The organism is Bradyrhizobium sp. Pha-3, from assembly GCF_042258615.1.
Taxonomy (GTDB): domain Bacteria; phylum Pseudomonadota; class Alphaproteobacteria; order Rhizobiales; family Xanthobacteraceae; genus Bradyrhizobium.
In genome coordinates, this window is the sequence record NZ_CP170152.1 from 6408002 (window position 1) to 6523344 (window position 115343).

General features: G+C 64.7%; 97 protein-coding genes and 2 pseudogenes (2 of these 99 running past the window's edge). 49 read left to right on the top strand and 50 right to left on the bottom strand.

Features of this window, described 5'->3' with window-relative positions:
• Nucleotides 1–1486, top strand: partial view of a glycosyltransferase family 39 protein gene (locus ACE10Z_RS30300; RefSeq protein WP_375784035.1) — the 3' portion only. The gene continues 164 nt to the left of window position 1, outside the view; the window shows 1486 of its 1650 coding nt (coding positions 165–1650); its start codon lies beyond the left edge, outside the window; it ends in the stop codon at nt 1484–1486.
• Between the two features lie 225 nt (nt 1487–1711).
• Nucleotides 1712–2491 carry a class II aldolase/adducin family protein gene (locus tag ACE10Z_RS30305; RefSeq protein ID WP_375784036.1) on the top strand — a complete coding sequence of 260 codons (780 nt, stop codon included), beginning with the start codon at nt 1712–1714 and terminating at the stop codon, nt 2489–2491.
• Nucleotides 2492–2688: 197 nt separating this feature from the next.
• On the opposite strand, the gene ACE10Z_RS30310 is transcribed toward ACE10Z_RS30305, so the two are convergent.
• The 3 genes from ACE10Z_RS30310 to ACE10Z_RS30320 are packed head-to-tail and all read right to left on the bottom strand — an operon-like array spanning nt 2689 to nt 7086.
• The gene (locus ACE10Z_RS30310; protein ID WP_375784037.1) at nt 2689–4089 is read right to left on the bottom strand and encodes a M20/M25/M40 family metallo-hydrolase; all 1401 of its coding nucleotides are present in this window, start codon (nt 4087–4089) and stop codon (nt 2689–2691) included.
• Between the two features lie 10 nt (nt 4090–4099).
• Nucleotides 4100–5413 (bottom strand): glycosyltransferase family 87 protein, encoded by a 1314-nt coding sequence (locus ACE10Z_RS30315; RefSeq protein WP_375784038.1) that lies wholly within the window; start codon nt 5411–5413, stop codon nt 4100–4102.
• A 50-nt stretch (nt 5414–5463) separates the two neighbouring features.
• Entirely contained in the window at nt 5464–7086 is a 1623-nt protein-coding gene (locus tag ACE10Z_RS30320) for a helicase HerA-like domain-containing protein (RefSeq protein ID WP_375784039.1), read from the bottom strand.
• Between the two features lie 429 nt (nt 7087–7515).
• On the opposite strand from ACE10Z_RS30320, the gene ACE10Z_RS30325 reads away from it, so the two are divergent.
• The 9 genes from ACE10Z_RS30325 (at nt 7516) to ACE10Z_RS30365 (ending at nt 15637) form a co-directional block, all read left to right on the top strand.
• Nucleotides 7516–7881 (top strand): hypothetical protein, encoded by a 366-nt coding sequence (locus ACE10Z_RS30325; protein ID WP_092127034.1) that lies wholly within the window; start codon nt 7516–7518, stop codon nt 7879–7881.
• Nucleotides 7882–7943: 62 nt separating this feature from the next.
• Nucleotides 7944–8351, top strand: coding sequence for a DUF4332 domain-containing protein (locus tag ACE10Z_RS30330; RefSeq protein WP_097670629.1), 408 nt, complete (start codon nt 7944–7946; stop codon nt 8349–8351).
• Between the two features lie 98 nt (nt 8352–8449).
• A complete protein-coding gene (gene folP / locus ACE10Z_RS30335) occupies nt 8450–9307 on the top strand; it encodes a dihydropteroate synthase (protein WP_375784040.1) in 858 nt (285 codons plus the stop codon).
• Nucleotides 9304–9684, top strand: a complete 381-nt coding sequence (gene folB / locus ACE10Z_RS30340; protein WP_375784041.1) for a dihydroneopterin aldolase — start codon at nt 9304–9306, stop codon at nt 9682–9684. The genes folP and folB overlap by 4 nt, the downstream gene beginning before the upstream one ends.
• A gap of 4 nt (nt 9685–9688) precedes the next feature.
• The gene (folK, locus tag ACE10Z_RS30345; RefSeq protein ID WP_375784042.1) at nt 9689–10180 is read left to right on the top strand and encodes a 2-amino-4-hydroxy-6-hydroxymethyldihydropteridine diphosphokinase; all 492 of its coding nucleotides are present in this window, start codon (nt 9689–9691) and stop codon (nt 10178–10180) included.
• 106 nt (nt 10181–10286) lie between these two features.
• Nucleotides 10287–12161, top strand: coding sequence for a methylmalonyl-CoA mutase family protein (locus ACE10Z_RS30350; RefSeq protein ID WP_375784043.1), 1875 nt, complete (start codon nt 10287–10289; stop codon nt 12159–12161).
• Nucleotides 12158–12628: a GFA family protein gene (locus ACE10Z_RS30355; RefSeq protein ID WP_375784044.1), complete on the top strand. Its 471-nt coding sequence runs from the start codon at nt 12158–12160 to the stop codon at nt 12626–12628. Before ACE10Z_RS30350 ends, ACE10Z_RS30355 begins: the two co-directional genes overlap by 4 nt.
• 12 nt (nt 12629–12640) lie before the next feature.
• On the top strand, nt 12641–14797 hold the full coding sequence (gene scpA / locus ACE10Z_RS30360; protein ID WP_375784045.1) for a methylmalonyl-CoA mutase: 2157 nt from the start codon (nt 12641–12643) through the stop codon (nt 14795–14797).
• Between the two features lie 36 nt (nt 14798–14833).
• Entirely contained in the window at nt 14834–15637 is an 804-nt protein-coding gene (locus tag ACE10Z_RS30365) for an RsiV family protein (protein ID WP_375784046.1), read from the top strand.
• Nucleotides 15638–15652: 15 nt separating this feature from the next.
• On the opposite strand, the gene ACE10Z_RS30370 is transcribed toward ACE10Z_RS30365, so the two are convergent.
• Complete coding sequence (locus ACE10Z_RS30370; protein ID WP_375784047.1) at nt 15653–16123, bottom strand: SRPBCC family protein; 471 nt, start codon at nt 16121–16123, stop codon at nt 15653–15655.
• 158 nt (nt 16124–16281) lie between these two features.
• On the opposite strand from ACE10Z_RS30370, the gene meaB reads away from it, so the two are divergent.
• The 4 genes from meaB (at nt 16282) to ACE10Z_RS30390 (ending at nt 21599) form a co-directional block, all read left to right on the top strand.
• Complete coding sequence (gene meaB / locus ACE10Z_RS30375; protein ID WP_375784048.1) at nt 16282–17274, top strand: methylmalonyl Co-A mutase-associated GTPase MeaB; 993 nt, start codon at nt 16282–16284, stop codon at nt 17272–17274.
• Nucleotides 17271–17930: a pyroglutamyl-peptidase I gene (locus ACE10Z_RS30380; RefSeq protein ID WP_375784049.1), complete on the top strand. Its 660-nt coding sequence runs from the start codon at nt 17271–17273 to the stop codon at nt 17928–17930. The genes meaB and ACE10Z_RS30380 overlap by 4 nt, the downstream gene beginning before the upstream one ends.
• 380 nt (nt 17931–18310) lie before the next feature.
• Nucleotides 18311–19750: an FAD-binding oxidoreductase gene (locus tag ACE10Z_RS30385; protein WP_375784050.1), complete on the top strand. Its 1440-nt coding sequence runs from the start codon at nt 18311–18313 to the stop codon at nt 19748–19750.
• Between the two features lie 478 nt (nt 19751–20228).
• Complete coding sequence (locus ACE10Z_RS30390; RefSeq protein WP_375784051.1) at nt 20229–21599, top strand: TIGR03808 family TAT-translocated repetitive protein; 1371 nt, start codon at nt 20229–20231, stop codon at nt 21597–21599.
• An 8-nt stretch (nt 21600–21607) separates the two neighbouring features.
• Here the strand turns inward: ACE10Z_RS30390 and ACE10Z_RS30395 are convergent, their stop codons facing one another.
• From ACE10Z_RS30395 to ACE10Z_RS30410, 4 genes are all read right to left on the bottom strand, one after another.
• On the bottom strand, nt 21608–22102 hold the full coding sequence (locus ACE10Z_RS30395; protein WP_375784052.1) for a TIGR03809 family protein: 495 nt from the start codon (nt 22100–22102) through the stop codon (nt 21608–21610).
• 175 nt (nt 22103–22277) lie between these two features.
• A complete protein-coding gene (locus tag ACE10Z_RS30400; RefSeq protein WP_375784053.1) occupies nt 22278–22787 on the bottom strand; it encodes a hypothetical protein in 510 nt (169 codons plus the stop codon).
• Between the two features lie 38 nt (nt 22788–22825).
• Nucleotides 22826–23566: a hypothetical protein gene (locus ACE10Z_RS30405; RefSeq protein WP_375784054.1), complete on the bottom strand. Its 741-nt coding sequence runs from the start codon at nt 23564–23566 to the stop codon at nt 22826–22828.
• The gene (locus ACE10Z_RS30410) at nt 23563–24132 is read right to left on the bottom strand and encodes a sigma-70 family RNA polymerase sigma factor (protein ID WP_375784055.1); all 570 of its coding nucleotides are present in this window, start codon (nt 24130–24132) and stop codon (nt 23563–23565) included. The genes ACE10Z_RS30405 and ACE10Z_RS30410 overlap by 4 nt, the downstream gene beginning before the upstream one ends.
• A 417-nt stretch (nt 24133–24549) precedes the next feature.
• Here ACE10Z_RS30410 and ACE10Z_RS30415 point away from each other — a divergent pair, with 417 nt between their 5' ends.
• Nucleotides 24550–25698: a GGDEF domain-containing protein gene (locus tag ACE10Z_RS30415; RefSeq protein ID WP_375784056.1), complete on the top strand. Its 1149-nt coding sequence runs from the start codon at nt 24550–24552 to the stop codon at nt 25696–25698.
• Between the two features lie 61 nt (nt 25699–25759).
• Nucleotides 25760–26866 carry a DUF2336 domain-containing protein gene (locus tag ACE10Z_RS30420; RefSeq protein WP_375784057.1) on the top strand — a complete coding sequence of 369 codons (1107 nt, stop codon included), beginning with the start codon at nt 25760–25762 and terminating at the stop codon, nt 26864–26866.
• Between the two features lie 108 nt (nt 26867–26974).
• Here the strand turns inward: ACE10Z_RS30420 and ACE10Z_RS30425 are convergent, their stop codons facing one another.
• Together ACE10Z_RS30425 and ACE10Z_RS30430 are read right to left on the bottom strand one after the other, a co-directional pair.
• Nucleotides 26975–27613, bottom strand: coding sequence for an NrsF family protein (locus ACE10Z_RS30425; RefSeq protein ID WP_375784058.1), 639 nt, complete (start codon nt 27611–27613; stop codon nt 26975–26977).
• A gap of 2 nt (nt 27614–27615) precedes the next feature.
• Nucleotides 27616–28161, bottom strand: a complete 546-nt coding sequence (locus ACE10Z_RS30430) for a sigma-70 family RNA polymerase sigma factor (RefSeq protein WP_375784059.1) — start codon at nt 28159–28161, stop codon at nt 27616–27618.
• A 326-nt stretch (nt 28162–28487) separates the two neighbouring features.
• Here ACE10Z_RS30430 and ACE10Z_RS30435 point away from each other — a divergent pair, with 326 nt between their 5' ends.
• Together ACE10Z_RS30435 and ACE10Z_RS30440 are read left to right on the top strand one after the other, a co-directional pair.
• Nucleotides 28488–29171, top strand: a complete 684-nt coding sequence (locus tag ACE10Z_RS30435; protein ID WP_375784060.1) for a hypothetical protein — start codon at nt 28488–28490, stop codon at nt 29169–29171.
• A gap of 124 nt (nt 29172–29295) precedes the next feature.
• Entirely contained in the window at nt 29296–30075 is a 780-nt protein-coding gene (locus tag ACE10Z_RS30440; RefSeq protein ID WP_375784061.1) for an enoyl-CoA hydratase, read from the top strand.
• On the opposite strand, the gene ACE10Z_RS30445 is transcribed toward ACE10Z_RS30440, so the two are convergent.
• Complete coding sequence (locus tag ACE10Z_RS30445) at nt 30072–31934, bottom strand: acetyl-CoA hydrolase/transferase C-terminal domain-containing protein (RefSeq protein ID WP_375784062.1); 1863 nt, start codon at nt 31932–31934, stop codon at nt 30072–30074. The genes ACE10Z_RS30440 and ACE10Z_RS30445 overlap by 4 nt on opposite strands.
• A gap of 240 nt (nt 31935–32174) precedes the next feature.
• Here ACE10Z_RS30445 and ACE10Z_RS30450 point away from each other — a divergent pair, with 240 nt between their 5' ends.
• Nucleotides 32175–33593 carry a TolC family outer membrane protein gene (locus ACE10Z_RS30450; RefSeq protein ID WP_375784063.1) on the top strand — a complete coding sequence of 473 codons (1419 nt, stop codon included), beginning with the start codon at nt 32175–32177 and terminating at the stop codon, nt 33591–33593.
• A gap of 138 nt (nt 33594–33731) precedes the next feature.
• A pseudogene (locus ACE10Z_RS30455) lies at nt 33732–34699 on the top strand (amidohydrolase family protein).
• Here the strand turns inward: ACE10Z_RS30455 and ACE10Z_RS30460 are convergent.
• The 3 genes from ACE10Z_RS30460 to ACE10Z_RS30470 all read right to left on the bottom strand — a co-directional run bounded on the left by ACE10Z_RS30460 (nt 34692) and on the right by ACE10Z_RS30470 (nt 40720).
• Nucleotides 34692–37826, bottom strand: coding sequence for an efflux RND transporter permease subunit (locus ACE10Z_RS30460; protein WP_375784064.1), 3135 nt, complete (start codon nt 37824–37826; stop codon nt 34692–34694). The pseudogene ACE10Z_RS30455 and the gene ACE10Z_RS30460 sit on opposite strands and share 8 nt — an antisense overlap.
• A gap of 89 nt (nt 37827–37915) precedes the next feature.
• Entirely contained in the window at nt 37916–39163 is a 1248-nt protein-coding gene (locus tag ACE10Z_RS30465) for an efflux RND transporter periplasmic adaptor subunit (protein ID WP_375784065.1), read from the bottom strand.
• Between the two features lie 150 nt (nt 39164–39313).
• Nucleotides 39314–40720, bottom strand: a complete 1407-nt coding sequence (locus ACE10Z_RS30470; RefSeq protein WP_375784066.1) for a CoA transferase — start codon at nt 40718–40720, stop codon at nt 39314–39316.
• On the opposite strand from ACE10Z_RS30470, the gene ACE10Z_RS30475 reads away from it, so the two are divergent.
• The gene (locus ACE10Z_RS30475; protein WP_375784067.1) at nt 40719–40847 is read left to right on the top strand and encodes a hypothetical protein; all 129 of its coding nucleotides are present in this window, start codon (nt 40719–40721) and stop codon (nt 40845–40847) included. The two genes, ACE10Z_RS30470 and ACE10Z_RS30475, sit on opposite strands and share 2 nt — an antisense overlap.
• A 27-nt stretch (nt 40848–40874) precedes the next feature.
• Entirely contained in the window at nt 40875–41162 is a 288-nt protein-coding gene (locus ACE10Z_RS30480; protein ID WP_050626238.1) for a hypothetical protein, read from the top strand.
• A 929-nt stretch (nt 41163–42091) separates the two neighbouring features.
• On the opposite strand, the gene ACE10Z_RS30485 is transcribed toward ACE10Z_RS30480, so the two are convergent.
• Nucleotides 42092–42628, bottom strand: a complete 537-nt coding sequence (locus ACE10Z_RS30485) for a heme-binding protein (RefSeq protein ID WP_375784068.1) — start codon at nt 42626–42628, stop codon at nt 42092–42094.
• Between the two features lie 221 nt (nt 42629–42849).
• Here ACE10Z_RS30485 and ACE10Z_RS30490 point away from each other — a divergent pair, with 221 nt between their 5' ends.
• Nucleotides 42850–43620, top strand: a complete 771-nt coding sequence (locus ACE10Z_RS30490) for an SDR family NAD(P)-dependent oxidoreductase (protein ID WP_375784069.1) — start codon at nt 42850–42852, stop codon at nt 43618–43620.
• A gap of 65 nt (nt 43621–43685) precedes the next feature.
• On the opposite strand, the gene ACE10Z_RS30495 is transcribed toward ACE10Z_RS30490, so the two are convergent.
• The 4 genes from ACE10Z_RS30495 to ACE10Z_RS30510 form a co-directional block, all read right to left on the bottom strand.
• Complete coding sequence (locus tag ACE10Z_RS30495; protein WP_375784070.1) at nt 43686–43901, bottom strand: hypothetical protein; 216 nt, start codon at nt 43899–43901, stop codon at nt 43686–43688.
• A gap of 77 nt (nt 43902–43978) precedes the next feature.
• Nucleotides 43979–47518, bottom strand: coding sequence for an error-prone DNA polymerase (locus tag ACE10Z_RS30500; RefSeq protein ID WP_375789963.1), 3540 nt, complete (start codon nt 47516–47518; stop codon nt 43979–43981).
• A gap of 70 nt (nt 47519–47588) precedes the next feature.
• Complete coding sequence (locus ACE10Z_RS30505) at nt 47589–49376, bottom strand: DNA polymerase Y family protein (RefSeq protein WP_375784071.1); 1788 nt, start codon at nt 49374–49376, stop codon at nt 47589–47591.
• Nucleotides 49267–50061, bottom strand: coding sequence for an ImuA family protein (locus ACE10Z_RS30510; protein ID WP_375784072.1), 795 nt, complete (start codon nt 50059–50061; stop codon nt 49267–49269). The genes ACE10Z_RS30505 and ACE10Z_RS30510 overlap by 110 nt, the downstream gene beginning before the upstream one ends.
• Nucleotides 50062–50316: 255 nt before the next feature.
• On the opposite strand from ACE10Z_RS30510, the gene ACE10Z_RS30515 reads away from it, so the two are divergent.
• Complete coding sequence (locus ACE10Z_RS30515; RefSeq protein ID WP_375784073.1) at nt 50317–51750, top strand: UdgX family uracil-DNA binding protein; 1434 nt, start codon at nt 50317–50319, stop codon at nt 51748–51750.
• A gap of 297 nt (nt 51751–52047) precedes the next feature.
• On the opposite strand, the pseudogene ACE10Z_RS30520 reads toward ACE10Z_RS30515, so the two are convergent.
• From ACE10Z_RS30520 to ACE10Z_RS30545, 6 genes and pseudogenes are all read right to left on the bottom strand, one after another.
• Nucleotides 52048–52254: pseudogene (locus tag ACE10Z_RS30520) on the bottom strand (cation transporter); the annotation flags it as partial.
• Nucleotides 52255–52270: 16 nt separating this feature from the next.
• The gene (locus ACE10Z_RS30525) at nt 52271–52642 is read right to left on the bottom strand and encodes a hypothetical protein (RefSeq protein WP_375784074.1); all 372 of its coding nucleotides are present in this window, start codon (nt 52640–52642) and stop codon (nt 52271–52273) included.
• Nucleotides 52639–55848, bottom strand: a complete 3210-nt coding sequence (locus tag ACE10Z_RS30530) for an efflux RND transporter permease subunit (protein ID WP_375784075.1) — start codon at nt 55846–55848, stop codon at nt 52639–52641. The genes ACE10Z_RS30525 and ACE10Z_RS30530 overlap by 4 nt, the downstream gene beginning before the upstream one ends.
• The gene (ihpB, locus tag ACE10Z_RS30535; RefSeq protein ID WP_375784076.1) at nt 55841–56788 is read right to left on the bottom strand and encodes a divalent metal ion exporter adaptor subunit IhpB; all 948 of its coding nucleotides are present in this window, start codon (nt 56786–56788) and stop codon (nt 55841–55843) included. The genes ACE10Z_RS30530 and ihpB overlap by 8 nt, the downstream gene beginning before the upstream one ends.
• Nucleotides 56785–58056, bottom strand: a complete 1272-nt coding sequence (ihpA, locus tag ACE10Z_RS30540; protein ID WP_375784077.1) for a divalent metal ion exporter subunit IhpA — start codon at nt 58054–58056, stop codon at nt 56785–56787. The genes ihpB and ihpA overlap by 4 nt, the downstream gene beginning before the upstream one ends.
• A 56-nt stretch (nt 58057–58112) precedes the next feature.
• Nucleotides 58113–58502, bottom strand: a complete 390-nt coding sequence (locus ACE10Z_RS30545) for a hypothetical protein (RefSeq protein WP_375784078.1) — start codon at nt 58500–58502, stop codon at nt 58113–58115.
• A 352-nt stretch (nt 58503–58854) separates the two neighbouring features.
• Here ACE10Z_RS30545 and ACE10Z_RS30550 point away from each other — a divergent pair, with 352 nt between their 5' ends.
• Nucleotides 58855–60477, top strand: a complete 1623-nt coding sequence (locus ACE10Z_RS30550) for an inorganic phosphate transporter (RefSeq protein ID WP_375784079.1) — start codon at nt 58855–58857, stop codon at nt 60475–60477.
• Between the two features lie 98 nt (nt 60478–60575).
• Here ACE10Z_RS30550 and ACE10Z_RS30555 read toward each other — a convergent pair whose 3' ends face one another.
• Complete coding sequence (locus tag ACE10Z_RS30555) at nt 60576–61496, bottom strand: LysR family transcriptional regulator (protein WP_375784080.1); 921 nt, start codon at nt 61494–61496, stop codon at nt 60576–60578.
• 138 nt (nt 61497–61634) lie between these two features.
• On the opposite strand from ACE10Z_RS30555, the gene ACE10Z_RS30560 reads away from it, so the two are divergent.
• A complete protein-coding gene (locus tag ACE10Z_RS30560) occupies nt 61635–62816 on the top strand; it encodes a cytochrome P450 (RefSeq protein WP_375784081.1) in 1182 nt (393 codons plus the stop codon).
• Nucleotides 62817–63024: 208 nt separating this feature from the next.
• Nucleotides 63025–63996: a 2,3,4,5-tetrahydropyridine-2,6-dicarboxylate N-succinyltransferase gene (gene dapD, locus ACE10Z_RS30565; protein ID WP_375784082.1), complete on the top strand. Its 972-nt coding sequence runs from the start codon at nt 63025–63027 to the stop codon at nt 63994–63996.
• 325 nt (nt 63997–64321) lie between these two features.
• Here dapD and ACE10Z_RS30570 read toward each other — a convergent pair whose 3' ends face one another.
• Nucleotides 64322–65494 (bottom strand): M20 aminoacylase family protein, encoded by a 1173-nt coding sequence (locus tag ACE10Z_RS30570; RefSeq protein WP_375784083.1) that lies wholly within the window; start codon nt 65492–65494, stop codon nt 64322–64324.
• A 284-nt stretch (nt 65495–65778) separates the two neighbouring features.
• Here ACE10Z_RS30570 and ACE10Z_RS30575 point away from each other — a divergent pair, with 284 nt between their 5' ends.
• Nucleotides 65779–66204 carry a hypothetical protein gene (locus ACE10Z_RS30575; protein ID WP_375784084.1) on the top strand — a complete coding sequence of 142 codons (426 nt, stop codon included), beginning with the start codon at nt 65779–65781 and terminating at the stop codon, nt 66202–66204.
• A 118-nt stretch (nt 66205–66322) separates the two neighbouring features.
• Here the strand turns inward: ACE10Z_RS30575 and ACE10Z_RS30580 are convergent, their stop codons facing one another.
• From ACE10Z_RS30580 to ACE10Z_RS30590, 3 genes are all read right to left on the bottom strand, one after another.
• Complete coding sequence (locus ACE10Z_RS30580; protein WP_375784085.1) at nt 66323–66949, bottom strand: pyridoxamine 5'-phosphate oxidase family protein; 627 nt, start codon at nt 66947–66949, stop codon at nt 66323–66325.
• Between the two features lie 106 nt (nt 66950–67055).
• The gene (locus tag ACE10Z_RS30585; RefSeq protein ID WP_375784086.1) at nt 67056–68393 is read right to left on the bottom strand and encodes an amidohydrolase; all 1338 of its coding nucleotides are present in this window, start codon (nt 68391–68393) and stop codon (nt 67056–67058) included.
• Between the two features lie 279 nt (nt 68394–68672).
• Complete coding sequence (locus ACE10Z_RS30590; protein WP_375784087.1) at nt 68673–69443, bottom strand: IclR family transcriptional regulator C-terminal domain-containing protein; 771 nt, start codon at nt 69441–69443, stop codon at nt 68673–68675.
• A gap of 169 nt (nt 69444–69612) precedes the next feature.
• Here ACE10Z_RS30590 and ACE10Z_RS30595 point away from each other — a divergent pair, with 169 nt between their 5' ends.
• From ACE10Z_RS30595 to ACE10Z_RS30625, 7 genes are all read left to right on the top strand, one after another.
• The gene (locus ACE10Z_RS30595) at nt 69613–70104 is read left to right on the top strand and encodes a MaoC family dehydratase (protein ID WP_375784088.1); all 492 of its coding nucleotides are present in this window, start codon (nt 69613–69615) and stop codon (nt 70102–70104) included.
• An 11-nt stretch (nt 70105–70115) separates the two neighbouring features.
• Nucleotides 70116–70565: a MaoC family dehydratase gene (locus tag ACE10Z_RS30600; RefSeq protein ID WP_375784089.1), complete on the top strand. Its 450-nt coding sequence runs from the start codon at nt 70116–70118 to the stop codon at nt 70563–70565.
• Between the two features lie 242 nt (nt 70566–70807).
• Nucleotides 70808–72115 (top strand): MFS transporter, encoded by a 1308-nt coding sequence (locus ACE10Z_RS30605; RefSeq protein ID WP_375784090.1) that lies wholly within the window; start codon nt 70808–70810, stop codon nt 72113–72115.
• A gap of 197 nt (nt 72116–72312) precedes the next feature.
• Complete coding sequence (locus tag ACE10Z_RS30610) at nt 72313–73932, top strand: GMC family oxidoreductase (protein WP_375784091.1); 1620 nt, start codon at nt 72313–72315, stop codon at nt 73930–73932.
• 7 nt (nt 73933–73939) lie between these two features.
• Nucleotides 73940–74842, top strand: coding sequence for an alpha/beta fold hydrolase (locus tag ACE10Z_RS30615; RefSeq protein WP_375784092.1), 903 nt, complete (start codon nt 73940–73942; stop codon nt 74840–74842).
• 203 nt (nt 74843–75045) lie between these two features.
• Complete coding sequence (locus ACE10Z_RS30620; protein WP_375784093.1) at nt 75046–75549, top strand: hypothetical protein; 504 nt, start codon at nt 75046–75048, stop codon at nt 75547–75549.
• 276 nt (nt 75550–75825) lie between these two features.
• Nucleotides 75826–76101, top strand: a complete 276-nt coding sequence (locus ACE10Z_RS30625; protein WP_375789964.1) for a hypothetical protein — start codon at nt 75826–75828, stop codon at nt 76099–76101.
• A 109-nt stretch (nt 76102–76210) separates the two neighbouring features.
• Here ACE10Z_RS30625 and cax read toward each other — a convergent pair whose 3' ends face one another.
• On the bottom strand, nt 76211–77314 hold the full coding sequence (gene cax / locus ACE10Z_RS30630; protein ID WP_375784094.1) for a calcium/proton exchanger: 1104 nt from the start codon (nt 77312–77314) through the stop codon (nt 76211–76213).
• 265 nt (nt 77315–77579) lie between these two features.
• On the opposite strand from cax, the gene ACE10Z_RS30635 reads away from it, so the two are divergent.
• From ACE10Z_RS30635 to ACE10Z_RS30645, 3 genes are all read left to right on the top strand, one after another.
• Nucleotides 77580–78086, top strand: a complete 507-nt coding sequence (locus ACE10Z_RS30635) for a Spy/CpxP family protein refolding chaperone (RefSeq protein WP_375784095.1) — start codon at nt 77580–77582, stop codon at nt 78084–78086.
• A gap of 137 nt (nt 78087–78223) precedes the next feature.
• Entirely contained in the window at nt 78224–78652 is a 429-nt protein-coding gene (locus ACE10Z_RS30640) for a universal stress protein (RefSeq protein ID WP_375784096.1), read from the top strand.
• Between the two features lie 122 nt (nt 78653–78774).
• Complete coding sequence (locus ACE10Z_RS30645) at nt 78775–79032, top strand: hypothetical protein (protein WP_375784097.1); 258 nt, start codon at nt 78775–78777, stop codon at nt 79030–79032.
• Nucleotides 79033–79140: 108 nt separating this feature from the next.
• Here ACE10Z_RS30645 and ACE10Z_RS30650 read toward each other — a convergent pair whose 3' ends face one another.
• Entirely contained in the window at nt 79141–79548 is a 408-nt protein-coding gene (locus ACE10Z_RS30650; protein WP_375784098.1) for a GFA family protein, read from the bottom strand.
• Between the two features lie 250 nt (nt 79549–79798).
• Here ACE10Z_RS30650 and ACE10Z_RS30655 point away from each other — a divergent pair, with 250 nt between their 5' ends.
• The 4 genes from ACE10Z_RS30655 to ACE10Z_RS30670 all read left to right on the top strand — a co-directional run bounded on the left by ACE10Z_RS30655 (nt 79799) and on the right by ACE10Z_RS30670 (nt 82501).
• Nucleotides 79799–80752, top strand: a complete 954-nt coding sequence (locus ACE10Z_RS30655; RefSeq protein WP_176532574.1) for a metallophosphoesterase — start codon at nt 79799–79801, stop codon at nt 80750–80752.
• Between the two features lie 12 nt (nt 80753–80764).
• Nucleotides 80765–81088, top strand: coding sequence for a cupredoxin family copper-binding protein (locus ACE10Z_RS30660; protein ID WP_375784099.1), 324 nt, complete (start codon nt 80765–80767; stop codon nt 81086–81088).
• A 94-nt stretch (nt 81089–81182) separates the two neighbouring features.
• Nucleotides 81183–81740 carry a sigma-70 family RNA polymerase sigma factor gene (locus ACE10Z_RS30665; protein WP_375784100.1) on the top strand — a complete coding sequence of 186 codons (558 nt, stop codon included), beginning with the start codon at nt 81183–81185 and terminating at the stop codon, nt 81738–81740.
• Nucleotides 81737–82501 (top strand): anti-sigma factor family protein, encoded by a 765-nt coding sequence (locus ACE10Z_RS30670; protein WP_375784101.1) that lies wholly within the window; start codon nt 81737–81739, stop codon nt 82499–82501. Before ACE10Z_RS30665 ends, ACE10Z_RS30670 begins: the two co-directional genes overlap by 4 nt.
• Before the next feature lie 102 nt (nt 82502–82603).
• On the opposite strand, the gene hpnO is transcribed toward ACE10Z_RS30670, so the two are convergent.
• Nucleotides 82604–83995, bottom strand: coding sequence for an aminobacteriohopanetriol synthase HpnO (gene hpnO / locus ACE10Z_RS30675; RefSeq protein ID WP_375784102.1), 1392 nt, complete (start codon nt 83993–83995; stop codon nt 82604–82606).
• Nucleotides 83996–84097: 102 nt separating this feature from the next.
• Between hpnO and ACE10Z_RS30680 the strand changes: the two genes are divergently transcribed.
• Entirely contained in the window at nt 84098–84754 is a 657-nt protein-coding gene (locus ACE10Z_RS30680; protein ID WP_375784103.1) for a DUF2147 domain-containing protein, read from the top strand.
• Between the two features lie 128 nt (nt 84755–84882).
• Here ACE10Z_RS30680 and ACE10Z_RS30685 read toward each other — a convergent pair whose 3' ends face one another.
• Nucleotides 84883–87498, bottom strand: coding sequence for an MMPL family transporter (locus tag ACE10Z_RS30685; protein WP_375784104.1), 2616 nt, complete (start codon nt 87496–87498; stop codon nt 84883–84885).
• 451 nt (nt 87499–87949) lie between these two features.
• Between ACE10Z_RS30685 and ispH the strand changes: the two genes are divergently transcribed.
• Nucleotides 87950–88876: a 4-hydroxy-3-methylbut-2-enyl diphosphate reductase gene (gene ispH, locus ACE10Z_RS30690; RefSeq protein ID WP_375784105.1), complete on the top strand. Its 927-nt coding sequence runs from the start codon at nt 87950–87952 to the stop codon at nt 88874–88876.
• Nucleotides 88877–88921: 45 nt separating this feature from the next.
• Nucleotides 88922–90082 carry an adenosyl-hopene transferase HpnH gene (hpnH, locus tag ACE10Z_RS30695; RefSeq protein WP_375784106.1) on the top strand — a complete coding sequence of 387 codons (1161 nt, stop codon included), beginning with the start codon at nt 88922–88924 and terminating at the stop codon, nt 90080–90082.
• 64 nt (nt 90083–90146) lie between these two features.
• On the opposite strand, the gene ACE10Z_RS30700 is transcribed toward hpnH, so the two are convergent.
• The 10 genes from ACE10Z_RS30700 to ACE10Z_RS30745 form a co-directional block, all read right to left on the bottom strand.
• Nucleotides 90147–91046 carry a Rossmann-like and DUF2520 domain-containing protein gene (locus tag ACE10Z_RS30700; protein WP_375784107.1) on the bottom strand — a complete coding sequence of 300 codons (900 nt, stop codon included), beginning with the start codon at nt 91044–91046 and terminating at the stop codon, nt 90147–90149.
• Nucleotides 91043–91885, bottom strand: coding sequence for a class II aldolase/adducin family protein (locus ACE10Z_RS30705; protein ID WP_375784108.1), 843 nt, complete (start codon nt 91883–91885; stop codon nt 91043–91045). The genes ACE10Z_RS30700 and ACE10Z_RS30705 overlap by 4 nt, the downstream gene beginning before the upstream one ends.
• Before the next feature lie 11 nt (nt 91886–91896).
• A complete protein-coding gene (locus ACE10Z_RS30710; RefSeq protein WP_375784109.1) occupies nt 91897–93585 on the bottom strand; it encodes an acyl-CoA dehydrogenase family protein in 1689 nt (562 codons plus the stop codon).
• On the bottom strand, nt 93582–94226 hold the full coding sequence (locus ACE10Z_RS30715) for a TetR/AcrR family transcriptional regulator (RefSeq protein WP_375784110.1): 645 nt from the start codon (nt 94224–94226) through the stop codon (nt 93582–93584). The genes ACE10Z_RS30710 and ACE10Z_RS30715 overlap by 4 nt, the downstream gene beginning before the upstream one ends.
• Nucleotides 94227–94626: 400 nt before the next feature.
• Nucleotides 94627–95382, bottom strand: a complete 756-nt coding sequence (locus tag ACE10Z_RS30720) for a phosphorylase (RefSeq protein WP_375784111.1) — start codon at nt 95380–95382, stop codon at nt 94627–94629.
• Nucleotides 95379–97340 carry a squalene--hopene cyclase gene (shc, locus tag ACE10Z_RS30725; RefSeq protein ID WP_375784112.1) on the bottom strand — a complete coding sequence of 654 codons (1962 nt, stop codon included), beginning with the start codon at nt 97338–97340 and terminating at the stop codon, nt 95379–95381. Before shc ends, ACE10Z_RS30720 begins: the two co-directional genes overlap by 4 nt.
• 67 nt (nt 97341–97407) lie before the next feature.
• The gene (gene hpnE / locus ACE10Z_RS30730; protein WP_375784113.1) at nt 97408–98658 is read right to left on the bottom strand and encodes a hydroxysqualene dehydroxylase HpnE; all 1251 of its coding nucleotides are present in this window, start codon (nt 98656–98658) and stop codon (nt 97408–97410) included.
• Nucleotides 98658–99494 carry a presqualene diphosphate synthase HpnD gene (gene hpnD / locus ACE10Z_RS30735; RefSeq protein WP_375784114.1) on the bottom strand — a complete coding sequence of 279 codons (837 nt, stop codon included), beginning with the start codon at nt 99492–99494 and terminating at the stop codon, nt 98658–98660. Before hpnD ends, hpnE begins: the two co-directional genes overlap by 1 nt.
• A complete protein-coding gene (gene hpnC, locus ACE10Z_RS30740; RefSeq protein ID WP_375784115.1) occupies nt 99491–100369 on the bottom strand; it encodes a squalene synthase HpnC in 879 nt (292 codons plus the stop codon). The genes hpnD and hpnC overlap by 4 nt, the downstream gene beginning before the upstream one ends.
• A gap of 196 nt (nt 100370–100565) precedes the next feature.
• A complete protein-coding gene (locus tag ACE10Z_RS30745) occupies nt 100566–100802 on the bottom strand; it encodes a hypothetical protein (RefSeq protein WP_375784116.1) in 237 nt (78 codons plus the stop codon).
• A 405-nt stretch (nt 100803–101207) separates the two neighbouring features.
• On the opposite strand from ACE10Z_RS30745, the gene ACE10Z_RS30750 reads away from it, so the two are divergent.
• The gene (locus ACE10Z_RS30750; RefSeq protein ID WP_375784117.1) at nt 101208–101711 is read left to right on the top strand and encodes a hypothetical protein; all 504 of its coding nucleotides are present in this window, start codon (nt 101208–101210) and stop codon (nt 101709–101711) included.
• Nucleotides 101712–101789: 78 nt separating this feature from the next.
• Here ACE10Z_RS30750 and ACE10Z_RS30755 read toward each other — a convergent pair whose 3' ends face one another.
• The 4 genes from ACE10Z_RS30755 to ACE10Z_RS30770 all read right to left on the bottom strand — a co-directional run bounded on the left by ACE10Z_RS30755 (nt 101790) and on the right by ACE10Z_RS30770 (nt 108267).
• Entirely contained in the window at nt 101790–104174 is a 2385-nt protein-coding gene (locus tag ACE10Z_RS30755) for an RND family transporter (RefSeq protein WP_375784118.1), read from the bottom strand.
• Between the two features lie 194 nt (nt 104175–104368).
• Nucleotides 104369–105166 (bottom strand): ethanolamine ammonia-lyase subunit EutC, encoded by a 798-nt coding sequence (gene eutC / locus ACE10Z_RS30760; protein WP_375784119.1) that lies wholly within the window; start codon nt 105164–105166, stop codon nt 104369–104371.
• A gap of 4 nt (nt 105167–105170) precedes the next feature.
• Nucleotides 105171–106757: a B12-binding domain-containing radical SAM protein gene (locus tag ACE10Z_RS30765; protein ID WP_375784120.1), complete on the bottom strand. Its 1587-nt coding sequence runs from the start codon at nt 106755–106757 to the stop codon at nt 105171–105173.
• 127 nt (nt 106758–106884) lie between these two features.
• Entirely contained in the window at nt 106885–108267 is a 1383-nt protein-coding gene (locus ACE10Z_RS30770; RefSeq protein WP_375784121.1) for an ethanolamine ammonia-lyase subunit EutB, read from the bottom strand.
• Between the two features lie 344 nt (nt 108268–108611).
• Here ACE10Z_RS30770 and ACE10Z_RS30775 point away from each other — a divergent pair, with 344 nt between their 5' ends.
• Entirely contained in the window at nt 108612–110318 is a 1707-nt protein-coding gene (locus ACE10Z_RS30775) for a methyl-accepting chemotaxis protein (RefSeq protein ID WP_375784122.1), read from the top strand.
• Nucleotides 110319–110489: 171 nt separating this feature from the next.
• On the top strand, nt 110490–111992 hold the full coding sequence (locus ACE10Z_RS30780; protein ID WP_375784123.1) for a diguanylate cyclase: 1503 nt from the start codon (nt 110490–110492) through the stop codon (nt 111990–111992).
• 45 nt (nt 111993–112037) lie between these two features.
• On the opposite strand, the gene ACE10Z_RS30785 is transcribed toward ACE10Z_RS30780, so the two are convergent.
• Nucleotides 112038–112916: a transglutaminase N-terminal domain-containing protein gene (locus ACE10Z_RS30785; protein ID WP_375784124.1), complete on the bottom strand. Its 879-nt coding sequence runs from the start codon at nt 112914–112916 to the stop codon at nt 112038–112040.
• Nucleotides 112913–115343: the 3' portion of a circularly permuted type 2 ATP-grasp protein gene (locus ACE10Z_RS30790; RefSeq protein WP_375784125.1), read on the bottom strand. The gene runs 101 nt beyond the window's last position; the window shows 2431 of its 2532 coding nt (coding positions 102–2532); the start codon falls outside the window, past its right edge; the stop codon is at nt 112913–112915. The genes ACE10Z_RS30785 and ACE10Z_RS30790 overlap by 4 nt, the downstream gene beginning before the upstream one ends.

Sequence of the window (115343 nt, forward strand, 5' to 3'; positions counted from 1 at the left end):
CGCCGATTTGTTGCTGCGCATGTACGGGTCCGGGTTCAAGGACACCGGCGCGCTCTCGTTCGCCAATCTCTATATGTACGGCGGCGGCTTCGATATGGCCGCGGCGCTGCTGCACAAGGTCATCCCGCTCGAATTGTTCGAGACGCGCCGCCTGCTCGGCGCAATCGTCGGCGTGATCGGGCTTGCCGTGACCTGGCGCCTAGCGCGCCGCGTCGGTGGCCCGCTGGCGGGACTGGCGGCCCTGCTGCTGCTCGCGCTGTGCCCGACCTTCTACGGTCACATGTTCATGAATCCAAAGGATGCGCCGTTCGCCGTCGCGATGGTGGTCCTGATCATGGGCCTCGTCCGCCTGATCGAGGAATATCCGGCGCCTTCGCCGCGCACGATCCTGATCGTGGGCTTGGGGGCCGGCCTGTCGATCGGCTGCCGCGTCCTTGGCGGCCTTGCTTTGATCTACGCAGTGGTCGGCTTCATCCCGCTCTGGATCGAGGAATTCCGCAAGCAGGGCCCGCGCGAGGCGACCCATCGCTTTGCCCATGTCGTCTATGTGCTGCTGCCGGGGCTCGTGCTGGGCTATCTCGTGATGGGCCTGATCTGGCCGTGGTCGATCATGGAGCCCGGCCATCCGCTGGAAGCGGTGACCTACTTCTCGCACTTCTTCGAGAAGCCGTGGAAGGAGATGTTCGACGGCGCGCTGGTGTCGGTGCCGGACATGCCGTGGTCCTATTTGCCGACGCTGTTCGCGCTGCAGCTTCCCGAAGTGCTGCTGGTGCTGCTGACCGCGGCCGTCGTCACCACCTTCATGTCGCTGTCGCGCATCGATGTGACCGCGAAGCGCAAATCGGTCATGCTGATGCTGACGCTGGCGGCGACGCTGCCGCTGGTGATCGCAATGGTGAAGCGGCCGGCGCTCTACAACGGAATCCGCCACTTCATCTTCGTGATCCCGCCGATGGCGGTGCTTGGCGGCATCGCCTTCGCCCGCGGCATGGACTGGCTCGGCGAGAACCGCCGCGCCTGGCAGCCCGCCGCGCTCGCCGTGTTCGCGTTCGGCCTGCTGCTGCCGCTCAGCGAAATGATCCGCCTGCATCCGTACCAGTACACGCACTTCAACCACATCGCCGGCACGGTGCGGACCGCCGACAATTTCTTCATGCTGGACTATTGGGGCCTCGCGCTGAAACAGGCATCCGACGGGCTGCGCGAGCAGCTGGCGGAGCGGCAGGAAGTGCCGCCGCAGCACCGCAAGTGGAAGGTCGCGGTGTGCGGACCGCAGCGCCCGGCGCAGGTCGCACTCGGGCCCGACTTCACGATCGGCTGGGACAGCCATGCCGCCGACTTCGCGATGACGCTCGGTGAATTCTACTGCAAGGGCCTGGCCGCTCCTGTGATGGTCGAGATCAAGCGCGACGACGTCGTGTTCGCCCGTGTCTACGACATCCGCGGCCGCAGCATCTCGAGCCTGCTGGCGATCCCGGCGCCGTAAGGCGTTTTCGAACGAAGCAGACGCCGGTTCGCGTCAGTCAGAGCCGAAAATGCTCTCGCCCATCGCGGCCTTGGAAGATCGATCCTGGGGCTGCCCACCGACCGTTGCCGTTCGGATCGTGGGCCGCATGCCGGCATGACTGTCACGCCGGTCTGCTGCCTTGCTGCGATCCGGCGGCAGCGCTAGGCTCGCGTCAAGCAACAGCCATCAATGGAGCAATCGGCCATGTCGCCAGCGGAAGCGCGCCTGAAGGAAGTGCCGTCGGATATCAGTGCGGCGGAATGGGAGCAGCGGATCAATCTCGCCGCCTGCTATCGCCTGGTCGCGCTCTATGGCTGGGACGATCTGGTCGACACCCACATCTCCGCCCGCGTGCCGGGGCCCGAGCATCACTTCCTGATCAACCCCTACGGGCTGATGTTCGACGAGATCACCGCCTCGAGCCTGGTCAAGGTCGACCTCGACGGCAACCAGCTCTCGAAGAGCGACTACAGCATCAACCCGGCCGGCTTCACCATCCATTCGGCGATCCACGAGGTGCGCGAGGACGCCGGCTGCGTGCTCCATCTGCATACGGTCGACGGCACCGCGGTGTCGAGCGGCCCCGATGGGTTGCTGCCGCTGAACCAGACCGCGCAGCTCGTCACCCACGACCTCGCCTATCACGACTATGAAGGCATCGCGCTTGATCATGACGAGCGCCCGCGCCTGCAGCGCGATCTTGGCACCAAGAACCACATGCTGCTGCGCAATCACGGCACGCTGACGGTCGGCCGCTCGGTCGCGTCCGCCTTCGAGCGGATGTACCATCTGGAGCGCGCCTGCTCGATGCAGGTGGCGACCCGCGCCCTCGGCGGAAGCGCCCATCCGGTCGACCAGCACGCGATCGACAAGAACACCGAGCTGCTGTCGAATCCCGACCGCGCCGAGCTGCGCTCGACCCAGCTGGTCTGGCCACCGCTGCTGCGCAAGCTCGACCGCGTCAATCCCGGCTACCGCGATTGAAATTTCACAATCTTCGGGTAAGCTAGCCGCCAACACCCTCTGCACGGCCTGAATCAAAACGCCGCCCAATTCCGGGCGGCGTTTTTACGTTCGGTCTTCTCTTCCGTAGCCCGGATGGAGCCAACGGGGCGCGCGTTCACGCGACCCGTTGGCTCCATCCGGGTTACCCGGCCGTTTTCGACCGTGCTCGCCTCACGCTACTTGGCGTCGGCGAGCGCCGCCAGGATCCGCGCCCAGGAGCGGATGCCCTTGTGGTAGCTCTTGAGGTCGTACTTCTCGTTCGGCGAATGGATGTTGTCGTCGTCGAGCCCGAAGCCGACCAGCACGCTGTCGAGGCCGAGCGTGCGCTTGAAGTCGGCAACGATCGGGATCGAGGCACCGGAGCCGACCAGCAGTGCCTCCTTGCCCCATTCGTCGGTCAGCGCGCGGCGGGCGGCCGCCAGCGGCTTCATGTTCCAATCGAGCGCGATCGCCGGCGCGGAGGAATGATCGATGAACTCGGCCTTGCAATCCGCCGGCACGCGCGCCGTCACATAATCGCGGAACGCCTTGCGGATCTTCTCGGGATCCTGGCCCTCGACCAGCCGGAACGAGACCTTCGCCGACGCCTCCGCCGGGATCACCGTCTTCGAGCCCTCGCCGGTATAGCCGCCGACGATGCCGTTGATGTCGCAGGTCGGCCGCGAGGAGACCTGCTCGATCAGGAGCCGGTCCTTCTCGCCGGCGGGCACCGAGAGGCCGATCGGCTTGAGGAAGCTGTCCGGCGTCAGATTGAGCTGCTTCCACTGCGCCAGGATGTCCGGCGGCAGATCCTTCACGCCGTCATAGAACCCGGGGATCGTGATGTGGCCGTTCTCGTCATGCAGGCCGCCGAGGATCCGCGTCAGCACGCGGATCGGATTCTGCGCGCCGCCGCCGAACACGCCGGAATGCAGGTCGCGATTGGCGGCCTTGATCCTGACCTCGTCATAGACCAGGCCGCGCAGCGAGGTCGTGATCGCGGGCGTGTTCGGATCCCACATGCCGGTATCGCAGACCAGCGCGAAGTCCGCCTTGAGCTCGACCTTGTTCGCCTCCAGGAACGGCACGAAATTCTTCGAGCCGATCTCCTCCTCACCCTCGATGACGATGGTGATGTCGATCGGCAGCGATCCCGTCACATTCTTCCAGGCGCGGCACGCCTCGACGAAGGTCATCAACTGTCCCTTGTCGTCCTCGGCCCCGCGCGCGACGATGATCTTGCGCCCGTCGGCATGGTCGGTCACCGCGGGCTCGAACGGCGGACGGTGCCAGAGATTCAGCGGATCGACCGGCTGCACGTCGTAGTGGCCGTAGAACAGCACATGCGGGCGCCCGTCGGTCGCCCCGTTCAGCTTGCCGACCACGGCCGGATGGCCGGCGGTCGGCCGCACCTCGGTCTTGAAGCCGAGGGTTGCGATGTCCTTGGCGAGGTGATCGGCAGCCGCCTTGCAGTCATTGGCAAAGGCCGGATCGGCCGAGATCGATTTGATCCGCAGCAGCGTGAACAGCCGCTCGAGACTGTTGTCGAAATCGGCGTCAATGCGGTCGAGGACCGGCTGCAGCTTGGCGTTGGACATCGCGGATATCCTATTGGTTGGACGTTACGCCAGCTTGTAGCGCGCCGGGAGCCGGAGGCAAAGTAGGCCCGCCTTCCTTGGGCGGAGACCTGACGATGTGCCAGACCAGGGCCGCGATCAGCAGAAAGGTCGCAGCAAGATTATTGCCGTAGGCCTGCAGCTCGATCGGATACAGCGGCAGCGAGAACCCGAGCAGGACGCAAGCCGCCGCAAGCGCGACCCAGGTTCCGGTCCGCACCATCGGCCGCGGATCGAAGGTGGCGCGATGCGCCAGCACCGCAATCGGGAAGAACAGCCACATGAAGTAGTATTGCCGCGCCAATGGCGAGGCCACCGTCATCAGACAAAACAGGATGGCGATCTCTTCAGCGTCGGACTTTACCGTCCGTAGCCAGGCCGGCGGTATCACCGCGATGTAGCCGATGCCGATCAGAAGACAGACCGCGACAATGACCCAGTTCACCGTTGCGAAGTCGAGATCGACGACGTTCATGTAGCGCGGCGGCCTGTGCGGATCATCCTGATTGTAGTTCACCCGACGCAGCAGCCGATGCGATACGGCAATGATGGACTGGTTGACCGACGACCAGTTCTGCTCGGCGCGCTGGCCGAACCCTTCGACCGAACTCGTCTCGATCATGCCGTGGTACCAGACCTTCAATTCCGCGGCGTTGCGCTCGAAGCCGCGGAACGGAGCCGGCACGACGAACAGGAAGAGGACCAGGAAAACGGCCATGCCGGCGACCGCACCCCAACGCCTGCGCCAGATCAGATAGGGCAATACCGCAACGGGAAACACCTTGATGGCGGTCGCCAATGCGAACATGCCGCCCGCAAGCCAGAGCCGCCCGCTCCGCAGCAGCCAGAAGCCGCTCAGCATCATCGCGAGCAAAACCAGGTTCGGTTGCCCGAGGTCGAAGATGTCGATGACGAAGGTTACCGTGAGGCAGCCCGGCAGCGCCTCGAGCCAGGGCCCGGGCTTGCGGCCTGACCCCGCCATCGCATGCGAGAGCTGCCCAACCATCCACCACGCGATACAATTGAGGACTAAAAGGCATAGATAAAGCGGGATCTTGCCGAAGAATGTTGGAATCGCCAGCAGCACCGCCGGTAGCGGCGGATAGATGTAGTCGAAATAGCCCGCAGGATCGGCCGGATAGAGGCCGGTACCGTGCAGCACTTGCTGCCCGGCCCAGAACCACAGGGGGTAGTCCTTCGTCTTGCCGTGTCCCCAAATCTCGGGACCAAGAACATCTGCCGTCAGCGCAATACAGAAGGTGAAGAACAACAGATCGAATGGCGCCCGCAGCGACGGGAATCTCAACGCACCGCTCCAAATGAAGATACGGAAACGCCGAGATACTAATTGTAATATTACCTCCTTAGCAATCCGCCGAGCGCCCCGCGCACCAGCGCACGGCCGATCGAGCCTCCGACCGAGCCACCGACCGATTTGCCGAGATCGGCGACCACGCCGCCGACCACCTTGTCGGTCACCGAGCGCGTGACGTTGCGTGCGATCACCTGTCCGGTCGAAAGGCGGCCGCGCTTGACGTTGGTGCCGAAGATCGAGGCGGCGATGGCCCCGATCTGGCCGAGGATGCCGCCACCCTCGGCGCCGCTGCTACCGTCCGCCGGGGTCGCCGTGCCGGCGAGACGCTTCTGGATGATCTCGTAGGCGGATTCGGCGTCGATCGCGGTGTCGTATTTACCCTTCACCGGGCTCGCATCCATGATCGCCTTGCGCTCTTCCGGCGTGATCGGGCCGATCCGCGCCGACGGCGGGCGCACCATGACCCGCTCGACCATCGACGGCGTGCCGCCGCCCTCGAGGAACGAGACCAGCGCCTCGCCCTTGGCGAGCTCCATGATCACCCGCGCGGTATCGAGCTTCGGATTGGGCCGGAAGGTCTGCGCGGCCGCGGCAACCGCCTTCTGATCGCGCGGCGTGAAGGCGCGCAGCGCGTGCTGCACACGGTTGCCGAGCTGCGCCAGCACCTTGTCCGGCACGTCGATCGGATTCTGCGTGACGAAATAGACACCGACGCCCTTAGAGCGGATCAGCCGCACCACCTGCTCGATCTTGTCCATCAGCGCCTTCGGCGCGTCGGTGAACAACAGATGCGCCTCGTCGAAGAAGAACACCAGCTTCGGCTTCGGCAAGTCGCCGGCCTCCGGCAATTCCTCGAACAGTTCCGAGAGCATCCAGAGCAGGAACGTGGCGTAAAGCCGCGGGCTCTGCATCAGCTTGTCGGCGACGAGGATATTAACCATGCCGCGGCCGTCGCGGTCGGTCCGCATGAAATCCTTCAGCGTCAGCGCGGGCTCGCCGAAGAACTTCGCGCCGCCCTGGTTCTCGAGCACAAGAAGCTGACGCTGGATCGTTCCGACCGTTGCCTTGGACACATTACCGTAGCTCTGCGCGGCCTTGCGGATCGACGCCAGCGGATCTTCCCCGTCGTCGGCGCCCTTCTTGCTGCTGTCGGGCGCGATCGCATCCAGCAGGGCACGCAGATCCTTCATGTCGATCAACGCGAGGCCGTTCTCGTCGGCGACGCGGAAGGCAACGTTGAGCACGCCCTCCTGCACGTCGTTCAGATCGAGCATCCGCGACAGCAACAGCGGCCCCATCTCGGTGACGGTGGCGCGCACCGGATGGCCCTGCTCGCCGAACACGTCCCAGAACACGGTCGAGAACTGATCGGGCTGGAAGGTCAAGCCCATTTGCTGGGCGCGCTTCACTATGAAGTCCTTGGCCTCGCCGACCTCGGAGATACCGGAGAGATCGCCCTTGATGTCGGCGGCGAAAACCGGAACGCCGGCGCGCGCAAATCCTTCAGCCATGACTTGAAGCGAGACGGTCTTGCCGGTTCCGGTTGCACCAGTGACGAGGCCATGCCGGTTGGCCAGCGCCAGCGTCAGCCAGGCTGTCTCCTCACCCTTGCCGATAAAGATCTTCTCGTCGGTATCGGCCAACTTGTTGTCGGAGGTCGCCATCGCTTCGCCTCTTCGCGGAGATTTAGATCGTTTCGATCATCGCACCCGGTTCGATACGTCGAACCCGGTTCGATGTGTCGAACCCGGTTCGAAACCTCGAACCCGGTTCGATGTCCGTATCCGGCTCGATACCGAACCAGTGCCATCATATTGCATCTTGCCGGTCGATTGAAACCGTCAGCAGATGCTGACGTATATTGTCGCGCCACTGGTTCCTCATATTTTATTCCCGGCGAAGTGACGAAAGGCATTGCGCATTGCGACAAGATGGTGTGAATCCGCCGCTCACTCTTGCAGCAAGGCCACAGTCACGACGCGATCGAAAAAGAAAACGAACTGAAATGCGCGGATCGCTTGTATTTCGTGACACAGGCGCTCAAGATAAATCTTCAAGAACGACCCGGCAAAGTCCGGTTGAGGCGGGGCAAGATGGACGAATTGGTTGGACAGCTGGCCGCGAAGGCCGGCATCGATGGCGCTGTCGCTGAAAAAACCATCGGCATCGTTCTGGGTTTCCTCCGTAACGAGGGACCTTCCGACAAAGTCCAGGCTCTGATCGACCAAATCCCCGGCGCCGAAGCGGCAATCGCCGCCTCCAACAACAGCGGTGGCCTATCGCGGTTGATGGGCGGCGGCCTGATGGCTGTCGGCACCCGGCTCATGGCGCTTGGCCTGAGCATGGGTGAAATTCAGAACGTCGCGCGTGAACTTTTCAGGTTCGGCCGCGACAAAATCGGAGCGGATCAAATGGGCGAGATCATCTCGGGGACGCCGGGCCTCAGCCAGTTTGCCTGAAGCACTTTTCCAACGCCCCTGCACGCGCGCTCCCTTCTACCTGTTACCTGCATACGAGTATCATGACATACCCCCTCTCCGAGATCGAAGGCCTGTCCGCCTATTGCGCCACCAAACTGAAATCGCAGGGTATCCGCACGACCGACGCACTGCTTGAAGCCGCCCGCACCGTCAAGGGACGCAAGGCGCTCTCTGCCAAGACCGGGATCAGCGAACAACAATTGCTCGAATGGGCCAACATCTCCGACTACATGCGGATTCCCGGTATGGGCAAGGCGAAGGTCGGGCTGGTCCGCGCCGCCGGCGTCACCACCGTGCGCGAGCTCGCGCAGCGCAACCCGTCACGGCTGGCGCAGAGCATGAAGGACGCCAATGTGCGGCGTAAGCTCGTCCGCGTGATGCCCTCAGAAAAGTCGGTCGAGCTGCTGATCGAACAGGCACGCAAGCTGCCGCTCAAGATCACCTACTAGCATCACTATTGGCCTGCCTTGACCGCGCCCGCGGTCGCCGGCGCATGCCATCATCGCGACACCTTGACTTGCCGCTGCGGTCAGCGCAAAGCCTGCGCATGATGGCAACCAGGCCCATAGCATCGGCGGTGACCGGCTCGGCCGTATCAGCGGTGCTGCCGGCGCTGCTGTCGCTGCCCTATCCGGCGGTGATGGGTATCCTGAACGTGACGCCGGACTCGTTCTCCGACGGCGGCCAGTTCATCGCGCCCGAACAGGCGCTGGCGCAGGCCCGCAGGCTGATCACTGAGGGCGCTGACATCATCGACATCGGCGCAGAATCGACCCGTCCCTACGGCTCGCAACCGGTCACCGCCGAGGCCGAAATGGCGCGGCTGAAGCCGGTGCTGGCCGAGGTGGTCGCACTCGGCGTGCCGGTCTCGATCGACAGCATGAAGTCGGAGGTCGTGGCCTGGGCGCTCGACCAAGGTGCTGCGATCGCCAATGACGTCTGGGGCCTGCAGCGCGACGCCGGCATGGCGCCGCTCGTCGCCGCGCGCGGCGTGCCCGTGATCATCATGCACAATCGCGAGCAGGTCGATCCGGCGATCGACATCATGCAGGACATCACGGCGTTCTTCGAACGCTCGCTCGAGATCGCGGCGCGGGCCGGCATTGCGTCCGACCGGATCGTGCTCGATCCCGGCATCGGCTTCGGCAAGACGCCGGAGCAGAGCATGCTGGCGCTGGCGCGGCTCGCCGAGTTCAACGCGTTCCGCCTGCCGGTGCTGGTCGGCGCCTCGCGCAAGCGCTTCATCAGCACGATCGTGGCCTCGGAGCCGCAACAGCGGATCGGCGGCTCGATCGCGGCGCATCTGATCGCCGCGCGGAACGGCGCCCGCATCATCCGCGCGCATGACGTCGCCGAAACCGTTCAGGCGCTGCGGGTGGCCGCGGCAATCGAGGGACAGCAATGACCGACACGATCTTCATCACCGGGATCGTCATCCATGCCCGTCATGGCGTGATGGAACATGAGACCGAAGTCGGGCAGCGCTTCGTCATCGACCTCGAGCTGTACACCGACCTCTCGGAATCCTCGCGCACCGACCGCCTCTCCGACACTGTGTCCTATTCCAACGTAGTCGCGACCGCGACATCGGCATTCAAGAACACCAACTACAAGCTGCTGGAGCGCGCCGCCGGCGCGGTGGCCGAGGACATCCTGGCGAGCTTCCCGCGTGTCAGGGCGGTCAAGGTCACCGTGCACAAGCCGCACGCGCCGATCGCCGCGATCTTCGACGATGTCGGCGTGGTGCTGACGCGCTCGCGGCATCCGCCGTCGCACGGTTGAACCGATGGCTGACGTCCTGATCGCACTCGGCGGCAATGTCGGCGACGTCCGCACGACGTTTCGCAAGGCGATCGCCAATATCTGCGGCATGACGCAGGCGGCGCTCTTGGCGCGCTCGTCGGACTATTCGACGCCGCCCTGGGGCGAAGCGCAGCAGAACCGCTTCATCAATGCCTGTATCGAGATCGACACCAGCCTCGATCCGCACGCGCTGCTGTTCACGCTGCACAAGATCGAAAGCAAATTCGGCCGCGATCGCAACAGCGAGCAGCGCTGGGGTCCGCGCACCCTCGACCTCGACCTGATCGCCTATGACGACGTCACACTCGAGAAGCCGGAACTGACGCTGCCGCATCCGCGGCTGTTCGAACGCGCCTTCGTGCTGGTGCCGCTGGCCGAGATCGTTCCCGACCGCGTCATCGCCGGGCGCCGCGTCGCGGATGCGCTGGCGGGGGTCTCGACGGACGGTATTTTCCGTCTAGCGGACCTCGATTAAAGCCGCACGAACGCAAACAACCGTTTGGCTTGGCCGCCCGCCCGTGGCAATTTCCGGCCAAATCAAGGGACCCCGTCGCGGGGCCGATGAAGGACGATTTGGGCGGATGACGACCTCGACTGACGATTTGGCTCTGGCTTCGGATTTTGCACCGGCGACCTATGACGACTGGCGCAAGCTGGTCGACGGCGTGCTGAAGGGCGCGCCGTTCGAGAAGCTGGTCGGCAAGACCTATGACGGCCTGAGGATCGATCCGATCTATCGCCGCGCCACCAACGCAAGCCCGCTGCCGGGCCGCGCCGCAGCCGCCCCCTGGCAGATCCTGCAACGGGTCGACCATCCCGACGCCGCAGAGGCCAATGCGCAGGCCTTGCAGGATCTCGAGAACGGAGCGACCGGCCTCGAATTCGAGTTCGCCGGCGGTCCCGGCGCGCGCGGCTTCGGTCTCACGGACGCCAGCAAGAAGACACTGGCGCGGGCCTGCGGCGGCGTCCATCTCGATGCCGGCATCATGATCGCGCTCAACCCGGTGATCGGACGCGAGAACGCCGGCGAGACGTTTGCCGACATGGTCGAGGCCCGCAAGCTCGATCCCGCCAAGCTCGACCTGCATTTCAATTATCAGGCACTCAGCACCATGGCGGTGCGCGGTGCAGCGGCCATCGCCTGGCCCAACTACGAAAAGTCGTTCGGCCAGGTGGTCAACGGCCTGATCAAGCGCGGCTTCAAGGGACCGTTCGTGCTGGCCGATGGCCGGCCGGTCCATGATGCCGGCGGATCAGAGGTGCAGGAACTCGCCTTCACGCTCGCGGTCGCGCTCGCCTATCTGCGCATGCTCGAAGCCTCCGGGATCGATCTCGACTCGGTGCGCGCAGCCGTGTCGTTCCGGCTCAGCGCCGATGCCGACCAGTTCCTGACCATGGCGAAATTCCGCGCGCTGCGGCTCTTGTGGGCGAGGATCGAAGAGGCCTGCGGCCTCGCGCCGAAGCCGATCTTCGTCAACGCGCAGACCGCCTGGCGGATGCTGACCCAGCGCGACCCCAACGTGAACATGCTGCGCGCGACGATCGCGACCTTTGCCGCCGGGCTCGGCGGTGCCAATGCCATCACCGTGCTGCCGCACACGCTGGCGCTCGGCCTGCCGGACGATTTCGCCCGCCGCGTGGCACGCAACACGCAGCTCGTGCTGCTCGACGAATCCAACCTTGCCAAGGTCTCCGATCCCGCGGCAGGCGCCGGCGGCATCGAGACCTTGACCTCGCAGCTTTGCGAAGCGGCATGGACATTGTTCCAGGAGATCGAGAAGGCCGGCGGAATCTTCCCTGCACTCGAGCAGGGGCTGCTGCAACAGAAAGTCGCCGCGACGCGATTGCTGCGCGAAGCCAACGTGGCGGAGCGGCGCGACGTGCTGACCGGCGCCAGCGAATTCCCGAACCTGCACGAGGCCAACCTCGCGGTGCTGGACGTGAGGCCGGCCGCGCCGGTGTCCACCGCCGGCGCCAAGGTCACCTTCGATGCCCTCGCGCCGATGCGGCTCGCCGAGCCGTTCGAGGCGCTGCGCGACAAGTCCGACGCCGCACTGAAAGCCCATGGCGCGCGACCCAAGATCTTCCTCGCGAACCTGGGCACGCCGGCGGATTTCACGGCCCGCGCCACATTTGCAAAGAGCTTCTTCGAGACCGGCGGGATCGAGGCCATCGACAGCGAGGGCTTTGCCGACGCGGCCGCGCTTGCCGCGGCGTTCAAGGCATCTGGCGCCGCGATGGCGTGCATTTGTTCCTCTGACAAGGTCTATGCCGTCAGCGCCCCTGAGGCCGCCGAGGCCCTTCACGGCGCCGGCGCAAAGCATATCTATCTGGCAGGGCGGCCCGGCGACCAGGAAGCGGCGCTGCGGGCGGCCGGCATCGGTGAGTTCGTCTTCGCCGGCGGTGACGCGCTGGCGACATTGCGTGACGCCTATCGGCGGATGGAGCAGGCATGACGGCAGAGGCACCAGCAAAACCCGTTCTGACCGGCGGTTGCCAGTGCGGCGCCGTGCGCTTTGCGGTGTCCGCGGCACCGAACCGCGTCAGCATCTGTCACTGCCGGATGTGCCAAAAGGCCTCCGGTGCGCCGTTCGCCTCCTTTGCCGACATCAACAAGGAGGATTTCGCCTGGACCCGCGGCAAGCCGGCGGCGTTCAAATCCTCCTCGATCGCAGAGCGCGACTTCTGTGCCACCTGCGGCACGCCGCTCAGCTTCCGGCGGATCGACGGTCCCCGCATCGAGATCATGACCGGCGCCTTCGACCGGCCCGACCGGGTGATCCCGACGCAGCAGTTCGGAACCGAGTCCCGCCACGGCTGGGTGGTCGGCATCGCCAATCTGCCGAGCCAGACCACCATGCAGAATTACGGACCGGACAAGATGGCGACCATCGTCAGCCATCAGCATCCGGACCATGACTAAGGAAGCCAAGGAATGACCCGCATTCCCAATTTCGCCGATGTCGCCTTCCAGCCCGTTGCCACGGCGATGCCGGCCGCGAGCGCCGAACCCTGGCTGACGCCCGAGGGCATCCCGGTGAAGTCCGTCTACGGCGAGGCCGATCTCGAAGGCATCGATTTCCTCGAGACCTGGCCCGGCATCGCGCCCTATCTGCGCGGCCCCTACCCGACCATGTATGTCAACCAGCCCTGGACCATCCGGCAATATGCCGGCTTCTCCACGGCGGAGGATTCCAACGCCTTCTATCGCCGCAACCTTGCGGCCGGACAGAAGGGCCTGTCGGTCGCGTTCGACCTCGCCACCCATCGCGGCTATGACTCGGATCATCCGCGCGTTTCCGGCGACGTCGGCATGGCCGGTGTCGCGATCGATTCCATCTACGACATGCGCACGCTGTTCGCCGGCATCCCGCTCGACCAGATGAGCGTGTCGATGACCATGAACGGCGCGGTGCTGCCGATCCTCGCGCTGTTCGTCGCCGCCGCCGAGGAACAGGGCGTGCCGCCGGAGAAACTGTCGGGCACCATTCAGAACGACATTCTGAAAGAGTTCATGGTGCGCAACACCTACATCTATCCGCCGACGCCCTCGATGCGGATCATCTCCGACATCTTCGCCTACACGTCGCAGCGGATGCCGAAATACAATTCGATTTCGATCTCCGGCTACCACATGCAGGAGGCCGGCGCGACGCAGGACCTCGAGCTTGCCTATACGCTGGCGGACGGCGTCGAATATCTGCGCGCCGGGCTTGCCGCCGGCCTCGACGTCGACCGCTTTGCGCCACGGCTGTCGTTCTTCTGGGCGATCGGCATGAACTTCTTCATGGAAGTCGCCAAGATGCGCGCCGCGCGGCTGTTGTGGGCCAAGCTGCTGAAGCAGTTCAACCCGAAGGACCCGCGCTCGCTGTCGCTGCGCACGCATTGCCAGACCTCGGGCTGGTCGCTGACCGCGCAGGACGTGTTCAACAATGTGATGCGCACCACCATCGAGGCGATGGCGGCAACGCAAGGCCACACCCAGTCGCTGCACACCAACGCGCTCGACGAGGCGCTGGCGCTGCCGACCGATTTCTCGGCGCGCATCGCCCGCAACACGCAGCTGTTCCTGCAGCAGGAGAGCGGCACCAACCGCATCATCGATCCCTGGGGCGGCTCCTATTATGTCGAGCGGCTGACGCGCGATCTCGCGGCCAAGGCCTGGGGTCACATCCAGGAGGTCGAGGAACTCGGCGGCATGGCCAAGGCGATCGAGGCCGGCGTGCCGAAGCTCAGAATCGAGGAAGCCTCCGCGAAGACCCAGGCGCGGATCGATGCCCGCCGCCAGGCGGTGATCGGCGTCAACAAGTTCAAGCCGGAGAACGAGCGGCCGATCGACGTCTTGAAGGTGGAGAACTCCACCGTGCGGCGGTTGCAGATCGACAAGCTGGCGCGGCTCAAGAAGGAGCGCAACCAGAAGGACGTCGATGCGGCGCTGGCCGCGCTGACCCGCTCGGCGGGCGAAGGCAACGGCAATCTGCTGGCGCTCGCGATCGACGCCGCGCGCGCGAAAGCCACCGTCGGCGAGATTTCAGACGCGATGGAAAAGGTGTTCGGCCGCCACCGCGCCGAGATCAAATCCATCACCGGCGTCTACAAGCGAGAGGCAGCGGCCATGTCCAACAAGGTCGAAAAGGTGCAGGCGCTGATCGACGCCTTCGAGGAGGCTGAGGGCCGCCGCCCGCGCATCCTGGTCGCCAAGATCGGCCAGGACGGCCATGACCGCGGCCAGAAGGTGATCGCATCCGCCTTCGCCGATGTCGGCTTCGACGTCGATATCGGGCCGCTGTTCGCGACCGCCGACGAAGCCGCGCGACAGGCGGTCGAGAACGACGTCCACATCCTCGGCGTTTCCTCGCTCGCAGCAGCCCATCTCACCGCGGTGCCGGAATTGAAGGCCGCGCTGAAGAAGCACGGCCGCGAGGACATCATGATCATCATCGGGGGCGTGGTGCCGCCGCAGGATTATGATGCGCTGTATGCGGCCGGCGCCGAGGCGATCTTCCCGCCCGGCACCGTGATCTCCGACGCCGCCGAGGAGCTGATCCACAAGCTCAACGCCCGGCTCGGCCACAGCGCGGCGGCGGAGTAACGCTGCCGCATTCGCCCTCCCTCACTCGGAGTTCTCATGCGCGCCGCTCGCTCGATGACGCCTGCCCGCATCATGGGTCTTGCCGGCCTGCTGGCCTGCCTCTGCCTCCCTGCGCGCGCCGCCGATCCGAAGCCCGACGCCACGGTCAAGAACGCGAGCATCGAGGCCAACGTCTATCTCGACGACAAGATCAAGGCAGATAGCGCGCTGGCGGCCGATTGCCTCGCCGAAGGCCGGAAGTGGATCGACAAGAACGCGGCGGAAGCGGCTTCCGCGCGTAAGGACGAGCCTGAGCTTTTCAAAGACCGCGGCGGCTATTCATTCGAGCGCAAATATTCGGTGCGCTCCATCGTCGACGGCCGCTATGTCAGCGTGCTGCGCGACGACTACATGGACAGCCACGGCGCGCATCCGAACACCGACGTCAACACCATTCTGTGGGATGCGACGGCGAAGAAGCGCATCAGCATTCGTCCCTTCTTCACCGAGACGGCCGACAACGGCCCGACCCTGACGGTGATGCGCAAGGCCGTCGTCAGCGCCCTGAACGCCGAGAAGAAGAAGCGCGGTGCCGGCGAAACCGCCACCGCCGATTGGTACAAGGAGCTGAAGCCGACCCTGCTCAAGATCGGCGCCGTGACGCTCGCGCCATCGACCGAAGCCGGCAAGAGCTCCGGCCTCACCTTCCACTACCCGCCCTACGCCGTCGGCCCCTATGCCGAAGGCCAGTATGTCGTCTTCGTGCCGTGGGAGACGCTGAAGCCGTACCTGACGCCGGACGGCGCCAGAATCTTCGCCAGCGCGCGGCCGAAGGCAGACGCCGACGATCAGCAACAATAGCTGCTTCAGCAGGCCTCAGCCTGGCTGACGCGCCAGCGCTCTGACCAGGGAGCTGGTCCAGTCCGGGATCCACGCCTGGAACTGGCTGTGCCAGCGATCGGCGTCAGCAGGCGCCGTATCGAGCTTGACCGACCATTCGATGAAGGTGCGGTTGCCTTCGACCACCGGCAGCAGATGCATCGTGCCCTCGTAATGGGTCGGCTGCGGCGCGTCCGAACCGGCATCCGCCAGAAACGGCAGTGGCTCGATGCTGGCATAGGTCAGCGAATGCTGCGCGTCCGAGTGACCGGCAAGGCGTTGCCTGACCCAGAGCCCGAGATAGCAGAAACGCCTGACGGCACCGATCTGGTCCCCGCGCTTGTCGTCCTCGATCACGCTTTCGCTGACGCCCTCGATATAGGCCGGGTAGTTGTTGAAGTCGCGGATCAGCGACCACACGGTATCGAGCGGATGGTCGAGGACGGTGCTGTAATAGGCTCGGGTCATGGCAGGCTCCGGAATGTTGATCCGCAGTGACGCGGAACGGGCCCTGATCAACCGTATGGCATCAGCCGCGCCCACCCGATTTCCGATCTCGCGATTGATCGGGGATGGGTGCGGACTCCGCCCTCGCCTGCAACCGGCAGCCGTTGTAAACCAAGGCCATGACCCCGCCGAAGCCCGCCTCTCCCGACATCCACGCCCTCGCCAAGCAGCTCCGCGCCGGCCACCGCGCCGCGCTGGCGCGGGCGATCACGCTGGTCGAGAGCCGGCGTGGCGATCACCAGGCGGCGGCGCGCGAGCTGGTGCAGGCGCTGCTGCCCGACACCGGCAAGGCGGTACGGGTGGGCATCACCGGCTCGCCCGGCGTCGGCAAATCGACCACGATCGATGCGCTCGGCATGTTCCTGATCGAGCGCGGCCACAAGGTCGCGGTGCTGGCGGTCGATCCGTCCTCGGCGCGCACCGGCGGCTCGATCCTCGGCGACAAGACCCGGATGGCGCGGCTCGCCGTCTCCGACCAGGCTTTCATCCGCCCCTCGCCATCCTCGGGCACGCTCGGCGGCGTCGCGGCGAAGACCCGCGAGGCGATGCTGTTGTGCGAGGCCGCCGGCTTCGACGTGGTGCTGGTCGAGACCGTGGGCATCGGGCAGTCCGAGACCGCGGTCTGCGACATGACCGATTTCTTCCTGGCGCTGATGCTGCCGGGCGCCGGCGACGAGCTGCAGGGCATCAAGAAGGGCCTCGTCGAGCTCGCCGACATGATCGCGATCAACAAGGCCGACGGCGACAACCTCAAGCGCGCCAACCTCGCCGCTGCCGACTATCGCAGCGCGCTGCATATCCTCGCGCCGCGCTCCGAGCACTGGCATCCGCCGGTCGAAACCTACTCCGCGCTGACCGGCGCTGGGCTCGATCGGCTCTGGCAGAAGATCCTCGACCACCGCACCGCGATGAACGCCTCGGGCGAATTCGAGGCCCGCCGCCGCGAGCAGCAGGTGAAGTGGATGTGGTCGATGCTGGAGGGCCGGATGATGGCACGGCTGCGCTCGGATGCTGCGATCCGCGCCAGGGTCAAGAAGATGGAAGCCGAGGTCGCCGGCGGCCGCATCTCGCCCGCGGTCGCCGCCGAGCAGATCGCGGAGATGCTGCATTGAGCGGCAAGCTGCGCATCCTCGTCACCGGCTTCGGGCCGTTCCCGGGTGCGCCGTTCAACCCGACCATGCCACTGGTGAAGCGCCTGATCGGGCTGCGCCGGCCGGCTTTCGACAACGTCGCGCTGACGGGCCACACTTTCGACGTCACCTACGCGACCGTCGATCGCGAATTGCCCGAGCTGATCGCACGACATCGCCCGCAGGCGCTCTTGATGTTCGGCCTGGCCGGCCGCACCTCGCATCTGCGGATCGAAAGCCGCGCCCGCAATGCGGTGACGACGCGCTTCCCCGATGCCGGCCGCCAGCATGCGCGCAAGGGATCGATCGCAGGCGGCGCCGATGCGAAGGTGTTCGGGCCGCACAGCGAAAGGCTGCGGCGTGCCGCGCTGGCGACCGGCATCGATGCACGGATGTCGCGCGATGCCGGCAGCTATCTCTGCAACTATCTGAGCTGGCGCGCGATCGAGGCCGTGAACAAGAACAACGGCCTGCGCCTCGCGCAATTCATCCACGTTCCGCCGCTGGCCCATGATGGCACGGCCGCGACCGGGAAATCATCCATCACGCTGGAAGCGCTCGTCGATGCCGGCGAAGCCATGCTGCTGGAGCTGGTGAAACTGACCCGGCAGGCCGCGCGCATGAGCGACGCAGATTGACGATACCCTGAGCGGGATGCTGTGCATCCCGGCGTCGTTTGAAAGCTACCAATGCCTCGACAGCGGCGCGCAAAGCGGGCTTTGCCGGAGGTCCGAATCGGGGCCAGGAGCGGAACAATCACGGTTCCTTGGTCGCAAAGCGTGGCCAAGGGGAGACTTGACCGTGAACCTTTCCTTCGCTGGGCGGACTCACGTTCAGCCGTAATCAGCCCTCGACAGGCCGAAAGGCATCGTCAGACGACAACACATGGCTGGCGGCCGTAGACGCGATCGTTTGAAGATCGTCGGTCGAAGTTGTCCGGAATTTTTGACTGATTTTGTCCAGGGGACGCGGGCCGGCGCCTGCCGGACCTCATCTCCGTGCCATTGGAGGAGATACCATGACCGAGATCCGGCTGGCCTCGCTACAGGGCGGGGCGATTATGCTTGGAAATGACACTCTCGATGCCATGCGACAGACATTGCGAGGGATTGTTTGCCTGCCCCAGGAAGCGGGCTACGATGAGGCCCGCACGATCTGGAATGCGATGATAGACCGCCGCCCAGGCGTGGTGGTCCGCTGCAGAGGTGCCGCAGACATCATGCATGCCGTCACTTTCGCACGCGAGCGCGGCGTCTTGCTTGCGGTGCGCGCCGGCGGCCACAACATTGCCGGGAATGCCGTATGCGAAGGAGGTCTGTTGCTGGACCTCTCGCTCATGCGCGGCGTGCGGATCGATCCTGCTCGCCGGACCGCGCGCGTCGAACCGGGCGCGACCCTCGGCGACTTCGACAGGGAGGCGCAAGCCTTCGGACTGGCCACTCCGCTCGGCATCAATTCGACGACCGGGGTGGCGGGCCTCACGCTTGGCGGCGGATTCGGATGGCTCAGCCGCAAGTTCGGGTTGGCTGTCGATAACCTCATCTCGGCCGACGTGGTAACGGCTGACGGCAAGCTTGTGCGGGCGAGCGCAGAGGAGAACCCCGACCTGTTTTGGGCGCTGCGCGGAGGCGGCGGCAATTTCGGCGTCGTGAGCTCGTTCGAATTTCGCCTGCACCCGGTCGGGCCCATGGTCCTCTCCGGCCTGATTGTCCATCCTTTTGCCCGGGCAAGAGAACTTCTGGCCGGCTATCGCCAGATCGCAGCCAAAGCCCCCGACGAACTCACGCAATGGGTGGTCCTCAGAAAGGCTCCGCCGCTTCCCTTCCTTCCGGCTGACATTCACGGCAAGGAAATTCTCGTCTTTGCGGTCTGTTATGTAGGCGATGAGAGCGACGGCAATCGTGCTTTGGCTCCGCTGCGTGGGCTGGGAACGCCGATTGCGGACGTGATCGGCATGCAGCCCTTCACCGCCTGGCAGAGTGCGTTCGACCCGTTGCTGACTCCGGGTGCCCACAATTATTGGAAGTCGCACAATTTTGTCGATCTCAGCGACGGTCTCCTGGATGTCCTCGTCGATGAGGTCGCGCGACTTCCGACCGAGGAGTGCGAAATCTTCATTGGGCAGCTCGGCGGGGCCTCTAGCCGTGTGGCGCCTGACGCCATGGCTTATCCTCATCGCAGCGCAAATTTTGCGATGAATGTTCATACGCGATGGCGTCAATCCGCCGACAAGCAGCGCTCGATCGACTGGGCTCGGAGGCTTTTTGCCGAAACTGCGCCTCACGCAACCGGCGGCGTCTATGTCAACTTCATGCCCGAGGACGAAACCGATCGCGTGTCCAACGCATACGGCGCAAACTACGCGCGTCTCACGGCACTGAAGTCGAAATACGATCCCAGCAATCTGTTCCGGTTGAACCAGAACGTCCAGCCGTCCGCGCAGCGACCGGCGGCCTGACGAAATACAAGGTAGCAAACCGCCGGTTAGCCTTGGCGAAACCATCGCTGTTACCCGACCGTTTCGGTCTTTGGGTGATGGTTTCGCTTCGCCGTACGCACCAGCTCCTATTGGACGGCAGCGAACAAGTCCCAAGACCCTGGGATGCCCTTGAGATCGAACGAGCCACGCTCTGCAAATTTCAATCCGGCTCCCGCGGAACTGTATCCTGATCCTCAGCTTCATCGCCCGCGAAAGCGGGCGATCCAGTACGCCGCGGCTTCTCGGCTGAATCGCTGGCGTCTCTGGAATACTGGATCACCCGCATGCGCTGACACCGAACAAGCTGTTTGACAGTGTGAATCGGCTGCACCTGGGATTAACCCTACCGCCAACAATCGGCCGGCTGCGTCGGCGTGTTCACCATGCCGCGCCGTATTTCGCGCTACCACTCGGGCGCGAACGTCACCGCTCGCGAATTTGTGCGAGGGCTGTGCCCATGGACGTCAACCGCCGCCATCTGATCGGAGCCTCCGCCGCCGGCGTCGCCGGTGCGCTTGCGATGTCGCCGGATGCTGCGCGCGCCGCGCAATCTGCCGGCTCGCTCGGCCGCGACGTCACGCAATATGGCGTCCGTCCCGGCAGCCCCGACGATCAGACCCGCAATCTGCAGCGCGCGATCGATGACGCCGCGCGCGCGCAGGTGCCGCTGGCGTTCCCGCCCGGCGTCTACCGCACCGGCCTGTTGCGGCTTGCGCCCGGCAGCCAGCTGATCGGCGTGCGCGGCGCCAGCCGGCTGGTGTTCAACGGCGGCGCCTCGCTGCTGGAAGGCGAAGGCGCCGGCGGCATCGTCCTGATGGGGCTCAGCTTCGACGGCGGCAACGTCCCGCTGCCTGCGCGCCGCGGCCTCGTGCATTGCCTGTCCGGCCGCGACATCCGCATCACCGATTGCCAGTTCACTGGCAGCGGCGGCAGCGGCATCTGGTTCGAGCAGATGTCGGGCGACGTCAGCAACAACATCTTCACCGGCATCGCGGCCACTGCGCTGGTGTCGTTCGACGCGCTCGGCCTCATCGTCTCGCGCAACACCATCAAGGGCACCAACGACAACGGCATCGAAATCCTGCGCACCGCGATCGGCGACGACGGCTCGATCGTCGCCGACAACCGCATCGAGGACATCAAGGCCGGCCCCGGCGGCTCCGGGCAGTACGGCAACGCCATCAACGCCTTCCGCGCCGGCAATGTGATCGTGCGCGGCAACCGCATCAGCAACTGCGACTTCTCGGCGGTGCGCGGCAATTCGGCGTCCAACATCCACATATCAGACAACAGCGTCAGCAATGTCCGTGAGGTCGCGCTCTATTCGGAGTTCTCGTTCGAGGCCGCGGTGATCGCCAACAACACGGTCGACGGCGCCGCGATCGGCGTCTCCGTGTGCAATTTCAACGAAGGCGGCCGCATCGCGGTGGTCCAGGGCAACATCATCCGCAATTTGCTGCCGAAGCGCCCGGTCGGCACCGACCCGAACGACGGCGCCGGCATCGGCATCTATGTCGAGGCCGACAGCGCCGTCACCGGCAACGTGATCGAGAACGCGCCGACCTTCGGCATCGTCGCCGGTTGGGGCCAGTACCTGCGCGACGTCGCGATCTCAGGCAATGTCGTGCGCAAGGCGTTCGTCGGGATCGGCGTCTCGGTGGTGCCCGGCGCCGGCACGGCGCTGATCAACAACAACATGATTTCGGAAACCCCGCGCGGCGCGGTGGTCGGGCTCGATCACGCCCGCCCGATCACGACCGACCTGTCGGTGGGTGGCGCCCAGCAATATGCGCAGCTGGTGGTCGGCGCGAACGCGGTGCGGCGCTAACCTTCGGCCTACAGCGCGTTGCGCAGCAGCGGATAGCGCCGCTGGATGGTGTCGAGATCGAGCACCGGCGGCGGCATGACCGGAGGAGGCATCTCCAGCGGCGGTGCGTCGGCCACAACGGGCGGCTGCTCCAGGACCTCGGCCGCCGTTTCCAGCGCGGCCGCGACTGCAGTCATCGCGGCCTCCGCCAATGTCGCGGTCTCCGAGCGGCGCTGCGCCATCGGCGAAAGATCGGGCGGCGGCAATTTCGACTTGCCGCGGCCGAGCCAAGACAGATCGATCGGCGAATTATCGAGGGAGGCTTCGCGGGTGAGCAATTCCCGCCAGATGTCGACCGCGGCCCGGGCTTCCCTGATGTTCTCAAGAAAGGCCTGCTCGCTGTGATAGCGGCGCCAGCGTCCGGTTTCGAACAGCTCGTTGAGATGCTCCAGCCTTTGCTCGGCAAGGTTGCACCAGCGTGCAACGATCTCCTGGCCTCTGGCCAGGTCGGTCCGATGTGTCATTGAAGTTGCCCGCAGGGAAAGAAACGGACGCAGACGCAACCGAACCGAATCAACTGGACGTGACACCGATATTCTGTGGAAAAGGTAAATAAAGTCTAACTAAATTCTTAATCGCGGACGGGCGATGAAGGAAGTCCGCTGTACTACGGAGTTTGTTGCCTGAACCATCGTCAAGTCATCGACTTGCATGGTGGCGATGCGCCTCGCTTCCGAACGCAGCGCAGCCAGATGATCCGCAGCAAACAGCCGCGGCCGCCGCGCCCGTCGCAATCACGTCATGCAAGGGTGCCCCCAAAATGAAAGACCCGTCCGGGGGGACAACCGGACGGGTCAAAGCCATATGGGCGCTTGGGGTGGATGGGCGCTCGCGCCTGATATAGCCGGGGAGGGATAAACCGCTCCCACACACATAAGTCGTGAGAGGAAGGCGGACGTTCAAACCGCCGACGATTTTTTTGACCTTTGCGCCGCCCGGTTCCATCGCACCGTTGCGCGCGTTCGGCGCCGAAAATAACTGCGCAGCACGGTGATTTGCGGCGGAATCGTCCGATGCCATCGACAGCGCGGGTTCATTCAACGCGCGGCTCACGGAAGTGTTATTGCCGTCCGCTGCCTGTGCAGGCTGCGACGGTTTGTCCGCATTAGCCGCTCGGTTCGTCGATCTGGTCCGGCCGTTGGCGGTCATGGTGACGTCAACTCGGCGCAGGACCGTCAGCTGTGCGTTTACGGCGTTTCGACCGCGAGGCTGACGATCTTCTCTTTCTGCAAACGGGCAATCAGTGCCGCGACGCTGTCCTTGTCCATCGCGCGGAACTGCAGCCGGAACATCCCGCCCTTCCCGTCGACGATCGCGCCCTGGTAATTGTCGAGCAGCGAGGTGATGTCGGCGATCCTGGCATCCGGCGTGAAACGGACCAACAGCCGCGTCGGCGCGGCCGCCACGCTGGCACCGAGGTCGCGGGTGATCGGCGCACTGGGTGCGACGGCTGCGCTCGGCGCACTGCGTTGTTCGGCGGCATCAAGCGAGGCGGTCTGGAACGAGGCCGGCTCGCTGCGCGTCAGCACCGCACCGATCACGCCCGCCTGGAGCAACACCACGATCGCGCCGACGCTGGACGACCAAGCCAGCGTCCGCGGCGACAACTTTGAAAAGAACTCCGAGACGGAGGCCGACACGCGCGCACCCGCCGACGCCTTGCGCTCCGGCTCGGCATCGATCGCGGCAAACAGCTTCTGCATGGCGCGCGCAGAGGGCGCACCGAGGCTCTCGTTGAGACCGATGGTCTCGGCATATTCCTCGCGGATGACGGCATATTGCCGGGCCAGATCCGGATCGGAAGCGAGCGCGTCCTCGACGCGGCGCGCGTCACGCGCGTTCAGCGTGCCGGCCGCATGCCAAGGCAGCAGCATCTCGACATCGTCAGGATCCTGACCCTGCACCTTCTTGTTGCTCGCAGCCGTCATGGCCAACCTCGCTCGACACCGGCTGCCTTCAGCAACTCGGCAAGTTTCTTGCGCGCATAGAACAGGCGCGTCTTCACGGTGTTCTCCGGAATCCCGACGATCTCTGCGACCTCTTCCACGGATTTCTCGTGATAGTAGACAAGATCGACAATTTCCCGGTGTTCCGCCGATAGTCCCGTCAGGCACTTACGCAGCGTGTCACCCGTGTCCTTCTTCTGCACCACCGTTTCCGGATCGTCGGACGTGTCCTCGATCGCGTTCGCGGCCTCATCGTCCAGTTCGGCGTCTTTCCTTCGCCGCAGCGAAGACAATGCCTTGAACCGGGTAATCGCCAGAAGCCAGGTTGAAACGGCGGATCGTCCCTCGAATTTGCCCGCCTGACGCCACACGTCCAGAAAGACCTCGCTAATGAGGTCCTCCGCCACCTGTTCGTCCCGCACGAGCCGGAGCCCGAAGCGGTACACCCTGACATGATGCCGTCCGTACAGCACCTGCATGGCGAGCCGGTCGCCTTGAGCGATCCGAGCGATCAGAACCTCGTCTGAAGCCGCCTGTGTCGCACTCAATGGCCGTCTCGCAAAGTTGGTCTGAGGGGGGTGGTGCGTGGTTCGACGCGAGAGGCAAGATTCTTCACAATACGGCAATGTCCAGACCGCATGTGTGATCTATGACACAGACGACGATCCCAATAAGGAAAAATCGCCAGAGACTCGGTAAACGGTATCATAATAGTGAAAACTCTCGCGGACTCGCACCATCCGGCGCGACCATACCAAGGCTTCGCTGGCAAGCCAGCGCTGTCGCGAAGCGGGCGCCGCCGCAAGCCCCGCCCCGATCGCTCCCGACCCGCCTCGGCGAACGGATTCCCCTTACGAAACAAGGGTGATGACCGGGTTTCAGCGCAGCAGATTCGGTTCCAAAAGATACCAAACCTAAAGGCTTTCCCACTTAGATTTTCGCCGGATTTCAGCAATGGCGAGACCATGGGCAGCGCTGCGTCGTCACTTCCCAGCCCGATCGCGGGTGCATCGGAAAGCGGCCGTCCCAGGCTGACGCGCGAACGCCTGGCGCGCCGGGCCAGACAGCGCCGCCAGATCCAGTCCATGATCGCCGCCTGCTTCGTGCTCGATGCCGTTGTGCTGTTGATCTACGCGCATGCCGGCACCACGTCGGTCCTGGTCGCGGCGGGCTATGCCCTGACCGGGCTCTCCCTCGTCGCCGTCTATGTGCTGCTTTCGGAGCGCGGCTTCCACGAGCGCTTCCGCGACCACTACCTGGTGGCACCGCAATCGGCCGTCAACATGGTGAACCTGCTCGTGTTCACCTATATCGCGCCGGAAGTCGGCGTGCTGTTCCTCTGCAACCTGTTCGTGGTGTTCGGCTTCGGTGCGCTGCGCACCTCGGCGCGCCAGACCGCTGTTGTCTGGACCATCATGGTGCTGGGCCTCGCCGCGCTGTTCCTCGGCACCGACAAGGCGATCGGGATGCCGACCGGCACACGGATCGACCGCCTCGCCACCATGCTGGTGTTCGCGCTGACGATCGGGCGCTGCATGTATCTCGGCATTTTCTCGAGCGCGATGCAGCAGTCGCTGTATCAGAGCGGCGTGAAGCTGAAGGAGGCCTACCGGCGCATCGAGGAGCTCGCCGAGCTCGACGAACTGACCGGCACCTCCAACCGCCGCAGCATCATGCGCACGCTCGAGGAGGAGATCGCGCGCTGCGCCCGCAACGGCGGCTCCTGCGCGGTGGCGCTGATCGACCTCGACCATTTCAAGCGCATCAACGACGTCTACGGCCATCCGATCGGCGACGAGGCGCTGCGCACCTTCGCCATCGGCATGTTCGCCAATCTCCGCAGCATCGATCGCTTCGGCCGCTACGGCGGCGAGGAATTCCTGCTGGTGCTGCCCGACCTGTCGCAGGACCAGGCGATGCGCGCGCTCGAGCGGCTGCGCGCGATCATCGCCGGTCTGGACTGGAGCGCATTCTCGCCCGGCATGCAGGTGACGATCTCCGCAGGCGTCACCACGCTCAAGCCGCACGAAAACTCCGACACGTTACTCGCCCGCGCCGATGGCGCGCTTTACGCAGCCAAGGCGAGGGGACGCAACCGCATCGCCAGTGCCTGACATCCTTTCATTTCCCTATTCGGCGCCGGAGAATCCGTCGCCACCGCTCCAGGACAGAGTCATGAGTTCGAAGCCCGAGACCGCCCCCGAAAGTCTGCTCGACGAGCTGCAAACGACGCTCGCGCACGGCACCGTCGCACGCCGTGTCGAGACGCTGCGCCGCGTGACCGACCTCTTCATCAACGGTTCGGTCAACTATTCGGACCAGCAGATCGTGCTGTTCGACGACGTTTTCCAATGCCTGCTCGAGCACATCGAAAACTCGGCCAGGGCGCTGCTCGCCAACCGCCTCGCCCCGATCGAGACCGCGCCGCCGCAGACCATCCGTACCCTTGCATTCGACGACCTGATCGAGGTCGCAGGCCCTGTGCTGACACTGTCGCCGCGGCTCGACGACGACACCCTGATCGAAACCGCGCGCAGCAAGAGCCAGGCGCATCTGCTCGCGATCTCCAACCGCAGGACGCTGAGCGGCGCCGTCACCGACGTGCTGGTGCTGCGCGGCAACGACGAGGTGATCCAGAGCGCGGTCAACAATCCCGGCGCGGAATTCACCGAGCGCGGCTTCACCCGGCTGGTCAGCCGCGCCGAGGGCGACGACAATCTGTCGACCTGCGTCGGCCTGCGCCCGAACATCCCGCGGCATCTCTATCTCAAGCTGGTCGCCAAGGCCTCGGACACGGTCAGGCAGCGGCTCGAGGCTGCCAATCCGCAGCAGGCCAAGGAAATTCCGATCGCGGTAAAGGAAGCGACGCGACGCGCGCGCTCGGCGCCCGCCGCCGTGACGCCGGACACCACGATCGCGCATGCGCTGGTCAAGTCGCTCTACCAGGACGGCCGGCTCGACGAATTCCAGCTCGCAGCCTTCGCCGAGGCCGGCAAGTTCGACGAGACCAATGCCTCGCTTGCCGCGCTCGCCAATGTCTCGGTCAGCATCGCCGAGAACATGATGATCGAGACCCGTGCCGAGGGCGTGATGATCCTGGCCAAGGTCTCGGGCCTGTCATGGTCGACAGTGCGGTCGATCATCAATCTGCGCGACGAGATCTCGGGCGGTGAGCCGACCGACTTGCAGGCCTGCAAGGACACCTATGAGCGGCTGCGGCCGTCCACCGCGCAGCAGGTGCTGCGCTTCCATCGCATGCAGCAGTCGGCCCCCGCGGCCTAGTATCTCAGCCGACCTCCCGTAGCCCGGATGAGGCGCAGCGCAATCCGGGATCCATCATCCGCGTAGAGATTCCCGGATTTCGCTCCGCTCCATCCGGGCTACGAGCAGTCAGTATCGTAGCGCCCGCTTTCCCATCAGCGCGCCGACGCTTGCGACGATCGTGGTCGCCAGCGTGTACCAGGTGGCGACGAACAGCGGCGAGTCATCGGTGCAGTGCGACGCATAGACGGTGGCCGCGAGCCCTGCCGACAGCAGGCCGGCGACTGCACCGGCGACAGCCGGCCGCGCCGGCGCGCCCTGCCGCAGCCCGTACAGCGCACCGACCAGCAACGGCAGCGACATCGCAGGGATCGCGGTCATGCACGCCACAGAGTTCTGGCCGATCAGCCGCGTCATCATCGGCGTACGCTGCGGCATCATCATCTCGCCGCTGATCGCGGCAACGAGGATGCCGGCGGGAACCAGCAGCCACCAGCCGAAGCCGCGCAGCGAAGCCTCCGGCCGCGATAGATGCAGGCTGACCGCGATCGCCGAGGCCGCGAGCGCCAGCGTCACCGCGAACTTCAGGTCGAAGAACGGATTATGCATGGCGGTCATCACGTCGGGCCGCACGCCGAGTTCGGCGAAGAAGACCAGCAGCGAGATCGGTGCTGCCGCCAGCAGTGCCAGCATCAGCGCCAGGCCGATCGGACGCGCGCGATAGGCGTTGTCGGCGGTCAGGGTTCGAATGAGTTGATCCGTGTCCATGCTCATCGGTCCCGTAATTTCGCGGTCAGGCTCGCAAGCCCACGATGCAGCGCAACCCGCACCGCGCCCTCGGTCATCGCGAATTTCGCGGCGGTATCCTTGATCGAGGTGCTGTCGACCGCGATCGATTGCAGCACGTCGCGCTGCCGCGCGGGCAACGCCTGCAACTGGGCGGTGACCTCGCCGGGCGACGCCGTCGGCTCCGGTGTTTCCCCGGGCAGCGTCTCGGCGAAGTCATCGATATTGACGAAGATGCGCCTGCCGCGGCGGCGCAGGGCGTCGATCAGCTTGTTGCGTGCGATCGCGAACAGCCACGGCGCGAACGGCGCACTGGCGTCCCAGGTCTGTCGCTTCAAATGCACCGCCAACAAGATGTCCTGCACGATGTCCTCGGACTGATCGACCGGTTGTCCCGCGCGCGCCAAGCCACGTCGCGCCGCGGCACGGAGTACCGGCGTGATGGCCTTGAGCAGGCGATGATACGCCGCGTCATCGCCTGAAATGGCCGACCGCATCAGGTCGGTCCATTCATCCTCACGTTCGCGCACGCGGGCTCCTGATTTGCAATTCGGCCGATCTTTCAGTTTGTTACGCGGCAAGCCAAGGACATCACGAATTCGTGATAATGGTCCTCCGGCAAGGCCGCGCCGAGGATCAGCCTCAAAGAATCGCTCCGGCGGGTTTCCAGACGGAAGGGCTCATAACACCGATCGGTCCGACACGCATCGGTGCAGCGGCTGCCGACGATCCACCGGGACGAAATTGCCCAGCTTTTGCCCTCTGATGCCCGAAGATTCCCTTTTTCTGCCCCGGTGTAGACACGCAGCGGGGTCTCTTTTCGCCTTTGGGCGGGCAAAATGGGGAGATCATCAGAATGAAGATCAAAGCCAGTGGGCGCTTGGCCTTGATGGTTGCGACAGGGCTGACAGGGTTTTGTGTGTGTCTCGCCGGACCGCTGCCGGCGCATGCGGCCGGTTCGGATCCCGCCGCGGCGAAATCCGACAACGCTACGACCGACATATCCGCGCAGCAGAATTCGCGGCATGGCCGGCGCCATGTGCGCCACCAGTCTTCCAAGACGACTGACAAGACGGCCGACAAATCCGAGAGCAAGAAGGCCGCGAGCGATGCCGGCAGCGTGACGTCGGCGGGCATGCCCGCCACGGTCGCCAATGCCAATGCGGAGCTGACGTCCGGCGACGGCAATGCGAACACCACGCCCGCCAGCGTCAATCCGGTGATGGCCGCCTCCGACAAGCCCGGCGACACGCAACCCGACGGCAGCGTGGTCGCATCCGACCAGCTCAACGACCTCGACCGGGCCCTGCAGCAGGAGCAGCCGGCGGAACAACCGCAACCGATTCAACCGCAGACCGCCCAGCAGGAAGCGCCCCCGACGCAGCCGCCGCCTGTCGCCGTAGCGGCACCCAAGCCGGCTCCGGTCCTGGCGAGCAGCGATAGCGCGAGCTGGGACCAGACCTCGCTGATCGGGAAGATCTTCATCGGCTTCGGCGCCCTGCTCACGGTGGCCTCCGCGGCGCGCATGTTCATGGCCTAAACCGGGTCCTTGCGGCTTGCGGCGCGGGTGCGCCGCACCGCGGCCCAAAGCCTCGTTTCAGCCACTTGAAGCGCATCCCGCCAGCGGGCACATTGCCGGACAAATCAGGCACGGGGTTTGCGTCATGGCTACGTTCGAATTCATCATTGTCGAAAGCAAGGGACCGGTCGGCGTCATCACGCTGAACCGGCCCAAAATGCTGAATGCGCTGTCGTTCGGCGTGTTCCGCGAGATCGCCGCGGCGGTCGACGATCTCGAGGCCGACGACAAGATCGGCTGCATCCTGATCACCGGCAGCGAGAAGGCCTTCGCGGCGGGCGCCGACATCAAGGAGATGCAGCCGAAGGGCTTCATCGACATGTTCAACAGCGACTTCACCGCCATCGGCGGCGACCGCGTTGCCCGTTGCCGCAAGCCGACCATTGCCGCGGTCGCGGGCTATGCGCTCGGCGGCGGCTGCGAGCTTGCGATGATGTGCGACATCATCATCGCCGCCGACAACGCCAAGTTTGGCCAGCCGGAAATCACTCTCGGCACCATCCCGGGCATCGGCGGCACGCAGCGTCTGACCCGCGCGATCGGCAAGTCGAAGGCGATGGATCTCTGCCTCACCGGACGCATGATGGATGCGGCGGAAGCCGAACGCTCCGGCCTCGTGTCGCGGATCGTTCCGGCCGAGAAGCTGCTGGAAGAGGCGCTCGCCGCGGCCGAGAAGATCGCCTCGATGTCGCGTCCGGCCGCCGCGATGGCCAAGGAAGCCATCGACCGCGCATTCGAGACGCCGCTTTCGGAAGGCATGAATGTCGAGCGCAACCTGTTCCACTCGACCTTCGCGCTCGAGGATCGCTCCGAGGGCATGGCCGCCTTCATCGAGAAGCGCAAGCCGGTCAACAAGAACCGTTAATCCACGCGGCTCCGTTGCAATGCCGCGGTCACGAGTGCGCGATAGGCGCGCTCGGCGAAATGCGTCGGCTTGTCGAGACCGAGCCGCGCCAGGCATTCGCGGTCGGCGGCGTCAGGTGGATGCCGCATTCCCTGCCAGAGCAGGCCGGCGAGTTGCAGCGGAGTCTGCTGCGCCTGCTGCAATATCTGCAGCGCCGGGATCAGCCGTTGCTCGACGTCGGTGAAGTCGCTGCCGAACGGGAATGACGGCAGGAGCCCAGCGTCGCGCGCGGGCTTCAGCGCTTTGCTGATGCGCTCGGGATAATTTTCGCGGTGAACGGCCGGGATTTCATGGCTGCGCGGCAGCTTGCCCGCATCCATGGCCTGCCGCATCAACTCGCCCTGGAAGCGCGAGTCCGACACTTGCAGCATCGTCGCGATCACGTCGGCATCGGATTTTCCTCTGACGTCGGCGACGCCATATTCGGTGACGAAGACATCGCGCAGGTGGCGCGGAATGGTCTCGTGACCGTAGGACCCGCGAATGTTCGACTGCGTCTGCCTGCCGGACCGATGGGTCGCCTCCAGCGCCAGCACCGAGCGCGCGCCCTCGAGCGCGAATGCCTGCGCCACGAAATTGTACTGGCCGCCGACGCCGCTCACGACCTGGCCGTTCTCCAGCCCGTCGGAGATCGCGGCGCCCAGCAGCGTCGCCATCATCGCGTTGTTGACGAAGCGCGCATCGACGCGGGCGCGGCGCTTGCCGTCCTCGTCGCCGAATATCTCGTTGGTGAAGGACACCGGCATCATCTGGATTCGCGCCAACTGCTCGCCCGTCATCTCGCGCAGCGCCCGATAGAAGGATTGCGGACCCAGAAAGAATGCGCCGTGCAGGATCACGCCGCCAATGTCGCGCTTGAGAATGCCGGCGTCGATCAGCCCGAGGAACGCTTCGAACAACATCTCGCTGACGCCATAGAGACCCTTCTCGAACGGCCCGGTCTCGGCCGCTGCGAGCTGTGCGGTACCCGGCGCAAGGCGCTGCACGATGCCGTGGAATTGGGCGTTGTCGCGGTGCCGCACCACGAGCCCCTGCGCCAGCGCATCACCGACCTGTCCGATCCCGATCTGCAGCGTGCCGCCGTCGCGGACCAGACCCGCGGCGTGCAATCCGATCGCATATTTGGTGTCGCTGATCGGCTCCGACGGCGGCGCGAACAGCGGGAAGTCGGTGTCGGGACTGTCGAGCACCGCGGCGAATTCATCCGCCGGCAGATCGCCGGGTCCCGGCATGAACGGCAGCTCGGAATTGACCTGGCCGATCAGCTTGAATGACGCCCGCCCCTGCGTACGGGCGCGCAGCACGTCGAGCGTCGTGTCGGTGTTGCAGCTCAGGCTGTAGCGCGGCACGCCATCGACCACGCGCTTGGCGACGAGCTGGGGAACGACATTCAGGCCGCGCGACAGCAGATATGACGCCGCATGGGTATAATTTGCGGAAATGTAGTGCTGCTGGGCGAATGGCTGATGCAGCCACTGCCCTGCAAGAAAGAAGAACTCGATCACCTTGATGTTGGGCGGAAGCGCGCCGCGATGCAGCGCCTCCGCATAGGCGAGATCCGGATAACCGCCGAACAGGCGATCGATCACGGGACCGATGAAGCGCTGCTCGAGCAGGCTCTTCGGCTTCGGTTTTTCCAGAGTCAGCGCCGAGAACAGCGTCAGATTGATCGAGCGGTCGGCGACCGCCCGCGCATACAGCGCGTTGACGATGTGGTTGGCCTTGCCGAGGCCGAGCGGCAGCCCCACCACCAGTTCGGTTCCGACGTCACGAATGATGTGCTCCGCGATCGCCTCGGGGTCGGAGAAGAATATGGGCATCAGCAATGGACCCGGAGGAGACAGTGGATTACCGGCATCGCTGAATCGGCGGCCGGCGGTTCAAACTTATACTTCATATGACAGTTGCGTTCGCCTGTGACGAACCGGCAACAGACAACAACCGAAATGATGTGCAGATGTCGTGCGGCGGTTTGCCTGTGGCGGCGCCGCCCCGTAAACAGGTAGATGTGTCGACGGCATCGGCGAGAGCGGATTCCGGGTTTTGGTTTGCGGGATCACATGGTTGGGCGTGCCGCGAGGGTTGGCGACGTAGCGAGGCGCGTGCTTTTGTCGGGCATCGGCCTTGGCGCGCTGGCCTGCGCGCTGCTGATTGACACCGCGGCCCGCGCCGAGAACCTGCCCGAAGCCCTGGTCAAGGCGTATCAGACCAATCCGCAGCTCAATGCCGAACGGGCGCGCCAGCGCGCGACCGACGAGAACGTGCCGCAGGCGCTGGCCGGTTACCGGCCCCAGATCGTCGCCGGCCTCTCGCTCGGCCTGCAGGCGGTGCGCGACCAGTTGCCCGGCAACGTCATCCAGAGCGCAACGCTGAAGCCCTGGCAGATCGGGGTCACCGTGACCCAGACCCTGTTCAACGGCTTCAAGACCGCCAACAGCGTCCGCGTCGCCGAGTTGCAGGTGCAGTCCGGCCGCGAGGCGCTGCGCAATGTCGGCCAGGGCGTGCTGCTGGACGCCGTCACCGCCTATACCAACGTGCTGGCCAACCAGACCCTGGTCGAGGCGCAGCGCGCCAATGTCGCCTTCCTGAAGGAGACCCAGGCGATCACCCAGCGCCGCCTCAATGCCGGCGACGTCACGCCGACCGATACCGCGCAGGCCGAGGCCCGGCTCAACCGCGGCCTGTCCGATCTCAATGCCGCCGAGGTCAACTTCGCGATCAGTCAGGCGACCTATGCGCAGGTGGTCGGCAGCGCGCCGTCACAATTGCGTCCGGCCGAGACCATCGACCGGCTGCTGCCGCGCAGCCGGGAGGATTCGATCGCGCTTGCGGTGCGCGAGCATCCCGCGGTGATGGCCGCAGGCTACGACGTCGACGTCGCCTCGACCTCGATCCGCGTCGCCGAGAGCAGCCTGATGCCGAACGTCACCCTGCAAGGCAGCGTCAGCAAGAACCGCGACTCCGATACCTCGCTCAGCACTTTCGGAACCGATCAGGCCTCGGTGATCGGCCAGATCACGCAGCCGATCTATGACGGCGGCACCGCGGCCTCGCAGACCCGGCAGGCCAAGGAAGTCGCGGCGCAAAGCCGGCTCGTGCTGGACCAGGTCCGCAACCAGGCCAAGACCGCCGTGGTCAGCGCCTGGGTCGCCAATGAGGGCGCCAAGATCGCGGTGTCGGCCTCCGAGTCCGAGGTGAAGGCCGCGGAGGTTGCGCTCGCGGGCGTGCAGAAGGAAGCCGCCGGCGGCCAGCGCACCACGGTCGACGTGCTCAATGCCCAGCAGGATCTGATCACGGCACGGGCCCGGCTGATCGGCGCGCAGCGCGACCGCGTGATCGCCTCCTACACGCTGCTCAGCGCGGTCGGACGCCTCGACGTCAAGACGCTCAATCTCAAGACACCCGACTATCTGCCCGAGGTGCACTACCATCAGGTGCGCGATGCCTGGCACGGCCTGCGCACGCCGTCGGGACAATAGGCTTTGCGGAACCGTTCGCACTGCGAACCGGACCTTTCCGCCCGCTCTCTCCGCCGATAACCTCCGCCCCCGCCGGCCATCAACAATGCCGGTGCGCGGATCACGCGCAAAACAGCCGAGCACGCGGGGAGACGTCCAATGCTGACGCGACGCAGTATGATGCGGCCTCCATCGCAGCGGGAGTGACCATGACCGGGACCAACGCATTTTCCAAGGCATCGCAACCATCGACCCCGGTGAACTTCGACGTGCCTGCCGGTGCTTGCGACTGCCATACCCACATCCATGGCGATCCCGCGAAATTCCCGTTTTTCGCCGGCCGCGTCTACACCCCGGAACCGGCCTCGCCGGAGGAGATGAGCGCGCTGCACAAGGCACTGCATGTCGAGCGCGTGGTGATCGTGACGCCGAGCGTCTACGGCCCCGACAATTCGTCGACCCTGTTCGGCATGACGGCGCGCGGTCCCACGGCGCGCGGCGTCGCCGTGATCGACGACAAGACCAGCGAGAGCGATCTCGACGCCATGCAGAAGGCCGGCTTCCGCGGCATCCGCCTCAACCTTGCGACCGGCGGCGTCAACGATCCCAATGTCGGCCGGCAGCGCTTCTCGGCCGCGATCGAGCGGATGAAGGCGCGCGGCTGGCACGTGCAGCTGTTCACCAGCCTTGCCATGATCTCCACGATCAAGGACCTGGTCGCGGCAGCGCCGGTGCCCGTGGTGTTCGACCATTTCGGCGGCGCCGAGGCCGCGCTCGGCACGGGCCAGCCGGGATTTGCCGATCTGCTCGCGCTGGTCAAATCCGGCAAGGCGTATGTCAAGATTTCCGGCGCCTACCGCGCCTCCAGGCTCGCACCCGACTATGCCGACGCCACGCCGTTCGCCCAGGCGCTGATCGCGGCCAATGCCGAGCGCATCGTCTGGGGCACCGACTGGCCGCACCCGGATTCGGTGACGCCGCCGGGCAAGAAGGTCACTGACGTGACGCCGCCGTACCAGATCGACGACGGCCGCCTCCTCAACCAGCTTCCGGTCTGGGCGCCGGATGCCGCGGTGCGCAAAACCATCCTGGTCGACAATCCGGCGCGGCTCTACGGCTTTACCTGACGTTGTCCTTCGGCCGGCGCGAGAAGTAGGAGATCAGGACCGGCAGCGTGATCAGGATCACCAGCGGCGCCAGCATCATGCCCGTGACGACGACGATGGCGAGCGGCTTCTGCACCTGCGAGCCGATGCCCTCCGACACCGCCGCCGGCAACAGGCCGATGCCGGCGACGACGCAGGTCATCAGCACCGGACGAAGCTGCAATTCGCCGGTGCGGATCACCGCGCGCATCCGGTCATAGCCTTCGTCGATCAGCTGGTTGAACTGCGACAGGATGATGATGCCGTCCATCACGGCGATGCCGAACAGCGCGATGAAGCCAATCGCCGCCGACACGCTGAACGGAATGCCCGAGATCAGAAGCCCGAGCACACCGCCGAAGATCGCCATCGGGATCACGCTCATCGCGAGCATGGTGTCGACCATCGAGCCGAAATTGAAGAACAGCAGCACCGCGATCAGCACCAGGCTGATCGGCACCACGATCGACAGACGCTTGATCGCGTCCTGCAAATTGCCGAACTCGCCCACCCATTCGAGACGCGAGCCGGGCGGCAACTGGACCTGCTCGTTGACCTTCTGCTGCGCCTCCAGGATCGCGCTGCCGAGGTCGCGGTCACGCACCGAGAACTTGATCGGCAGATAGCGCTCCTGCTGCTCGCGATAGATATAGGCCGCGCCGGAGATCAGCTTGATCGAGGCGACCTCGCTCAGGGGAATCTGCGTGACCCCGCCATTCGGGTTCGTTGCCCCGATCCGCAGGTTCTGGATCGCCTCTGCGCTCTTGCGATATTCGGGCGCAAGGCGGACGATGATCGGGAAGTGCCGATCGCTGCCGGGTTCATAGAGATCGCCCGCGGTGTCGCCGCCGACGGCAACCTTGATCGTGGCGTTGATGTCGCCAGGCGACAGGCCGTAGCGCGCCGCCCGCACGCGGTCGACGTCGATCTGGACGGTCGGCTGGCCGAGCGAGGTGAACACGGCGAGGTCGGTGACGCCCTGCACGGTCGACAGCACCGATTTGATCTTGTTGGCGGTGTCGGTCAGCGCCTGCAAATCGTTGCCATAGAGCTTGATCGAGTTCTCGCCCTTCACGCCGGACACCGCTTCCGAGACGTTGTCCTGCAGGTATTGCGAGAAGTTGAATTCGACGCCAGGGAACTTGTCCTGCAACTGCGCGAGCAATTGCGCGGTGAGCACGTCCTTGTCATGCGTATCGGGCCATTCGCCGGCCGGCTTCAGCGGCGCGAAGAATTCGGCATTGAAGAATCCGGCGGCGTCGGTGCCGTCGTCGGGACGACCGTGCTGCGACACCACCGACACCACCTCGGGACGGCTGCGGATCAGCTTGCGCATCTCGTTGACATAGGCGTTGCCTTCCTGCAGCGAGATCGTCGGCGGCAACGTGGCGCGTATCCACAGATTGCCCTCTTCCAGCTTGGGCAGGAATTCGAGGCCGAGGAACCGCACGAAGATGATGGTCGTGACCACGAGGCCGGCCGCACCGGCCATCACGATCTTGCGGTTGGCGATCGCCCAGTTCAGCGCCGGCAGGTAGATCGCATCGAGCTTCTTGACGATCCAGGTTTCGGTCTCGTGGATATGCGCCGGCAGGATGATCGCGCTCAGCGCCGGCGTGATCGTGAACGTCGCCAGCAATCCGCCCGCCAATGCATAGGCATAGGTTCGCGCCATCGGCCCGAAGATGTTGCCCTCGACGCCGCCCAGCGTGAACAGCGGCAGGAATGCGGCGACGATGATGGTGGCGGCGAAGAAGATCGAGCGCGACACGTCGGCCGCCGCCGACAGGATCGCATGGCTCTTCATCCCCATCACCGTATCCTCGGAGATGTGGCTCCGCTCGTCTTCCGACAGCGCCGTGGTCTGCGACAGCCGGCGGAAGATCGCCTCCACCATGATCACGGTGGCATCGACGATCAGGCCGAAATCGATCGCGCCGACCGAGAGCAGATTGGCGGATTCGCCGCGCAGCACCAGGATGATCACGGCGAAGAACAACGCGAACGGGATCGTCGCGCCGACGATCAGCGCGCTGCGGAGATCGCCGAGGAAGATCCACTGCAGCAGCACGATCAGGAGGATGCCGACCACCATGTTGTGCAGCACGGTGTGGGTCGTGAGCTCGATCAGATCCTTGCGGTCGTAAATGCGCTCGATCTTGACGCCCGGCGGCAGGATCGAGGAATTGTTGATCTGGTTGACCAGCTGCTCGACGCGGGCAATGGTCGGTGAGCTCTGCTCGCCCCGGCGCATCAGCACGATGCCCTGCACGATGTCGTCGTCATTGTCGATGCCGGCGATGCCGAGCCGCGGCTTCTCGCCGATCGTGACGGCGCCGACGTCCCTGACCAGCACCGGATTGCCGCCGGTTTGCGAGATCATGGTGTTGGCGAGATCGTCGATCGAGCGGATCAGGCCGACGCCGCGCACCACGGCCGATTGCGAGCCGATGTTCACGGTGTTGCCGCCGACATTGATGTTGGCGTTGGACACCGCCTGTAGCACCTGCGGCAACGTCAGGCCGTTGGCGACCAGCTTGTTGAAGTCGACCTGGATCTCGTAGGTCTTGGTCTTGCCGCCCCAGCCGGTGACGTCGATCACGCCGGGCACCGCGCGGAAGCGGCGTTGCAGCACCCAGTCCTGCAACGTCTTGAGGTCGAGCACGCTGTAGTTCGGCGGTCCCTTCAGCCGATAGCGGAAGATTTCGCCGATCGGGCTTGTCGGGGAGATGCCGGGCTGCACGTTGCCGGGCAGCGGCGCGAGCTGCGACAGCCGATTGAGTACCTGCTGCAGCGCCTCGTCATAGGTGTAGTCGAAGGAGAACTGCAGCTTGACGTCGGAGAGGCCGTACAGCGAGATGGTACGGATGGTCTTGAGGTTCTTGATGCCGGCGACCTGGGTCTCGATCGGGATCGTGATGTAGCGCTCGATCTCCTCGGCCGAGAGGCCCGGGCTCTGCGTCACGATGTCGACCATCGGCGGAGTCGGATCGGGATAGGCCTCGATATTGAGCTGCTTGAACGCAAGCAGGCCGCCGATCAAGACGACGACGAACATGGCCACCATCAAGTAGCGGCGATTGACGGCAAGGGCGACGAGGCGATCCATTCAGATCGGCACTTTCAACGGAGAGGATTTTTCTTGGGTGGGCATGGTCGATCCGGAAAGCCGGTTTCCCCTTTTCCGGATCATGCGTCTCAAGTGCCGGATGCGGCGCGGTCGATGAAGAGGCTTCCCTTCGTCACGATCTGCTCGCCCGGCTTGAGATTGCCGGCGACCTCGACGAGGTCGCCATTGATGAGGCCGGGCTTGATCTGGCGCAGCTCGATGGTCTTGTCGTCGGCCTTCGCGACCCAGACGCGAACCTGGTCGCCTTCGTAGATCAGCGCCTGCTTCGGCACGCCGACCGCCGGGTGATCGCTCTTCGAATACAGCGTCACATTGGCGAACATCTCGGGCTTCAGCCGATTGTCGGCGTTGTCGATGGTGGCGCGGACCAGGAGCCGGCGCGAGGTCGCGTCGATCGCGGCGGCAACATAGTTGACCCGGGCGTTCAGCACCTTGCCCGGCAGCGCCATTACGTTGAAGCTGAGGTCCTGCCCGACCGCGACATTGTCGGCGTCGGATTCGCGGACAAAGGCGATCAGCCAGACCGTCGAGAGATCGCCGATCACATAGACCGGGTCGCTGGCGCCGGTCGAGACATACTGGCCGGGACCAGCCTTGCGCTGGACCACGGTGCCGCCGATCGGCGCGAACACCGTGGTCTCCGGGTTGAGGCGGCCCTTCTGCTGCAAGGTCGTGATGGCCTCGTCGCCGAAACCGAGGATGTGCAGCTTGTTCTGCGCGGCTTCCAGCAGCGTCTGCGCCGAGCGCGCATCGTTCTGCGCCTGCACCAGCGCGGCCTGCGCGGTCTGATAATCCTTCAGCGGGATCGCCTTGCCCTCGGACAGGTCCTTGGCGCGCTTCTCCTGGATCTGGGCCAGATCGAGCGCCGACTGGGCCTTGTTGAGGCCGGTCATCGCGGCGACGTAGTCGTTCTGCGCCTGCACGGTGTCGGCCGCTTCGATCACGAACAGCGGCTGGCCCTTCACCACGGCATCGCCCGGCCGCACCAGGAGGCGGGTCACCCGCCCGGTATAGGGCGAGTAGACCGGGGTGGAGCGATCCTCATCGATCCCGATCTTGCCCTCGGTCACCAGCTCGGAGCGGAAGGTGTGCTCCGTGACGGTCTGGAAGGTCAGGCTGGCCCACTCGGCCGCCGACGGCGCATAGCGCGTGCCGCCCTTGCGAGACTGGCTGGAGACTTCCGACGGCTTCGGCTTTTCCGTGCCGAACCGCGCGTAGCCATAGGCACCGGCGCAGGCAGCGACCAGCACCGCCGCAGCCACGAGCAGACGCGGACGGCTAAAGCTCTGCATTCTCTTGGTAAATTCTTTCAGCATGCGGTCCGCCGGATCGATGTTGCAGCTTCCGGCGGGGCAGCCCCAGCGGCCCGCTAATAGTGCCGAATTGGCGTTTCGAACAACCTAAAAATCACACTTCGGCAACACCTGTTGTGAAAGTTTGGACGACCTCAACGGCGACAGAATGTCTCACCCGGGAAACTCCGGGGCAGGAAACTCCGGGGGATGGCTGCCGAGCGGCATGGCCGGCCGGGACCAATGGGCCGGGGTGCGCGACAGGACGGCGGCATGCCGGACCGAGCTCAGCGTGCCAAAACCGGACGGAACCCGTTCGATGAAGGGCTGCACCGCGTCCGCCTTGAGGTCCTCGGTCGCAAGCCCCCCGTCGAGGCGGCCGAGATTCCACAGCCAGCGCCCGGTCTGCGCCAGCGACACCCGGACATGCCAGCTGCCGCCCTCGCGCGCCTGGCGGGCCCTGGCCATCATGGCGCCGAATGCCATGAAGTATCCGGTGGCGTGGTCGAGCATCTGGGCCGGCAGTTCCTTCCGTCCATCGACGCCGGCGGCCTGCCCCTCGGCATGATTGAAGCCGGTCGTGGTCTGCACCAGCGAGTCGAAGCCGCGGCGCTCCGCCCACGGACCGGCATGGCCATAGGCCGAGAGTGTCACATAGACGATCCCGGGATTGATGCGGGCCGCTTCCTCCGGCGAGAAGCCAAGCCGCGCAATCGCCTGCGGACGATAGCCCTGCGAGAAGATATCGGCCTGCGCCACGAGACCGCGCATCACGGCCCGCCCCTCCTCGCTGCGCAGCTCGAGAAAGCTCGTCAGCTTGCCACGGCCGGTGTCGATGGTGAGCCAGGGGATATCAGGCAGATCGGGACCGGAGATCAGCAGCACGTCGGCGCCATGAGCGGCAAGCGTGCGGCCGGCAACGGGACCGGCGATCACGCGCGACAGGTCGAGCACCCGGATGCCGGCCAGTGGCCGCTTCCCCGCCGGCCACGGCTTTGGCGCGGCCTCGCCGATCTTCTCGATCGAGATCAGCGGCAGCCTTGCAAGTTCTCCTGCATGCGGCGTCGCCGACCACTCGTCATATGAGCGCATCAAGGCAACGACGCCGCCGGCGGCATAGGCCGCGGTCTCGAACGCCTCGCCGTCCCATTGCAGCAGCGCGGCCTGGACATCGTCGCGTTCGGCGTTGCAGCCAAGCACCTTGCAGACAGCGTCGCGGTGATGCGGGAAATTGGTGTGCAGGCGGACGAAGCGGTTGTCGCGAACACGGTAGACGCCGGCGATCTTGTCCCAGGCCGGCGGCGGCGGCTTGTCGTCGACCCGCAGATAACGCTCGCTGCGGCATTCGACGGCGGCATGGCGCATATCGACCGTGACGTCCTGCTGCTCGCCGCAGCGGGCTTTCCAGATCTCGGCCGCCGCAAGGCCCGCCGCGGCAATCGATACCTGCGCCGCCGCTGCGACGCGAAACGACGACGGCAATTGCGGCTCGCTGCCGGTCAACCCGACCACATCGAGTGCGGACGGCGCGCCACCGGTGCCGGTCCAGACATCGGAAAGAATTTCACGGATGTCCTGCATGCGCATTCCTGTTTGCGATTATTCTATGCCCGAGCATGATGACAAAATGGCAATGCCCGATCGCAACCCGTATTTTGGCATCACCTTTTCGGAAAACCGCTTCACACTTTTCCGGATCACGCCTTAGCTCTGCCCGACCCGAACAGGAGTTGCAATGGCTGCCATCGATCCCCTCACCGCCGGCGGCGTCTTCCTCGCGACCGCGGCGACCGACGCGGTCTATGTCATGTTCACCTCGGCAGTCGTCGCGCGCAAGCGCGTGCCGGCAGCGACCTGGAGCAGCGTCTGGTATGTGCTCTCCTCCTATGCGGTGATCAGCTACACCGAGAACTGGCTCTACGTCGCCTTCGCAGCGGCCGGCTCCTGGGTCGGCGCCTATGCGTCGATCACCTTCCTGCACCGCCCGCCGGGCGGCCCACCGGTCGGAGCCGCGGTGGAGTAGCAGGTTGGAGCACACGACACTCACGCCAGAGCCGTTCCTGGCACGTTTGTGCTGCTGTTGTCGTCATTGCAAAGATCGATAGCAGCGCGAACCAGGTTGACGGTGTCATCACCCGCGCATGCGGGTGATCCAGTATTCCAGAGGCGCCGGTGTTCTTGCCGAGAGGCCGCGGCGTACTGAATCGCCCGGTCCCGTCTCCGCCAAGGCTTCGACGAGGCTACGAGTCAGGCGCGCCGAAGCTTTAGCGGAGGCGGCGAGCCGGGCGATGACAGTAGTGGATTGGGACGCAGCTTCGCATTCTCGCGACATGAGTTGCCCGAGCTTTGCGCTTGGTTTCGCCGCTCTTCAACAGAGGGCGCAGGGAAAGCCGGGTGCCGATCGCACCCATGGGCCCCGAGCAATGGAGATAAGCTCGGGGGTAGGACCACAGGTGTAACCGGAGCAATCCGGCTTTCCCTGCGCGATGGGTTACGGCTTATTTCGTGCTCTCCCCGGCGAGACTGGGCTTGCTTGTCACCGCCTTCACAAGACGCGTCAGCGTTTTGCGAAAAGACACCTGCCGCTAGGGCGTCAGGACCACACGACTTCACCGTCCGCTTTGCGTGCTCTCGTCAGTACCACGCTCGGCGTCCACCGCATCTCGACCCGCGTTCGTGACGACCGCGAAGCGCCCCTCGTGCCGGGCGAGACGGGGCACATTGAACATCTGAGTTGGGTGCGGCGTCAAGTTAAATTCTGAAAAGCCGAATGAAATTTACTGAAGATCAACAGCTCGTACGATGGGTAGAGCGCAGCGAAACCCATCCGATGGTTCGAGTGTCCAACCCAAACCTATCGGATAGGCCACGCTCACCGCCCCATGGAATCTACGACCCCCGTGAAGGACTTCCGCCCGACCGAAGCCAGGCAGAAGCATCACCTCGCTGCTCTCACTTCAGCGCGGCCTGGCCGGCGAGCGAGATCACGTTGTCCTGCGCGCCGGAGCCCCCGCTGACACCGATGGCGCCGACGATCTTGCCGTTGACCATCAGCAGATTGCCGCCACGCGAGGCGACGACGTCGTCGAGGGTTGCGAGGTAGGAGAAGTAGGGCCCCTTGCCCATCAGGGTTTCGAACACCAGCGTAGGGCGGCGATAGCGGGTTGCGGTGCGCGCCTTGTGCTGGGAGACCCCGACCGAGGCATACTGGCAATTGTCCTGCCTCTCGAAATAGACGAGATCGCCGCTCGGATTGACGATCGCGATGCAGAACGCGTTCCAGTTTCGCTTTTGCGTCTCGGCAACGGCTGCGGCGGCGACCTTCTTGGCGGTCTCCAGATTGATCGGTTCGCCGTAAGGTGGCGGCGTCAGGGCATCGGCGACGACGTCATTCGGATTGTCGGGATTGGGCGGCACCTGGGCCAACGCGCCGGTGGCGGTAGCGAGCACGATCCATGCCGCGCCGATGAGCGCAGTGAAATAACGCATGTCATTGTCTCCCATTTTGATTGTTGTTTTCAGGTGCCCCAATGCGATGAGCGGGCGGCGGGACGATAGCAATTGATCCGCGGCGCACAAGGCGAGATCGGATTGGGTGCACCGCGATATTCGCTTGGCTACAATGAAAATCGCGTGACGCGCGGGAATATCGAGGTCGCGCAATGCCACGATGGACGTTACAGTCCGCGCGGATCAGAAAGGACATCCGAATGGATCTGGGTTTGAAGGGACGGAACGCCATCGTGCTCGGCGGCACGCGCGGCATCGGGCGGGCCATTGCGGCGACACTGGCCGGTGAAGGCGTCGGCGTCGCGGTCTGTGCGCGCAATGCCGAGCAGGTTGCTTCCAGCGTTGCCGAGCTGAAGGTTGCCGGCGTGCACGCCACCGGCGCGGCCGTCGATATCACCGACGCGGCTGCGCTGACATCGTGGATTGCCGGTGTCGCAACCGAATTGGGCAGCATCGACATGATGTTCTCCAATGCGGGCGCGATGGCGCAAGGCGGCGATCCGGCATCGTGGGAGCAGAATTTCCGGCTCGACGTGCTCGGCGCGGTGAACGCGTTCGAGGCGGCGCGCCCGTTCCTCGAAGCGAGCGGCGAGACAACCGGCGACGCAGCCTTCATCATCATCTCGTCGATCTCGGCGGCGCAAGCGGATCGCGCCGGCTCCTACGGCCCGATCAAGGCGGCGCTGGTGCACATGGCGAAGGGACTGGCGCGGCAATACGCGGCGAAGAAAATCCGCGTCAACGTGGTGTCGCCGGGCACCGTGTATTTCAAGGGCGGCGTCTGGAACATGGTCGAGCAGAACACGCCGAAGATTTATCAGGACGCGCTGGCCCGCAACCCGACCGGCCGCATGGCAACGCCGCAGGAGATCGCCAACGCCGCGGTGTTCCTGGCGAGCCCGGCCTCCTCGTTCACGACAGGCTCGAACCTCGTGGTCGACGGCGCGATCTCGAACCGGGTGAATTTTTAGAGAGAAAGATCGTAGAAGCGGAGGGCGGATTAGCCGAAGGCGTAATCCGCCCTCCGCTTCGTGTGCTACGGGCGCATGAACGCGAAGTCCGTGTCAGGGTCGCAATTGTCGGCAACGAAGCGAAGCTCCGACTGGACATCGGAGACGCTCCTGTTTTCGAGGTATTTCGAGACGACGAGACCCAGCAACGAACGGCAGAGGCTGTCGTGATCCAGCCCGGCGGTCGTCGCTTCGGCAAGTGCCGCGGAAAAATGAAGCTTCGCGATCTCAGTTGCGGACATCCTGGCCTCCTTTTTGTTTTGTCTTACAGGAGCTCCGCATTGCCTTTGATCTGGATCAAATCAAGGCCTGCGCCCCCTCAATGAAAATCGCGGGACGGCGGCAGGATGCGGACGTTGCGGGGGTGGCGGATCCTTTGCGGCGAGTTGTCGCCGTGATCGCGGCGGTCGTCGTTGAGCGGCTCGATCAGCGCCGGGCCCGCCGGCATGGGATGCTTGCTGACAGGGGATTCGTTGGCGAGGCCGATCAGGTCGTGGGAGCGATCGGTCATGCGCTGCGCCACCAGATGCGTCACGCCCTCGGGGCTGCTCTGGACATAGCCCTCCACCAGGATCAGGCGCGCACCCATCACTTCCTTGCGGTACTGCTCCATCACCTTCGGCCACACCACGATGTTGGCGATGCCGGTCTCGTCCTCCAGCGTCATGAACACGACGCCCTTGGCGCTGCCCGGCCGCTGCCGCACCAGCACGACGCCGGCACAGCTGACGCGGCGGCGATCGTTGCTGCGGTTGATGGTGTGGCAGGCAACAACGCGCTCTCTGGTGAACATCTCGCGCAAGAATTCCATCGGATGGCCCTTCAGCGACAGGCGGATGGTCTGATAGTCGGCGACCACCTGCTCGGGACGCGGCATCTCCGGCAGCGGTTTTGCGCCCTCATCCGGCTGCTCGCGCGCGGTGGCGGCCTCGAACAGCGGCAGCGGCACGTCGTCAGGCAGCCGCCGCACCGCCCACAGCGCCTCGCGGCGGTCGAGCCCGAGCGAGCGGAATGCATCGGCGTCGGCAAGCAGGATCAGCGCGCGCTTGGGGAGAGCGGTGTCGCGGGCGAAGTCCTCCAGCGAGGCGAAGGGCCGGCGGTTGCGCGCGGCGACGATGCGGTCGGCCCAGTCTTTCTCTTGCTTCGCCTCTCCCGCTTGCGGGGGTCGAGACGAGCGAAGCTCGCTCTTAGGCCGGATCGCATCGGAAGATGCGATCCGGGTGGGGGCTCTCTCCGCGATGTGACTCGTGGAGAGACCCCCACCCCAACCCTCCCCCGCAAGCGGGAGAGGGAGCACAGGCGCGCCCACGATGCGCAATTGCGCATCGGAGAATGACGACTGCATCCGCTTCAACCGCTCCTCGTCCTCATCCAGCCAGTGAAAGCCGTCGATCTGGCGGAAGCCGAGCCGCACTGCGCAATGATCGCCGACCTTCTCCTCCAGCGTGTTCTGCGCATAGCTGAAGGAGACATCGACCTCGCGCACGGTGACGCCGTTCTTGCGAGCGTCGCCGACGATCTGCGCCGGGGCATAGAAGCCCATTGGCTGCGAGTTGAGCAGGCCGCAGCAGAACGCATCGGGATGGTGGTGCTTCAGCCATGAGGAGATGTAGACGAGCTGCGCGAAGCTCGCGGCATGGCTTTCCGGGAAGCCGTAACTGCCAAAGCCCTTGATCTGATCGAAGCAGCTACGGGCGAAATCCGGATCGTAGCCGCGCGCGACCATATTGCCGACCAGCTTCTCCTCGTAGCTGCCGATGGTGCCGAGGTTGCGGAAGGTCGCCATCGAGCGGCGCAGGCCGTTGGCTTCCTCGGAAGTGAACTTTGCCGCCTCGATCGCGATCCGCATCGCCTGCTCCTGGAACAGCGGCACGCCGAGCGTCTTGTGCAGCACGTTGTAGAGTTCGTCCTTGTCGCCCTGATCCGGTGCCGGCGATGGATAGCTGACCTTTTCCTGGCCGTTCCGCCGCCTGAGATAGGGATGCACCATGTCGCCCTGGATCGGACCGGGGCGCACGATCGCAACCTCGATGACGAGGTCGTAGAAGGTGCGCGGCCTCAACCGCGGCAGCATGTTCATCTGGGCGCGGCTCTCGACCTGGAACACGCCGAGCGACTCGCCGCGACACAGCATGTCGTAGACTTCCTCTTCGTCCTGCGGGACGGAGGCGAGCTCCCAGCGTTTGCCCTTGTGGTCATCGATCAGGTCGAAGCATTTGCGGATGCAGGTCAGCATGCCCAGCGCCAGCACGTCGACCTTCATCATATGAAGCGCGTCGACGTCGTCCTTGTCCCATTCGATGAAGGTGCGGTCGTCCATCGCGGCATTGCCGATCGGCACATAGGTGTCGAGCCGGTCCTGGGTCAGCACATAGCCGCCGACATGCTGCGAGAGATGGCGCGGAAACTCGATCAGCTCGGTGGCGAGCTCGACCGCGAGGTTGATCATCGCATTCTTCGGGTCCAGCCCGGCCTGCCGCACCTGCATGTCGTTGAGGCCCTTGCCCCAGCTACCCCACACGGTGTCGGCGAGCGCCGCGGTGACGTCTTCCGTCAACCCGAGCGCCTTGCCGACATCGCGGATCGCGCTGCGCGGACGATAATGGATGATGGTGGCGATGATCGCCGCGCGGTGGCGACCGTAGCGGCGATAGACATACTGCATCACCTCCTCGCGCCGCGAATGCTCGAAATCGACGTCGATGTCCGGCGGCTCCAGCCGCTCCTTGGAGATGAAGCGCTCGAACAGCAGATCGACCTTGGTCGGATCGACCGAGGTGACGCCGAGCACATAGCACACCGCCGAATTGGCCGCCGAGCCCCGCCCCTGGCACAGGATGTTCTGGCTGCGCGCATAGTGCACGATGTCGTGCACGGTGAGGAAGTAATGCGCGTATTTCAGCTCGGCGATCAGCGCGAGCTCCTTGTTCAGGGTGGCGCGAAGTTTTTCGTCGATCTCGCCGCCGAAATATTTGTCGACGCCGGCCCAGGTCAGGTCCTCCAGATGCTGCTGCGCGGTCTTGCCCGGCGGCACCGGCTCGTCGGGATACTGGTATTTGAGCTGGTCGAGCGAGAAGGAGATGCGCGCCGCAAAGCGCATGGTCTCCGCGATCGCGTCCGGCAAATCACGAAACAGCCTGATCATTTCATGCGCCGGTTTGAGATGCCGCTCGGCATTGGCCTCGAGCCTGCGGCCGACAGCCTCGATCGTGGTCTTTTCGCGGATGCAGGTCAGCACGTCCTGCAGCGGACGGCGGGCGGGATGGTGATAGAGCACCTCGTTGGTGGCGAGCAGCGGCACGCCGGCATCAGTGGCGAGGCCATGCAGCCGCGCGAGGCGCCGCTTGTCGTCGCCGCGATAGAGCAGGCTTGCGGCGAGCCAGACGCCGTCGGCGGCGCTCGCCTTCAATCGCGCGAGCAGATCAAGCGCGTCAGCCGTCTCGAACCGGTGCGGCAGCGCCAGTACCAAAAGCTGGCCTTCGGCGAAGTCGACGAGATCGGACAGAGTGAGCCGGCAGTCGCCCTTCTCGATGCGCTCGATGCCGCCGCCGCGCTTGCCGCGGGTCAAGAGCTGGCACAGCCGGCCATAGGCGGCGCGGTCGCACGGATAGACCAGGATATCGGGCGTGCCGTCGATGAAGACGATGCGGGCGCCGATCAGAAGTTTGGGCGGATGGGTGACCTTGTCGCTGTCGAGCTCCTTCCAAGCGCGCACCACGCCGGCCAGCGTGTTGTGATCGGCGAGCCCGATCACGGGGATCTTCAGTTCGCTCGCCTGATGCACATAGGCGCGCGGATCAGAGCCGCCGCGCAGGAAGGAGAAATTGCTGGTGATGCCGATCTCGGCATAGTCGGGCATCAGATTCTTGTTTTGACGCGTTTTCTTCACGCGAACCGGCTCCCACTTCGCTCGAAAACGCTCTGCATATTCATGCGAACAGCCCGTGCACATACCAGTTGGCCGGGACCGGCTTGCCTTGCTCGTCGCGCAGCTCGCTCTCGTAGAGGCCGTCGCGAAAGATCCAGAAGCGCTGACCCTCGGCGTCCTCGACGCGGAAGTAATCGCGCGTCAGCGCCGCGCCGTCCTGCTTCCACCATTCCATCGCGATGCGCTCGGGGCCCTCGACCCGCACCACCGCATGCAAGGCGCGCCGCCAGGTGAACTGGTGCGGCGGACCGTCCGGTACACTCGCGAACGGCACCTTGATGGGCTCGGGCCGCTCGAACAGCCTGAGCGGCCGCAGCGGCGGCTCGCCGATGACGCGCTCCGGCCAGGCGGCCGCGCTCGCAGCGGCCAGATGATGCTGCGCCGGCAGCGCGAGCGCTGATCGTTCGGGGATATGGCTCTCCAGCGGCAGATGCACGACGACACGCTTGCCCCCGATGCGGGCGGCGATGCGGTCGATCAGCGCCGAGATCTCGTCATTGTCGTGCACAGTGGTGTCGAGGTCGCGCTGCTGCTGCACCACGATCTCGGTACGCCCGGCGGCGAGGCGGATGAGATCGAAGCCGAAACCGGGGTCGAGCGGATCGTTGAGCGCATCGAACCGCTCGCGGAACAGGCGGTCGATCATCTCCGGCCGCGTCACCGGACGCCCGGTCTCGACCATGATCGCCGCGACCTTGCCGTCGGTGCGGAAGAAGCTCGCTTCCAGCTGCCGCGCGCCCTTGCCCTGCTTCTCCATCGCCGCGACCAGCGTCTTGGCGAGGCTTGAGAGCGTCAGCGCGATCACGGTGTCGGTCGCGATCGGTTCGGGGAAACGCTTCTCGACGATGTAATCGGGCAGCGGCTTGCGCGGGCTGATCGGGGCATCGCCCCGCCCGAGCGCGTGGCCGAGCAGGGTCGTGAAATCGGCGCCGAACCGCGCCGAGATCTCATGCGGCGCGCGCGAGGCGACATCGCCGATGGTCTTCAGGCCGGCGCGGCGCAGGCCGGTGGTTACAGCGGCATCGGCACCGAGCGCCGACACCGGCAGCGGGCCGACCGCCTCCGCCTCCGCGCCATCGGCTATGATCTGCCCCGAGGCATAGCGCGTCAGCGTGCGCGCCGCGATCGAGGTGCCGGCAATCGCCGCGCTGACGGCAAAGCCGCGCCGGCTCAGCGCATTGGTCACGATCTGCAGCAGCGCGCGCTCGCCGCCGAACAAATGCGCGCAGCCGGTGATGTCGAGGAACAGCCCGTAAGGCGGATCGAGCGCGACCAGCGGCGTGAAGCGGTCGCACCAGTCGGCGATGTCGTTCAGCGTCTTCAGGTCGGCCGCGGGGTCGGCGTCGTAGACCGTAAGCTCCGGGCAGATCGCCCGCGCATTGGCGAGCGGCAGCCCGATCGACAACCCGGCCCGCACCGCGGCCTCGTCGATGGCGTGCAGCAGGATGGCGTTGTGGTCTTTTGCCACCACGACGCTGGGGAGATCGCCACTTAACCCATTCGTGGGGGACGCATTAGCGGTTGGGTTCCCTCCCCCCTTGCGGGGGAGGGCTAGGGAGAGGGGTAAGCCGCTCGGGCGGTGCGTGTGGCTACCCCTCTCTCCAACTCTCCCCCGCAAGGGGGGAGAGAGCCCTGCCAATGCGCTCACCTCACCTGAAGGTTCATCCACCTCATGCGTCTCAACTTGCGAGGCGATGTCCTGCGCGAGCTTGCGCTTGATGCGGTCGATGGGCAGGCGTGGCAGCCACAGGCTGAGGATACGCCGACGGTTCACTGAATTGGCACTCATCACATTTCCATTCCATGATCCATCGCCCGACCGGGCCATGACGATTGCGCACGAGTTCGGCCTCGAAGCGCGGCGCGCCCCAGGCGCAGGCCGCATTGCCGGGCGGCGAATGCGCCGCGCGCACGATCCAGCGCGTCTCCGCGGTCGAGGGGATCGGGGTGGCCGCGATCCGCAGCACCAGCGCGGTGACGCCGGAGGCTTGCGCGGCCAAGGTCAATTTGCGGCTGGCGACGAGATCGAGCTGGCGCGCATGGCCCCAGATCTCGAGCACGACCGCGCCGAGCGCATCGCAGGCGAGCGCGTCGGCCGCGGTGCGCAGGCCGCTGTCGACATCGGCGGCGCGCACCGTGACCAAGAGGCGCGGATCGAGGCCGAGCTCGGCCAGCCCGTGCATCGACAGCGCGCCGTTTTCGCGATCGGAAAAATCCTGCCGCACCCAGACCAGCGGCTTGCGCGCTGACACCCGTCCGGCGAGCCCGGCGATGAAGCCGGTCGCTGCGCCGCCTTGATGGCCGGCCGCGAACACCTCGTGCAACGCGGCCGGCGCAAGCCCGCCGCGCAGCATCGCGTCTGCGCTCGTGTGTCCGAGCGCGATGCGGTTCGGCATCGCCGCCTCCGATGGCGCCTCGATGCGCGCGATGCTGCCGCGCAGAGACGCAAGCGTACCCGTGCGTGCGCCGTTCATTGCGCCGCTCCTTCCCAACCAAAATTTGAGGCCGTCACTGATCTGAACAGAGAACCAGGGACTGGCTCAGTTGTTCATGATATGTTCTAATATAAAGCTAACAGGGCCCGCGGAGTCAATCGGATTGGTGAGCTCATCGATTCATGAGTGGAATCAATGGGATTCAGCAGCCGCCGAACCGGATGGACCTGATCTTCCGCAAGTCAGGCGCGGCAGGCCCCGAAAATGGCGGCGTGACGGAAACGGAGCAATCGCATGCGCATCATCGTGCTCGACAACGACACCGACTTCGAGGGCTGGCGCAAGGCTGCGCGGCGATTGGCGATCAATGACGTGAAGCCCGCGGAGGTCACGTGGACCGTACGCAAGGACGACGAACTGTCGTCGGCCTCCTGCGTGAATGACTTGCCCGATGCGCCGCAGGCGCGGTTCAACGTGACAGCCATTTTCGTCGAGCTCGCAAAGACCGCGATCCTGCATCGCAATGACGAGCGCTTCGCCCTGCTCTATCGCCTGCTGTGGCGGCTGCGCAGCCGTCACGATCTGCTCAGCGCGACTGATGACCCCGACGTCGCCGAGGTCCACGCGATGGCGCGCGCGGTCTATGGCGATATCGACAGGATGCACGCGCAGCTCCGCTTCCGCGAGATCGGCCGCGAGCGGACGGCGCATTACGTCGCCTGGTTCGAGCCGGAGCATCGCATCGTCGAGTTCGCCGCACCTTTCTTCGCCGGCCGCTTCGCCGACATGCCGTGGTCGATCCTGACCCCCGACGTCTGCGCGCACTGGGACGGGCACGCGATCTCGATCTCGCCGGGCGTCGCCAAATCCGAGGTGCCGAGCGAGGACCGGCTCGAGGAGGCCTGGCGGCGTCATGACAACGGCCTCTTCAATCCCGCGCGGCTGAAAGTGATGGAGATGCCGCAGGCCTATTGGAGGAACCTGCCCGAGGACTCGATCATTAAGCCGCTGATCGAAGACGCCATGCGCATGACCGGCGGCCCCTTCATCGCACGCAAGGCGGCCGAGCCGCGGAAGCCGCAGGATGAGCCGATGGTCCGCAAGCAAAATCACGACATACAAGCTCGCGACACGATCGCTGCCTTGCGCGAAGAGGCCGCCGATTGCCGCGCCTGCCCGCTGTGGAAGGACGCAACCCAGACCGTGTTCGGCGAAGGACCGCAAAGCGCGACGCTGATGCTGGTCGGCGAGCAGCCCGGCGACAAGGAAGATCTCGCAGGCCATCCCTTTGTCGGACCGGCCGGGCAGATGCTCGATCGCGCGCTTGAGGACGCCGGCATCGCGCGCGCCACGGTCTACATCACCAACGCGGTGAAGCACTTCAAATTCGTGCCGCGCGGCAAGATCCGGCTGCACCAGAAGCCGGGCACACCGGAGATCCGCGCCTGCCGTCAGTGGTACGCGCGCGAGCTCGCCGCCATCAGGCCGGAACTCGTGGTGGCGCTCGGCGCCACCGCAGCGCAGAGCGTGCTCGGCAGGATCACCCCGATCAACAAGAACCGCGGCCGCCTGATCGATCACGACGGAACCAAGGTGCTCGTCACCGTGCACCCGTCCTACCTGTTGCGGCTGCCCGACGAGAAAGCCAAAGCGCTGGAATATCAGCGTTTTATCGACGACCTGAAAATTGCCGCAGATCAGTTGCGCAATTCGGCCCGCGCGGCCTGAGTTGCGTCAAAACCGGTGGAACCGGGGAGCTACACTTCAACGTGAAATTGTTTCTGGACGCGGACAAAAACCTACAACCTTTAATTGATCCGTGGTACTGTGACGTGTTCCATAGGTATCGGGCGTCATGTTCACGCCATGACGTACCTGAGGCGGGCGCGCTGCGCGGTTTGCTAGCCCCAATCGTGCGGCGCGCCACCTCATCTCGCAATCCTCCCCTCCTCATTGCTCGCAGCACGCGCCGGATGACTGGCGACTAGCGTCGCGGGCGTCCGGGTCGAGACTTGTAAATATCTTCTAAGCCTTTGACTGCTGAGGATTGGCCGACGGTGCCTTGCTCAGGTCGTTTCGTGCGTCTCGTATGATGGCGAAGGGCGACTGCAAAAACAGAGCAGCAATGACGACCGCCACGACCAAGTCGGGCCACGGCGTTTGCGTCCAGGCAACCAGCAGTGCGGCGATCACGACCGCGACGTTACCGATGGCATCGTTGCGGCTGAACAGCCGGCCCGGCCCGAGCCTACTTCTTGAACTTGGCCTGGCCCGACCTCCCTTCGGCGGTCTTGATCGTGAGGGTAATCGTCGCACCGGTCGGGATCGGATTCTTCGCCTCGCCCTTCAGCGAGTTCTCGCCTTGGGGCGCAAGGGCAATCGTCTCGCGGCTCTGCCCGCCGGCGATCAATACGGCGCCGACATACCCCTTGGTCGACACCGGCTTCGCCTTGAAAGCCTCGAAAACGTTGATGGTGACCGTGTTACCCGACGTCAGAAGCTCGGCATCGATGCCGGCCACGTCGAGCATCAGCCCGCCGTTCGGCCCTTTCTCGTAGTCCTCGGCAGAAACCGGTGCGGCAAACAAGATGGCTGCGATCAGCAACAGCGCGTATCTCATGACATGGCTCCTTCCCGAGCGGATAAATTCGATTGCGCGTTGGACGGCTCTTCCCGCCTGAACAAAACGTAGAGCGCCGGCAGCACCAACAGGGTGAGGATGGTCGACGAGATGATCCCACCAATGACGACAGTCGCCAGCGGCCGTTGGACCTCTGCGCCGGCGCCGGTTGCGATCGCCATTGGAACGAAGCCGAGCGAGGCAACGAGTGCGGTCATCAGAACCGGCCGCAGCCGTGTGAGCGCGCCTTCCCGAACCGCGTCCACCAGCGGCCGTCCTTCCCGGCGCAGCTTCTCGATGAACGTGATGATGACCAGACCGTTAAGTACCGCGACGCCCGAAAGCGCAATGAAGCCGATTCCGGCGCTGATCGAGAGCGGAATGCCCCGTAACAAGAGGGCCGCGACGCCGCCTGTCAGGGCGAGCGGCACACCGCTGAACACCAACAGGGCATCGGGCATCGATCCGAGGCTCATGAAGAGCAAGAGGAAGATCAGGAGCAACGCGAGCGGCACGACCACCGCCAGGCGTTGCGCCGCCGAGACGAGTTGCTCGAACTGGCCGCCCCACCCGATCCAGTAACCGGGTGGGAGTTTCACCTTTGTCATGACCTGATCTTGGGCTTCGGCGATAAAGGAACCGAGGTCGCGGCCCCGGACGTTCGCTGTGACGACGATCCGCCGCTTGCCGTCCTCGCGGCTGATCAGATTGGGGCCCGGCGCTAGATCGATCTGTGCGACCTCCGACAGGGGCACGTAGCGGATCTGAGCGAGCGGCGAATTGCCCCACAGGGCCGGCGTCGCCTTGGCCTGATTTTCGGTCGGTGGCAACGGAACGGGCAGAGACCTGATCGCCTCGATGTCGGACCGAAGCTGCTCCGGCAGCCGGACGACGATGTCAAAGCGCCGGTCGCCCTCGAACACGCGGCCAGCGCTCTTGCCGCCGACGGCGATCTCCACCAGGCTCTGGACGTCGCTGACGTTGATTCCGTAACGCGAGAGGGCTTGACGGTTCAGCTTGACGGTAAGCACCGGCAGCCCCGTAGCCTGCTCTGTCTTGACGTCCTCGCCCCCCGGAACCTTTTGCATGATGGCCTGGACCTTGGCGGCGGCCGGGATGAGTTCGTTCAGATCGTCGCCAAAGATCTTGACGCCCACATCGCTCCGGATGCCGGATACCGTTTCGTTCATGCGCTGCTGGATCGGCTGCGAGAATCCGTAAGCGTTTCCGGGGACATCTTCGGCCGCCGCCTGGATGTCGGACACGACGGCGGCCTTCGGCTTGTCAGGATCGGGCCACTCCTTCCTAGGCTTCAGCATCACGTAGCCGTCGGAGCCGGACGGTGGCATCGGGTCGGTTGCGACCTCCGCCGTCCCCGTGCGCGCGAAGACCTCTTTCACTTCCGGAAGGGTCGCGAGCCTCCGCTCGACCATGGCCTGCATCTCCACCGATTGCGTCAGGCTGGTTCCCGGGATGCGGATCGCCTCGAAGGAAACGTCGCCTTCGTCGAGACTGGGGATGAACTCGGTGCCCATGCGCGATGCTGCGATCCCGCAGACCACGACCAGGAGCGCGGCGATGACGGCGACGCCGAATCTGTTCCGGATCGAGGCCGCGAGCAGCGGCGCGTAAGCGCGCCGCGCGCCCCTCATCAGGAGGTTCTCATGTTCGGACACCTTGCCGCTGACGATTAGAGCAACCGCGGCCGGCACGAAGGTGACCGACAGGACGCTGGCACCCGCAAGCGCCATCAGCACGGTCAGTGCCATCGGCGTAAACATCTTTCCTTCGACGCCGGTGAACGTCAGAATCGGCAGATATACGATGGCGATAATGAGCGTTCCGAACAGGCTGGGGCGAATGACTTCGCGCGATCCCGCGAGAATGGTAGCTAATCGTTCCTCGCGATCGAGCACTCGGCCGAGCCGGTGCTGCTCGGCGGCGAGCAGGCGGAGGCAGTTCTCGACGATGATGACGGCGCCGTCGACAATGATGCCGAAATCGATGGCGCCCAGGCTCATCAGGTTCGCGCTGACGCGGTTCTGGACCATACCAGTGATGGCGAACAGCATGGCAAGGGGAATGACGCACGCCGTCGCGATCGCCGCCCTGAAATTTCCCAGTGTCAGGAAAAGCACGACCACGACCAGCAAAGCGCCTTCGACGAGATTGTTCCGGACCGTGGCTATGGTCGCCTCGACCAGACGCGTCCGATCGTAGACGACATGGGCGACCACTCCCTCAGGTAGCGACCGTCCGATGTCCCTGATCTTGTCGGCGACGCGCTGCACCACCGTGCGGCTGTTTTCGCCGATGAGGAGCATGGCGGTGCCGAGGACGACTTCGTTGCCGTTTAGCGTTGCGGCCCCCGTGCGCAGATCCTTTCCCTGCCTGACCTCGGCGACATCGGATATCCGGACCGGAACGCCGTTTCGTGCGCCGATCACGATGTCCTTGATTTCCTCAATGCTCCCCACTTGGCCCGGGGTGCGAACGAGATACTGCTCGCCGTTCCGCTCGATGTAGCCGGCTCCGACATTCGCGTTGTTGGCGGCCAGAGCCGCCATGACTTCGCGGAAGCTGATCTTGTATGCCAACAATTGCGTAGGATCCGGCAGCACATGAAATTGCTTCTCGAAGCCGCCGACCGTGTTGACCTCGCTGACGCCCGCCACAGTCCGCAACTGAGGCCGGACGATCCAGTCCTGAATCGTCCGCAGGTCGGTGGGGGTGTACTCCTCTCCGTTCGGCTTGCGGGCACCGCCCCGAGCCTCGACGGTGTACATGAATATCTCGCCGAGCCCCGTCGAGATCGGTCCCATGGCGGTCTCGATCCCGGCGGGCAACTGATCCCGAACCTGTTGGATCCGTTCGTTGACCAACTGCCGGGCGAAATAGATGTCGGTGCCGTCCTTGAAGATGACGGTGACTTGGCTCAGTCCGTAGCGAGATTGCGAGCGGGTGCTCTCGAGGCGCGGCACCCCGCCCATCGCGGTCTCGACCGGGAACGTGATGCGCTGCTCGACTTCTAGCGGCGAGTAGCCGGGCGCGCGGCTGTTGATCTGGACCTGCACATTCGTGATGTCGGGCACGGCGTCGATCGGCAAACGCGTGAAATTCCAAGCGCCGAAGCCGGCCATTGCGAGGACGGCGATCATCACAAGCCACCGCTGACGGATAGAGAAGGAGAGGATGCCGTCAATCATTGTCCGCTCCTCCCTTCGCCATCTCGGCTTTGACGATGAAGCTGTTCTTGGCCGCGTACACGTCGTCTTCCAGAACACCGAACGTGATCTCCACGAAATCGGGGTCGCGATCCCCGATCTCGACATCGCGGGCTTCAAACTTGTCGCCGCTCCGAACGAACACGATCGTGCGGTTCTCAATGGTCTGCAGCGCCGTGGATTTCACCGCGACCGATACCGGCTTTGCCGAAAGGATCAGCCGGCCGGTGATGAACAGCCCGGGGCGCAGCCGTTGCTCGAAATTCACGACGACCGCTCTTGCGACCGCGCTCTGGGTCTCGCTGCTTCCGACCGGCGAAACGTAGGAAATCTTCGCCTCGATCGGCGGCTTACCGTCCGCGGGATCGATGAGAACTTGGTCGCCGACGCTGACTCGGCCGAGGTCGCGCCGATAGACGGAGAAGTCCACCCACACTGTCGACAGATCGGCGATGACGAATGCCGGCTTCTGTTCGGAGACGTATTCGCCCAGAGTCGTCTGGCGGTCGATCACCGTCCCGCCAAGCGCGGCCTTCAACTCATAGGGTGTCAGGCTCTGATTGCTTTCAACGATCGCAAGGACGTCGCCCTTTTGGACATGGTCTCCGATCCGCTTGCGCACGTCCCGCACGATGCCCGGAAAGCGAGGGGTAACCTGAACCAGCGACTCCTGGTTCGGCTGAACCATTCCGTTCAGCAGCAGAGCGTCATGCAGCACCGCTGGTGATGCTTTCACGAGCTCTATACCGGCCGCCGACACCTTCGCGTCGCTCATCGCCACGCTGTCCGAGTGCTCTTCCTTTTCGGTCTTCTCGGTCGTGACCGTCTTGATTGTCGCGGGCATCAGCATCCGATAGCCGACGTAAGCGAGCGTCGCAGCAACCAGAACGAAAACCAAATATCGGATCAGTGCCCGGATCATCTTGAACTCTCACGCACGAGCGAAAACGGATTGCCGACGAGTCCTTCGATGGTCGCTACGGCAACGTGGTAATTCTGCAAGGCCTCCTGCTCGCGCAATCGCGCCTGTGTGAGGCTTGCCTGAGCGTCCAACACTTCCAGAAGAGTGAACCGGCCTTGACCGTATCCATCCGAAATGGCCTGTGCCGCCTGCTCCGCTCTCGGGATCGCGGCTTCGCGGAGGATGGCAAGCTCCCGCAGCGAGCCCTGCACCGAATCGTAGGCCCTGCCCGCAATCACGATCAGCGTGTTCCGGGTTGCTTCGCGCTCGGCCCTGGTCTTCGCGAGGCTCTCCTGGGCGGACAGGATATTGCCCTGGTTCTGGTCGAACACCGGGATCGGCACCGAGAACGTCAGCCGGACGGCGTCGTCGTTGGTCTCGTTGAAATGCCGCCACCCGGCAGCAATCGTGACGTCCGGATAGGGCTTCAGCCGTGCCAGCAGAAGTTCCGCATTCCGCTGCGCATAGACCGCCGTCCAGCGCATGAGCTGCGGATTCGCGTCGATCGCCGCCACGATCGCCTTGAAGGCCGGCGGCCGGCCGGTGGCGTCGAGCCGCCCGGAGACGGCGGCGAATTTCGGTACCGTATCTCCCATCAGGACTGCCAGTTCGCGCCGCGCGCTGGCGAGGGTCGATCGGAGCCGTTCTCGATCCGCCTTGACCAGGGCCGAAGCCACTTCAGCCCGGCCGGTCTCTGCCGGCGAGGATGCGCCAGCCTCGACGCGCCGCTGCAGCAGCGGAGTCAATCTGTCGATGGATGCGACCTGTTCATCCAGGATCTGAATTCGGCGCTGCGCGCCCAGCACGCTCAGGAAGGCGATGGCGGTCTCGGAGAGAACTTCCAGCCGTACCGCCTGACGCTGGATCGCAGCCGTCTGGACACCGGCCGCACCGGCCGCAACCCGAGCCTCTCGCTTCCCGAACCATTCGAATGCCTGGCTGATCTGCAAGGTGGTTTCGGCGGATTTGGTCCCCCGAAATTTGCCCGTGCCGAAGGAATTGTCCTGTTCGTAGGACACCTCCGGATTGAGCAGCGCGCCTGCCTGGATGCGTTGACCGGCGGCAATGCCCACGTCCCGCTCGGCTGCGGTGAGACGCGGGCTGGCAGCGAGTGCACGCGCAAGCGCGTCTCGCATCGTGAGAGTCTGCGAATGTGAGGCGCCCGTCAGCCATGGGCTGAACAGAAATACCAATGCCCACGCAAGACGCGCGGCCTTCTTCCGAAACATGAGCCGTTACCTGATCAAGCAGATCAATCGAGCGCTCGCGCGCTCCGAGAAGTCGCTCAGGTCCGGTATTTTGGTGGCGGAGTATCGAGCCCCGGATGATCCTCAAGAAGGAATGTTGGCGTGGCGTATGTCGGTGCGACCGACTTTGCTGCCGGCTCCGCGACCAGGATCGGCGGCGGAACGAGCAAGGGCACACACGTGTAGCAATGATCCACGACCGTGACGGTCGGCTTCTTCGAATCCTGGTCTGATTGACCGGCAGTATCAGCAGCAAGTTCGACTTGTTCGGCCTGCTCAGCCGACGCAAGCGTCTCGCCCGCGCAGGCAATTTCTCCAGCAACACCAACGATGATATACGCAAATGCAAGACAAACGGTCAGCAGCCCGCGCAGCGCAGGTGCAAAGGGACGCCGTTTCTGGCCGACTTTCGGTTTCATCGAGGACATGGGATAGCAAGGACGAGGGTCGAACACTACCACAAATCCGGCCTTTCAGGACGCGGTTCACACGAATGAGCACCGCATGGGCCGGCCCGGTCGCGCGGCCGATGTCCCGATCCACTCGTCGTCTTGCGACGCGAAATCCAGACCGACCGTCTCATCCGTGATCCACCTCACGGTGTCTTCTGTTGCCGAAGATTGCCACGAGGTCGCGAAGCCTCATCGGCCGTCAATGCGTTGCACAAGAATTCGGCTCGATGTCCACCGTCATCGGCAACCGCTGCATTTCGCGGGGCGGATTTCAATTGCCTGTCATATGCATGGATCAAAATCGGAGGCATTGGGACAGGAGTTTAGCATGAGCGATATGGCGTTACCCGGCTCGATCGAGCCCGCCTTGAACAAGGGCCCGGACCTCGACAAAGGTTTCCACCCGATGACCGGGGTTATCTATTTGGGCGTGGTTGCGGCCGCGCTGCTGTTCGTTGCCTACAGCATCTACGCCGACGTCGACGCCACCGGCACGCGTGTCACGTCGTTCCTGCCCTACATCATGCTGTTCGTCGCGCTGCTGATCGCGCTCGGCTTCGAATTCGTCAACGGCTTCCACGACACCGCCAACGCGGTCGCCACCGTGATCTACACCCGCTCGCTGCCGGCGCATATCGCCGTGGTCTGGTCGGGCATGTTCAACCTGTTCGGCGTGCTGCTCTCGAGCGGCGCGGTCGCGTTCGGCATCGTGTCGCTGCTGCCGGTCGAACTAATCCTGCAGGTCGGCTCCAGCGCCGGCTTTGCGATGGTGTTCGCGCTGCTGATCGCCGCGATCATCTGGAATCTCGGCACCTGGTGGCTCGGCCTGCCGGCCTCGAGCTCGCACACCCTGATCGGCTCGATCATGGGCGTCGGAATCACCAACGCGCTGCTGCGCGGCCGCGACGGCACCTCCGGCGTGGACTGGTCGCAGGCCGGCAACATCGCCAAGGCGCTGCTGCTGTCGCCGCTGTTCGGCTTCGTGCTCGCGGCCGGTCTGCTCTACATCCTCAAGGCCGTGCTGGCGCGTGCAACACCCGCGCTGTTCGGCGAGCCGGTCGGCAACCAGCCGCCGCCGTGGTGGATCCGCGGCATCCTGATCCTGACCTGCACGCTGGTCAGCTTCTTCCACGGCTCGAACGACGGCCAGAAGGGCATGGGCCTGATCATGCTGATCCTGATCGGCACCGTGCCGACCGCCTATGCGCTGAACCGCGCGCTGCCCGCGAACCAGATCGAGCAGTTCGCGGCGCACTCCACCTCGGCCAGCAAGGTGATCGAAGGCAAGGCCGCCGGTTACAACGTGATCGGCAACCCGCGCCCGGCCGTGACCAACTACGTCGCGCAGCACCAGATCAACGAGGGCACCTTTCCGTCGCTGGCGGTGCTGGTGCGCGACATCGGACAGCAGGTCGCCCAGTATGGATCGCTGGCCAAGTTCCCGGCTGACGCGGTCGGCAACACCCGTAACGACATGTACCTGGCGTCCGAGGCGATCCGCTTCCTGATGAAGGACAAGGAAGCCGAGCTGACCGCCGCCGACGTCGCCACGCTGAACGAGTACAAGGGCTCGCTCGATGCCGCGACCAAGTTCATCCCGAGCTGGGTGAAGTTCGCCGTCGCAATCGCACTCGGCCTCGGCACCATGGTCGGCTGGAAGCGCATCGTCGTCACCGTCGGCGAGAAGATCGGCAAGACCCACCTGACCTACGCGCAGGGCGCCTGCGCCGAGATCACGGCCGCCGCGACGATCGCAGCGGCCGACGGCTACGGCCTGCCGGTCTCGACCACGCACGTGCTGTCGTCGGGCATCGCGGGCACCATGGCCGCCAACGGCTCCGGCCTGCAATGGGCGACGATCCGCAACATCGCGATGGCCTGGGTGCTGACCCTGCCGGCCGCGATGATCCTCTCAGGCTGCCTGTACTACGTGTTCTACCACGTGTTCTGATGCCGACATGCTTTCGGCGCGGCAATGCGCCGGACGGAAGGCCCGCACGTCAAGTGCGGGCCTTTTTCCTTTTTGGCGGTCGCGGCGCGAAGCCGCGCTCAGGCGACGTAGGCCTTGTCGTAAGCCTTGGCGACCTCGGCGAGCAGGCCACGCGCCCATTTGTGCAGGCCGGATTTGGCGGTCCGGGCACTCCAGTACATGTCGATCGAGATCGGCACGCGGAACGGCAGCGAAGCGACGTGCAGGCCGCCGCGCATCGCCCGCGCCAGGTGATGCGGGATGGTCGCAACGAGCCTTGTGCCGGCGACGATGCGCTCCAGACTGTCGTGGTTCGGAAGGCTGACCGCCGGCTCGATCTCGATCTCCCTCGCCTTGAGGGCCTCGAGATAAAGCGGCTGCCACTCGCCGCTATGGGTGATGAAGACATGCTCGGCCTTCGCATAGGCCGATAATGCGATCCGGCCGCGCGCCAGCGGATTGGCCGGATCCATCACGCAGACGTAGTGATCGGTGAGGATGTGGCGCCGAAAGAAGCTTTCGCCGACGACCCCTACCGGTCCGAGCACGATGTCGCACTGGTTCTGCTTGAGATGGACGTCGCCATGGCCCGCGGCATCGAGCAGGACGAGGCGGACCTGTGGCGCGCCGGCGCGCAACCGTGCACTGAACTGCGGCATCAGGGTCTGCCGTTCGTGATAGTTGCAGGAGATCGTCACGCCCCCTTGCGCCGTCGCCGGATCGAATTCCACCGGTGAGGCAAGTCCGTCAATCTCGCCGATCATGTCCCGCGCCCAGCTGACCAGCGCCGCGCAGCGCTCGGTCGCCGTCACGCCATTGCCGTTGCGGACGAACAGCGGATCACCGAGCGCGCCGCGCAGCCGCTCGACCGCGTAGCTGATGGTGGACTGATTGACGTCGAGCCGCTTGGCAGCCGCCGAGAACGACTGCAAATCGTAGACCAGCACAAGCGTCCGCAAGGTCCCGATGTCGATCGGATCGATCGAGGAATTGGCCGCCACGCTGCACCTCCCGCCTTGTTGGCGGCCCAGCCTACCACAAGGTCATGGAATATCTCGATGGCCTATATCGATCCCATCGAATTGAACGATTGCGGCCGCTGGCGCTAGGCTTCGCAAAAAAGCGCTCCGGGAGGACCAATGACCAGCACCGTGCCTGTCGTCACCGACATCGCGTATCAGGATCTGCTCGACGACCCCTATCCGACCTTCCGCCGGCTGCGCGAGCTGGCGCCGGCGGTGTTCGTCGAGGCCGCGAAGCTGACGCTGGTGACACGCTTCGACGACATCGTGCGGATCGAGCGCGACCCGGCGACCTACTCGGCCGACAATCCGACCTCGCTGGTCAACAAGGTGATGGGGCCGACCTTCATGCGCAAGGACGGCGCCGAGCACGCGATCGGCCGCAAGGCGATCGAGCCTTCGTTCCGCCCAGCCACGATCAAGGAGTACTGGGCGCCGAAGTTCACCGCGATCGCGGAGATGCTGATCGACGAGCTCTGCGCGGCGGACGAAGCCGACCTGTTCGGCACGCTCGCCGCACCGATGGCCTCGCGCAGCCTGATGGCCATGATCGGCTTCCGCGAGATGCCGTGGCAGACGCTGGCCGACTGGTCACAGGCGTTGATCGACGGCGCCGGCAATTACGCCGCCGATGCCGAAATCGAGCGCAAGGCGATGCAGGCCAGCGCCGATGTCGACGCCGCGATCGACGCGGTGCTCGATGACCACCGCAGCCACCCCAACCCCTCGATCCTGTCCTCGATGGTCAACGCCGATCCGCCGATGCCGATCGAGGGCATCCGCGCCAACATCAAGGTGATCATCGGCGGCGGACTGAACGAGCCGCGCGATGCGATCCTGACCCTCGTGCTCGGCCTCCTGCAAAACCCGGCGCAGCAGGACAACGTGCTGGCGAAGCCGGAACTATGGCCCTCTGCGCTCGAGGAAGCGGTGCGCTGGATCTCGCCGATCGGCATGTATCCGCGCCGCGTCACCCGCGATGTCGATCTTTCCGGCACCACGCTGCCCGAGGGCCTTCAGATCGGCCTCTGCGTCGGCGCCGCGAACCGCGACGGCAACCGCTTCGCCGAGCCCGATCGTTTTGACGTGACGCGACCGAAGCAGTCGCATCTGGCGTTCGGCGCCGGACCGCATTTCTGCGCCGGCACCTGGGTGTCGCGGCTCACGGTCGGCAAGATCGTGGTGCCGATGCTGTTCGCACGCTTGCCCAACTTGCGCCTCCACGCCGAGGCGTCGCCTGCCGTCCGCGGGTGGGTGTTCCGCGGACCGGTGACGCTGCCGGTGCGATGGGATGCGTGAAGTCGTCTGGGAAGCGGACTCATCAGGCCGCAGCCAGACGCAATGCCCGGCCCCGGCTTACGGGCAGAAACGGACATCGCCCCGTCGACTCCCCGGCTGAATCCGTCGAAAACGGCCCAAAGCGGACGTGCTTGAGCGTGCAGAAGTTGCCAATTCCGGGAGAATTCGCGTATGCACTATGTGCAGGGTCATGGTGTGAGCAATTCAAATGGCGATGGAACTGAGGGGCGCGAGAGGCGAGGGATTTGCGACGATTGCCGCTGACGGTCGCGTGTTGGATTCCTGGTTCCTTCAATTGCACCTGGTTGCGGAGGCCGACAAGGCGGCGACGGAACGGCTGACGAAGGACGAGATCAACAGATCGTTGGGCGAGTCGGCAGACGGATATCCGCGACACGACGACATCCGCAATGTCGACATCGTTCCAATCCAGACCGAAATTGCCTCCCTTGCATCTGCGCCGACTGATGTGCACGACGCATATCTTCGACTCCATCTCCTGAGCCACCGGCTCGTTCAGCCCAATTGCCTGAACCTTGATGGAATTTTCAGTCTGTTACCTAACGTTGCCTGGACGCCGCTCGGTCCCTGTGAGTGCTCTCGTGTACCGGAAGCACGACTCATGGCACGAAAGCGTGCCCTCGCGTTTGAGGTGACAGGTGTCGACAAGTTTCCGCGCATGACTGACTATGTGACGCCTGCGGACGTGAGAATTGCAGATGCGGATCGCGTAAGGCTCGGAGCCTACCTGGCTCCGGGCACGACCGTCATGCATGAAGGCTTTTGCAATTTTAATGCAGGTACGCTCGGCCCCTGCATGGTCGAAGGCCGGATAAGCGCCGGTGTGGTTGTGGGAAGCGGCAGCGACGTTGGTGGCGGAGCGTCGATCATGGGCACTCTGTCCGGAGGCGGCAAAGAGAGGATTACAGTTGGTGAGCGCTGCCTGATCGGAGCCAACGCCGGTATCGGCATTTCATTGGGTGACGATTGTATCGTCGAAGCGGGCTGCTATGTCACGGCAGGAGCGCGCATCCTTTTGGAAGATGGCCGCGTCCTGAAAGCCAAGGAACTCTCAGGCCAGAAGGGCCTTCTTTTTCGTCGTAACTCCCAGAGCGGCGCTCTCGAGGCAACCAGACGTACGCCAAATTGGGACGGCCTCAACTCGCAACTTCACAGCTAGGCAGCTCACTCGAAGAAGTCGTTGGCGACATGTGGCGCGTCTACGATGTCGCCTTCTGGCTCCTTGCGTGATTTGCTGCTGCAAAATGGCGGCCGTTGGCGGAGCGAAGCGGACATCATGTGAACTTGTGAGTACGCGCGCTCGTTCGTCATTGCGAGCCAACGGGTCGCGCAAACGCGCGCCCGATGACAGGCTCCGCGAAGCAATCCAGCTCTTCGCGCGCTGAAGCATGGATTGCTTCGTCGCTGCGCTCCCTCGCGCAAACGCTTCGCGTTTGTCGCAGGCAATGACGATTGAGAGATAGCGCAGCGACCAACAGCAAAGATCACGCCGCCAGTGCGTCCTCCACGATCTTCACGAAGTAAGACGTGCCGTAGACGATCGCCTCGTCGTTGAAATTGTAGGCGGGGTGATGCAGGCCGGCGCTGTCGCCATTGCCGCAGAAGATGAAGGCGCCGGGCCGCGCTTCCAGCATGTACGAAAAATCCTCGCCGCCCATCAGCGGCGGCATCGCATGCACGTTGCCGTCGCCGGCCACTTCCCTGGCGATGCGGGTCGCGAATTCGGTCTGCGAGGCGTGGTTGACGGTGACGGGATAGCCGCGCTTGTAGTCGAGATCGATCCGCGCGCCGGTCAGTTGGGCCACGCCCTTGACCACTTCACCGATGCGCTTCTCGATCAATTGCCGCACCTCCGGGGTCAGGGTGCGGACGGTGCCGCGCAAGACCGCGGTCTGCGGAATCACGTTGCGGGCATTGCCGGCATGGAATTCGCAGATCGAGATCACGGCGGAATCGAGCGGATCGACGCTGCGCGACACGATCGACTGCAGCGCGGTGATCAGTTGCGCGCCGACCATCACCGAATCGATGCATTTGTGCGGCCGCGCGGCGTGGCCGCCGAGCCCTTCGATGTTGATATTGACCTCGTCGGTGGACGCCATGATCGGGCCGGAGCGGATCGCGAACGAGCCGATCGGAATCCCCGGACCGTTGTGCATGCCGTAAACCTGCTGGACGCCGAAGCGGTCCATCAGGCCGTCCTTGATCATGGCGGCCGCGCCGGCCCCACCCTCCTCGGCCGGCTGGAAGATCACGACCGCATCGCCGGCGAAATTGCGCGTCTCGGCGAGATAGCGCGCCGCGCCGAGCAGCATCGCGGTGTGGCCGTCATGGCCGCAGGCGTGCATCTTGCCCGGCGTCTTCGAGGCGTAAGGCAGGTTGGTTTCCTCGTGGATCGGCAGCGCGTCCATGTCGGCGCGCAAACCGATCACCTTGACGTCGCCCTTGGCCGCTCCCTTCTTGCCCTTGATGACGCCGACCACGCCGGTCTTGCCGAGCCCGGTCACGACCTCGTCGCAGCCGAACTCCCGCAGCCGGTCGGCCACGAATGATGCAGTGCGGTGCACGTCGTAGAGCAGCTCGGGGTTTTCATGGATGTTGCGGCGCCAGGCCTGGATATCGGGTTGCAGATCGGCGACGCGGTTGACGATGGGCATGAGAATTCTGGCCTCGGAGGTTGGACGTAAGTCCTCTCTAGCATGCAAGAGGCGGTCCACCCAACAGATGTGGCATGCCTCCGGCCCGGGCCCTGCATTCGCAAATGGGATGCCGAATGTTCCCTGGATGTGAGGGCCGAGTGACCTTGCATCCGTTCGCCAATGTCTGGCCCGACGGGATCGCATCCGACCAAAGCCCAATAGTGCCGGGGATATCTCACGCGGATACTACTTGAGGTTTCCGCACCGAAATCCTCCAGCCCTTCAAAAAAGGGCGCGGCTGCATGACGCCGGATCAAGCGGTCTTGTTCTCCACCATCATCCTGCTGGTGCCGATGGGCTACTTTCTGCTCGCGGCTCCCGCGTTCCTGCTTGTGAAGCTCGACGTCCCGCCCGTCACCCGCCTGCTGCGCGGCATGTTCAATGCCTACTTCCTGGTGCTGACGGTCTCGGGTGTGATCGGAACGCTTGCCTTTGCCGCGGCGGGCCGGCCGGCTGTCGGGCTTGGCATCGCCTTGATCGCGGCCTTCGCGGTGCTGGCGCGCCGATGGTTTCTGCGCCGGCTCGATGCCGAGGCAAACGCGAGAGACCTGGGCGATCCCACCGCCGTGCGGCGGCTCCGGCGGCTGTATTGGGGCGGCATGCTGTGCAATGCGGTGCAGGTGTTCGCGCTGGTCGGCAGCATTCCCTATATGGCGCCGCCGCCCTGATCGGATTTTGCTCAGCCGATCCCATATCCGCTTAAGGCGCTGCGCTTGGAAGCCACCTCCGCTTTGCCCTCGAAGCGCGGCGCCGAGCAAGATCCCTTCTCGTCACGGAGAGTCCCCGCTATGCCTCACCTTTCCGATGCGGATCGTATTTCGAAAGTACGTCTTTGAGGTAATCCCGGCTCTTCCATTCCGGTGCGGGCGGCTCGTAGCCGGGCCGCGGAACGAACGGATTCGCCGGCGCATCCGCTGACGCGCTCATCATGTCCGGAATGTAGCGCGGGCAATTTGGAAAGATCTCGCATCTGACGCTGACGACAACCTTCGCACCATGATGCCGGGCAAGCGTTTCCGCGCTGTCGCGGATCGTTGCCTGGCCCCGGATGCGCGCGCGAAACGTCTTGCCGTCGAGGCGCACGAACAGCAACCCGACGTTCGGGTTGCGGTGAATATTGCCGAGTGTGCGGTACATGTTGTTGCCGTCATACTCGGGGTATTCAAGCGTGTCGGGCCCGGTGATCTTCACGAAGCCGGGATCGCCACAACGCATCGAACAATCGACGTTGTCCTGATAGCTCGTCGCAATGAAAAAGAATCGCGTCTCCTCGATGAGCTTGCGCTCCTGTTCCCAGAATTCGAAGTGGAGGCGATGCTTTTCCAAGCCGTCGGCGACGCGACGACCGTCGAAGCGGTCCTGCAACTCACGCATTCCGTCGTGGTAGAAAGGGGCTCGGACCGGGTCTGCCACAGCAATCCTCCAGCAAGTTGAGCAACCGATCTGCGAGTTTTGGCACGGCCAGAATGTGCGTCGCAACGGCAGCAGAATTTTTTGGGCGCGCCCCGGGCGCAGACGGCTAATTTCCTCGCGCCTGCCGGTCGAACGCGCTCAGCACGGCAAGCGTCATGGCCTCGACACCGGTCTTGATGGTCGGCTCCGGCACCGGCGCGAACAGCGGCGAATGGTTGGTCGGCAATGGCGGGCCGTTGCCCGCCCGCGCCGCGGCGACGCGCTCCGGCTCGTAGACGCCGATATTGAAGAACATCGACGGCACCCCGGCGCTGACGAATTCCGAATAATCCTCGCTGGGCGTGCCGGGCGGTGACGGTGCGAACTTGTCGCCAAACGCCGCCTTCAGCACCTTTTCCGCCGTACCGACCACGTCGGGATCGTTGATCACGGCCTTGGTCCCTTCGGCGAGGTTGATCTCTGGCTCCGGCGCATTCGACATGGCGGCGACCGCCTTTGCCGTCCGCTCGATGCCTGCAAGCATCTTCGCGCGCACCTCGGGCTTGAAGGTGCGAATGGTGCCGAGCAGCACCACATCATCAGGAATGATGTTTGACGCGGTGCCGCCGTGAATTGCGCCGATGCTGACCACGCCGAATTCGGTCGGGTCCTTTTCGCGGCTGATCACGCTCTGAACATCGACGACAAAGCGCGCAGCCATCATCACGGGGTCGATGGTTGCCTGTGGCACCGCACCGTGACCGCCGCGGCCGCGGAATTTGATGTAGAGCCCATCGGCGGCGGATGAGCCGATCCCGACGCGATAGCGCACCGTTCCATAGGCGAACGGGCCATCGTGCAAGGCGAAGCCGAAATTCGGCTTTGGAAACTTCGTGAACAGACCATCCGCCAGCATCGCCTTGGCGCCCGCCACGATCTCTTCAGCCGGCTGGGCGATGAACATCAGCGTGCCGCGCCACTGGTCTTTCAGGCCGACCAGCGTCTTGGCCGTCCCCACCCAGCTCGCCATGTGAATGTCGTGGCCGCAGCTGTGGGCCACGAAGGTTTCCCGTCCCTGCCAGGTCGTCTTGTCGTGGCTGGCATAGGGAAGGCCGGTCTTCTCTTCCATCGGCAGCGCATCGAGCTCGGTGCGCACCATGATGGTGGGGCCCTCGCCATTCCTGTAGATCGCGACCAGCCCGGTCTTGCCGACGTGCTCCGTCACCTCGAAGCCGAGCGCCCGCATTTCGGCAGCCAGCTTGGCCGCGGTCTTCTCCTCCTGAAACGCGATCTCGGGGTGGGCGTGGATATCCTTGTAGAGCGCGTCGAGTTTCGGATAGTCCGCCTCGACCGACTTCTCGATTGCGCCCTTCAGCGCGACGACATCGAGTTCAGCGTTGGCTCGTAGCGGCAATGAAGCGCAGAGCGCGGCGGACGCAAGCAGCGTGAGAACAATCTTGTTCATGGCAATCGCTCCAACCGAAACGCGGATACTGCACCCCGAACGTCAGGCCGGGCTCGGCTCCGCGATCTAAGCAGGCAAGGCGGTTGGAAACAATGACTGATCCAGAGCGTGTGCGGTCCTAGTGTCCCGAATCCGAAGTTCGTATCATTCGCCGCACCTTCGGAGCGAACTTCGGATTCGATAAGGACACTAGCAAACTTATGATTCTAGTGTGCTTTATGAATGCGAAGTTCGTGAAAGCGGCTGCCGCGAAATCGCACGAACTTCGCATTCAGCACACTAGCCAGAGGTGAGCATCTGGCTGCGGATCTCCTGTGCGGTGCGGCGCAGCGGCAGCAGAAACTTCTTGCGCGCGCCGGCCTCGCTGACCGTGCCGGAAATCGTGTTGACGCTGAGCGCCGCGACCACTGCGCCGGCCGGATCGCGCAGCGGCACGGCGATGCCGCAGATCGCGGGATCGAGCTCACCATCGACCCAGGCGTAGCCGTCGCCCTCGACCCGCGCGAGCAATTCGCCGAGACGCTCCGGATCGGTCACTGTGCGCGGCGTGACCTGCTTCAAGCCGCCGGTCGCGAGATAGGCTTCGCGGGTGCCAGGTGGCAACGCCGCGAGCATGACGCGGCCGAGCGACACGAGATGCGCGGGCAGCCGGCTGCCGACGCCGAGATTGGCTGACAGAATCCGCCGCGCCGGCAGGCGCAGCGCGTAGACGATCTCGTCCTCGTCGAGCACCGCCATCGCGCAGGACTCGCCGATCTCGTTGCGCAAATTCTCCAGCGCGCGCTGCGCATGCGCCCAGTAAGGCAGTGCATTGAGATAGGACAGGCCGAGCCCGAGCGCGCGCGGCCGCAAGCTGAAATAGCGCCCGTCGGAAGCGCAATATTTCAGCGCCACCAGGGTCGACAGGATGCGGCGCGCGGTGGCGCGGTTGAGACCGGCGGTATCGGCGGCCTCCGCCAGCGTATGCCGGCCAGGCGGCTTGCCGAGCGCCTCGATGATCGAGAAACCGCGCGCGATCGCGCGCACGAAGCCGTCACTCTCTTTGCTCATGGCGTGATCTGGTTCAGGCTGTCGTTCTGCTCATCACATCGCAGCCCGCATGGCTGCCTGCACATGACGCGGCGCTGCCCGCTTGTCAGGGGCTTCCGACCGCGCTAGCGTCAATTCACATAGCGAATGAACTGTTCGCCTAGCGAACTGAATAGCAGGAGGATCCTCGATGGCGCAAGCAGAAAGTTCTGCGGCCACCCCGTTCGAAACCGATTTCTGGAAGGACGCGAAGCTGCGCAAGGTGTGGGACGACATCGTCCCCGGCGAACCGCGCAAGACGCTGCCCTACCTGCTCACGCAGGAAGCGATCGCGCTGTACTGCCGTGCGGTCGGCGAGACCAATCCGCTCTATCTCGACGAAGCGGCCGCGAAGGCCGGGCCCCATGGCGGGCTGATCGCGCCGCCTGCGATCCACATTCTGCTGATGTTCGCCTGCACGCCGGCCGACGACTGGATGCGCTCGCCCGGCACCGTCAATGCCGGGCAGTCGTGGAGCTACAACATCCCTGCCCGCCCCGGCGACACCATCACCTTGCAGGCCCGCGCGCTCGATAAGTTCATCAAGCGCGAGCGGCTGTTCGTGGTGCACGACAACGTCTTCTTCAACCAGCATGGCGACGTGATCTGCTCGGGTCGCGGCCAGACCATCCGTCCGATGTAAGGGAGCACACGATGACCTCAGCGAATTTCGATGCTCTCAAGGCCGGCGACACCATCGACGGCCCCGCTTTCGCCGTCTCGCGCGAATCGATCCGCCTGTTCTGCGATGCATCGCTCGACTACAACCCGCTGCATCTCGACGACAACTACATGAAGGGCGATTTCGGCAAGACCAATTTCGGCGGCATCATCATGCATGGCATGAACAATTTCGGCCTGATCTCGCGCATGCTGACTGACTGGGCCCTTCCCGCGGGCGCGATCCACCGCAGGCTCGAGACGCGCTGGCTGAAGCCGGTGAAACCCGGCGACACGATCCGCCCCGCCGGCACCATCAAGGCCAAGCAGACGACCGCCAAATCGCGCTGGGTGCTGGTCGACGTCGCCGTGCAGAACCAGCGCGGCGAGACGGTCGCCGCCGGCGAAGCGATGCTGGAGTTTCCCAGCGCGAAGGCGGGCTAGCCGCGCGAGCCGAAGCCAGGAGCGCGCTCCGCTTCGCCTCGCCCCGCGTGCGGGGAGAGGCCGGAACGCATCGTCAGATGCGTTCCGGGTGAGGGGGAGCCTTCGCGAGTCCAGTTACCGCCAAGCTATGCGGAAGTAGCCCCTCACCCCAACCCTCTCCCCGTAAGAACGGGGAGAGGGAGCGCAGCGCCGTCGCGGCGCCACCCCACCCAACAAATCAAAAGAATCATCTGGAGGTTTCCATGCAGGATGCGGCCCAATCGCGGCTCTATCGACGGATCGCCTGGCGCCTGATCCCGTTCCTGCTGGCGTGCTACACGGTGGCGATCATCGATCGCTTCAACATCGGCTTTGCCAAGCTGCAGTTCCTGCACGACCTCAACATCGACGATGCGGTGTTCGGGCTTGCCGCCGGCATCTTCTCGGTCGGCTATGTCGCACTCGAAGTGCCGAGCAATCTGCTGCTGGTCAGGATCGGCGTCCGCAAGACGCTGCTGCGGATCATGGTGCTGTGGGGCACTGTCACCGTGCTGCTCGCGCTGGTGCAGACCCAGTATCACCTCTATCTGCTGCGCTTCCTGCTCGGCGCCGCCGAGGGCGGCTTCTTCCCCGGCATCCTTTATTACCTGACACTGTGGTTTCCCGATCGCGTGCGTGGCCGCATGACCAGCCTGTTCGTGATGGCGGTGCCGCTCGGCGGCGTCATCGCGGGGCCACTGTCGGGCCTGATCATGGACCACATGCAGGGCGTCCATGGCCTGCACGGCTGGCAGTGGCTGTTCATCCTCGAAGGCGTCCCCGCGGTGCTGCTCGGCGTCGCCGCGTATCTTACTCTCGCCGACGGGCCAGAGGCCGCGAGTTGGCTCAGCGCCGACGAGCGACGGCAGGTCGCAAGCGATCTCGCCCGCGATCGCGCCGCCGCCCCTAACACGACAAGCAGCTTCGCGGCCGCGCTGCGCGAGCCGCGCGTCTACCTGCTCGCCTTCATCTATTTCGCATTCTTCTGCTCGCTCAACACCATCCTGCTGTGGACGCCGACGCTGCTCAAGCGCGTCGGCGTGGCGACAACCACCGAGATCGGTTGGCTGAGCGGCGCAATCTCGGTGGCATCGGCGATCGGCATGGTCGCGATCGGCTACAGTTCGGATCGCACGCGGGAACGGCGCTGGCACGTGGTCGCTTGCGGCCTCGTCGCGGCGGCGTGCTTCATCGCCTTGCAGGCGGCACAGGGCAGCATCCTGCTGACCCTAACCCTGCTCGCCATCGCATCGATCGGCATCTTCGCGATCCTCTCCCTGTTCTGGACCATTCCGAACGCGATGCTGGAGGGCAGCGCCGCGGCGGGCGGTATCGCGCTGATCAGCGCGATCGGCTCGTTCGGCGGTGCGGTGTGCCCTGCCCTGATCGGATGGATGAATGTTGCAACCGGGAGCATCTACGCACCGCTGGCCCTGGTCGGTGCGCTGCTCGCGATCGGTATGCTGACGCTGATCGTCTGCGTTCCCCGAACAAGACATGAGGTCACACTGGCCGAACCGAGCCGTCCTTGATCATCCGGCGCACGCCCGGTATCCCCCGCCGGGCTTGTCTCGACCGGCCGCGTCTGGATAGAACTCGATCCTGACTCTGTCAGAACCGAGTTCTATTTTCTTGTATTGACGCGTTTTCTTCACGCGAACCGGGCTCCACTTCGCTCGAAAACGCTATAGAAGGGCGTCGACAAGAGACGCTTGCCGGGAACGAGGACATGCCGCGAAGGCTCGAGGGTGATTTCGACTACATTATCGTCGGCGCAGGCACGGCGGGCTGCATCATGGCCAACCGCCTGTCGGCCGATCCGAAGAAGCGCGTGCTGCTGCTGGAAGCCGGCGGCAAGGACAACTGGATCTGGTTTCACATCCCTGTCGGCTATCTCTTTGCGATCGGCAATCCGCGCTCGGACTGGATGTTCAAGACCGAGGCGGAGCCCGGCCTCAACGGCCGCGCCCTCGCCTATCCGCGCGGCAAGGTGATCGGCGGCTCGTCGGCGATCAATGCCATGATCTCGATGCGCGGCCAGGCCGCGGATTACGATCACTGGCGCCAGCTCGGCCTCACCGGCTGGAGCTACAGCGACGTGCTGCCCGCATTCAAGCGGCTGGAAGATCACTTCCTCGGTGAAAGCGAGCATCACGGCATCGGCGGCGGCTGGCGCATCGAGGCGCCGCGGCTGTCATGGCAGATCCTCGACGCAGTCGGCGATGCCGCCGAGGAGATGGGCATCAAGCGCATTCCCGACTTCAACACCGGCGACAATGAAGGCACCAGCTACTTCCACGTCAACCAGAAGCGTGGGCGGCGCTGGTCGTCGGCGCGCGGTTTCCTCAAGCCGGTGCTGAACCGCAGCAATCTCAGGCTCGAGACCGACGTGCTGGTCGACCGCCTGATCATCGAGAGCGGCCGCGCTGCCGGCGTCGAGTTCCGTCAGGGCAATGAGACCGTGGAGGCGCGCGCCAAGGGCGAGGTGATTCTCTGTGCCGGGTCGATCGGCACCACGCAGGTGCTGCATCGCTCCGGCATCGGCCCGTCGGAATGGCTGTCGCCGCTCGGCATCGACATCGTGGCCGACGTGCAAGGCATCGGCCATAATCTGCAGGACCATCTGCAGCAGCGCGCGATCTACAAGGTGTCCGGTGTGCGCACGCTGAACGAGACTTATTACAACCTGGTGCGCCGCGGCCTGATGGGGCTCGACTACGCGTTCCGCCGCCGCGGGCCGCTGACCATGGCGCCGTCGCAGCTCGGCATCTTCACGCGCTCGGATGCGACGCGCTCGCGCGCCAACATCCAGTTCCACGTGCAGCCGCTGTCGCTCGACAAGTTCGGCGACCCGCTGCACCGCTTCCCCGCGATCACGGTGAGCGCCTGCAATCTGCAGCCGACCTCGCGCGGCACCGTGCGCATCCGTTCGACCGCGCCCGACGACAAGCCGTCGATCGCGCCGAACTACCTCTCGACCGAGGACGACCGCCAGGTCGCGGCCGACGCGATCCGCACCACGCGAAGACTGATGAAGCAGAAGGCGCTGGAGAAATATCATCCCGAGGAGTTCCTGCCCGGCCCCTCGGTCGGCGATGACGACGCCTCGCTCGCCAAGGCGGCCGGCGACATCGGCACCACGATCTTTCACCCCGTCGGCACCGCGAAGATGGGAACGGCCAACGATCCGATGGCTGTCGTCGACGAACGCCTGCGCTTCTACGGCCTCCACGGCCTGCGGATCGCAGATGCCTCCGTGATGCCGACCATCACGTCGGGCAACACCAACACGCCGACCGCGATGATCGCCGAGAAGGCCGCGGCGATGATCCTGCAGGATGCACGATAGAGCGACGATGAACTCCAGCAAGCGCATTCTCGTTGGCGATGCCGGCGCGCAGATCGCGCTGGCACGATGGGGCGAGCCGGCCTCCGGCAAACCGCCGGCGCTGCTGCTGCACGGCACCGGCTTTGTCGCCGAAGTGTGGACCGAGGTCGCGGAGGCGCTCGCCGCCGACTACACCGTCTATGCGCTCGACCGCCGCGGCCACGGCCTGAGCCACAAGCCGCCGGCCGACCGCTATCAGTTCCAGGACTTCGCCGACGATGTCTGCATGGTGGTCGAACGCCTCGATCTGCATGATATCTACGGCATCGGCCACAGCGCCGGCGCGACCGACCTGATGCTCGCCACGAAACTGATGCCGGACCGCTTCGCACGGCTGTTCGTGACGGAGCCGACCGCGATGGATCCGCACGCGCCGCGAACCGGCGGCCTGAGCGACATCGCGCGCGGATCGGTGCAAGGCGTGCTGCGCCGGCGCGCCGAATTCGACAATGCCGACGATCTGTTCCGGCGGTTGCGCGAGGCTCCGGCGTTCGCGCCGTGGACCGAGCCGTCGCTGTGGGCCTACGTCCATCACGGCTTTGCGCGGCTCGACGACGGCCGCATGCGGCTGCGCTGCACGCCCGAGATCGAGTCGGCGCTGCTTGGGCCGATCTTCCAGGCCATGGAGCAGATCTATGCCGGCGACGCGCGCGGCAATCCATTCCCGTGGTTCTCCGAGATCGCCTGCCCGGTCTGCATCGCCACGGCTGAACAGTCATGGCCGGTCTACAAGGAGATGGCCGATCGCGCCGCCGCCCTGATCCCGCACGCCAGCCGCTGGACGTTCGAGAACGTCGGCCATTGCGTCGCGCAGGAAGCGCCGGAGCTGATGGTTGGAGCGCTCGGAGTGTTCGCCAAGCGCGCGGCTTAGGACGCGAGACGACACAGTCCGGGCCATTGGGCAGGATCGGGTCGATCCTGACCGATTGCGCGCCGATGGCAATCGACGCGGAAGCGCCCGTGGAACCCGGCATCTTGAACGCGATCGCGTTCCGTTGATCTACATCAACCCGGCGTCCCCCGAGCGACGCAGTTTCAGGGCTCGCAACATCGTCCGCTAGGGAGGGACACGCCATGCTTCGTTGTATCCTCGCCGCTCTGGCAGTTCTGCTTCTCGGTGCTGTCTGCCTGGTTCCTGATGACGCCTATGCCCGCCGCGGAGGAGGCGGCGGCTTCCGTGGCGGCGGAGGCGGCTTTCACGGCGGTGGCATGCGTGGCGGCGGCATGCATGCCGGCGCCGGAAGGATGCATGCCGGAAGAATTCATGGCGGAGGATATCGCGCTGCCGGCCGCCCGCGTCCCTCACACCCGATCGCGGGTCGTCCGGGCCGTCCGATTGCCGGGCGCCCGGGCTATCCCGGCCGACCGATTGCAGGACGGCCTGGCCGCCCGGTCGCCGGCTATCCCGGTTATGGCGGAGGCTACTATCGACCCGGTTGGGGCTATGGTGCTGCGGCGGCCGGCGCCGCGGCCGCGGCTGGCGCGTACTATGGCAGCTATGGCTACTACGGCAACCAAGGCTGCTATTACAATCAATACGGTCAAATGATCTGTCCCCAACAGCAGTATCAATACTGATCCGGCTGAGTGCTTCATGCCGTCGCGCCGCCAGGTCGGCTTGCTCGGATTTGGCCAGACATCAGTGTGGCCATCCAGAATGGGTCAAGCGCTAACGGAGGCTACGATCGCAGTCGTGGCCCCGTTGAGTTTACGCTCCCCAAGGCTTGATCCAGATCAATGGCTCCACGCGCTGATGGTTTTCAAACCGGACTGATGGGACCCCAGGCCTGGAGGAAAGCGATGAAGACAATTTCGAAAACAATCACGCTGGCGACGACCATCTTCGCGTGTGCCATGCTGCTATCCTTCGACCGCTCGGAACAGAGTGGCGTCTCGATTTCCATTCAGAGCGCGCAAGCGCGCGTCGGCCGTCCTTTGACGCCCGTGAGCGTCGCGGGTGTCGCGCGTCGCCAAACACGAAGGGCGGTGTACGGCACCGCTGCCGTGGGAGCTGCGGCGGCAGCCGGCGCTTATGGCTATTATCACTACCCTTCCAACGGTCAGGGTTTCGTCTGCCAGCCCGGCACGTATTTTCGTGGCGAGGATGGCCGCCAACATCTCTGCCAGTAACCGGAAGCACTGAACGCTCTCGGCGACGAAAAAGGCGCATGAGAGCGTGGATGCTGGGACTGCGTCTGGATCTGTCCGGCGCAGTCACGATCGATGAGTTCGACGTTGGTCAAACCGGAGCGTGCGATCCCGGCGGCACCATGTACAGCGTCATGGCAAAAATCGCATAGATCAGGACGAGCAAGGCGCCAATGAACCATGCCGACCGTCCGCTGTTGGTGATGAAGCAGGACGTCACGGAAGCGATCATGACCATCGTCACGGCGCCCGGCCAGAACTGCAAGTCCATCGGCTTCGGACCGATGACGTAACTTAGGAGAACAAGCGCCGGCGCGACGAACAGGGCGATCTGCGAAGCGCTTCCGAGCGCGATGCTGACGCTCATGTCGAGCCGGTTCTTGCGCGCGGCGGAGAATGCCACCGCCATTTCCGCTGCGGCACCGACCAGCGCGACGATGATGAAACCGACGAACGCCGGGCTCAGTCCCAGCGTCTCGCCTGCTTTTTGCACCGAACTCACGAATATTTCGCTGACCAGCGCAACCAGCACGGTGACGGCGAGAAGTGTGCCCAACGCAAGCCCGATCGGCCAGCCGGCGCCACCGGCCTCGCCATGCTCCTCGCTTGCGAACAACTCCTTGTGTGTCTTGAGCGAGAACAGCAAGCCGAGCCCATAGGCGCAGATCAGCAGCACAGCGAGGCCCGTGCTGAGTGTCAGCGCCATGGCTTCGCCACGTGCCGGATCAAGATCGGCGACGGCAGAGGGGGCAAGCAGCGCAATCGTGGCCATCAGCAGCAACGCCGCGTACATCCTCCCGCCGGCCCGATTGTACTCCTGAACGTGATAGCGGAGCCCACCGAGCAGGAATGATGCGCCAAGCATGAAGAGCGAGTTGGTGACAATGGCACCAGCGATCGATGCCTTGACCAGCATGTATTCTCCGGCATGTAACGCTGCGATCGCGATGATCAGCTCGGTCAGATTTCCCAAGGTTGCGTTGAGCAGGCCTCCGATGGCATCGCCCGTTTTCTCCGCGACGCTCTCCGTCGCGTGGCTGAGAAGGGCAGCCAATGGCACGATGGCGAGGACAGCGAGCACGAACAGGGCTGTGTGGGCGGACGGAGCTGCCGTCTCGACCACGAGCACGATCGGCACGAAGATCAGCATCCAGAGCAGCGGATTATGTCGAATTTCCTTGAGCAGAAGGTGCATGGTACCGCCCGGCTGAAGCGAGTTGGGCAGCAATTTCTGATCACCATGGGCTGCTCGATCTTGATCTAGCTCAATCCCTCTCCACCGTCTCGCAGGCCTGCTTGCACCATGGCGGCCTGCCCGAAGTCCCCGGGCCTTCTTCGGAACGGTCAGAATCGCGTCCCTATCTCCGGCTCCTCGCCGCTTTGACCTAGATCAACTCGCGCCAGATCGGTCCGTGTGTTTCTTCTCGCGGACATCCACGACAGCAGCTCAGGAGTTCGCAATGACGAGGAACGCAGCCGCCGTAGCGATTGCACTTTTGATGACAACCTCGTCTCTTGCCTTCGCAGCGGAGACATCCCCGACTGTCGGCGCCACGTCCCCCAGCGCCGCCGACCTCAAGAGCCTGACCGACATGCGTGTCGGCATCGTCAAGGCCGCCTTGCAACTCACGCCCGATCAGGAGAAATACTGGCCGGCCATCGAGGATGCGATCCGCACGAGAGCGCAGAACCGGCAGGCTCGGTTGGCGCGGCTTGCCGAAATGCACGAGAACGGCCCGATGGACGGCCTTCATGACGGCAATCCGGTCGAGATGATGCAACGCAGAGCGGACCGGCTGATTCAGCGTGGGACCGACCTCAAGAAGCTCTCCGATGCCTGGGAGCCGCTGTACAAGACATTGAGCGATGACCAGAAGCGAAGGATGGCCTTCGTGTCGTTCGCCGTCATGCGCGGCATGCGAAATGCGATCGAGCATCACGGCGAACCGGAAGACGAGGACGAGTAAGGCTAGAGATTTCTCAAGCCTTCGGCGCCACTACGTGACCTGCTTCCTGTCTCGTTCAGACAACCTTCAAGTGTCGTCTTGGTTGTCCAGGATCGCCTTTCGCTCGTGAATTCCTGAAGCACCACGGGAGTTGAAGCATGTACCGGCATATTCTCATTCCGACGGATGGATCGGAACTAGCGAAGCAGGGTATCGCCCAAGGGATGGCGCTCGCGAAATTCCTCGGAGCGAAGGTATCCGTGATTTTCGTCGTGGAGCCTTTTTCAGAACTGACGGGGCATTTCCGCGACACGGTCGCCAACTATGCTGAGATGCGGAAAGAGCAGGCCACCAACACCTTGAACGACGCGGCAAATGCGGCCAGGGAAGCCGGCGTTACCTGCGAGACGGTGCTGGCGGAGAACGGGCAACCCCATCAAGCGATCATCGCAGCGGCCGCGGACAAGGGTTGCGATCTCATCGTCATGTCGTCGCATGGACGCAGCGGACTCTCCATGCTTCTGATCGGCAGTGTGACAAACAAGGTGCTGGCGCAAGCGAAAACCCCCGTGCTGGTTTGTCCGTGAATGATCGGACGCTCGACGAATGAGAGCGTCAGCGCGCAGCGCCAGCCAAAAGAAAACGCCGCCCCCTTACGGGGACGGCGGAAGCCACTCACGCAGTACTGAAACTATTATTAGTTGTTGCCGTGGTGCTCGGCGTGATGCCGGCTGGCCTCGGTTTGGTGATGCTGGGCATGGCTGGCGTGACCATGGGCGCTGTGCGCGTGATGCGCCGCCTTGTGGTGATCGCCGGCTTCGTGGTGCTTGGCGGCTTCGCGGTGATGACGCGCCGCGTGCTCGTGATGCTCAGCTGCCTTGTGGTGATGCTCAACGCCTGCGTGGTCGCTCATGATGATCTCCCGGTGTGGCGAATGAAGTCTGCCATTCATATGCAGGAGCGCTGACATTATGCTGACGGCTGCAAGACAGCTTTGTTGCGGCTGTTCATCTATGTTGCGGGGCATGGCGATGTTGCGGCGCGCATCAGCGCCGCTGCGCTCGTCGGCCGCCTGTCATTCCGGCGGCGGAAAGCGCTCGACGGCCGGCAGCTCATGTACCGCTTCCATCCAACGCAGCCGCTCCGCGACCTGGATATGCATGGTGGCCGGCACCGCGTCGGGATCGTCATAGGTGCCGCTCTGAATGTCGATGTACCCGGGCAACATGTTGCCATTGGTGTAGAAAAGCCCGGTGCCGCAGCTCGCGCAGAAATGCCGCCGGCCATGCTCGGAGGACCGGTAGATGCTGGGCTGCCCCTTGGTCACCTTGACCATGCCTTCAGCGACCATCACCCAGCCGACCATCGGTGCGCCGGCATGACGCCGGCAATCGGTGCAGTGACACAGCGCATGGACGACCGGTTCCCCGGTCACCTCGTAACGAATCTCGCCGCAGTGACAGCCGCCGGTGACGCCAGCCATGTTTTCCTCCGACCGATCATTGGTTTGCCCGGGTCGATAGCGTTACAGGCCCGACGCCTTCAATGGCGCATCTTGCCCTTGCGTCCACCTGTCGCGCCGGCCGTATGGCCGCTCATGACACGGCTGGCTTTCCCGCTCTCACGAAATCGTCATCCCGGCCCTCACCCCCTCCAAAGCCGCGGGAATAAACCCTTGGGCCCGCCGATCAACTCCCCGGAAACCCAATCCCTGGGCCCATGGGAGACTTGTCATGAGCGGACACGATCACGACCACCACGATGAAGAGAAAGGCGTCAGCCGACGCAAGGTGCTGGAATGCATGACCTGGGCCGGCACCGGCGTCCTCTGGACGGTTACCGGCGGCGTGCCGCATTCGCTCGGCATCGTCGGCTCGGCGGCCGCAGCCGAAGCCACCACCGGCATGACCTTCATGCAGATCAGCGACAGCCATGTCGGCTTCGACAAACCGGCCAACCCGAACGCCATCGGCACGCTTGAGGAGGCCATCAACAAGGTCCGGGCGATGCAGGTCAAGCCGTCGTTCATGATCCACACCGGCGACATCACGCATCTGTCGAAGGCGTCCGAATTCGACGACGCCGACCGCATCATCTCGCAGGCCAAGCTCGACGTGCATTACGTACCGGGCGAGCACGACTTCATCGACGAGGAGGTCAAGCTCTACAAGGAACGCTACGGCAAGGGCACCAAGGGTCCGGGCTACTACTCCTTCGACGCCGGCGGCGTACATTTCGTCGGTCTCGTCAACGTCGTCGACCTCAAGGGCGGCGGCCTCGGCAATCTCGGCAACGAGCAGCTGGAATGGCTCGAGAACGACCTCAAGGGCCGCTCGAAGTCGACGCCGATCGTGCTGTTCGCCCACATCCCGCTGTGGACGGTCTATCCGCAATGGGGCTGGGGCACCGAGGACGGCGCCCGCGCGCTGGAATACGTCAAGGGCTTCGGCTCGGTCACCGTGCTTAACGGCCACATCCACCAGGTGATGCAGAAGGTCGAGGGCAACGTCACCTTCCACACCGCGCGTTCGACTGCGTTCCCGCAGCCGGCGCCGGGTGCCGCCCCCTCGCCCGGCCCGATGAAGGTCGAGGATGCCAAGCTGCGCAGCATGCTCGGCGTCGCCAGCATCAACTTCAAGCAGAACAGCCAGCCGCTGGCGATCATCGACACGCCGTTGCAGGGCTAAGGGACGAGACCGATGAGTTCGATCAATCGACGCGACTTCGGTATCGCCGTGGTCGCGGCCATGCTGCTTCCTGTCACGGCGGCCCGTGCCGAAGACGTCGCGGTCCACATCGACAACTTCTCGTTCGCGCCGAACCAGCTCGACGTGAAGGTCGGCACCACCGTGACCTGGACCAACCGCGACGACATCCCGCACACCGTGGTGTGCGCGGGCAAGTTCCGCTCCAAGGCCATGGATACCGACGGCACCTTCTCGTTCACCTTCACGGAGCCCGGCGAGTACAAGTATTTCTGCTCGCTGCATCCGCACATGACAGGCAGTGTCAAGGTTGGGTAACGTGATCACCCATACAATCACAACCATGCCCGGCCGGTGGCCCTCCGCCCCCGGCCGGGCACAAGCCGTCTCTCGACATGCCGGGCAGGACACGATGGTTGTCAACGCGTCGCAAGACGATCCCGAAAAGGCGCGGCGCTTCCGCGAAACGGCGCTGCCGTACCTTGACGACGCCTATACCCTGGCGCGCTATTTGCTGCGCGATGCCGCCGACGCCGAGGATGCTGTGCAGGAATGCTATCTGCGCGCCTACAAGCATTTCGACAGCTACCGTGGACCCGCGATGAAGCCGTGGCTGTTCGCGATCCTGCGCAATGTCTGCCGCGCCGAATATGCCCGCCGCAAGACCGCCCCAACCGCGGTCGAGGAGCTGCCCGAGGGCGGCGATCAGACCCCGATTTGGAACGAGGCGCCGGAGACGCCGGAAAAGCTGCTGCTGCGCCGTTTCGACGGCGACACCGTGCGCAAGCTGATCGCGGCGCTCGCCGAGCCGTTCCGCGAGACCTTTGTGCTCAGGGAAATCCAGAATCTTTCTTACCGCGAGATCGCCGATGTCGCCGCCGTGCCTGTCGGCACCGTGATGTCCCGCCTCGCACGCGCCCGCGCCATGCTGCGATCGGCCTGGCTCGCGGAACAGGAGCAAGTGAAATGAACTGCGAGGAAGCCGAAGTGCTGATCCACGCGCTGATCGACGGCGAACTCGATGCCGGCCATGCGCGCGAAGTGGAAGCCCATGTCGAGGGGTGCGCGCATTGCGCCGCTCTCATGAAGGAATATCAGGAGATCCGCCAGGCGATCGCCGAGAGCGACGTGCGCTACAAGGCGCCGCTGGAGCTGCGCCGCAAGATCGAGAAGGCGTTGCCGCAGCCGCAGGCGGCGCCGACCCGGCGCTCGGTGCTGCGCGGCTTCGCGATGGGCTCTGCGGTGTCGGCGATGGCGGCGACCGGCCTCGTCGCGATCGTGCTGCGCAATGACGACGAGCAGCGCATCGAGAACGAGGTGGTGTCTGCGCATCTGCGCTCGTTGCAGGCCGGCCACCTCATCGACGTGGTCTCGACCGATCAGCATACGGTCAAGCCTTGGTTCAACGGCAAGCTAGACGTCTCGCCGCCGGTGATCGATCTCACCGCGCAGGGCTTTACGCTGATCGGCGGCCGGCTCGACTACGTCAACGCCCGCGAGATCGGCGCCGTGGTCTACAAGCGGCGTCAGCACGTCATCAACCTGTTCGTGGCGCAGACCGCGAGCACCGAACGGAAGACCGCGAAGATCTCGACGCTGCAGGGCTTCAACATCCGGCGCTGGAGCGACCGCGGCCTGAATTACTGGGCGGTCAGCGATCTCGGCGCCGACGAGCTGACCGAGTTCGGCGACAAGTTCGAGAGCGCGATGCACGCGAACAAGGAAGGGTGAGACCTTGTAGCCCGGATGCAGCGCAGCGAAATCCGGGAACGGTCTCGCAAGGATCGAGAACCCCGGATGTCGCTTCGCTTCATCCGGGCTACGGATGCGAGCTTACGCCGACTTGCGCACCGCATTGTCGACCAGCGTCTTGCCGAGCGACCAGATCGCGCCGGGGACCTTGTGACTGCCGGCGATCACGTCGTCGAACGACTTCTCGATCCAGCTGCAGTCCTCTTCGGTGATCATGAGCGGCGGCAGCAGCTTGATGGTGTGGAGGCCGTGGCCGGCGACCTGGGTCAGGATCTTGTGATCCTTGAACAGCGGCACCGTGATCAGCTGGCAGAACAGACCCTTGTTGGCGGTCTCAAGCAGGTTCCACGACGCCTTGAGCCGCAGCGATTTCGGCGGCCCGAACTCGACGCCGATCATCAGGCCCTTGCCGCGGACTTCCTTCATCAGTTCATAGCCCGGCACCATGCGGGTCAGCGCGAGGCGGAGCTCGGCGCCACGTTTGGCGGCGTTCTCGACGAGCTTCTCGGCCTTGATGACATCGAGCGTCGCGATGCCGGCGGCCATCGCCAGATCGTTCTTGGCGAAGGTCGAACCGTGCACGACGGCGCGGTCCATCTGGTTGAAGATCTTGTCGAAGATGCTCTTGCGCGTCAGCAGCGCGCCGATCGGCACGTGGCCGCCGGAGAGCGCCTTCGCCAGCAGCACCATGTCGGGCTCGATGCCCCAGTGCTCGATCGCAAGGAACTTACCGGTGCGGCCGATGCCGGTCTGGATCTCGTCGGCGATGAACAGCGTGCCGTATTTGCGGCACAGCGCCAGCGCGCCGGGCAGGAACTCGTCGGTGGGCATGTTGACGCCCTTGCCCTGGATCGGCTCGACGATGAAAGCGCCAACCTGGCGCGACGACAGCGCTTTTTCGAGCGCTTCGAGGTCGTTGAACGGGATCGGGGTGCAGCCCGGCAGCAGCGGCTCGAAGCCGCTGCGGAAATTCGAATCATCGGTCAGCGACAGCGCGCCGTAGGACAGGCCGTGGAACGAATGCCCGCAATAGACGATACCGGGACGGCCGGTCGCGCCGCGCGCGAACTTGATCGCCGCTTCGACGGTTTCGGCACCGGAATTGGCGAAAAACACCTTGTCCAGATATGGGACATATTCCAAAAGCCGTTCCGCGAGCACGCCGGCGAGCGTCGAGACGTCGAGTTGCACGAGATTCGGCAGATCGGCGTCGAGCACGCTCTTCAGCGCCTTGCGCAGGTCCGGATGATTGCGACCAATCGCAAAAACGCCAAATCCGCTCAATAGATCGAGGTAACGAGCCCCCTGACGATCGAAGAGGTATTGGCCTTGCCCCTTTTGGAAGCCGACGTCGTAGCCGATGGTCTTGAGGACGCGAACGAGCTGCTCGTTGAGGTGACGCGTGTGCATGGCACCGCGCTGCCCCTCGCGCTCCACAAAAATCTCGGAAACGTCTAAATTGGAACTTACCATTCGTTACATACGTCGGTTGATGGCCATCTCGTCAACTTAAAACGCTCGCTAGCGGCGTTTTGACCCCCGCTCGGATCGTCTAGTTAAGCACAGGTTTGGACCATGTTGCACTGCCCAAGAACTTTCGCGCGTACAATAGCCTTTTCAGGTTTATTTTTGGCCACCGTATTATCACCGGCACTTGCAGCGGACCCGACCGGCGACTGGAAGGTCGCAGACGGTGTCGCCACCATCCGCGTCGCCCAGTGTAATGGCAGCATGTGGGGTGCGGTGTCCTGGGAAAAAACCCCCGGCGGCAAGGATAAGAACAATCCCGATCCGGCGAAGCAAAGCAGGCCGACGCTCGGCATGCCGATCCTGATCGACATGAAGAAGAAGGCCGGTGCCGACGCGTGGGAAGGCCAAGTCTACAACGCGAAGGACGGCCAGCTCTACAGCTCGACCATCAAGCCCGTCAGTACCGATCAACTCGAGATCCAGGGCTGCGTGCTCGGCTTCCTGTGCGGCGGCGAGACCTGGACCCGCGTCGGTCCGCCGATCCCGGTCAGCGTCGCCGGCAACCCTCCTGCCGCAGGCAGCCCCGCTGCGAAGGGCGCCCTGCCCAAATCGGCAGCGCCGCAAAAGACCACCGGCGCCGTGGCGCCTGCCACCAGGCCGGGTCAAAAGCAGGCAGCCAATGCCCCAGGCAACGCCAATGCGTCGGCTGACACCGTGGGCGATATCTGCCTGCTCCCCGACATCGCGCGACCGACGCATTGACGGAGGGCAGCTGCCGACGCCGCACGCGGTCGCGCGCGACCCTGCTAGGTGCTTCGTTGGCGCGTCCCTGAAATCACGGCTCGGCGGCGCCTGCCGCCAAGCCGGACCGACAGCAGATCGCCTGCGCGTCAGGTGACGTCGTTGGCGATATCCTCTTCCTTGAGGGCTTCGCGCGGCTTGCCCATCAGCGCCGGCTGGAACAGCAACACCGCCGCGAGCGTGGTGACGAGCGAGAGCGCAAGCAGCTTGCCCATGCTCGCAGTGCCGGGATGACTGGACAGCCACAGGCTGCCGAACGCGGTCGCCGTGGTCAGCGCGCTGAAAAAGATCGCACGCGTCAGGCTCGACTGCAGCAGGTTTGTCCTGCCCTGCCGCCACGCCGTGACATAGTAGATCTTGAACGCGACGCCGACGCCGAGCAACAGCGGCAGCGCGACGATGTTGGCGAAGTTGAGCGGCAGTCCGATCAGCACGCAGATCTCCAGCGTGACGATACCGGCGACCAGGAGCGGCACCAGCGTCATCAGCACGTCGACGACGCGGCGCAGCGTCAGCCACAGCAACAGGCCGATCGTGACCAGCGCCAGGATGCCGGCGTGGATGAACGCGTTCACGATGACATCGCCCGACTTCAGGATCGAGACCGGTCCGCCGATCGCGGTCGGCTCGGCGGCGAGCACGGCGTCGGCAAAGCGGCGCAGATTGTCGTTGTCGTTGGGATCGCCCTTCGGCTCGACCTCGACACGCATCAGGCCGTCCTTGGTCTTCCAGCTCTCGACCAGTTCCGGCGGCAGGTTCTGCAGCGTGACGGTCTGGGCCTGCAGCGTGTTGCGGAGCTGGTCGAACACGATCTTCATCGGCGCGACGAAGACGTCCTGCGCCTTGTCGCGGATGGCCTGGTTCGAATCGGCCAGCTTCTGCAGGGCGTCGGCCAGCCGGCGCGCGGCAACCGCGCCCGCCCCCTTGCCGTCGCCCGCCGTCCTGCGCAGGCTGTCGACCGAGCTCTTCAGCGACTCGACGTTCTCCTGATCCGACGGCGCCGGATCGACCGAGTCAGGGTTGAGCGCGGGTCCGAGCATCTTGGCGGCCTGCGCGATCAGCTTCAGCTTGGCCGGCTGATCATCAGGCACGAAGCTGTCGAGCGACATCACGCGCGACACTTCCGGCAGCTTCTCGAGCTTGGCCTCGATCTTCTTGGCGTCGGCCTCCGAGCGCGTCATCACGTTGATGGCGTTGGCGCCGGTGTTCGGATCGTTTCTCAGGTCGAGGAAGGTCGCGATCGATTCCGCGTGCTTGTTGCGCAGATTGATCGGGTTGAAGTCGAACTTCATGTAGTGCAGCAGCGGCAGGCCCGCGACCGTGACCAGGATCGTGCCGACGATGATCGGGACGCGATGCTTTTCGAGGAAGTGATCGAGCGGCGCCAGGAAGGCGTAGCCGACCGGCTCCTTCTCGCCGGGCGGATTGAGCAGGTCGAGCAGCGCCGGCAGCACCGTGATGCTGGTGATGAAGGCCACCAACATGCCGGCACCCGCGATCTTGCCGAGCTCCGAGATGCCCTTGTAGTCGGTCGGCAGGAAGCACAGGAAGCCGGCGGCGGTCGCCATCGCCGCGAGCGACAGCGGCACCGCCGAGCGGCGCGCGGCGTTTTCCAGCGCAAGCGTCAGATTGTCGTTCTTGTAACGCTCGGAGCGGTAGCGGACGCTGAACTGAATGCCGAAGTCGACGCCGAGACCAACGAACAGCACCGCGAAGGCGATCGAAAGCAGGTTCAGCGATCCGACCATCATCAGGCCGACCGCCGTGGTGATGGCAAGGCCGATGAACAGGTTCACGAACACCGCGAAGATGATCTTGCCGGAATGCAGCGCCATCCAGAGGATGATCAGCACGATCACCACGGTGCCGATGCCGTTGCGGATCGCGCCGTCCTGCACGGTGGCGTATTCCTCGTTGGCGATCGGCACGGGTCCGGTCAGGCGGACGCGCGCGTGATACTCGGTCGGGAATTTCAGGTCGGCCGCCGCCTGCCGGATCGCATCGGTTGCGTCCTTGCCCGGCTCCAGCGCCGAATAGTCGATGATCGGCTTGATCTCGATGAAGGCGCGCTTGTCCGAATCGGTCAGCGGCTTGTCGCTGGTGAGCTCGCGCCAGGAGAAGGTCGCATTGCCCTTGGCGAGGACGGTCTCGACGGTCTCGGAGATCAGGTTGAAGGGCGGAGCGGCATTGTCGAGCTTGACCTGTCCGCGCTTGACGCCGGCAAGGCCGGTTTCGAGCGCACCGGTCAGTCCGCGAATCGAAGGGTCGCCGGCCATGATCTCGATCAGCGGCGCGGCCGATTCGAGCTGGCCCGTGACCTTGCCGACCTCTTCGGTCGGCAGGAACAGCAAGCCGTTCTTCTCGAAGAATTCGCCGGAGCCCAGCGCGGTGATCGCCTCGAAGTTCTTCTTGTCGGCCTGCAGCTTCGCGGTGAGCGCCTTCGCCGCGGAGCTGGTCAGCTCGGGCGTCGCGGCCTCGACGACAGCCAGGATCAGCCGCTCGCGATCAAAGGCTTCCTCGAACTGGTTGTCCCGCTTGCGCCAATCCAGATCCGGCGAGATCAGCTTGTTGATGTCGGTGTTGATCGAGAAGTTGCGGGCCGTGTAGAAGCCGGCGCCGATCGACAGCAGCACCGAGAGAATGACAACCGGAAGGGCAAAACGCGTACAGGTCCTAACAACGGAGACGACAATATTTGTCAGCACTTCGTTTCTTTCTAATCTCGGGGAAGCATGGCCGAAAACGCCCGCTCTGTAGCGGAGTTCCCGGGACCGATCTAATGTTGTTTTGGTTATCTTCCTCGATGAGATGGCGAGGAAGTTCCAAACCACAGGAACGGCCACGAGTGGCCGGTATAAACCGCAGGAGTGGGCGATAAAGTGACGAACAAGTGAGGGAGACGGACGGTCGCAGGATCCGGAATCCACACTATATTACCTCAAACCTCCCACCCCACTTGCCGCCCAACCGCTCGAAGCGCTACCTTTTTGCCACAAATCCCTGTATTTCCATGCCCTTGAGGGCGCGGATTACGTGCAGGACCTGAGATGGTGCGGACATTGCAACTGAAGTTGCGGCGTCCGACCGGGCGGGGTCGTTGCCGAAATGGCCGCAGGCGTGAATCGAGATTGGTGCAATTTGCGTAACGGGAGACCTATGGAAGTGTTTCTTGCTCAGCCGCGCGGCTTCTGCGCGGGCGTTGTGCGTGCGATCGAAATCGTCGAACGCGCGCTGCAGAAGTATGGCCCGCCGGTCTATGTCCGCCACGAGATCGTTCACAACAAATACGTGGTCGAAAGCCTGAAGAAGAAGGGCGCGATCTTCGTCGAGGACCTGTCGGAAGTGCCGGCCAAGGCGGTGACCGTCTTCAGCGCCCATGGCGTCGCCAGGAGCGTCGAGGAGGAGGCGGAGGCCCGCGACCTGCCCGTGCTCAATGCCACCTGCCCGCTCGTCACCAAGGTCCACAACCAAGGCAAGCGCTATATCTCGCGGGGCCGCGCCCTGATCCTGATCGGGCATGCCGGCCATCCCGAGGTCGAGGGAACCATGGGCCAGGTTCCGGGACCGGTCCTGCTGGTCCAGAGCGTTCAGGATGTGGCGGAATTGCGGCTGCCGACCGACACCCCGGTCGCCTATATCACCCAGACCACCCTGTCCGTGGACGACACCAAGGACATTATCGCGGCCCTTCAGGCAAAATTTACAGATATTCAAGGCCCGGACATCAGGGATATCTGCTATGCGACACAGAACCGCCAATCTGCGGTAAGGGACCTGAGTAAGCTGGTGGATGTCATTTTGGTGGTGGGGGCCGCCAATAGTTCCAACTCGAACAGGCTTCGTGAGATCGGCACCGAGGTTGGTGTCGCGAGTTATCTCATTGCCGATGGGAGCGAGCTCAACCCGGATTGGCTGAAGGATGCGAAGGCCGTCGGCATTACGGCGGGTGCATCGGCACCTGAGGTTTTGGTCGACGATGTCATCGAGGCCCTGCGGCGCATCGGACCGGTGTCGGTCTCGGTCGTTCCGGGCCGAGAAGAGAATATCGAATTCCGGCTGCCGGCCGAACTGACTGCGGGCTGATCTGAACCCACTTCCCTTTGATAAGTGCAGAAAGAAAATCGTCTAATGGCTATACCGTTCTTCAAGGAAATGCGTATCGGCGGTTATCTGATCAAGCAGAAGCTGCTTGGCCGCAAACGCTATCCGCTCGTGCTGATGCTGGAACCCTTGTTCCGTTGCAACCTCGCCTGCGTCGGCTGCGGCAAGATCGATTATCCCGACGCGATCCTCAACCGCCGCATGACCGCGCAGGAATGCTGGGACGCCGCCGATGAATGCGGCGCGCCGATGGTGGCTATCCCGGGCGGCGAGCCGCTGATCCACAAGGAGATCGGCGAGATCGTGCGCGGCCTCGTGGCGCGCAAGAAGTTCGTCTCGCTGTGCACCAATGCGCTGCTGCTCGAGAAGAAGCTCGATCTGTTCGAGCCGTCGCCCTATTTGTTCTTCTCGGTGCATCTCGACGGCCTGAAGGACCATCACGACAAGGCGGTGTCGCAGAAGGGCGTGTTCGATCGCGCCGTCTCCGCGATCAAGGCGGCCAAGGCGCGCGGCTTCACGGTCAACGTCAACGCCACCATCTTCGACGGCCACCCGGCCGAGGAGATCGCAAAATTCCTCGACTTCACGACCGAGCTCGGCGTCGGCGTCTCGATGTCGCCGGGTTACGCCTATGAGCGCGCGCCCGACCAGGAGCACTTCCTGAACCGCACCAAGACCAAGAAGCTGTTCCGCGACGTCTTTGCGCTCGGCAAGGGCAAGAAGTGGAACTTCATGCATTCCGGCCTGTTCCTCGACTTCCTCGCCGGCAACCAGGAATACGAGTGCACGCCCTGGGGCATGCCGGCGCGCAACATCTTCGGCTGGCAGAAGCCCTGCTATCTGCTCGGTGAAGGCTACGCCAAGACCTTCAAGGAGCTGATGGACACCACCGATTGGGAGACCTACGGCACGGGCAAGTACGAGAAGTGCGCCGACTGTATGGCCCATTGCGGTTACGAGCCGACCGCGGCGACCGCTGCGATCAACAATCCGCTGAAGGCGATGTGGGTCGCGCTGCGCGGCATCAAGACCACTGGCCCGATGGCGCCGGAGATCGACATGTCCAAGCAGCGTCCGGCGCAGTACATCTTCGCCGAGCAGGTCCAGAAGAAGCTCTCGGAGATCCGCCGCGACGAGGCGGCGGCCGGCGCTGCCAAGCAGCAAGCGAAGGCTTCCACCGCCGCCTGATGTGAGCGGAGAGCAGAAAGTTGAAGGGCCCCGGTTCAGCGAAGCGGGGCCCTTTTTTCTTCGATCAGGATGCCGCCTGCTCTTGCCGGGTTCGCAGCAGCAGCTGTTCGATCTCTGCGGCGCGCGGAGCGCTGAGTGTGCCACGCTCGATCCCGAGCGGGACGTTGCGCAGGGCCAGTTCGCGATACAACGCGCCCGAGGCGGGAAAGCGCTCGTCCAGGGCCCGCAGATGCTTGACGATCGTACCAACGTCGCCGCGCGCCACGCAGCCACCCATGCCGTTGGCGAGGCCGCCGTCGAGAACGGCCGCGACCGTCCCCCGCAGCAGCGGCATCATGGCGCGCAGCGCATCAGCCTCGCTGGCGCCGAAACTCTTCCAGAGCTCGACGCCCTCCTTGAGCAGCGCGATCAGGAACGGGCCGACATAGTAGGCCGAGGCATGATAGATCGCCCGCACGCCGGCCGGCAGCGCCAGCGGTTCGCACCCGATGCTGGTGGCGAGCCGCTCGAGGTCGTGCCGGAAGCCGCCTTCAGCCTCAATGCCGACGGTGCATCCGCGCAGCCCCTCAAGCGCGACGTCGGGATCTGCAAACATCTGCATTGGATGAAATCCGCCGGTTGCGGCGCCCGCGGACCGCGCTTGATCGAGCGCCGCCAGTTCGGTCGCGCCGCTGCAATGGACCACGCGGTGACGCGGCTCCCAGCGCAGACCGCGGCAGACCGGCAGGATCGCGTCGTCGCTCACCGTGAGGAAAACCATGTCGCAGCTGTCCACGACCTGTTGCGCGTCGGTCATCGGCCGTGCCGACGGGATGCGGGATCCGAGACGCTGCGCGGCATCGAGGCCGCGGTTGTAAAAGGCCGCGACGTTCAGATCCGCGCGGGCGAACGCCGGCGCGAGCGTCTGCGCCACGCGGCCCGCGCCGATGAAGCCGATCCGCAACGCCGCCGGCGACGTGCTCATTGTGCGTAGCTCCCGTCGATGCGATCGAGCCTGCGCCGCAGCGCCGGCCATTCCAGCAGGCCGTAACCGGCTTGCAGATTTTGCGCCGCTTCGTTCAGCACCGGATTGGTGTCGCGCTCATTGTCCAGCGTGATCTCGGTGCCGGCAAAGCAGGTCACCGTATTGCCGATCGCCAGCTCGGTCGGCGCATGCAGCGGCCGGCCGCAGCCGAGTGCATCGACCTGGATCCGGCAGGCCTGCTCCAGCCAGTAGATCGCATTGAACGCCTGCGGAATCGTGTTGCCACAGACCAGCAGGCCGTGATTGCGCAAGACCAGCACGTTGTTGCGACCGAGATCGGCGACGACCCGGTCGCATTCGTCGCGATCGATCGCCGGTCCCTCGAAGTCGTGATAGCCGATCCGCCCGTGAAACCGCATTGCCGTCTGCGACAGCGGAAGCAGCCCTTCGGCAAGCGTGCTGACCGCGGTCCCTGCCCGGGTGTGGGTATGCAGAACGCATTTCACGTCGGGCCGCGCGCGATGGATCGGGGCATGCAGATAGAAGCCGGCCACGTTGACGTTGTAGCCGTGGTCAGGCTGCAGCAAGGTCCGGCCCTCGATGTCGATCTTGACGAGGCTCGACGCCGTGATCTCCTCGTAGAGCATGCCGTACGGATTGATCAGATACCGATCGTCATGCCCCGGGACCTGCGCGCTGATGTGGTTGTAGATCAGGTCGGTCATTCCATAGAGCGCGACCAGGCGGTAGCACGCCGCGAGATCGACCCGCATCGCCCACTCCTCTTCTCCGACGATCGCCCTGACATCGTTGACGGCACAGACTTCGGTCTGACGCATATGACTGGACCCTAGTGACCGATGACGGAGGCGCGTTCGACGATCTTGCCAAGGCCTTCCGACGACGGAAGCGCGCCGAACACATGCATCCCGTCCGCGCCAAGCCTGGATTGCACGAAGAGATCGGCCGCGGTGGCATCGCCGTGCCGCAACATCTCGGCCGCCTGCAACGCATGTGCCATGCGGGTGACCAGCGCCCTCGCATGCCCGTCGTCCGGATATCGTGCCAGCAAGCGATCCGCGAGGTCGTCCGTGCACCGGTCATAGACCGCATTGCGGCCCCTGCTCGCACGCAGTTCGTCGACGAACGCGTCCCGGCAATTTGCATCCCGCTGCATGGCCCGCAGCACGTCCTTGCACATCATGTTGGAGGTGCCTTCCCAGATCGAGTTCAGCGGCGCCTCGCGATAGAGCCGCGCCATCGCATTCTCCATGATGAAGCCGTTGCCGCCATGCACCTGCAGGCACTCGTAGGTGAAAGCCGGCGCACGCTGGCAATTCCAGAACTTCACCACGGGGGTCGCGACCCGCGCCAGCAGCCGCTCGTGCTCGCTCGTCTGCAGGCCGTCGGTCGCACGCGCGACGCGAAATGCGCCCAGCATCGCCGCCTCGCTCTCGAGTGCGAGATCGGCAAGCACGTTGCGCTGCATCGGGAGCTCGGCCATCGGTTTGCCGAACGCGGTTCGCGTTTGCGCGTGGTTCAGTGCCAGGCTCAACGCCTGCCGCATCAGACCGGCGGAGCCAACCGCAAAATCCAGCCGCGTCAAATGCGCATGCGAAAGGATCTCCGCGATGCCGCGGCCTTCCTCACCGACCAGGATCGACCACGTATCGTGATACTCGATCTCGCTCGACGCGTTCGAGCGGTTGCCGCACTTGTCCTTCAAGCGCTGAATGTGGATGCGGTTGGCGCTGCCGTCCGGCAGCAGGCGCGGCACGAACAGGCAACTGACGCCGGATTGGGTGCGCGCCAGCGTGTAGAAGCCGTCGGCGACCGGCACCGAGAAAAACCATTTGTGGCCGGTGATCGCATAGATCTCGCCATGCACGCCGCGCTCGACGAAGCGTGCGGTGGTCTGGGTTTCACGCAGATCGGAGCCGCCCTGCTTCTCGGTCATCGCATAGCCGATCACCGCCGCGCGCTTGGCCTCGATCGGAAGCCGGCGCGGATCGTAATCCGCCGCCAGCGTTCGCTCCCGCCACAGACTGAATTGCGGCTTGCCGGCAAACCCGGCGATCGCGGCGTAAGCCATCCCGGTCGGGCAACCGACCCCGTTCTCGATCTGATTCCAGAGATAGCTCAGCGCCGCGCGCGCCAAATGGCCATGTGGCTCGCGCGTCGACCAGGCCAGGCTATGGACCTCGCTCTGGAACGCCAGCGCCATCAATTGATGCCACGCCGGATGAAATTCGACCCAATCATTGCGGTTGCCATACCGGTCGTGGGTCAAGAGCTTCGGTTCGTGCTCGTTGGCAAGCCGCGCAGCCTCCTGCACAGCTTCGCTGCCGGCATGGGCTCCGAGCGCGGAAAGCTTGTCTCTTGCCCACGGCACGGTCTTTGCGATCACGGCGCTCAACGCGCGGTCGTCATCGAACGCGTTGAAGCCTGTGGCCGGCCGCGCCTGATTGCGGACTTCATGCGTCGCAAATGGACTGGCTTTCGCTTCCGCGACGGCAACCGGCTGGACACGCGCATTCATGCGAGGGCTCCCGATACGAGTGTCAATTCAGGCGCGGGATGGCGAAACAGCATGCGCGCGGAAAGCCCCGCGATCGTCTGAGCGATCGCCTTTGCCGCGTCGGAGTCCGGGGCTGCTTCGGGCGCCAGCGGACCAACCAGCGCCTCCATGAAAGCGCCGGCCACGCAGGATGCCGCGACATTCGCATCGATCTCGACGAACTCGCCGCTCGCAATGCCGCGCCGGACCAGCCTTGCGATCTGGTCGGCCAGGGCCGCCCGGTATTTCAGGCGCGCTGCGTCGATCTCGGGCTCACAGGGTTCGGCGATCAACGCATAGGCCAGACGGCGGCCGCGCATCGCCCGGACCGAGAAGGTGTAGATCGCGTCCACCAGACACTGGGACGCGGATCCCTCCGCCTCGACGATCGCGGCGACAACGGCCACCTCGCGCTCGGAAACCAGGGCGAGCACCTGCGCGTACAGGTCCGCCTTCGAGTCGAAGTAGCGATACACGCTGCCCGTGGCCACGCCGGCCCGTGAGGCGATCAGGGCGATCTGGGCGTCCTTCCACCCACTCAACGCCACCGCCTCGCGGGCGGCATCCAGAATGCGGGCCTTGGTCTCGACGAGCTGGTTGAGGCGAACCGCGGCGATTGCCATAATGAACCTTAATTCATGAATACAGGATCACAATTCATATTCGATTGGATTGCGGTATCTGTCAAGCATCCACGGGGCAGCCCAAGGTCGCAGGACGGCGCACACCCCCGCGGACGCGCGGCCGGGTTTGCAGGACCAATGATCGTCGGAGACTTGCAGTGCTTCGCACAGGCAGGAACAGGGCTTCGAGGTCACCCGCCCCCAAGCCGGCAAATGCGCGCCCGGCAAATCGCCCGCTGATATACGGAACCCGGACCGGTGTGGCCTCGAGCCAAACCATCAGGCACCAAAGCAAAAGGCCCGATCGCGATGCGATCGGGCCTTTATTTTTGAATTTTTGAGCTTGATTGTTTTGAGCCTGGTGCGGCGAGCAACGCCGTCCCGGCCCGGGACAGTTGGATCAGGCCGCCTTCGCCACCAGGACGTCTTCCACCGGCATCAGCACGTCGTTGCCGAGCAGAAAGCTGCGACAGCTGCGCAGCGAGCGCAACGCGCGGTTGAAATCGATTCCGGTCGACACCAGCGCCCGCAGCGTCCGCGGGTTGCGCACGATGCCGCGCAGCACCTTGCGCAGGTCGATGTCGCCGTTCGGCTTCACCGCGGATTTCGCAAGCTCGGGCAGCGCCCGGTGCGCGGGATCGCTGATCACGCGCAGCGCGGCGAACGGAACGCCCGCCTTGGCGGCATAGGCTGCCGCGATATGGCTTTCCATGTCGACTGCGGCTGCGCCCGTCATCGAGCGCAGCGCGGCCTTGCAGGCCTTCGCCGCGATCACCTCTTCGACGCCGGCAAGCCCGCCGCGGACGATTCTGCGGCGCTTCAGCGCGGCGCTGGCGATCATCTCTTCGTTCAGGGCGGATGCTGCCAGGAAACGGGTATCGCCGGACATCACTTCCGTCGCAACCACGACGTCGCCCGACTTCAGCGACGGATCGAGTCCGCCTGCCACGCCGAACGAAATCACGCCACGGAAGGTCGTCGGATCCAGCGTCGCCAGCAATTCACGCAGCTGCTGCGGATCGCTCGAGCTGCAAATCACGATCATGCCGGGACCCGCTGCGATACGGGCCTCCTGCACCAATCCAGTCACGATCAATACCGGCCGAGGATCAATTCTACTGCCCACGGTCTCGGCGGCCCCCGCCTCAACAATCACATCCCGACCCCTACCACCCTGCTATTGGTGCTTCTCAAATTCCGATACCGCGCCAGCGCCCAGAGCGGAAAGAACTTCGAGTAGCCATGATATCGCAAGTAAAATACCCGCGGAAACCCCGTAGCTGTGTATCGCTGCTCGTCCCACAGCCCTTTTTCCGTCTGTGTTGCCTTTAGGTACTCCACCCCCCGCGCAACGGCGGGATTTTCGACCTCTCCGGCCGCCATTAATCCAAGCAAAGCCCATGCCGTCTGCGAGGAGGTCGACGGCGCAACTTCATAACCCTTGTAATCCAGCCGGTAGCTGACGGCGTCCTCGCCCCAGCCGCCGTCCTGATTCTGGACCGACGCCAGCCAATCGACCGCTTTCCGAATCATCGGGTCGTTGCGATCGACCCCTGCGACATTTAGCGCACAGAGCACCGACCAGGTCCCGTAGACGTAATTCAGGCCCCAGCGGCCGTACCAGGAGCCCTCGGCCAGCTGGGTGCGGCGCAGATAGGCAATACCGTCGGCCATCGCCTTGTTGCTCTCGGCGGTCTCGCCGAGCTGGCCCAGCATCGAGATGCAGCGCGCCGTGACATCCTCGGTCGGCGGATCGAGCAATGCGCCGTGATCGGAGAACGGGATGTTGTTGAGGTAATATTCGAGGTTATTGACGTCGAACGCTGCCCAACCGCCGTCACGGCTCTGCAGCCCCTCGATCCACTCGCGGCCGCGCGCGATCGCCTCGTCATATTCCTCGGTTCCGCTATGGCGCCGCACGCGGTCCATCGCCATCACGACCACAGCGGTGTCGTCGAGATCGGGATAGTGATCGTTGTTGTACTGGAACGCCCAGCCGCCGGGGCGGACACCCGGCGCCTTGACCGCCCAGTCGCCCTTCAGCTCCAGCACCTGGCGCGGCTTCAGCCAGTCGAGCCCCTGCTTGGCCTTGGCGAGCGTATCCTCGCCGCCCGCTTCCTGCAGCGCATGACAGGTCAGCGCGGTGTCCCACACCGGCGAGACGCAGGGCTGGCAATAGGCCTCGTGCTCGCCGACCACCAGCAGCTTGTCGATGCCGCGGCGGGTGATGGCGCGCGGCGGGAAATTCTCGTCCTTGCCGAGCGCCTCATACATCATGACGATGTTGGCCATCGGCGGATAGATCGCACCCATGCCGTCTTCGCCGTTCAACCGCTCTTCGGTGAAGGCGAGCGCGGCGTCGATCGCGCGCTGGCGCAGGCGCTTCGGAAACATCGGCTCGATCACGCGCAGCACGGCGTCGAGCGAGCGGAACAGATAGAACCAGCTCGCGCTCTGATGCGGCGCCTTCGGCGCCATGCGGACCGATTTCGGATCCTCCAGGAACAATTCGTCGATGCCGACGCCCTTCGGATTCTTGGCACGCGGCTTCAGCGCGGCGAGCACCATCAGCGGCACCATGGTGGTGCGCGCCCAGTAGGAGATCTTGTTGATGTGGAACGGCGACCACATCGGCAGCAGCGTGATCTCGATCGGCAGCACCGGCGTCGCGCGCCAGGTCACGACACCATAGAGCGCAAGCAGGAAGCGCGTGAACACGTTGCTGCCCGAAGCCCCGCCGCGCGAACGGATCGCCTCGCGCGCCCGCACCATGTGCGGCGCGTCGACGGAATCGCCGATCATCTTCAGCGCGAAGTACGACTTCACGCTGGCGCTCATGTCGAACGGGCCATCATGCACCAGCGGCCAGCCGCCATGCGCGCCCTGGACGCGGCGCAGATAGTTGCCGAGCTTGGCCTCCAGCGCGGCGTCGACGGGCTCGGCCAGATAGTGACGCAGCAGGATGTACTCGGCCGGAATGGTGCTGTCGGCCTCGAGCTCGAACACCCAATGCCCGTCGGACTGGCGGTAGCCGAGCAGCGCTTCGGTTGCCTTGGAGATGCTCTTCTCCAGCGCGACCGGATCAACTGCGACGCCGTGATCTCTCGAAAGCATTTCGCTCGATGTCCTCTTCAATGCGGGCCGGCTGATCGAAAGCCGCGGCCCGCTTAACAGGTCGAATTTAACGCCTGGCCAGAACCAGATCTGCGGCGCGATCACCCGATCGCACCGACCCCTCGATGGTTGCCGGCAACCCGGTAGCAGTCCAGTCGCCGGCAAGGAACAGGTTTTTTTGCGCCGTGGCGGGCCCCGGACGCAGGGCGTTCTGTTCCGGTGTCGCCTCAAATGTGGCGCGGCGCTCGCGCACGATCTGCCACGGCGGCAAGTCGCCGGAAACGCCGGATGCCTTGCAGATATCCCGCCAGATCGCCTGCGCGAGCTCCTCGCGCGGCATGTCGACCAGGTGGTCGCCGTTGCTGATCGTCACCGACAGCCGCTGCGGGAACGCGAACAGCCACTCCACGAGGCCACCGACCACGCCGAGGATGGGCGCGGCGTCGCGCGGCGGATCGACGCGGAAATGCGCATTCACGATGGCGCGGAATTTGGTCGGGGTTTTCAGGCCGGGCAGCAGAGATGCCGCGGCGCGCGGCGGCACCGCAAGCACGACGGCATCGTCGGCCGCCAGCGTGATCTTGTCACCGCCGCCGAAGTCGAGCTCACTGATGCGATCACCCGACATGCCAAGCGTACGCAATTCGTGACTGAACTGGACGCTGTGGCCCCGCTCCTGCAGCAACTTCACGGCCGGCTCGATCAGCACCGAGCTCAGGCCATCACGCGCGATCAGCGGACGGCAGGCCTGACCGCCGGCCAGCAACGTCTCGCGCACGATGGCGCCGGCAAGCCCGGCCGAGCCCTCCGGTGGATCGACGTTCAATGCGGCGAGCAGCAGCGGCTGCACCAGGCGGTCATACAGCGTGCCCTTACAGGGAATGGTGTTGCCGACCAGCGCATCGGTGCCGGCCCAGGTCAGCGGCGCCAATGCGAGATAATCGCGCAGGGTGGTGTCCGGGACGCGGCGCGCCTCGTCGAACACCCATAGCGGCAGGCGGGAATCGCCGAGGTCGAGCTGCCAGCGCTGGCCGGAGGCAAGATCGACGAACGGAAACTGCGCGCGCGCCGGTCCCACGAGGCCGGCCTCGGTGCCGATCGAACGCGCGTAGCTCAGCGCGTGGCGATTGCCCGACAGCATCAGGTGGTTGCCATTGTCGATCGTGAGATTGGTGGCGGCGTCGAAATAGGAGCGGCAGCGGCCGCCGGCCTGCTGCGTCGCTTCGTGGACGGCAACCTTGTAGCCGCCATTGGCGAGCCGCACGGCCGCGGAGAGGCCGGAGATACCGGCACCGATGATATGAACGGTCTTTTGCATCAGATGATCGCGTAACGAAGAAGAATGCCAATCTTGGCGGCCTTGGACACACGCACCGGCTCACGCGGAGCGGCGAAGCCGCGCGCGATCAGGAGATCGAGGATCGCGCGGTAGTATTTCGACATGATCCGCGGCGCGCGCACGGCGCGGCGCGAATTGCGCTTCATGATCTCGTCGGACTTCTGGAAGTGCATCTTGGCGCGCTCGGCAAGCGGCGCGCAGACTTTTGGCAGCGCACGATCGGCGGTGACGCGGGCCGGGTCGTTGTTGGTGATGCCGGCGTGCCAGAGCCATTCGCGCGGCAGATAGAGCCGGCCGAGACCGGCATCCTCGTCGATGTCGCGCAGAATGTTGGTAAGCTGCAGCGCGCGGCCGAGATGGTAGGCGAGCTGGATGCCGTCTTCCTCGGGCAGGCCGAACACGCGCACCGACAGCCGGCCGACCGCGCTCGCGACGCGATCGCAATACAGGTCGAGCGTCGCAAGATCGGGCGCGCGGATGTCCTGCGGCACGTCCATCTCCATGCCGTCGACGATCGCGACGAAATCCTCGCGCTTCAGGCCGAAGGCCTTCACCGACGCGACATAGTCCTTCAGCCGCTCCGACGGATGCCCCGCATAGAGCGCATCGATATCGTCGCGCCACTGCTGCAAGGCGGCAAGGCGCTCCGGCCGCGGACCATCGGAATCGGCAATGTCGTCGACCTGCCGGCAGAAGCTGTAGATCTGGAACATCGCCTCGCGCTGCGCGTGCGGCAGGATGCGCATCGCGGCATAGAACGAGCTGCCCGACGCGGTGCTTCCGTAATTTGCGTTGGCCGCCGCCTCAGCACTCATGCCCCTGCCGCCGTCTTGGAGATCGCACGCCGTCCGATCGCCCGCCGCGCAGTCTCGCCGGCGACGCCGCCGAGGCTCTGCAACAGCAATTCGACCGGGCTCAGATGCACGCGCTCGCTGAGCGGATCGCGCACCTTCAGCAGGTTGACGATCTTGTCGGCGAACGCCTGGATCACCGAGATCTCGAGCCCGAGCCGGAAATCCTTCACTTCGGCGGCGAGCGACTTGCTCTGGTCGAGCAGCGCCGCGGTGCGCACCGCGAGCGCCTGCAGGCACTTGAGCAGGGCCGGCTGCGACTTGGCCTCGCCGAGCATCTCGGCGGTCGCACCCGCGGCGGCCAGCGCATCGCGCGGCAGGTAGACGCGGTTCAGGTTCCGGTAGTCCTTGCCGCAGTCCTGCAGATGATTGTTGATCTGAAGGCCGGCGCAAAGCGCGTCCGACGCCGCCCAGGTCGAAATATCCTCGCCATGCACGTCGAGCATGAACCGCCCGACCGGCATCGCCGAGTAACGGCAATAGTCGATCACATCGTCCCAGTTTTCGTAGCGCAGCTTGGTGACGTCGAGGCGGAAGGCCACGAGCACGTCGAGCGCATGCCGCGGCGGCATGCCGCGCTCGGCAAAGGCGCGACGCAGGCTGACCGCTTCCTTCTGGCTGTCGCCATTGCCGAGCAGCTCGGCCTCCATGAGGTCGAGATAGCGCAGCTTCTCCTCGGCCGGCAGCGTGGCGTGATCGGCGATATCGTCGGCGGTGCGGACGAAATTATAGAAGGCCAGGATCAGGGCACGATGCCGCGGATGAATGATCCACGACGCGACCGGAAAATTCTCGTCGCGGTGGGTCTTTCCGGATCGCAGGTCGCTCGCGGTGGTCATGGGAAATTTGGGCTACACTGGTCATGGCACGACGCAGGCGCGAACGGTCGGGCGCATGCGGGGGATTTGCGAGCCCCATATAGGGGAATACGCCACCAAAACCAATGCTATCTGTGACCGCCAGCATATGTGACCGCGGCCGGCATGGCTGCCAGCCACGGCATTGATAGCGGTCCCTTGAGACCTGAACTCGGTCTTATTGGCCGTGGGTCTTCAGCACCTGGTCGCAGGCGGCGCTGATCTTGCTGCGGTTCTGCTGCAGGCAGGCGAGAATGGTGAAATCGCCCTGATCGATGACGGCGCGGCAATGACGCTGCACGTCGCGCGTGCAGGCCTTCTGCTCATCGGCCGTACCGCGCCCTTGCTGCTGGGCGAAGGCGCTGGACGCGAGCGGGATCGACAACAGGGCAACAGCCAGGAGAAATTTACGCATCGTATTCCTTCATTTCCGACAGCAGAAAATCTGTTCCCGAAACGCGTTTCGGCATGGCCGGGACGGATTTTGGGGATTGCAGACGCCACGTAACGCGGCAACGAATTGACGACAAGCACTGCTAAATGCGGCTAAATTTGCGGCGCTGTAAACCCCCGTCTAAGCTATTGATTTGCAAGAACGATTCATGCCATCACTTTGTCGCGCTTGGGTATTGCGGATCACACTCGCGCAAAGCTACATGCCATCAAGAGGCCAACGGTTTCTGATTCTGTTCGATAACAACAGGGCTCGCGCGCGCCGCTTCTGTCGTTTGAACCTAACATTCTTGGGTGACACTAAACCTTCGATGCGGCGAGACGCTTTCTTGCGTACGAGGCGTTGATTTTGATGGGAAAATTCACAATGAAACTGTTTGGTTCCAGCCCTTATGGTCAGGCTCTCAGAGCTGCGGGCGTCGGCGCAGCACTGATGCTGTCTGCCTCGGCGGTCCATGCCCAGGCCAGCGGTCCGTTTGCCGGTTTTGCCGGCTCGTGGACCGGAACGGGCACGGTGGCGTTGTCCAACGGCACGACCGAACGGATTCGTTGCAAGGCGGATTACAAGGTCGCCCCGTCGGGCATGAGCCTGAAGCAGTCGCTGCATTGCGCGAGCGACAGCTACAAGTTCGACCTCTCGAGCGACGTCACCAGCCAGGGCGACCGGATCTCCGGCAACTGGAGCGAGGCAAGCCGCAACATCTTCGGCAATTTGCAGGGCACCGCAGGCGGCGGCCGGATCGACGTGTTCGTCGAGGCCTCCGGCTTTGCCGCGAACCTGAACCTGCAGACCAACGGCTCCAAGCAGGTGGTGCAGATCGACTCCAAGGGCGAGATCCGCGGCGTTACGATCACGATGACGAAGACCTGACGCTTCCGACCGATTTCGCTAGCCAACAAAAAGGCCCGGTTCCGATCACTCGGAACCGGGCCTTTTGTTTTCGGTCGATCAGGCCTTTTCGATCGGCGCCGGTTGCCCGCCCTTGCCGCGGAGCTTCTGCGACAGATTGATCAGGAACATCGAGGTCGGCCGCAGGATGAAGAGGTCCGCGACCAGGGCCGCGACCATCGAGAACGCGCTGAGCCAGCCGAACAGGCGCAGCGACGGCAGGTCGGAGAACACGGTGACGACGAGGCCGCAGGCTAGCACCACGGTGGTCAGGATCAGCGCGGGACCGACCAGGACAGTGGCACGTTCAACTGCAAGCTCCGGCGTGACACCGGGCTTGGTCTCGAGCCGCAGGCGATTGAGGAAATGGATGGTGGCGCTGAGGCCGAGGCCGAACGACACGGTCAACGCCACGACGCTGGCGAATTGCAGCCCCTCCCCGAGCAGCCACAGCACCGTGCCTGACAGCACCACCGGGAAGATGCCGGGCAGGATGCAGGAGAACATCACCACCACCGAGCGGAACGCCAGCCCGATGAAGATCGCGACCAGCGCGAACTCGACGGTGAGGCCGCGGTTGAGCTTCTCGATCATGTTGGCGCTGTTGCGCGCGGCAATCACCGACAGGCCGGTGACGGCGATCTCGTAGCCGGGATGCTCGGCGCGCACCTTGTCCAGCGAGTGATCGAGCTTGTTCACCACCGGAAGCAGCTGGCTCGAGTCCAGATCCGGGACGCGGCCCGACACCACGACCGCATCCTGATCCTTCGAGATGAAGCGGCGCACGAGATGCTCGGGAATCACGCTGACATATTCCTTCAGCGTCGCGACATCGTTGCTGCCGGCCTTTTCGGCGAGCCAGCGCCGCAGGGTTTCCAGCGACCAGACGTTGCCGACGCCGGCGCTGTCCTCGACCATCGCGTGAACGTCGGCGATCGTCTTCAGCGTCTCCGGCGAATAGAGCGATTGGCCCTTGGGGAATTCGATCAGCACATCGACCGGATTGGCGCCGGTCAGCTTGGCGTCGAGCCGGCTCGACGCCTCCACCGCCTGCCGCTTGTCCGGCACCTGGTCCGCGAGCCGGTAGCGCGGCTCGAGATTGGCGTAGATGATGCCGAGGCCGCCGACGACGATCAGCGCAAGCAGGCTGAACAGCCCCGGACGGCCGACCATGCGCACCGCGATCCAGTAGCAGAAATTGCGCAGCGCCTGCACGCCGGCATCGGCGCTCTGGAACTTGACCGCGAAGACCTTCTCGTTGCGTACCAGCAGGATGCCGAACACCGGCACCAGCGACAGCACCGCGACCAGCGCGATGATGGTCGCCGCGAGCCCGGCCTCGCCGAACTTGCGGATCAGGTCGGAATCCGAGAACTGCAGCGCGATGAAGGAAATGCCCGCCGTGCCGTGCGTCAGCACGCAGGCCGGGCCGACCACCAGCACTGCGTTCTTGAACGCGGTGAACTTGTCCTGCCCCGCGATCAGCCGGTCGCGCGCCGCGAATGTCAGCTGCATCGAGTCGGAGAAGCTGATCACCATGATGAGCGGCGTCATCACGTTGAGGAACATGTTGAGATTGAAATTGGCCCAGCCGAGGCCGCCGAGCGCGAGCAGGATCGCGATCATCGGCGGGAACGCCGCCGCCACCATGAAGGATATCTTGCGGAAGAAGATGATGGCGATGACGCAGCCGGCGAGGATGCCGAGGATGTTGTAGGTCAGGCCGTCGCGCTCGACCGCATTGCGGATCTCGAGCTGCATGACCGGCACGCCGGACAGCTGGGCATTGAGCCCGCTGCCGCCGAGATCGTCGGCCATGATCTTCCTGATGTCGCCGACCACCTTGCTGAGCTTGTTGCTGCCGACCACCTCCGGCTCGAGCGACAGCACGACCAGCGCGAGCGTGCCGTCCTCCGACAACAGCTTGCCGCGGATGATCTCGTTGCTTTTGACGGTCTCGACAAACTTGTCGTAGGCCGCGCCCTCGGGCAGTTCATTCGGGAACAGCGCCGCGGGCAGCTTGCCGGGCTCCGGCGCCTGGCGTGCGGAGAACAGCGACACCAGGCCGCGCACGCCCTCGACGAGCTGCAGGTCTGTGACCATGTCACGGAGCTTGCCGAGATTGTCGCGTTCAAGCAGCGTCTTGCCTTCGACCACGACGAGGACGTCGAACTCGGTCGCCGGGAAGCGCTTGGTCACTGCCTCATATTGCTTGTAGTCCTTGGATTCGGAACGGAACAGCTGCGACAGCGAGTCGTCGATCTTGATCCGGTGCACGCCGAACACCGCGCCGATCAACAACAGGACGAGCACGATGCAGGACAGGATCGGCGCCCGCATCGGGATCAGGCCGAGACGCTCGATCCCGAACGCGATGCTGGGGCCCGTCCGCGGTTCTTCGACCTTCTCGACGTGGACCTGACTTTCGGAGTTCTTTTCGAGCATGCCCTGTCCAGTTCTGAAAACGGCTCAATCTGTCTAGCTTGGGTCTAGGGGCGCGAATGAGGCGGGTGAGCGCGGCTTATCGGCGCTAGTCCTTGAAAACACGCGAATATTGACCGGCGCCGGTTTTACCTGTCCGCCCCTTTGCTCGCAAGCGCGAGGGTAGAACCAAATGCGCGGGGAACCGCTGATCCCCACTATTGAGTATCTGATTTGTCACACCCCGGTAGCGCATTCTGTGACGATCCACCGCCGCTTTCATCTTTCAACGCGACCCCGGTGATCTGGCGCGCCAGCCCCTCGCGCACAAGCCACGAGATCCTGAATGCGGCTTCCGGATAGCTCAGCCCGGCACGGTGGATGTTGGAGATGCAGTTGCGGTCGGCATCGGTGAGGCCGATCCGCGGCGCGAAGGTGAGATAGGCGCCAAGGCTGTCGGGCGCGGACAGGCCGGGCCGCTCGCCGATCAGCATCACCAGCATGCGGGCGCCGATGATGGCGCCGATCTCGTCACCGAGGGCGACGCGCGCGCCTGACGCGATGACCACCGCGCCGGTGTCGATACTGTCGGCCGCAAGCCGCGGCAAGAGATGCCGGATCAATTCGACGGCGTGCACATTGACCGCGGTCGGCGACAGGCCGTCCCCGATCACGATCGCGCAGGAGCACACGGTGATGCCGAGCCCTTCCAGCGACCGTCGCGACGCGGAATCCAGCATCCGTCCGAGATCGGGCCGGCGCAGATAGTCGCGCCGGCCGGGCGCCTGGCTCGACACCTCGTGCGGCGCGATGCCGAGGCCGGCAAGGCCGGCCATGATGCCGCTGACATCGAACGCTGCGTGAACGGCATCGCGGGCGCGGGCGTGGTCGAGAGTGAACGAGAGCAGCGCATCGGTCGGCAGGCTGGCCCCGGACCGGCCGAGACCGACACGCGCCGGCGTAAGGTCGCGCAAATCGGGAAGCGACGGGGACGATGGCGCCGGCGGTGTCGTCATGCTGTCATTCGGCGGGAACGGAAGCCTCGCGCAGCCGGATCGAGTAGTTCGAGGCGTTCTGCCGGCCGCTGGAGGCTGCGCGCGCAAACGTGATCAGATGATGCGCAACCAGCGTCGCCGAGATCAGCCCCTCGATGTCGCCGCGCTTGAGCCGGCCGAGCGCAAACTTCCAAAACACGCGCTTGTAGTCGCCGAGCACGCCGACCTTCCAGAAGATGTTGCGCAGCATGATCAGGCCGCGCCGGATGTTGGCCCAGCTCTTCATCTCCGGGCTGACCGGCACCTTGATGCGGTTGGCATAGGTGTAGTTGCATTGATGCAAGTAGCGCTCGAACAGCTTCTCGGGCTGGTAGGCGATCTCCATGCATTTGCGCCAGGAGCTGACCACGTCCTCATAGGGCAGCAGGAACTCGACATTGGAGTCGCGGCCGTCGTCATGCACCAGCCGCCCCGCTTTTTCGAGACGATCCCACAGCGGCGTCTTCGGCAACGCCTGCAGCAGGTTGATGGTGAGGAGCGGAATCTGGGACTCCTCGACGAAGGAGATCAGTGCGTCGCCGGTGTGGGGCTTGTCGGTATCGAGCCCCATGATGATGCCGGAGACGACCTCCATGCCGAACGAATTGATGGTGCGCACGCCCTCCAGGATCGGAACCATCATGTTCTGATCCTTGTGCATCGCCTTCAGCGCGTCGGGGTCGGGCGTCTCGATGCCGACGAAGATCGTCACGAAGAAGGCCTCGCGCATCTTCTCGAGGATCTCGGGGCGCTTGGCGATGTTGAGCGTCGCCTCGCAGGCGAGGCGCGTGACATACCCGGTCCGCTTCTGCCACTCGATCAGATGCGGCAGCAGCTCGCTCGCCGCCTTGCGGTTGCCGATGAAGTTGTCGTCGACGAAATAGACGGTGTCGGTCGCGCCGCAGGCGCGCAGCTTGTCGAGTTCGGCGATGATCTGCTGCGGCGACTTCAGCCGCGGATTGCGGCCATAGAGCCCGGGGATGTCGCAGAACTCGCACTGATAGGGGCAGCCCGAGGAGAACTGGATGCTGCCGAGGAAATACTTCTTGGTTTCGGCGAGTTCATAGGCCGGCAGCGGGAATTCCGTCATCGGCAGGCGGTCGATGGTCTTCAGCACCACCTGCTCGTCGGGGCGACTGGTGTCCTGCTCCAGGCGCTTGATCAGCTCATTGGTCGCATCGCCGAGTTCGCCGACATGAAGGTAGTCGAATGAGGGATAGTAGTCCGGACAGGCACTGACCGACGGGCCGCCGATCGCGACCACTAGGTCGTGGTCATGCGCACGGTGGCAGATATCGTTCATCTGCTGGCGCTGGATGTGCATACCGCTGACGAACACCGCTTCCGCCCACTCGAAATCCTCCGCTGTTGCCGGACGCAGATTCTCGTCGACGAAACGGACCGGCCAGTTCTCGGGGAGGTATGCGGCGATCAGCAGCAGGCCCTGCGGCGGCATGAACGCCTTGACGCCGTCGGTCAGGGGGTAGGAGTGCTCGAAGGTCCCAAAGGACGACGTATAGCGCGGAAAGACGCAGAGGATACGCCGTGCTGTCTTTATGCCCTCAGCTCTCATCAAACGACCCCGAAGCACCCGCAAATCTAACCATAGCGTGGAACGCTGGGCCAGAAATTCTTCAACATTGTGGCGCTTACCAACGTCACAACGGCGAGATAGTTGCCCTGCAGAATTTCGCTATCCCTCAGGTCAAGAGCCTGGCGGCGAGGTCGGGCAGCTGCCCCGCATCGGCCACGAGGCGGAAGTCCTGCCCGGCAAGGCCGACGCGTGCGAGCCAATCGTCGAATTCGGGCGCCCGCTTCAGGCCGAACAGGTCGCGGATGTAGAGCGCATCGTGAAACGATGTCGACTGATAGTTCAGCATCACGTCATCGGCGCCCGGCACGCCCATGATGAAGTTCACGCCGGCCGCCGCAAGCAGCGTCAGGAGATTGTCCATGTCGTCCTGATCGGCCTCGGCGTGGTTGGTGTAGCAGACGTCGATCCCGAGCGGCAGGCCAAGCAGCTTGCCGCAGAAATGATCCTCGAGCCCGGCGCGGATGATTTCCTTGCCGTCATAGAGGTATTCCGGACCGATGAAGCCGACCACGCTGTTGACGAGCAGCGGATCGAACGCCCGCGCCACCGCATAGGCCCGCGCCTCGCAGGTCTGCTGGTCGACCTGGTGATGGGCGTTGGCCGACAGCGCCGAGCCCTGCCCGGTCTCGAAATACATCACATTGTCGCCGACCGTGCCGCGGCGGAGCGACAGCCCGGCTTCCCGTGCCTCCCGCAGCAGCGAGAGGTCGACGCCGAAACTACGGTTGGCCGCCTCGGTGCCGGCGATCGACTGGAACACGAGATCGACCGGCAGCCCCTGCCCGATCAGGCCGAGCGTGGTGGTGACATGGGCCAGCACGCAGCCCTGCGTCGGAATCCCGAGCCGCGTGATGACGTCGTCCAGCAGCCGCAGCAGGGTGCCGATGACCTTCGGATCGTCGCTTGCCGGATTGATGCCGATGCAGGCATCGCCCGATCCGAGCAGCAGCCCGTCGAGGATCGAGGCGGTGATGCCCTTGGCATCGTCGAACGGATGGTTCGGCTGCAGCCGCGTGCTCATGCGCCCGCGCAAGCCGATGGTGTTGCGGAAGCGGGTCGTCACCTCGCATTTCTTCGCAACCAGGATCAGATCCTGGTTGCGCATCAGCTTCGACACCGCCGCCACCATCTCCGGCGTGATGCCGCGCGCGATCCTGTTGATCGCGTCTCCAGTGGCGACATCCGACAGCAGCCAGTCGCGGAAACCGCCGACGGTGAGCGACGACACCGGCAGGAAGCCGGCAACGTCGTGGCTGTCGAGGATCAGGCGGGTGACCTCGTCGTCCTCATAGGGAATGACGGGCTCATCGAGGAATTGCTTGAGCGGAACGTTGGCGAGCGCGAGCCGCGCGGCGATCATCTCCGCGGCGCTGTCGGCCGCGATGCCGGCCAAGCGGTCGCCGGACCGCGGCGGCGAGGCCTTGGCAAGCAGGATGCGCAGATCGTCGAATGCATAATTGGTGGCGTCGATGGTGTGACGATAGAGCATGGGAATTCGCGCCGAGGCTGGGGACGGCGTAACCTAGCACCTCTTTGCGAAAGTCGTGCCATCAGCTTCGCCCTGTGCGCCGGGGGATGTTGATGAATGATGATGGCGGTCCGTCATTCAACACGGCGGCAAGCCGCCGCGACCCGGTCGCCTCGAAGGATATCATAAGACATTGGTATTATTTAGAGATCTTAACGGTTGCGACAGCACAGAACGCACGCGTTAAGGGATTGTCCATGAAGATTTTGCATAAGCTTTAATCGGCCGAAGGTACTCCCCGGCCTCTTGGAGTGCCCTCAATGCCGTCCCCCGTCACATCCCCCATCTCCACACCCCGGCCTCCAATGGCATCCCGATTCTCGCTTGCTGCCAGGCTGTACTCGACGTTTGCGCTGATTGCGGCGCTGACCGCGGCCATCACCGTCCTGTCCGACTACAACGCGCGGCGCAATGCCGAGCTGACCGCAGCCGTCGACCTCGCCAGCCGCGCCGCGCTCAATGTCGAGCGGGTCAACTCGCTGGTTTACGCGGTGGTGATGGAATCCCGCGGCATCTACATGTCGACCGAACCTGCGGCGGTGAAGAAATACGGCGACGGGCTGCTGGCGTTCAACGAGCGCATCCTCGGCGTGGTGAGGAACTGGGAAACCCTGGTGCAGGCCGACGGCGCCGCGCAGTTCGCGGTGTTCAAGAAGCGCATCGAGCAATTCATCGAGTTCCGGAAGGAGCTGGTCCGCCGCGGCATCGAAATCGGCGCCGCTGCCGGGCGCGAGTGGGGCGACAACGACGCCAACCGCGACGTGCGCACCGCATTGAACAAGGATCTCGAGGCGCTTTCCAAGGTCTACGCCGAGCGCAGCAAGAAGCTGGCACAGCAGACCGACACCAACCGCGAGCTGGCGCTGCTGCTGACCGGGCTCGGCGCGGCGGCCCTGATCGTGGTGGTGCTCGGCGTGCTGATCATCGCCCGCTCGGTGGCGCGGCCACTGTCGCAGATCACCACGACCATCAAGCACGTCGCCGAGGGCACCGACCATGTCGACGTGCCGCACGTCGGGCGCAGCGATGAAATCGGCGCACTGGCACGCGCCATCAAGGTCTTCCAGGAGGCGATGGACCGCAATCGCACCCTGAACGCGCAAGTCGTACAGGACTCCCAGGCCCGCGACGCCCGCGGCCGGCATATCGAGAGCTTCGTCGAGACGTTCCGCGGCAGCATCGGCGAGGTGCTCCGCGCGGTGCACGACAACGCCGCGACGATGCGGCAAACTGCGCAGACCATCGCGACGGTCGCGGCGGACGCCAGCGGCCGGACGGTTGCGGCGGCAGGCGCGACCGAACAGGCCTCGAGCAACGTGTCGGCAGTGGCGAGTGCAGCCGAAGAGCTCTCCGCCTCGGTCGAGGAGATCGGCCGCCAGGTCAAGCAGTCCTCCGGGGCGGTCGATCAGGCCGGTGCGCGCACCGACCGGTCGATCACCGAGATCGAGAGCCTTGCCGCCACCACACAGCGCATCGACGGCGTGCTGAACCTGATCCAGGCGATCGCCGAGCAGACCAACCTGCTCGCGCTCAACGCCACCATCGAAGCCGCCCGCGCCGGCGATGCCGGCCGCGGCTTCGCGGTCGTTGCGCACGAGGTCAAGGCGCTGGCCGGGCAGACCGCCAAGGCAACCGCCGAGATCAGCGAAAATGTCGGCCTGATCCAGGCTTCGACCCGCAACTCGGTGGCCGCGGTGCGCGAGATCGGCCAGGCGGTGCGCGAGATCAGCAACGTCACCGCAAATATCGCCAGCGCGATCGGCCAACAGGATGCAGCCACGCGCGAAATCTCCGCCAACGCGCAGATGGCCGCCCAGGGCAACGAAACCCTGGTGACGAATGTCGGCTCGCTCCGCGACGACATGGACCAGACCAGCAAGGCGGCGGAATCGGTGCTTGCGGCATCGAACGATCTGACCGCAACCGCCGAGACACTGTCGCGCGAGGTCGAGCAGTTCTTCCGCAACTTGCGCAGCGACGCCGCCGAGGACCTGCGACGGACCGGAACCTGAACCGATCAAGCGATCTGTCCGGGCCCCGCGACAAGTTCCGACCAACCTGGAATGGTTAAGACTATCGCAACGCACGGGCGTAAATTGCCCGTGCTTGAGGTCGCCTTTCTCAATTTGATGCCCCTATAGAAACGGACAGAGCGCGGGGGCGCGGGGAAGTGGAAGCGAGCAATGAACGGGCTGTTGCCAAGGCCGAAGGCGGTGCCGACCAAACGGCTGCTCGCGCTCGGGATCGGTCTCGTCTTGTGCTTTTCGGCGATCAGCGCGTCCATTCTCTGGGAGATGGCCGGCAAGGACTATCAGCATGCGAAGGAAGGCGCGACCAACCTCGTCGCCTCCATCGCCAGCGAGATCGACCGCAACATCGAGCTCTACGACCTGTCGCTGCAGGCGGTCGCCGACGGCGTCAGGCTGCCGGAGCTCGGCAAGATCAGCCCGGAACTTCGCCAGGTCGTGCTGTTCGACCGCGCCGCCACCGCGAAGGATCTCGGCTCGATCCTCGTGCTGAATACGGCGGGAGACGTCACGCTCGATTCCCGGACATTGACGCCGCGGACCGCAAATTTCGCCGATCGAGACTTCTTCCGGGTGCATCAGGCGCGAGCGGACAGCGGACTGTTCATCAGCGCGCCCTGGGTGACTTCGGACGGCGAATATCTGATCAGCCTGAGCCGCCGCATCAGCAATGACGACGGCTCCTTTGCCGGCGTCGTCGCGGGCAGCATGCGGCTCAGCTATTTCCACAATCTGTTTCGCAAGCTGAGCTTCGGCCTCGGCGACAGCATGGCGTTGTTCAACACCGATGGCGTCATGCTGATGCGGGCACCGTTCGACATCGGCAAGATCGGGCAAAGCATCAGGGACTCGCAGGTCTTCAAGCAGTTCCCGGCACGGCAATCCGGCTTCTACACGACGAAATCGCTCGTCGACCATGTCAGGCGGCTCTATGTTTTTCAGGCGGTCGGACGCCATCCCCTGATCATCGCCGAGGGTCTTGCGCTCGACGGCGTCTATGCCGACTGGTGGCAGCAGCTCTGGCTGATCGGAAGCGTGGTGGCGGCGCTCTGCGGCTTCTCGATCGTCCTGATGTTCTACCTGCTGGCCGCTCTCAAACGGCGGGCCGCCGCGGAAGGTCGGCTCGCGCACCTGGCCAGCACCGATGCGCTGACAGGCCTTGCCAACCGCCGCCGCCTCGACGATACGCTCGATGTCGAATGGCGTCGCGGCATGCGCGCAAAGTCGCCGGTGTCGCTTCTGATGATCGACGTCGATCATTTCAAGACCTTCAATGACACGTACGGCCATCAGGCCGGCGACGCTGTGCTCGCCACTGTGGGACGGTGCATCGCAACCAGCACCAAGCGCTCAACCGATCTCGGCGCGCGCTATGGCGGCGAGGAGTTCTCGGTGCTGCTGCCCGGCATCGGCAAGGCGGGCGCATTGGAGGTTGCCGAGCAGATTCGCGCGAAGCTGACGGCGGCGCGCGAATCCGAACATGAGCTGCCGACCGTCAGCATCGGATTGTCTTGCCTCGTTCCGGATCACGAACGCACCTCGCGCGATCTGCTCAAGGCCGCCGACCTCGCGCTCTATCAAGCCAAGCATGAAGGCCGCGACCGCGTGATCATCAGCCCGATCGGGTGGGACAAATCGGGCAAGCGGCACGTCGCCTGATCGAGATCGCGGCGGCGCGGGCGAACGCGCGCCTGCCCCTTCGGCTCACTCCACCGGCAGCACGTCGACGGCGACGCTGAGCTTCTGCTTGCGCGCGCCGACGATGACGCCGTCGACCGGCGAGACATCGGCGAAGTCACGGCCGATGGCGAGAATGATGTGGTCGTTGGCGACCATGAGATCGTTGGTCGGATCGAACCCGACCCAGCCGAGCTCGCTGCCGCACCAGACCGACACCCAGGCGTGGGTGGCGTCCGCGCCTTGCAGCCGCGGCTGGCCCGGCGGCGGAATGGTGCGCAGATAACCGCTGACATAGGCCGCGGGCAGGCCGAGGCCGCGCAGCCCGGCGATCATCACATGGGCAAAATCCTGGCAGACGCCGTGGCGTTTCTCGAACACGTCGCGAAGCGGCGTCGAAATCACGGTCGCCTTGGGATCGTATTTGAAGTCGCGGCGGATGCGGCGCATCAGATCGGCCGCCCCGGCGAGGATGCCGCCACCGGGCGAAAAGCTCGCGGAGGCGTAGGCCGTCACCGGCCGCAGCACCGGCACCAGCGCGCTGGCGAAGACGTAGCCGACCGGCGAAGCCGCATCGAGGCTCAATGCCTCGAACGCGCTGTCGCGCACGCACTCCCAGGGCGGGCTCACCGCGTCGCGCAGCGGCGGCTGCCGCGCCACGGAGACCCGCGAGCGGGAATCGATGCGAAGGCTGCGATGCGCGGTCTCGATCAGGACGTTTTCGGTCAGCGTGCCGAAGAAGTCGCGCCGCGCAGTGCGCTCCGCGGGCTTCGGACGAATCTCGACCGAATGGGAAACCAGCTCCTGCCCGTCGCCGGTGATCGGCTCCAGCCGCAGCGAGCAGCGCGCGAAGCTGACCTGGGTTTCGTAGCTGTAAGTCGTGACGTGACGGATGTCGTAGATCACGCCAGCCCCGTGAGCTTCTCCGGCCGGCTGGCGTTCGGCCCGTGCGGGAAATAGTGCAGCCCGACCGAGTCGGCGAGATTGAGCAGGTCCTGCTCCAGCGCAAACAGCGTCTTGACGTCGAGGCTGCCGGCTTCGGCCGTCGTCAACATCGCCTCGACCGCAACCGCGAGCCGCTGCGGCCGCTCGATCAGGCCGTGCTCCTTCAGGCTCGGCAGCGCGGCGATATGCTCGTTCAGCGCCGCGACCTGGAATGCGACCGAGCGCGGATTGTAGGGATCGAGCACGGCGAGATCGCGCACCGGCGTCAGCAGCGGCTGCACCAGATAGCGCGAGCGGTAGGTGATCTGGCAATCGACCAGCGTCAGCAGGACGTCGAGGTCCTCGTCCCCGGCTTCGTCATAGGCGAACTGGCGGGCGAAGCGCGTGGTGTTGATGGCGCGCTCGGCGCGGCGACCCATCTCGAGGAAGCGCCAGCCGGCGGCGCGGTTCATGTTCTCCTGCGCGAGGCCGGCGAAGCTTGCGAGCTCCTGCAAGGTCAGCTCGGCGGCGCTGACGACGCCGTCATCGTCGTGAACCTCGATCGCGAGGCGTTCGGCCATCTCGGTGATGACCTGCCAGGCATCCGGCGACAGCCGCTCGCGGAGCGAGGTTGCCGTGCGTTGCGCCGATCGCACCAGCGACAGCGCCGAGCCGAACTTCTCCTCGTTCTGCAACGCTTCGAGCGCGACCTTGGCGGGATTGGCGCGCGCGGTCTGCGAGGCCGCCCCCCAGGCGACCAGCATGCGCTGGATGCGCTCGGCCGAATGCATCGCCGGCGTCGAGCCGGTCGCATTCGCCCGCGCCGGATCGCGCAGCGGCGTGCAGAGCGCACGGATCAAACGAATCGTGGCCTCGGCGCGCTCGAGATAGCGGCCGAGCCAGAACAGATTGTCGGCGGCGCGGCTCGGCAGCACGCCGGCGATGCGGCGAATGCGGACGGTGTCGACCGCCGGCAGCAAGGTCGAGGTCGCGACCGCCTTGTCGGAGACCACCCAGACGTCGGCGGACACCGCGCCATCGCCCATCGACACCGCGCGCGCATCCGCCCGATCGGCAATCCGGCAGAAGCCGCCGGGCAGCACAGTCCAGCCGTTCGGCGTTGCCGCTGCGAACACCCGCAGCACGAACGGACGCGGCGCAATGCGACCGTTCTCCCACACCGGCGTGGTCGACAGCCGCACCAGCTCCTGGCCGACATAGTCGATGCCGCGATGGCTGATCGCATCCTTCAGGCGGTCGCGGTCCGCAGCCGACAGTTCGCCCGGGAGCACCGGCCCATGGCCTGGAAAATCCGCGACGCCGCGGCTATAGGCGCCTTCGATAGCGAATTCGTCGAACCGCGACAGCACCTCTTCTCGGGCGGACTTCTGGCCGCACCACCAGGTCGCGATGTGCGGCATCATCAGGTCTTCCGAGAGCAGACGCCGGCACAGATTGGGCAGGAAGCCGAGCAGCGCCCTCGCCTCCATCACGCCCGAGCCCGGCATGTTGGCGACCACGACGCCGCTCTTGCGCAGTACCTCGACGAGCCCAGGCACGCCGAGATAGGAGGAGGCGTCGAGCTCGAGCGGATCGAGCATGTTGGAATCGACCCGGCGCAGCAGCACGTCGAGCCGCTTCAGCCCGGCAACGGTGCGGATATGGATGCGGTCGCCGGAGACCGCGAGGTCGTCGCCCTCCACCAGCAGGAAGCCGAGATAGCGCGCCAGCGTGGCATGCTCGAAATAGGTCTCGCTGAACGCGCCGGGCGTCAGCAGGCCGATCCGCGGCTCGTCGCGATCGGCGCTGGCGCGAAGCGAATCGCGGAAGGCCTCGAAGAACGGCGCGACGCGCTCGACATTCATCGACTTGTAGAGATTGGAAAAGGCACGCGACAGCACCAGGCGGTTTTCCAGCGCATAGCCCGCGCCTGACGGTGCCTGGGTGCGATCGCCGAGCACCCACCAGCGGCCGTCGGGCCCGCGGCCGATGTCGGCGGCATAGAGATGCAGATAGCGGCCGCCGGGCGGCTTGATGCCGCTGACCGCGCGCAGATATTCGCTGCTGCCGGCGATTGCTGCAGCAGGAATCGCGCCCTCTGTAACGAGACGGCCATCGCCGTAGAGATCGGCCAGCACCATTTCCAAAAGCTGCGCGCGCTGCGCGACGCCGGCGGCGAGTTGCCGCCAGTCGGCCGCATCGATGATCAGCGGCAGATGGCTGAGCGGCCAGATCCGGTCGGACGTGTCGCCGGGCGCGCGGTAGGTGACACCGGCCTCGCGCAGATGGCGGTCGGCGGAGGCAAAGCGGCGCTCGATATCGGCCGGCGACAGCCCGGCAAAGGCATCGAAGAAGCGCGCCCAGACCGGCCGCGGCGCGCCGTTCTCGGCAATGTATTCATCGGGAATC

What these genes read in the sequence shown, in the direction of transcription:
- ACE10Z_RS30305 (WP_375784036.1), top strand. Translation starts at nt 1,712, where the DNA reads ATGTCGCCAGCGGAAGCGCGCCTGAAGGAAGTGCCGTCGGATATCAGT.
- ACE10Z_RS30310 (WP_375784037.1), bottom strand. Translation starts at nt 4,089, where the DNA reads ATGTCCAACGCCAAGCTGCAGCCGGTCCTCGACCGCATTGACGCCGAT.
- ACE10Z_RS30320 (WP_375784039.1), bottom strand. Translation starts at nt 7,086, where the DNA reads ATGGCGACCTCCGACAACAAGTTGGCCGATACCGACGAGAAGATCTTT.
- ACE10Z_RS30325 (WP_092127034.1), top strand. Translation starts at nt 7,516, where the DNA reads ATGGACGAATTGGTTGGACAGCTGGCCGCGAAGGCCGGCATCGATGGC.
- ACE10Z_RS30330 (WP_097670629.1), top strand. Translation starts at nt 7,944, where the DNA reads ATGACATACCCCCTCTCCGAGATCGAAGGCCTGTCCGCCTATTGCGCC.
- folP (WP_375784040.1), top strand. Translation starts at nt 8,450, where the DNA reads ATGATGGCAACCAGGCCCATAGCATCGGCGGTGACCGGCTCGGCCGTA.
- folB (WP_375784041.1), top strand. Translation starts at nt 9,304, where the DNA reads ATGACCGACACGATCTTCATCACCGGGATCGTCATCCATGCCCGTCAT.
- folK (WP_375784042.1), top strand. Translation starts at nt 9,689, where the DNA reads ATGGCTGACGTCCTGATCGCACTCGGCGGCAATGTCGGCGACGTCCGC.
- ACE10Z_RS30350 (WP_375784043.1), top strand. Translation starts at nt 10,287, where the DNA reads ATGACGACCTCGACTGACGATTTGGCTCTGGCTTCGGATTTTGCACCG.
- ACE10Z_RS30355 (WP_375784044.1), top strand. Translation starts at nt 12,158, where the DNA reads ATGACGGCAGAGGCACCAGCAAAACCCGTTCTGACCGGCGGTTGCCAG.
- scpA (WP_375784045.1), top strand. Translation starts at nt 12,641, where the DNA reads ATGACCCGCATTCCCAATTTCGCCGATGTCGCCTTCCAGCCCGTTGCC.
- ACE10Z_RS30365 (WP_375784046.1), top strand. Translation starts at nt 14,834, where the DNA reads ATGCGCGCCGCTCGCTCGATGACGCCTGCCCGCATCATGGGTCTTGCC.
- ACE10Z_RS30370 (WP_375784047.1), bottom strand. Translation starts at nt 16,123, where the DNA reads ATGACCCGAGCCTATTACAGCACCGTCCTCGACCATCCGCTCGATACC.
- meaB (WP_375784048.1), top strand. Translation starts at nt 16,282, where the DNA reads ATGACCCCGCCGAAGCCCGCCTCTCCCGACATCCACGCCCTCGCCAAG.
- ACE10Z_RS30385 (WP_375784050.1), top strand. Translation starts at nt 18,311, where the DNA reads ATGACCGAGATCCGGCTGGCCTCGCTACAGGGCGGGGCGATTATGCTT.
- ACE10Z_RS30390 (WP_375784051.1), top strand. Translation starts at nt 20,229, where the DNA reads ATGGACGTCAACCGCCGCCATCTGATCGGAGCCTCCGCCGCCGGCGTC.
- ACE10Z_RS30395 (WP_375784052.1), bottom strand. Translation starts at nt 22,102, where the DNA reads ATGACACATCGGACCGACCTGGCCAGAGGCCAGGAGATCGTTGCACGC.
- ACE10Z_RS30400 (WP_375784053.1), bottom strand. Translation starts at nt 22,787, where the DNA reads ATGACCGCCAACGGCCGGACCAGATCGACGAACCGAGCGGCTAATGCG.
- ACE10Z_RS30405 (WP_375784054.1), bottom strand. Translation starts at nt 23,566, where the DNA reads ATGACGGCTGCGAGCAACAAGAAGGTGCAGGGTCAGGATCCTGACGAT.
- ACE10Z_RS30415 (WP_375784056.1), top strand. Translation starts at nt 24,550, where the DNA reads ATGGGCAGCGCTGCGTCGTCACTTCCCAGCCCGATCGCGGGTGCATCG.
- ACE10Z_RS30420 (WP_375784057.1), top strand. Translation starts at nt 25,760, where the DNA reads ATGAGTTCGAAGCCCGAGACCGCCCCCGAAAGTCTGCTCGACGAGCTG.
- ACE10Z_RS30425 (WP_375784058.1), bottom strand. Translation starts at nt 27,613, where the DNA reads ATGGACACGGATCAACTCATTCGAACCCTGACCGCCGACAACGCCTAT.
- ACE10Z_RS30435 (WP_375784060.1), top strand. Translation starts at nt 28,488, where the DNA reads ATGAAGATCAAAGCCAGTGGGCGCTTGGCCTTGATGGTTGCGACAGGG.
- ACE10Z_RS30440 (WP_375784061.1), top strand. Translation starts at nt 29,296, where the DNA reads ATGGCTACGTTCGAATTCATCATTGTCGAAAGCAAGGGACCGGTCGGC.
- ACE10Z_RS30445 (WP_375784062.1), bottom strand. Translation starts at nt 31,934, where the DNA reads ATGCCCATATTCTTCTCCGACCCCGAGGCGATCGCGGAGCACATCATT.
- ACE10Z_RS30450 (WP_375784063.1), top strand. Translation starts at nt 32,175, where the DNA reads ATGGTTGGGCGTGCCGCGAGGGTTGGCGACGTAGCGAGGCGCGTGCTT.
- ACE10Z_RS30460 (WP_375784064.1), bottom strand. Translation starts at nt 37,826, where the DNA reads ATGGATCGCCTCGTCGCCCTTGCCGTCAATCGCCGCTACTTGATGGTG.
- ACE10Z_RS30465 (WP_375784065.1), bottom strand. Translation starts at nt 39,163, where the DNA reads ATGCTGAAAGAATTTACCAAGAGAATGCAGAGCTTTAGCCGTCCGCGT.
- ACE10Z_RS30475 (WP_375784067.1), top strand. Translation starts at nt 40,719, where the DNA reads ATGCGCATTCCTGTTTGCGATTATTCTATGCCCGAGCATGATGACAAA.
- ACE10Z_RS30470 (WP_375784066.1), bottom strand. Translation starts at nt 40,720, where the DNA reads ATGCAGGACATCCGTGAAATTCTTTCCGATGTCTGGACCGGCACCGGT.
- ACE10Z_RS30480 (WP_050626238.1), top strand. Translation starts at nt 40,875, where the DNA reads ATGGCTGCCATCGATCCCCTCACCGCCGGCGGCGTCTTCCTCGCGACC.
- ACE10Z_RS30485 (WP_375784068.1), bottom strand. Translation starts at nt 42,628, where the DNA reads ATGCGTTATTTCACTGCGCTCATCGGCGCGGCATGGATCGTGCTCGCT.
- ACE10Z_RS30490 (WP_375784069.1), top strand. Translation starts at nt 42,850, where the DNA reads ATGGATCTGGGTTTGAAGGGACGGAACGCCATCGTGCTCGGCGGCACG.
- ACE10Z_RS30495 (WP_375784070.1), bottom strand. Translation starts at nt 43,901, where the DNA reads ATGTCCGCAACTGAGATCGCGAAGCTTCATTTTTCCGCGGCACTTGCC.
- ACE10Z_RS30500 (WP_375789963.1), bottom strand. Translation starts at nt 47,518, where the DNA reads ATGCCCGACTATGCCGAGATCGGCATCACCAGCAATTTCTCCTTCCTG.
- ACE10Z_RS30505 (WP_375784071.1), bottom strand. Translation starts at nt 49,376, where the DNA reads ATGAGTGCCAATTCAGTGAACCGTCGGCGTATCCTCAGCCTGTGGCTG.
- ACE10Z_RS30510 (WP_375784072.1), bottom strand. Translation starts at nt 50,061, where the DNA reads ATGAACGGCGCACGCACGGGTACGCTTGCGTCTCTGCGCGGCAGCATC.
- ACE10Z_RS30515 (WP_375784073.1), top strand. Translation starts at nt 50,317, where the DNA reads ATGCGCATCATCGTGCTCGACAACGACACCGACTTCGAGGGCTGGCGC.
- ACE10Z_RS30525 (WP_375784074.1), bottom strand. Translation starts at nt 52,642, where the DNA reads ATGAGATACGCGCTGTTGCTGATCGCAGCCATCTTGTTTGCCGCACCG.
- ACE10Z_RS30530 (WP_375784075.1), bottom strand. Translation starts at nt 55,848, where the DNA reads ATGATTGACGGCATCCTCTCCTTCTCTATCCGTCAGCGGTGGCTTGTG.
- ihpB (WP_375784076.1), bottom strand. Translation starts at nt 56,788, where the DNA reads ATGATCCGGGCACTGATCCGATATTTGGTTTTCGTTCTGGTTGCTGCG.
- ihpA (WP_375784077.1), bottom strand. Translation starts at nt 58,056, where the DNA reads ATGTTTCGGAAGAAGGCCGCGCGTCTTGCGTGGGCATTGGTATTTCTG.
- ACE10Z_RS30545 (WP_375784078.1), bottom strand. Translation starts at nt 58,502, where the DNA reads ATGTCCTCGATGAAACCGAAAGTCGGCCAGAAACGGCGTCCCTTTGCA.
- ACE10Z_RS30550 (WP_375784079.1), top strand. Translation starts at nt 58,855, where the DNA reads ATGAGCGATATGGCGTTACCCGGCTCGATCGAGCCCGCCTTGAACAAG.
- ACE10Z_RS30560 (WP_375784081.1), top strand. Translation starts at nt 61,635, where the DNA reads ATGACCAGCACCGTGCCTGTCGTCACCGACATCGCGTATCAGGATCTG.
- dapD (WP_375784082.1), top strand. Translation starts at nt 63,025, where the DNA reads ATGGCGATGGAACTGAGGGGCGCGAGAGGCGAGGGATTTGCGACGATT.
- ACE10Z_RS30570 (WP_375784083.1), bottom strand. Translation starts at nt 65,494, where the DNA reads ATGCCCATCGTCAACCGCGTCGCCGATCTGCAACCCGATATCCAGGCC.
- ACE10Z_RS30575 (WP_375784084.1), top strand. Translation starts at nt 65,779, where the DNA reads ATGACGCCGGATCAAGCGGTCTTGTTCTCCACCATCATCCTGCTGGTG.
- ACE10Z_RS30585 (WP_375784086.1), bottom strand. Translation starts at nt 68,393, where the DNA reads ATGAACAAGATTGTTCTCACGCTGCTTGCGTCCGCCGCGCTCTGCGCT.
- ACE10Z_RS30590 (WP_375784087.1), bottom strand. Translation starts at nt 69,443, where the DNA reads ATGAGCAAAGAGAGTGACGGCTTCGTGCGCGCGATCGCGCGCGGTTTC.
- ACE10Z_RS30595 (WP_375784088.1), top strand. Translation starts at nt 69,613, where the DNA reads ATGGCGCAAGCAGAAAGTTCTGCGGCCACCCCGTTCGAAACCGATTTC.
- ACE10Z_RS30600 (WP_375784089.1), top strand. Translation starts at nt 70,116, where the DNA reads ATGACCTCAGCGAATTTCGATGCTCTCAAGGCCGGCGACACCATCGAC.
- ACE10Z_RS30605 (WP_375784090.1), top strand. Translation starts at nt 70,808, where the DNA reads ATGCAGGATGCGGCCCAATCGCGGCTCTATCGACGGATCGCCTGGCGC.
- ACE10Z_RS30610 (WP_375784091.1), top strand. Translation starts at nt 72,313, where the DNA reads ATGCCGCGAAGGCTCGAGGGTGATTTCGACTACATTATCGTCGGCGCA.
- ACE10Z_RS30615 (WP_375784092.1), top strand. Translation starts at nt 73,940, where the DNA reads ATGAACTCCAGCAAGCGCATTCTCGTTGGCGATGCCGGCGCGCAGATC.
- ACE10Z_RS30620 (WP_375784093.1), top strand. Translation starts at nt 75,046, where the DNA reads ATGCTTCGTTGTATCCTCGCCGCTCTGGCAGTTCTGCTTCTCGGTGCT.
- ACE10Z_RS30625 (WP_375789964.1), top strand. Translation starts at nt 75,826, where the DNA reads ATGCTGCTATCCTTCGACCGCTCGGAACAGAGTGGCGTCTCGATTTCC.
- cax (WP_375784094.1), bottom strand. Translation starts at nt 77,314, where the DNA reads ATGCACCTTCTGCTCAAGGAAATTCGACATAATCCGCTGCTCTGGATG.
- ACE10Z_RS30635 (WP_375784095.1), top strand. Translation starts at nt 77,580, where the DNA reads ATGACGAGGAACGCAGCCGCCGTAGCGATTGCACTTTTGATGACAACC.
- ACE10Z_RS30640 (WP_375784096.1), top strand. Translation starts at nt 78,224, where the DNA reads ATGTACCGGCATATTCTCATTCCGACGGATGGATCGGAACTAGCGAAG.
- ACE10Z_RS30650 (WP_375784098.1), bottom strand. Translation starts at nt 79,548, where the DNA reads ATGGCTGGCGTCACCGGCGGCTGTCACTGCGGCGAGATTCGTTACGAG.
- ACE10Z_RS30655 (WP_176532574.1), top strand. Translation starts at nt 79,799, where the DNA reads ATGAGCGGACACGATCACGACCACCACGATGAAGAGAAAGGCGTCAGC.
- ACE10Z_RS30660 (WP_375784099.1), top strand. Translation starts at nt 80,765, where the DNA reads ATGAGTTCGATCAATCGACGCGACTTCGGTATCGCCGTGGTCGCGGCC.
- ACE10Z_RS30665 (WP_375784100.1), top strand. Translation starts at nt 81,183, where the DNA reads ATGGTTGTCAACGCGTCGCAAGACGATCCCGAAAAGGCGCGGCGCTTC.
- ACE10Z_RS30670 (WP_375784101.1), top strand. Translation starts at nt 81,737, where the DNA reads ATGAACTGCGAGGAAGCCGAAGTGCTGATCCACGCGCTGATCGACGGC.
- hpnO (WP_375784102.1), bottom strand. Translation starts at nt 83,995, where the DNA reads ATGGTAAGTTCCAATTTAGACGTTTCCGAGATTTTTGTGGAGCGCGAG.
- ACE10Z_RS30680 (WP_375784103.1), top strand. Translation starts at nt 84,098, where the DNA reads ATGTTGCACTGCCCAAGAACTTTCGCGCGTACAATAGCCTTTTCAGGT.
- ispH (WP_375784105.1), top strand. Translation starts at nt 87,950, where the DNA reads ATGGAAGTGTTTCTTGCTCAGCCGCGCGGCTTCTGCGCGGGCGTTGTG.
- hpnH (WP_375784106.1), top strand. Translation starts at nt 88,922, where the DNA reads ATGGCTATACCGTTCTTCAAGGAAATGCGTATCGGCGGTTATCTGATC.
- ACE10Z_RS30700 (WP_375784107.1), bottom strand. Translation starts at nt 91,046, where the DNA reads ATGAGCACGTCGCCGGCGGCGTTGCGGATCGGCTTCATCGGCGCGGGC.
- ACE10Z_RS30705 (WP_375784108.1), bottom strand. Translation starts at nt 91,885, where the DNA reads ATGCGTCAGACCGAAGTCTGTGCCGTCAACGATGTCAGGGCGATCGTC.
- ACE10Z_RS30710 (WP_375784109.1), bottom strand. Translation starts at nt 93,585, where the DNA reads ATGAATGCGCGTGTCCAGCCGGTTGCCGTCGCGGAAGCGAAAGCCAGT.
- ACE10Z_RS30715 (WP_375784110.1), bottom strand. Translation starts at nt 94,226, where the DNA reads ATGGCAATCGCCGCGGTTCGCCTCAACCAGCTCGTCGAGACCAAGGCC.
- shc (WP_375784112.1), bottom strand. Translation starts at nt 97,340, where the DNA reads ATGCTTTCGAGAGATCACGGCGTCGCAGTTGATCCGGTCGCGCTGGAG.
- hpnE (WP_375784113.1), bottom strand. Translation starts at nt 98,658, where the DNA reads ATGCAAAAGACCGTTCATATCATCGGTGCCGGTATCTCCGGCCTCTCC.
- hpnD (WP_375784114.1), bottom strand. Translation starts at nt 99,494, where the DNA reads ATGAGTGCTGAGGCGGCGGCCAACGCAAATTACGGAAGCACCGCGTCG.
- hpnC (WP_375784115.1), bottom strand. Translation starts at nt 100,369, where the DNA reads ATGACCACCGCGAGCGACCTGCGATCCGGAAAGACCCACCGCGACGAG.
- ACE10Z_RS30745 (WP_375784116.1), bottom strand. Translation starts at nt 100,802, where the DNA reads ATGCGTAAATTTCTCCTGGCTGTTGCCCTGTTGTCGATCCCGCTCGCG.
- ACE10Z_RS30750 (WP_375784117.1), top strand. Translation starts at nt 101,208, where the DNA reads ATGAAACTGTTTGGTTCCAGCCCTTATGGTCAGGCTCTCAGAGCTGCG.
- ACE10Z_RS30755 (WP_375784118.1), bottom strand. Translation starts at nt 104,174, where the DNA reads ATGCTCGAAAAGAACTCCGAAAGTCAGGTCCACGTCGAGAAGGTCGAA.
- eutC (WP_375784119.1), bottom strand. Translation starts at nt 105,166, where the DNA reads ATGACGACACCGCCGGCGCCATCGTCCCCGTCGCTTCCCGATTTGCGC.
- ACE10Z_RS30765 (WP_375784120.1), bottom strand. Translation starts at nt 106,757, where the DNA reads ATGAGAGCTGAGGGCATAAAGACAGCACGGCGTATCCTCTGCGTCTTT.
- ACE10Z_RS30770 (WP_375784121.1), bottom strand. Translation starts at nt 108,267, where the DNA reads ATGCTCTATCGTCACACCATCGACGCCACCAATTATGCATTCGACGAT.
- ACE10Z_RS30775 (WP_375784122.1), top strand. Translation starts at nt 108,612, where the DNA reads ATGGCATCCCGATTCTCGCTTGCTGCCAGGCTGTACTCGACGTTTGCG.
- ACE10Z_RS30780 (WP_375784123.1), top strand. Translation starts at nt 110,490, where the DNA reads ATGAACGGGCTGTTGCCAAGGCCGAAGGCGGTGCCGACCAAACGGCTG.